This window comes from Actinoplanes flavus (assembly GCF_017592555.1).
Classification (GTDB): Bacteria; Actinomycetota; Actinomycetes; order Mycobacteriales; family Micromonosporaceae; genus Actinoplanes; species Actinoplanes flavus.
Genome location: NZ_JAGFNS010000007.1, coordinates 203,327 through 318,669, shown reverse-complemented (window position 1 = coordinate 318,669; position 115,343 = coordinate 203,327). Strand labels below are relative to the sequence as shown.

The window sequence follows — 115,343 nt, the reverse complement described above, 5'->3', positions numbered from 1 at the left end:
GCATCAAGACTCATCCGTTCGCCTATCGGTAAGTGACCGTTCGGATGACGCTCGCTCGCATAGGCTGTAAAGCACGCGCAACTGAAGCAAAAGAATCTCGGTAATAGTTCGTCACATTTGCGGGCCGGTGCCTTGGCGAGCGGACCCTTCCGATGATTCTCTTGCGGCAGCGAAACGCGAGGCGACTCCGCGCATCGGTTGATGCGCGGGCGATCGGTGAGGGGGTGTCCGGGTGGACGTCGACGCCGGCCACGGCGCCGCTTTCGGTCGTGCTCTGCCGACCACCTCCCAGGACCTCTCCTTCACGCGACGGCTGCGCTCGCTGTTCAGCTTTCAGGGCGACGACGACGATCCGGTCGCGACACTCGCCCGCACGCATCGCAGCATCCACTCCTCCGCCGACGTCGCCGTGCTGCGCCGCAGCTACGCGATCGCGGAGAGCATGCACCGCGGCCAGTTCCGCAAGAGCGGCGATCCGTACATCACGCATCCGCTGGCGGTCGCGCAGATCTGCGCCGAGCTCGGTATGGACACCACCACCCTGGTCGCCGCGCTGCTGCACGACACGGTGGAGGACACCAGTTACACGCTGGAGGCGCTCCAGGGCGACTTCGGCCCCGAGGTGGCCCACCTGGTCGACGGCGTGACCAAGTTCGACAAGGCGTACTACGGCAAGGCCGCCGAGGGCGAGACGATCCGCAAGATGATCGTCGCGGCCGGCAAGGACGTCCGTGTCCTGATCATCAAGCTGGCCGACCGGTTGCACAACATGCGCACGCTGGGCGCCCGCTCCACCGCCTCCCGGGCCCGGATCGCCACCGCCACGCTGGACGTGCTCGTCCCGCTCTGCGACCGGCTCGGCATCCAGGCCCTCAAGCGCGACCTCGACGACGTGGTGCTCTTCCACCTCGAACCGGACGCGTTCGCCCGCATCGACGAGCACGTGAAGAACCGTCCCGGGTGGGACGACTACCTCGCCGACGTCTCGCATCACGCCCGGTCCGCGCTGCGCCGCTCCCGGGTGACCGCCGAGGTGACCCCGCGTCCCCGGCACTACTACTCGATCTGGAAGGACACGGTCGCGGGCGGGCACACCGTACCCCTCGATCTTCCCCGGATCGCCGTGGTGGTGGACGGCCCGGACACCGACTGCTACGCCGCTCTCGGCGCCATCCACGGGCGCTGGCGCCCGGTGGCCGGCCGGTTCAAGGACTTCATCGCCTCGCCGAAGAACAATCTGTACCGATCTCTGCACACCACCGTGGTGGGCCCGGAGGGCAAGCTGGTCGAGGTGCTGATCCGCACCAAGACCATGCACCGCTACTCGGAGTACGGCGTCGCCACCAGCTACCGATATCCCAAGGTGGCCGACGAGCCACCCGGCGCCGATCAGCTGACCTGGCTGAAACGAGTACTCGACTGGCAACAGGACACGACGGACGCGACACAGTTCCTCGACTCGCTCCGATGTGACCTCGCCGAGGGCCAGATCACGGTCTTCGCTCACGGCAACGCCTACGAACTCCCCAGTCAGTCCACCCCGGTCGACCTGGCGTACGAGTTGGGCCCCCGACAGGGCGACCAGTGCCTCGCCGCCACCATCAACGGACGTCTCGCCCCCCTCAGCTCCCCCCTCCGCGACGGTGACGTCGTCGAGATCTTCTCCGAGACCGACGGCCACGTCGAAGCCGAGCCCAACGCCCCACGTGGCCCCCGCAAGGAATGGCTCGGTTTCGTCAAGTCCAGCCAGGCGCAGATGCAGATCAACCGCTTCTTCGACGAGAAGAACGAGCCGGGCATCAGCATCGCCGACAAGGTCCGCCTGGGCCGGGCCACCATCGGGCTCACCCTCCGCAAGCACGACCGGGGCCTGGCCAGCGAGGTTCCGCTGCGCCGGCTCGCCGAGGAACTCGGCTACCCCGACCTGGAAACGCTGCTGGTCGCCGTCTGCGAGCGCAACCTCGAACCGGACGCGGTCGTCGAGCAGCTCATCGCGCTCGTCGACCACCCGGACTGAGCCGCACAGCCTCCCCCGTTAGCCTTACGCCGTGAACATTCCCCGGCAGATCCGCGGCCTCGCGTATCAGGCCTTCTACGGGCTGCCCCTCCCGGTCCGCCGGCAGGTGGCCCGGATGGTCTCGCCCAAGTACCTGGTCGGCGCGGTGACGATCATCAGCGACGCGGAGACCGGCACCCCCCGGCGCATCCTCCTGCTGCGCCAGCCGCCGGGCCGCGGCTGGGGCCTTCCGGCCGGCCTCCTCAAGCGCCGCGAACTGCCCGCGGTGGGTGCCGCCCGCGAGCTTTTCGAAGAAGCGGGGGTACGCGTGGAGCCCGGTGACCTGACGCCCGGCAACCCGAACGCGATCATCCATCCGAACGGTGGCGTGGTCGACACCGTCTGGTTCGGCTCGGTGCCGGCGTCGAGCACCCCACTGGCGGTCGACGGTGGCGAGGTCCTGGAGGCCCGCTGGTTCCCGGTCGACGACCTGCCGGACCTGACCTGGCCCACCGCCCGGCTGCTCGGCATCTACGGTCTCGGGCCGCGCGCCGGCGAGCTGCCGCCGTCGATCCCGGCCGGCCGTTACCACGTCCCGTTCCCGGCCTCCGGCGAGTGACGTGACGATTCTCCCCACCCCGGTGCCGGTGTGCGGCGCGGTGCTGGCCGCCGGTGAGGGCCGCCGGCTGCGGCCGATCACCGAGACGCTGCCGAAGGCGCTCTGCCCGGTCGGCAACCTGCCCCTGCTCGACCACGCCCTGCGCCGTCTGGCCGGTCTCGGCCTGTCCGGCCCGGCCGACGTCGCCGTGAACGCCGCCTACCTGGCCGCGCAGGTGGTGGCCCACGTCGGCGGCCGCGCCCACCTGTCGGTGGAGCCGGACGGCCCGATCGGCACCTCCGGCGGCATCGGCCGGCTGCGCCCGTGGATCGACGGCCGCGCGATCCTGGCCGGGAACGCCGACGCCTACCTGCACGATCCGGCCCGCCACCCGGGCAAGGACATCGCGGCCCTGCTGGAGGGCTGGTCCGGCGAGACCGTGCGGATGCTGACCATGCCGTGCCGCCCCGGCGAGACCGGCGGATTCAGCGGGCACCGGTTCGCCGGCTTCTCGCTCATCCCGTGGCGCTACGCCAAGGATCTGGCCGACGTGGACAGCAGCCTGGTCCGGACCGTGTGGCGCCCGGCCGAGGCGGCCGGCGAGCTGGAGCTGATCGGCTACCAGGGCTTCTACCTGGACACCGGCACCCCGGCCGACTACCTGGCCGCCAACCTGCACGCGGCCGGCGGCGCCACCCTGGCCGACCCCTCGGCCCGGGTCACCGGCGAGGCCGTCGCGTCGGTGCTCGGCGCGGGCTCGGTCGTCGAGGGCACGGTCCACCGGTCGGTGCTCCTGCCGGGCGCCCACGTCGCGGCGGGCGAGCACCTCAGCGACGCCGTCCGGACCGACACCGGCCTGACCGTCGAGGTCTGAGGGCGTATGCGGGGCGGGGCCGGGTGGGCATAGCATGAGCGCGACCCACTTTTGTCCTCAGAGACGAGGAGTGCGCTGGTGAACACCGCGATCGTCCACATCGACTGCGCGACCGACTCGATTCCGGAGGTGGCCGGGGCGCTGGCCGCGCTGGACGGGGTCAGTGAGGTCTACTCCGTGGCCGGAGGCGTGGATCTGATCGCGATCGTCCGGGTGCCGCACTTCGACGACATCGCCGAGGTGATCGCGGGCCGGATCTCCAAGACGCCCGGCGTGATCAACAGCGAGACGTTCGTGGCCTTCCGCGCCTACTCGAAGCACGACCTCGAGGACGCCTTCGCCATCGGCCTGCCGGACGCCGACTGACGTTGCGCCCGCTCTGGCTGCTGACCGACGAGTACAGCGACGATCTACCCGAGCCGGAGCTGTCCCGGCCGGTCGGGACGTGCGCCGAGATCGACGGCCTGTTCGCCGATCTGCCCGAGCCCGGCCTGGAGCGGTTCGCGCTGGTGGACTGCGATCCCGGGCCGGGGTTGCGGGGCCGCCTCGGTGAGGTGTGCCTGGAGGCGCCGCCGCACGACACGTGGCTGCGGGACGTGACCGTGGTGGGCGCCGGCGACGGCCGGGTCGAGCTGACCGGGCGGGTGCACACCGAGCACCATCTGCGGCCGGACCCCGAGGGGCCGGCCGCCCCCGGCGACGGGTTCCGGCTCTGCCTGCCGGACGACACCACGCTGGCCCGCTGCCGTGCGGTCGAGGGCGTCTTCCGCCCCCGGCCGGAGCTGGAGCCGCCCAGCGTGCGCCTGATCGGTTTCCGGCCGGAGCCGTGGTTCCGGGAGCGCCTGGCGCGATGGCGCCCGGGCCGGCCGCGGATCACCGCCTCGATCTCCGGCCGGACCGCCGATGGGCGGGAGCTGCGCACCCTCGAACCGGGAGTGTTCGCGGACGTGGCGGCGGTCCGGCCGTCGTCACTGGGCCCGGACCTGTTCGACGTCGACCTGGACGCCGGGATGATCGATCCGATCCCGGCGCGGGCCCGGGCGCTCTGGGACGGCTGGCTGGAGCGGCGGCCCAGCGCGCCGGGCAGCTGGCGCCCGCTGGACACGGCGATGCGTCACGAGTGGCTCCGGCTGGCCCTGGGCGACCACCGGCACGAGGTCCCGGACCGGCCCGCCGGGGCCGTCTACCGGCTGGACGGCCGGTCCGTCACCGATGTGAACGGCTTCTACTGCGCGCTCGGTGAGGCGATCAACGGCCCCGGCGGCTACTTCGGCTGGAACCTGGACGCCGTCGACGACTGCCTCCGCGGCCGGTGGGGCGCCACCACCCCGTTCCGCCTGGAGTGGAGCCACTTCGCGGTGGCCCGGACCAGCCTCGGCGGCGACGAGGTCGACTACCTCGTCGGCCTTCTCACCGAGGGTGACCGGGTGACGGTCGTACCGGGCGGGTGACCACCCACTCCGGCCCGGCGGGCGCGCCGCGGCCGGAAGTGGGCAGCGCCTCGCGTGGCCCGGCGGGACGGGGTGATGTCGTGCGGGGCGGGCATCGCCCGTACCGGAAAGGGAGAGGCCCGCCAGGCAGATGCCTGACGGGCCTTCCGGAGAGTGACACCCGGCCTAGCTGCCGGACTTGATCTCCTCGCGCTTCGCGGGGCCGCCCACGGCCGGGGAGACCGGGATGTCGGCCGGCTTCTCGACCGGGTAGAAGAAGCCCTTGATCGCCGGAGCCAGGGCGCCGATGCGGTTCATCTTCTTCGGGACGACCCAGCCGGCGTACTCCAGCGGGACCGGGTGGCCGTGGTCGTCGACCGGGCCGAGCGGCTGGTGGATCTCGACGAACTGGCCGTTCGGGAGACGCTTGATGATGCCGGTCTCGACGCCGTGTGCCAGCACCTGACGGTCGTGCTGTTGCAGACCGAGGCAGATGCGGACCGCGATGTAGTAGGCCAGCGGCGGCAGCAGCACCAGGCCGATCCGGCCCGCCCAGGTCATCGCGTTCAGGCTGATGTGGAACTTGTCGGCGATCACGTCGTTGGCGCCGGAGAGCGTGGCGACCAGGAAGAACGTCAGCGACATCATGCCGATGCCGACGCGCTCCGGGTTGTCCCGCGGACGCTCCAGCAGGTGGTGGGTGCGCTTGTCCTTGAGCTTGCGCGCTTCCAGCCACGGGTACGCCATGGGCAGGGTGAACAGCGCGCCCAGGCCCACCACGGCCGGCCAGAACATCGGCGGGATGCTGTAGTCGAAGATGTAGATCTGCCAGTTCGGCATGAGCCGGACGAGACCGTCCATGAACATGACGTAGAAGTCGGGCTGCGAGGCCGACGACACCTCGGCCGCGCGGTACGGGCCGAACAGCCAGATCGGGTTGATCTGGAACACGCCGGCCATCAGCGCGATGACACCGAAGACGGCCATGAAGAAGCCGCCCTGCTTCATCGCGTAGCGGGGGAACATCCGCTCGCCGACCACGTTCTCGTTGGTGCGCAGCGGGCCCGGCCACTGGGTGTGCTTCTGCTTGAACACGATGCCCAGGTGGGCCGCGATCAGCGCGAGCAGCAGGCCCGGGATGAGCAGCACGTGCGCGATGTAGAACCGGCCGATGATCAGCTCGCCGGGGAACTCGCCGCCGAAGACCGCCGCCGAGAGCCAGGTGCCGATGACCGGGATGGTCAGCATGATCGCCGAGGCGATGCGGAGACCGGTGCCGGAGAGGCCGTCGTCGGGGAGCGAGTAACCGGTGAAGCCGGCGAAGAAGCCCAGCAGGAAGAGCACCACGCCGATGACCCAGTTGATCTCACGCGGCTTGCGGAACGCGCCGGTGAAGAAGATGCGGGCCATGTGCACGATGATCGACGCCATGAACAGCAGCGCCGCCCAGTGGTGCATCTGCCGCATGAAGAGGCCGCCGCGGACCTCGAACGACAGGTGCAGCGAGGACTCGTAGGCCGCCGACATCTCGACGCCGCGCAGGCCCAGGTAGGAGCCGTTGTACGCCACCTCCTTCATCGACGGGTCGAAGAAGAGGGTGAGGAACACGCCGCTGAGCAGCAGCACGATGAACGAGAACAGGGCGATCTCGCCGAGCAGGAAGGACCAGTGGTCCGGGAAGACCTTGTTCAGCAGGCCGCGCAGCGGGGTGGCAGCCTGGAACCGGTCGTCCACCCCCTTGGCGAAGTTGGTCGGGGCCTCGGAGAGGTCCATCTTTCGGCGCTTCACGGCCGCTCCCAGAAGTCAGGTCCGACGGTGTCCTTGTAGTCGGACGCTGCCACGAAGAAACCTTCCTCGTCCACTGTAAGCGGCAGCATCGGCAGACGCCGGGTCGCGGGTCCGAAGACCGGCTGCGCGTTGTTGGTGATGAGGAACTGCGACTGGTGGCACGGGCAGAGAAGACGGTTGGTCTGCTGCTCGTAGAGGCTGGCGGGGCAGCCCGCGTGCGTGCAGATCTTGGAGTACGCGACGTAGTTGCCGTACATCGAGCCCTTGTTCCGCCCGTTGGCGTCGGCCTCGGCGTTCCGGCGGGTCTCGGCCGCGTCCTCCGGCCGGAGGTGGATGAGCAGCGTCGGCGAGTCGGCGTGCTGGTTGGTGGCGCCGTGCGGGATGCCCGGGAAGACGGTCATCTGGCCGCCGGTGCTGACGTCCTCGGGCCGGATCGGGGTGCCGTCCTCACGGGTGAGGCGGACCAGCTTGTCCCCGTTCGCGACCGGGTTGAAGCCGGTGCGGAACATCATCGGCTCGGCGTCGCCGTGCGGGTTCTTGATCATGCCGCCGACCAGCGGCGCCGCGGCCGCCAGACCGAGCGGCAGCATGCCGAGGCCGATCGCGCCCTTGAGCAGCGGCCGGCGCTGGACGCCCAGCTCGTCCGCCACGTAGAGCATGGTCTGCCCGGTGATCAGGCGCTCGTCGTCCGAGGACGGGTCGCCGTGCCGCTGCTGGATGGACAGCTCGTGCGGCAGCAGCTTCTTGGCCCAGGCGAGGATCGCGAAGCCGAGCGCCAGCAGGCCGAGGCCGAGCGTGACGCCCAGGATCGGCGTGTAGTAGTCGCTCATCGTGTGGCCGAGCTCGAAGTGCCACGGCCACACGATGTAGAAGACCACGAACGCCGCGGTGAACAGGCCGGAGAGCAGGAACAGCAGGGCGATGTTGCGGACGACCCGCTTCTCCGCCTTGGAGTTCTGCCCGTGGAAGTGCGACTCGTACGTGACGATCTCGATGTCGTCGCGCCGGAGGCCTTCCTTGACGATGTCGAACCGCGTCATGTGCGGGTCGTTGACGTCGGCCGGCGTACCGGCCTCGCCGGAGTGATGGACCGCCGTCATGACTTCCCCGCAATCCAGAGAGACGTGAAGACCAGCAGGGTGATGCCGACCAGGAAGATGGCCATGCCCTCGGTCGACGGCCCGTAACGGCCCAGGTTGAACAGACCGCCCGGGTCCTTGTCCTCCTGGAGCTGGACCTGGATGTAGGTGATGATCTGCTTCTTCTGGTCCGGCGTGAGCTGGTTGTCACCGAAGACCGGCATGTTCTGCGGGCCGGTGAGCATGGCGGCGTAGATCTGCTCGGCCGTGGCGTCGTGCAGGCCCGGGGCGAACTTGCCCGAGGAGAGCGCGCCACCGCCGCCACCGAAGCCGTGGCAGGAGGTGCAGTTGATCCGGAACAGCTTGCCGCCCTCGGCCAGCGCGTCCGGGTTGGTCTCCAGGTTCTCGACGAGCTCGCCCTTCGGGAGCTCCGGACCGCCGCCGAGCTCCTGGATGTACTGCCCGAGCTGCTCGGTCTGGGTCTCGTCGAACTGCGGCGGCTTCTGCTCGGCCTGGGCCTCCTGGCGGGTCATCGGCATACGGCCGGTGCCGACCTGGAACTCCACCGACGCGGAGCCGACGCCGATCAGGCTCGGTCCACGCCCCTGGACACCCTGGCCGTCCCGCCCGTGACAGGTGATGCAGCTGGTGTCGTAGAGCGCCTTGCCCTCCTGCGCGGCAGCGGAGAGCGGGACGTTGTCCTCGGCGAACGCGCCCGGGGTGAACGCGGTGTAGACGCCGCCGGCCAGCGCCAGCGCGGCGAACATGCGCGCCGCGGCGCCGAGCCTCCGGCGCACCCGGCTGGGCGCGCCGCGCCGCCGGGAGAACACCCGGGCACGCCTGCGGGCGGGGGTGTCAGAAGTCATGGGTTATGTCCCTCTGGTTTGTTGTTGCGATCCTCGCCGTCGGCGCTGCTACTGAAGCCAATAGATCATGGCGAACAGGGCGATCCACACCACGTCGACGAAGTGCCAGTAGTAGGACACGACGATGGCCGAGGTGGCCTGAGCCGGCGTGAAGCGGCCCATGGTCGTCCGGATCATGTAGACGATGAAGGCGATCAGGCCGCCGGTCACGTGCAGACCGTGGAACCCGGTCGTCAGGTAGAACATCGAGCCGTACCCGTCACCGTTGATCTTCACGCCCTCGCCGACCAGCGTGGCGTACTCGTTGACCTGGCCGAGCACGAAGATCAGGCCCATCACGAAGGTGATCGTGAACCAGCGCCGCAGCGCGAACACGTCGCCCTTCTCCGCGGCGAAGACGCCGAGCTGGCAGGTCACCGACGAGAGGACCAGGATCACCGTGAACGTCGTGGCGTACGGGATGTTCAGGTGTTGGGTGTGCTCCTCCCACAGCTCGGGCGCCGCCGCGCGGATGGAGAAGTACATCGCGAACAACGCCGCGAAGAACATGAGCTCGCTGGAGAGCCACACGATGGTCCCGACGCTGACCATGTTGGGTCGGGTCAGCGAGTGGATCCGGCTCTTGTCGATGGCTGCCGCTGTCACGGCCTCATTATTCATCCGAGATAGGCCCAAGGTCCTCCGGGGTCCCCGATCTGGTCGCATGGGCGCCCCGGAATAATCCGTGAGCAGCGGGTAGGCCTAGCCTCGAGTGGTGCGTCTTCACGTTTTGCCCACACTCGCGGCCGATGCCGGGGATACTGGTCTTCCGCCGTTCACCCCGGCGGCCGTCTTCACCGAAGTGAACGTCTTCAGCCTGATCGCGCTGGGTCTGCTGGTGTCGGCGGCGCTCTACGGGTACGGCGTTTGGCGCCTACGACAGCGTGGCGACCACTGGCCGGCCGGGCGCACGGCGGCGTTCGTCGCGGGTGGACTCGGCTCGATCGCGGCGGTGACGGTCACCGGCATCGAGGCGTACGACACCACCCTGATCTCGGTGCACATGGTCCAGCACATGGTGCTGTCCATGGTGGGCCCGATCTTCCTGGCCCTGGGCGCGCCGACCACCCTGGCGCTGCGGGTCCTGCACGGACCGCCGCGCAAGACGCTGCTGGCGGTGCTGCACAGCCGCTACGTCCGGGTCCTGACGTTCCCGCTGGTCGCGTTCGGGCTGTTCATCGCGAACCCGTTCGTCCTCTACTTCACCGGGGCGTACCGGCAGACCCTGGAGCACGTCTGGGTGCACGAGTTCGTCCACCTGCACTTCATCGTCACCGGCTGCCTCTTCTTCTGGCCGCTGCTGGGCCTGGACCCGCTGCCGAACCGCTGGCCGTACCCGGGCCGCGCCCTGCTCATGGTGCTGAGCGTGCCGTTCCACACGGTGCTGGGGCTGACGATCATGCAGAGCACCGAACTGCTCGGCGGCGACTGGTACCCGAGCCTGGGCCTGAGCTGGCTGGATCCCAAGGCCGACCAGGTCACCGCGGGCGGGATCCTGTGGGCCGGCGGCGAGATCGTCAGCGTCACGATGCTCGGCATCCTGGTGGTCCAGTGGGTCCGTCAGTCGGAGCGCGAGGCCCGCCGGATCGACCGGGCCCTGGACCGTGCCGAGGCGGCCGAGAACGCGGGCCGCCCGGCACCCGATGCCGGATAACAAGTTCGGTACGATCGGCGGGACCTAGGACGTGAGGTGGGGCACAAGATGAGCGAGTACACCGTTCTGCTCTACAGCGACGACGCCGCCGTGCGAGACCGGATCCGGCTCGCCATCGGCACGCGTCCCGCCGCTGATCTCGAGGTCGAGTTCTGCGAGGCGGCCTCCTGGGAGGAGTGCCGCCGGCTGCTCGACGAGTACGAGATCGACCTGATGATGCTGGACGGCGAGGCGACCCCCGCCGGCGGCATCGGGATCGCCCGTCAGACCAAGGACGAGTACCTCAACCCCCCGCCCACCTGCGTCGTCATCGCCCGTGCCGCGGATCGCTGGCTCGCCGCGTACGCGCAGGTCGACGCCACGCTGGTGGCCCCGCTCGACCCGGTGACCACCGGTCAGACGGTGGCCGGCATGCTCCGCGCCCGCCGCGACGGAGCCGTCCCCCTCGGCACCCTGGGCACCGTTCCCCGCTGACTTCTCTGACGACACCCAATACGGGAGGCCCCGCCATGGGCGCACGTACCTGGCCCAATCTGACCAGCGCACTGCTCCGTGGCGAGGAACTCGCCACCGCGGACACCGCGTGGGCGATGGGCGAGATCATGGCCGGCAACGCGACGCCGGTGCAGATCGCCGGGTTCGCGATAGCGCTGCGCTCCAAGGGTGAGACTCCGGCCGAGCTGGCCGGCCTGGTGCAGGCGATGCTGTCCAGCGCCACGCTGGTCGAGCTCCCGGAGGACACCCGGACCCGGGCGGTGGACGTGGTCGGCACCGGCGGCGACCGGGCCAACACGGTGAACATCTCCACCATGGCGGCGATCGTCACGGCCTCCGCCGGGGTGACCGTGGTCAAGCACGGCAACCGGTCGGCGTCCTCCACCACCGGCACGGCCGATCTGCTGGAGCATTTCGGCCTGCCGCTGGACCTGGGCCCGGCCGGGGTGGCCCGCACGGTCGAGGAGGCGGGCATCGGCTTCTGCTTCGCGGCCCGCTACCACCCGGGCATGCGGCACGCCGCGGTGACCCGGCGTGAGCTGGGTGTGCCGACCTTCTTCAACGTGCTGGGCCCGCTGACCAACCCGGCCCGCCCGACGGCGGCCATGGTCGGCTGCTTCGACCCGCGGATGGCCCCGGTGATGGCCGAGGTGTTCGCCGGGCGCGGCGACTCGGCGCTGGTGGTGCGCGGCGAGGACGGGCTGGACGAGTTCACCACGGCGGCGCCCACCCGGGTCTGGATGGCCCGGGACGGCAAGGTGGAGGAGCTGCTGGTCGACGCCGCCGACCTGGGCCTGGCGCGCAGCCGGCCGGCCGATCTGCGGGGCGGTGACGCGGCGTTCAACGCCGACGTGGCCCGCCGCACGTTCGCCGGCGAGCAGGGCCCGGTGCGCGACGCCGTGATCCTCAACGCGGCGGCCGCGTTCGCGGCGCAGAGCGGCTTCCCGGGCGACTTCCACGAGACACTGCGGGACGGCATCGAGCGGGCCGCCGCGGCGATCGACTCCGGCGCCACGACCGCCCGGCTGGACCGTTGGGTGGCGGCCGCGCAGGCGGCCAAGAGCGCCGAGTAGCCGCAAGAATCCGGCAACACGCCGTGGAGAATGCCCAGGGATGTCCGATATACGTGACACCGTCTGAATGACATTCGGGTAATCCGGCTTCCCGTGAAGGGAGAACCCTGTGCAGGAGCGCGAACTCCGGTGCGCCATCTGCGACGGCGACATGCTGTTCGAGGTGCCGCCGTGCGAGGACGGCCACGACGACTGCCCCGAGCTGGTCTGCACCCGCTGTGGAGCCGCTGAGGTGGTCGCCCCGATCGTCGTACACCTGTGGCTGCCCGGCGGCGAGAAAAGGCGCGTAGCGCCCGCTCAGCGGTCTGCCGCGGCCTGACAGCCCAACGCGAAAGCCCGCCTCCCCCTCTGGGGGCAGGCGGGCTTTCGCTCAGCTGGAGAGGCTCAGAGGTGAGCTTCCGGGTGCCGGGTGCCCGAGTAGTACTCGAACAGCAGGCCGCACGAGGCGAAGATGACGCAGACCAGGCCGAAGGCCAGCAGCCACCACATCCAGAACACCAGGCCGATGCCGGCCACCGCCGCCGCCAGCGCGATGCCGAACGGCCAGTAGCTGCCCGGGCTGAAGAAGCCGACCTCGCCGGCGCCCTCGGCGATCTCGCCGTCCTCCCGGTCCTCCGGGCGCAGATCGATACGCCGGGCGACGAACCAGAAGAAGCCCGCGCACATCGAGCACAGCAGTCCGGAGAGGATCAGCGCGACCACGCCGACCCACTCGGTGCCGCCCGCGTACCCGCTGTCGGTGCCGGAGGCGTTCCCGGTGTTGTACGTGTAGACCCCGTACACGGCGGCCGCGCCGAACAGGAACACGGCGACCGCGGCGAAGATCTTGTATTCGGTCCTCATCGAGAGTCCCCTACTTCCCTGCGGCTACGGTCTCGGGCTGGTTCCAGGAGTGCTGCTGACGACGCGTGTTGAACGGCGACGTCTTCGTGGCGAACGGCTCCTCGCCGATCACGATGAGCGCCTCCGGCGTCGACTGCCCGGCCTTCTTGGCCGCGAGGAACCGCTCGAACTTCTCCGGGGAGACCGTCACCAGCTCGAAGTTCATGAAAGCGTGGTACGTGCCGCACAGCTCGGCGCACCGGCCGACGTAGCGGCCCTCCGTGTCGAGGGTCACCTCGAAGACGTTGCGCACGCTGCCCGGGAAGACGTCCCGCTTGAACAGCATCTCCGGCACCCAGAACGAGTGGATGACGTCCTTGCTGGTCTCCTCGAACCGGATCTTCTGACCGACCGGGAGGACCAGGATCGGGATCACGTCGGACGAACCGACGGTCGAGGCGACCGTGTTGGCGTCCTTACCCATCCCGTCGCGGTAGTTGAACTGCCAGTTCCACTTGAACGCCACGACCTCGACGACCTGGTCCGGGTTCTTGGACAGCTTGTCGACATTGGTCTGCACGACCGCGGTGTAGAAGAACAGCACCGCGACGATCAGAATCGGCGTGACCGTGTAGAGGATCTCCATCGGCATGTTGAACCGGGTCTGCACGGGCAGCTCGTCGCCGCGCTTGCGGTACCGGATCACACACCAGAAGATCAGACCCCACACGCCGATGCCGACCGCCAGAGCGGCGATCGTCGACGCGATCCACAGGTCGTACATCTCGTGGGCCTGCAGACTGATACCCCGGCTCGGCCAGCCGAAGTTACCGAATGCGGATCCCCACTGTTCGATCGAACAGCCCGAGAGCAGCGTCAGCAGCGTCGCGCCGCCGAGAACCAGCCCGGCCGCCCGGCCTACTGCCCGCGGCCGTGTGGCCGAACTCCTTGCGCCCACCTGCTTCTGCCTCCTTAGCAGCGCCGCCTGCCGAAACCGGACACCTGGCGGCAAGGCTCACTGACGGTCGCACACTACTCGACCAGGCCACGGCGACCAGCCACCGGGGGGCTGGGGGCCCTGGCGTGGGAGCGACCCGTCCCGGAAAACACCCGGACAACCGGACGATACCGTTCCCTGTGTGGATTACACAGGCGATCCGGCCGGGGCGCCCGCTTACCTGGACGCCGCCACCGCGGCGCCGCCGCATCCGGTGACACGTGAGGCGCTTCTCGCCGCCCTCGCCGACGGCTGGGCCGACCCGTCCCGGCTCTACGCGGCCGGGCGGCGGGGCCAGCAGCTGCACGAGGCGGCCACCGCGGTGGTCGCCGAGATCCTGGGCGTACGGGCGGACGAGGTGAGTTTCCAGCCCTCCGGCACGGCGGCGGCCCAGGCGGCGGTCCTCGGCGGGCTGCGCGGGCGCGAGCGGGTGGGCCGGGTGCTGGTGCATTCGGCGATCGAGCACTCGGCGGTGCTGCACGCCGCACGTACGGCCGAGGCGGTGGAGGTCGGCGTGGACCGGCTGGGCCGGCTCGACCTGGACGCGTGGGCCACCGCGGTCCGGGCCGGTGGGGTGGCCCTGGCCGGCCTGATCAGTGCCAGTCACGAGGTGGGCACGGTGCAGCCGGTGGCCGCCGCCGCGGAGCTGTGCGCCGAGGCCGGGGTGCCGCTGTTCGTGGACGCGGCGCAGACCGTGGGCCGGGCGCCGGTGCCGCCCGGCTGGTCACTGCTGAGCGCCTCGGCACACAAGTGGGGCGGTCCGGCGGGGGTCGGCGTGCTGGTGGTGCGCAAGGGTGTGCGGTGGCTCTCCCCGTACCCTCAGGATGATCTTTATCGCCCCCGCCACCCAGGCGCGCTCTCGCTGCCGGCCGTGGTCGCGGCGGCCGCGAGCCTTCGTGCCGTGACCGCCGAGGCGCGGAGCGAGGCGGTCCGGCTGAGCGCCCTGGTCGACCGGATCCGGGAGCGGGTGGCCGCCACCGTGCCGGACGTGGAGATCGTCGGCGACCCGGTCGAGCGGCTGCCGCACCTGGTCACGTTCAGCTGCCTGTACGTCGACGGCGAGGCCCTGCTGCACGCCCTGGATCGGCACGGTTTCGCCGTCTCCTCCGGTTCCTCGTGCACCTCGTCGACGCTGCGCCCGAGTCACGTGCTGGAGGCGATGGGGGTGCTCAGCCACGGCAACGTCCGGGTGTCGCTGCACCGGGACACCACCGAGGCGGACGTCGAGAGGTTCCTCACCGTGCTGCCGGGCGTGGTGGCCGCCATCCGGAAGGAGGCCGGGATCTGATCACCCTGGACTGCCGGGGCCTGCGCTGCCCGATCCCGGTGATCCGGCTGGCCAGGGCCATTCCGGGCGTGGCGGTCGGCGAGATCGTGCGGGTGCTCGCCGACGACCCGGCCGCGGCCAACGACATCCCCGCCTGGTGCCGGATGAAGGGCCAGGAGTTCGTCGCCGCCGACGGCCAGGCCTTCGACGTGCGCAGGCTGAGCTGAACGGCTCCGCTTCGCTCCGCGGACTATCGCCTGGTCACCGGCGGCGATCGTCGAGATAGCCGACCACGGACGGCACCGGATCCTTGGCCAGGTGGGTGTCGACGACCAGGCGCGGACCCAGATAGGGCTCGTACTCCGCCTGTCGTTCCAGGACCCGCACCCAGTCCGGGATGCCCTCGTGGTCGCGCGCCTTGAAGCGCTCCTCGACCCGGCGCCGGTGCTCCACGTCGTCGCCGCAGATCACCTCGACGACCCGCAGCGGCACCTCCATCCGCTCGGCCAGGTCCACCCAGAGCTGCCGCGCCGACCGGACCGGGTTCACCGCGTCGATGATCACGTGGTGGCCGATCCGGAGCTGCTCCTCGGCCAGCGCGGCCACCACTCCGTAGGCGGCGTAGCCGGGCCGCGGCTCCTGCACCCCGTACCGCCGCATCGTGAAGTCGACCGTGTCGACGGCCAGGACCGTCGCGGGCAGCTCGGCGGCCACCGCGGCGGCCAGGGTGCTCTTACCGACGCCGGGGAGCCCGGCGAAGACCGCTAACACCATGTCGTGGTCACGCCGGCAGCAGCGGCGCGATCTCCGCCGCGGCCTCGTCCCCGTACGCCGACGCGAACCGCTTCGTGAACTCGGGAGTCTTGATGTCGTACTCCTGGGTGCCGACCGTCTCCAGCACCAGCGCCGCGACCAGCGAGCCGACCTGGGCGGACCGCTCCAGGCCGAGCCCCCACGAGACGCCGGCGAAGAAGCCGGCCCGGAAGCCGTCGCCCACCCCGGTCGGGTCCTCGCCGATGACGTCCGGGACGACCGGGACGTGGATCCGCTCGATCTCCCGGCCGGTGATCTCCACGCCGTCCTTGCCGAGGGTGGTGACCCGGATCTTCACCTGCTCCAGCACCTGCTCGCTGGTGAGGCCGGCCTTGGTCTCCAGCAGAGACCGCTCGTACTCGTTGGTCAGCAGGTACTCAGCGCCGCTGATCAGGCCCAGCACGTCCGACCCGCCCATCCGGGCGAGCTGCTGCGACGGGTCGGCGGCGAACGCGTAACCCCGCTCGCGGCACTCCGCGGAGTGCCGGATCATCGCGGCCGGGTCGTTGGCGCTGATCAGCACCAGGTCGAGGCCGCCGGCCCGGTCGTGCACCGGCCGCAGCTCGATGTTGCGCGCCTCGGCCATCGCCCCGGCGTAGAAGGAGGCGATCTGGTTGAGGTCGTCGTCGGTGGTGCAGACGAACCGGGCGGTGTGCGCGGTGTCGCTGATGTGCACGGAGTCGCAGTCCACCCCGTGCCGCTCCAGCCAGGAGCGGTAGTCGCCGAAGTCGGCGCCGACCGCGCCGACCAGGAGCGGGCGCAGGCCCAGCTTGCCCATCCCGAAGGCGATGTTGGGGGCGACGCCGCCGCGACGGACCACGAGGTCGTCGACGAGGAAGGAGAGCGAGACCTTGTGCAGCTGGTCCGCGATGAGCTGCTCGGCGAACCTGCCGGGGAAGTGCATCAGGTGGTCGGTGGCGATCGAGCCGGTGACGGCGATCTTCATTTCGGCCCTCGGGGTAGGGAACAGGGGGCGTTACGCGTCGAGACTACCGGCCCGAAGCAGCGAACAGGCCGCCCCGTACAACGGGACGGCCTGTTCAAAGGTTGTCTCAGTGGAACGAGTCACCACAGGCGCAGGAGTTCTGCGCGTTCGGGTTGTCGATGGTGAAACCCTGAGCGTCGATCCGGTCGGCGAAGTCGATGGTCGCGCCCGCGAGGTACGGAGCGCTCATCCGGTCCACCACGACCTCGACGCCGTCGAAGTCGCTGACGACGTCACCGTCGAGCGAGCGCTCGTCGAAGAAGAGCTGGTAGCGCAGGCCGGAGCAGCCACCGGGCTGTACGGCGATGCGCAGGCGCAGGTCGTCGCGCCCCTCCTGCTCGATCAGGGCCTTGACCTTCACCGCGGCGACGTCGGTGAGGATGACGCCGGTCGGGGCGGTCGCCTCGGTCGACTCGGTGTGCGCTTCAGTGGTCACTAGGTATCTCCCTGCCAGGTGCGGTCATGTGCCGTACCAGGCAACGCTAACCCCAATCCCCCGGATTCCCAATCCGGGGCCGATCAGATCACCTGCTCCACTGCCCGGCCAGGCGGCCCGCGAGTTCCCGCAGGCCACGGGCCGGTTCGGTGAGAGCCGTCTCGACGTCGCCGAAATGCTCCACCAGGGTGTGCGTCTCGGTGACCCCGGCGGCCGCGGCCTCCCGCTGCCCGGTCTCGTTGCGGCCGGCCAGCACCACGCACGGCAGGCCCCGGTCGCGGGCCCCGGCGGCGATCCCGGCGACCACCTTGCCGCGCAGCGACTGGTGGTCGAAGGAACCCTCGCCGGTGATCACCAGGTCGGCGGCGTCCAGTTCGCGATCCAGGCCGATCAGGTTCGTGACCAGGTTGATGCCGGAGGTGACCGTGCCGCCGAGGGCGATCAGCGCGGCGCCCAGACCGCCGGCCGCGCCGCCGCCCGGGCGGGTGGCCAGGTCCTCGATCCCGAACGCCTTCTCCAGCACACCGGCGAAGTGCTCCAGGGCGGCGTCCAGGCGCAGCACGTCCTCCCGGCCGGCGCCCTTCTGCGGGCCGAAGACGTTGCTGGCGCCGTGTAGGCCGGTCAGCGGGTTGTCCACGTCGGTGGCGGCGACCAGGCGCACCTGCCGCAGCCGGGGGACACCGCCCAGGGCGGCCGCGGTGATCAGCGGGATCCCGCCGTACGGCAGGGCCTGGCCGGCGGCGTCGACCGGGGCGGCGCCCAGCGCGGCCAGCATGCCGGCGCCGGCGTCGTTGACCGCGGAGCCGCCCAGTCCGACGACCACCTCGGCCGCTCCGGTCTCGACGGCGGCGGCCAGCAGCAGGCCCAGGCCGTACGAGGTGGTCACCCGGGGGTCGCGTTCGGCGGCGGTGAGCAGGTGCAGGCCGCAGGCCTGGGCACTCTCCACGTAGGCGACGCCGTTCGCGTACAGGATCTCGCCCCGGGCCGGGCGGCCGAGCGGGTCGACGGTGTCCACCGGGATCCGCCGGCCGTCCAGCGCGGCGGCCAGGACCTCGACGAATCCGGGGCCGCCGTCGGCGAGCGGCCGTTGCACGAGGACGTCACCCGGGACGGACCAGCCGTCGGCGACGGCTTGGGCGACTTCGGGGGCGGAAAGGGTACCGGCGAACTTGTCCGGACAGATCAGTACGCGCACATCGCGAGTGTGGCAGCACACCCTCCGGGGCGCAGCTACCGTCTCATCCGCTGTGCGAACATGGCTGGCGTGACGTCGACCTGGACCGAACCCGCGAACACCCCTGTGGCTCTGCTCCTGCTCGGGCGGGGCACCGACCCGGCCAGCGAGCGGGGCGTGGACTGCCCCGGCGAGCTGCCCGCCCCGAGCGACCCGGACCTGGTGGCCCGGGCCGAGGCGGCGAAGGCGGCGCTCGGCGACCGGGTGTTCGTGCTGGGGCATCACTACCAGCGCGACGAGGTGATCCGGTTCGCCGATGTGACGGGCGACTCGTTCAAGCTGGCCCAGCAGGCGGCGGCCCGTCCCGAGGCGGAGTTCATCGTCTTCTGCGGCGTGCACTTCATGGCCGAGAGCGCGGACATCCTGACCAAGCCGTCGCAGCGGGTCATCCTGCCCGACCTCGCGGCCGGCTGCTCGATGGCCGACATGGCGGTGCTCGGCCAGGTCGAGACGGCGTGGGAGCACTTCGAGGACCTCGGCATCGCCGGTGACATCGTCCCGGTGACGTACATGAACTCGTCCGCCGACATCAAGGGGTTCGTCGGCCGCAACAACGGCGTGGTGTGCACGTCGTCGAACGCGAAGCGGGCCCTGACCTGGTCGTTCGAGCAGGGGTCGAAGGTGTTCTTCCTGCCCGACCAGCACCTGGGCCGCAACACCGCCGTGCTGGAGATGGGTTTCGATCTGGACGACTGCGTCCTCTACGACCCGCACAAGCCGCAGGGCGGCCTGACCGCCGAGCAGCTGCGCAACGCCCGGATGATCCTGTGGCGGGGGCACTGCTCGGTGCACGGCCGGTTCACCCTGGACAGCGTCCGTGAGGTGCGGGAGCGGGTGCCGGGCGTCAACGTCCTGGTGCACCCGGAGTGCCGCCACGACGTGGTCCGGGCGGCCGACCACGTGGGCTCCACGGAGTACATCATCAAGGCTCTGGAGGCGGCCGAGCCCGGTTCGGCCTGGGCGGTCGGCACCGAGCTGAACCTGGTCCGCCGTCTCGCGCTGGCCCACCCGGACAAACAGATCATGTTCCTCGACCGGACGGTCTGCTACTGCTCCACCATGAACCGGATCGATCTCCCCCACCTGGTGTGGGCGCTGGAGGAACTGGTCGCCGGACGGGTGCCGAACGTCATCACGGTGGACGAAAAGACCGCCCATGAGGCCCGGATCGCCCTCGACCAGATGCTCGCCTTGCCATAACTCTCCGTAGCCGATTGAATCCACCCGCACGGTGGATTCTCTTGGCGCGCCTCATCCATCAGCATTTAACGGCGTTTCACGCATCGCCACGGCTGCCGTGGTTGTCACTCAGCGCTATGCTTCCCCGGTTGCAGAATCGGGTACCCCCGCCCGCGCTCTGCTTACTCGATCATCGGGCGCGACACGCCCGCCGGCTGGAGGTTACGTTGACCGAAGATGTCCTGGTCGTGCACGGTGGCACGCCGCTGCAGGGGCAGATCCGGGTTCGTGGCGCCAAGAACCTCGTCTCCAAGGCCATGGTGGCCGCCCTGCTGGGCGAGTCCCCGAGCCGCCTCTTCGACGTACCGCGGATCCGCGACGTCGAGGTGGTCAGCGGGCTGCTCGAGCTGCACGGCGTGAAGGTCTCCGCCGGAGCCGAGGACGGCGAACTGGTGATGGACCCCACCAACGTGGAGAGCGCCAGCACCGATGAGATCAACGTCCACGCCGGCTCCAGCCGGATCCCGATCCTGCTGTGCGGGCCGCTGCTGCACCGCCTCGGTCACGCGTTCATCCCGGACCTGGGCGGCTGCCACATCGGCCCGCGCCCGATCGACTTCCACATCGGGGCGCTGCGCGAGTTCGGCGCGGTCGTCGACAAGACCCCCGAGGGCATGCACCTGAGCGCCCCGAACGGTCTGCACGGCGCCAAGCTGGAGCTGCCCTACCCGAGCGTCGGCGCCACCGAGCAGGTGCTGCTCACTGCGGTCCGCGCCGAGGGCGTCACCGAGCTGCGCAACGCCGCGATCGAGCCGGAGATCATCGACCTGATCTGCATCCTGCAGAAGATGGGCGCGATCATCAAAGTGCACACCGACCGGGTCATCGAGATCCAGGGTGTGCCCCGGCTGTACGGCTACGAGCACAAGCCGATCCCGGACCGGATCGAGGCGGCCAGCTGGGCCGCGGCGGCGCTCGCCACCCGTGGCGAGATCGAGGTCCTCGGCGCCCGCCAGCAGGACATGATGACGTTCCTGAACGTCTACCGCTCGATCGGCGGCGAGCTGAAGATCACCGACGACCGGGTGGCCCGCGCGGGCGTGGCCGGCTCCGAGGGCGGCATCAAATTCTGGCACCCGGGCGGCGAGCTGAAGGCCGTCGCGCTGGAGACCGACGTGCACCCCGGCTTCATGACCGACTGGCAGCAGCCGCTGGTGGTGGCGCTGACCCAGGCCCGGGGCATCTCGATCATGCACGAGACGGTGTACGAGCAGCGGCTCGGCTACACCGAGGCGCTGAACTCGATGGGCGCCACCATCCAGGTCTACCGGGACTGCCTGGGTGGCACCCCGTGCCGGTTCGGCCGCCGCAACTTCATGCACTCCGCGGTGATCGCCGGCCCGTCCAAGCTGCACGCCGCCGATCTGCGCATCCCCGACCTGCGGGCCGGGTTCGCGCACCTGATCGCGGCACTGGCCGCCGAGGGCACCTCGCGGGTCTACGGCGTCAACCTGATCAAGCGCGGCTACGAGGACTTCGAAGCCAAGCTGGCCGCTCTCGGCGCCCACGTCGAGCGGCTCTGAGCCGCGAGTTCGTCACGATCAACGGCGCGGTGTGCGACACACCGCGCCGTTTGGCTACGCTTCCTACGTGCCGCTGTTTCGCCGTAAGCCAGCCGATGCCGACGCCTCCCCCGCCGGGCAGGAGGTGGTCGCCGCCGAGCCGCGACCCAAGGGCTACACGCCCAGCAAGAAGGAGCTCGGGGTGGTCACGCCGAAGCGGGCCGCCCAGGGCCGCCGCGTGCAGGACCCGGCGCCCGCCAGCCGCAAAGAGGCGTACAAGCAGATGCGCGAACGGCAGCGGGCCGAGCGCGCCGAGGCCGCCGAGGGCATGCGCAACGGCGACGAGCGCTACCTGCTCGCCCGGGATCGCGGCCCCGAGCGTTCGCTGGTCCGCGACATCGTCGACTCACGGCGTACCGTCGGGTCGTTCTTCATCGCCGGCGCGGTGGTCGTGCTGATCGGCTCGTCGATCAACATCCGGGCGGTCTACCTGGCCAGCAACGTGCTCTGGGCCGGTCTGGCGCTGGCCGTCTTCGTCGACAGCGTCCTCATCGCCCGCCGGATCAAGAAGCAGGTCCGGGCGCGTTTCCCGCAGACCACGCAGAAGCTGGGCGGCCTCTACTTCTACGGGATCATGCGCGGCCTGACCTTCCGGCGGATGCGCGTGCCGAAGCCGAAGGTCCAACTCGGCGCGACCGTCTGACGTCCCGCACGCGACGCGGAGACCACCCGGTCTCCGCGTTCGTCTTTTTCGACCCTTTCCGGTACGGGCATGGCCGCCCCCATCGAGAACCGGCCGTTCCGCCGGTTCGGCGCGAGCCGCTGCCGGGTCACGCCGGTGCCGCGCCCGCCGGGCTGTGCTGCCCACTCACCCACCCCGCTGCCGGATCACGCCAGTGCCGCGCCCGCCGGGCCGTGCTGCCCACTCACCCACCCCGCTGCCGAATCACGCCAGTGCCGCGCCCACCGGGCCGTGCTGCCCACTCACCCGCCCGGCTCGGGGAAGGCTCTCGGCCAGGCGCGGGACGACGGTGCCCTACTCGACGCCGGCCAGGCGCAGCAGGGCAGTGACGGCGGCGGCCGCCACGACGACCACCACGAACGGCGCTTTCCGCCAGGCCAGCAGACCGCCGACCAGGACCCCGGCCGGGCGGGCGAATCCGGCGAACTCGCTACCCGCCATCAGCGCGGCCGTCCCGGCCAGGGCGGCCAGCAGCGCGGCGGCCGACATCGGCAGCAGCCGTTGCAGGGGCTCGGACAGTTCCAGGCGATCGCGCAGCACCACGCCGCTGAGGCGGATCGCATAGGTCCCGACCGCGAGCACCACGATCGCGGTGATCAACATAGCTCCTCCAAGATCATGTTCAGCCGGCTCTCAGGGCTCTCGCACGCGGCCCGCAACAGCGCCGAGAACCAGTCGGGGTTGGTGGCTGGCCGCCAGCACTGTTCCGCGCGCCCGAAGAGAGCACTGGCAGCCAGCCGAGGCAGGTGAGCGGCTGGCTGTCGGCGCTGTCTCGCTGGGCCGAGACAGCGCGGGGAGCCAGCTGAGGTTGGTGGCTGTCGGGGAGGGCGCGGGGCTGAGGCGGCGGTGAGGGCCGGGTGCGGTTGGTGACTGTCGGGGAGAGTGCGGGGCTGAGGCGGCGGTGAGGGCCGGGTGCGGTTGGTGACTGTCCGGGAGAGTGCGGGGCTGAGGCAGCGGTGAGGGCCGGCTGAGGTTGGTGACTGTCGGGGAGAGTGCGGGGCTGAGGCGGCGGTGAGGGCCGGCTGAGGTTGGTGACTGTCGGGGAGAGTGCGGGGCTGAGGCGGCGGTGAGGGCCCGCTGAGGTTGGTGACTGTCGGGGAGAGTGCGGGGCTGAGGCGGCGGTGAGGGCCCGCTGAGGTTGGTGACTGTCGGGGAGGGCGCGGGGCTGAGGCGGCGGTGAGGGCCCGCTGAGGTTGGTGACTGTCGGGGAGGGCGCGGGGCTGAGGCGGCGGTGAGGGCCGGGTGAGGGGTGTCAAGGGTGCTCGGTGCGGGTGGAGACGGCGCTGGGAGTGGGCCGGGTGGGTGGGCGGCGGAACAGGACGAGCAGGCCGAGCAGCGCGCACAGGACCGGCAGGCCGGCCGGGAGCACCGGGGTGAGCAGCACCGCGACGGCCGCGCCGGCGATCGCCACGAGGCGGGTGTCGCGGTCCCGTAGCGAGGGCAGGATCAGCGCGATCAGGCCGGCCGGGAAGGCGGCGTCCAGGCCGAGAGCGTTCGGGTCGCCGGTGGCGCCGCCGAGCAGGACACCGAGCACGACCCCGGTGTTCCAGACCACGAACAGGGTGGCCCCGACCAGCCAGTAGATCCGGCGGCGGGCCTGTGGGGTGGATTCGGCCAGGGCGAAGGCGACGGTCTCGTCGGTCATGATGTGCGCGCCGACCAGCCGGTCGCGCCAGCGGGTGCCGAGCACGTCGGCGACGGCCAGGCCGAACGGCAGGTGCCGGGCGTTGAGCAGCAGGCCGGCCAGGACGGCGGCGACCGGGTTGCCGGCGGCCAGCAGGCCGACGGCGAGGAACTGGGAGCCACCGGCGAAGATCAGCACCGACATGACGACCGGAACCCAGGCGGGTAGCCCGTACGCGATCGTGATGGCGCCGAAGGACGCGCCCACCGCGAGCGTGGCCGCGGCCAGAGCGCCGATGTCCCGGAGCCGCGCCCGCGTTCGATATAACGTACCCATAGTTCGAAATAGTGAACGAGCCGCGAGCGTTCGTCAAACCGAACGATGAGACCGATGGAGCGAACATGCAGCAGCCGGCACCCCCGCTCGCCCTCATCGCGGCGAACCTGCGCCGGGAACGCGACCGGGCCGGGATCTCCCTGGCCGAGCTGGCCCGGCGAGCCGGGCTGGCCAAGTCCACGCTGTCCCAACTGGAGGCCGGTTCCGGAAATCCGAGCATCGAGACGCTGTGGGCGCTGGGAGTGGCGCTCGGCGTCCCGTTCAGCCGGCTGATCGAACCGCCGGCCTCACCGGTACGGGTCGTCCGGGCCGGCGAGGGCCCCCGGGTGCGCTCCGACAATGCCGACTTCTACGGCACCCTGCTCGCCACCGGCGCGCCGAACGCACGGCGCGACATCTACGTCCTGGAGCTCGAGCCGGGCGCCCGGCGCGACGCCGAGCCGCACATCCCGGGCAGCGTCGAACACATCGTGGTGTCCGCCGGGCGGATCCGGGTCGGCCCGGTCGCCGAACTGGTCGAGGTCGGACCCGGTGACTACGTGACCTTCCCGGGCGACGTGCCGCACAGCTACGAGGCGCTGGAGCCGAACTCCTGGGCCATCCTCGTCATGGAGCATCGGTAGCCGAGTAGAGACGGGCGACCACGTCCTCGATGTCCGGCTCCAGCAGGGACAGATCCCGGACGTCGACCGCCGCGACCAGACCGGCCACCGCGGCGCCGGCCGTCGACGACTCCAGGACGAAGGTGACCCGGTGACCGTTCGCGGTCACCCCCGCCAGCTTCGTGCCGGGCAGCTCGAACCCGTCCGGCAGCGGCTCGGCCAGGTCGGCGACGATGCTGCGGCGGGACCCGTACCGCTCGTGCAGGGCCTCGATGCTGCCGTCGTGCACCACCCGGCCGTGATCGATCACCACGAGACGCTCGCAGAGCCGCTCGATGTCGGCCAGGTCGTGCGTGGTCAGCACCAGCGTCACGTCACCGGACCCGCCCAGCTCGGCCAGGAACGAGCGGACCGCCTGCTTGCTCACCACGTCAAGGCCGATCGTCGGCTCATCGAGGAACAGCACCTCCGGACCGTGCAGCAGGGCCGCGGTCAGCTCGCCCCGCATCCGCTGGCCCAGCGACAACTGGCGGACCGGGGTGTCCAGGAACGCGTCCAGGTCGAGCAGCGACCGGCAGCGGCGCAGCCGGGCCGCGTGCTCGGCGGCCGGCACCCGGTAGATGTGCCGCAGCAGCCGGAACGACTCACGCAACGGCAGATCCCACCAGAGCTGCGACCGCTGACCGAACACCACGCCGATCCGCAGCGCCAGCCGGGTCCGCTGCGGCACCGGGGTCAGGCCGCACACCGACACGTGGCCCGAGGACGGGGTCAGCACGCCGGTGAGCATCTTCAGGGTCGTCGACTTGCCGGCGCCGTTCGGTCCGATGTAGCCGACCATCTCGCCACGGCCGATACTCAGGGACACTCCGTCCACGGCGGAGACGGTCCGTTTCGCCCTTCGGAGGCGGCCGGCTTTCACCCGTACAGTGAAATCTTTGCGAAGCTCGCGCATCTCGATCATGATCCGGTGCTCCGGTAGTGACGGATTCCGGCGCGCCAGACGCCGGCGGCGAAAGCCGCCGCGGCGAACGCGACCAGCGGGGAGAGGAAGCCGGACCAGGCCGGCAGACCGAGCGGATCGGGCACGCCGAGTAACGCCAGCGCCGGCTGATAGGCCACGAAGGCGAACCCCAGGGCGTACGCGAAAAGGCCGCGGAACCAACCGCCGAAGACCGACATCGGGTACGAGGTGAAGTCCCGCCCGCCGTAGGTGAACGCCGCACCCACCTCGCCCGAATCCACCCACCAGAACGCCAGGCTCGCGCTCGACACGAAGATCGACCCGAAGAAGACCGCCGCCGCGACCGGGGCCACCACCAGCAGCAACGCCCGGGCCGGTGTCCAGTCGATGTCGTTGGCGGCGACCGCCAGGACCAGCACCGTGAACCCGAACACCACCCGCAGCGCCTTGCGGACCGGCAGATCCATGAGCAGCAGCTGGGGCAGCGCGCCCAGCGGCCGGACCAGCACGGCGTCCAGCGTCCCGGCCCGGACCAGCGACTTGAGGTGGTCCACGTTCCCCACCGTGAAATCGGCCAGCGTGAACCCGGCCGCACTCAAACCGGCGATCAACATGGCCTCGGCCAGCGAGAATCCGCCGAGCGCCGGAGTGGCCCGGAACAGCACCAGCACGGTGAGCACATCGAAGACCGTGGCGCCCATGTTGCCGAACAGCTCGATCAGGAACGACGTACGGTACGCGGTCGCCGACCGGATCTGCGCCGCCCCGAGAGCGGCATAGGCACGCAGCTCACCCACCCTGCACCACCAGCCGCCGTTCGGCCCGCCGCTGCACCAGCGCGCCCAGCGCCAGGATCAGCACCGCCCACACCACCTGCAACGCCACCAGCCCGGCCTGCAACGCCGGGCCGTCCCGCTCCGCGATCACGTCGAGCGGCGTCTGCAACAGGCTGGGCAGCGGCGTCGCCACCCACAGCGCCACCGTCAACTCGGCCGGCAGCAGCCGCAACGGGAAGTAGAGCCCGCCGAGCACACCGGCGCCCAGCGTCCACAGGGTGATCGGCCCGCGGGCGTCCTGCAGCCAGTAGGCCGTCGCGTTCACCACGAACCGGCAGCCGAAACAGATCACCACGGCCAGCACCACCGACACCGCGAACAGCGGCACCGTCTGCCACCGGGACGGCGTGTGCAGCGGAAAGAAGACCGCCCCCGCGAGCAGCGGCGGAACGAACCGGGTGAGCATCCCGTGCAGCGCCCGGCCCAGATCGGCGGCGAGGAAACCGGTCAGCGGGGGCACCGGACGTAACAGGTCGGCCGCGATGTCGCCGCTGCGGATCCGGTCGGCCAGCTCCGTCCAGCCCCAGAGGCCGATGACAGCGAGTAAACCCTGGCCCACCCAGACATAGGTGGCGAGTTGCTCGGCGGTGTACCCGGCGGGACGCTGCCCGGCGGCGGTCGCGGCCACCGCGAGCAGTACGTAACAGCGGAGGAAGCCGAACACGATGTTGGTGAACGTTCCGGCTATGGTGGCTTGCCGGTAGGTCGCGTACCGCCGGAAACCCGACCCGATCAGCGCACCGAAAGTAGCAATGGAGGCGCGGAACGGACCTATTCGAGAGATCGTCGGCACGCTGGCGTCTCGCTGGTCCACGCCGTTAATCTCCTCTCGAAACCCCCACGACGAGCCGGGTGACTCTACGCAGGTCCTCGGCCGGACGCGGCCCTTTTTCTTGACAGGTGGAGTTCGCCGTGACGGAGCGTTGCCATTCGACGGGTCACCCGCTGGGCGCCCGATGAACGGCTGGAGCTCCCGGCCGAGCGCCGACGGCTGGGATGACGAACCCGCCTGGGTCTACGAGATCACCTGGGAGTGGGAACCTCTGCCCGGCCAGCGCTACCCCGGCGACCCGGGACGCCGCAAGGCCGTGCACACGCCCGTCTACGAGGCGTCCCGCGGCGGTTCCGGTCCGGCCAGCTCGGCGCCGGTCAGCGGTGCGGGCCGCGGCCGCGCATCGGTCACCCCCCGATCCGAGGACCCGCGCCCGGCCGCGCCCACGGCCCCGCGCGATGAGCCCTCCTGGAACCGGCCCATCCACATGCACGATCGCGTCGACCAGGGGCGCGGTCCCGCCGCGCCGGGCGGCCCCGATCAGCGGCGCGGGGCGGCGCCGGTCTACGGCCGTGCGCCCGGCGCCGGCCCGGCCCCTTCCGGCGCTCCCGGCGGCCCCGGCGGCCCTGGCGCTCCCGGCGGCCCCGGCGGTCCTGGCGCTCCCGGGGGCCCCGGCGGTCCTGGCGCTCCCGGCGGTCCTGGCGGCCGCGGCGGTTTCGGTGGCCCCGGCCATTCCGGCGCGCCCGGCCGGCCCTCGGTCCCGGTGAATCCCGGGCATCCGATGCCGGCCGCGCCGGTCTCCCCCGGGCGGGCGCCGGCTGCCCGTGGTCCGCAGCAGCCCGCGCCGTCCGACGCGCCCGGCGGCAGCGGATGGGCCCGCGGGCCGCAACAGCCCGGCGGTTACGGCAACCGCCCGGTGTCCCCGGCCGCGTCCCAGCGCGCTCCCTTCCACCCCGGCCAGGCGCCGCAGGGTGCCCACAACGTTTCGGGACAGCCCGGCGGCCCGGCCGCGCACGGCATTCCGGTCTCGCCGGGTGGCCCCGGCCAGCACGGTGGGCCTGTTCCGCCCCTTGGGGCCGGCCAGCACGGTGGGCCCGTCCCGCCCGGTGGCCCCGGCCAGCACGGCGGGCCTGTTCCACCCGGTGGCCCCGGCCAGCACGGCGGGCCTGTTCCACCCGGTGGCCCCGGCCAGCACGGTGGGCCCGGTTCGCGCGGTTCCGCGTCTCCGGGTGGCGCGGCGCCTCGTGGTGGCCCGCACTCGTTCGCCGGTCCGTCCTCTTCGGGCGGCCCGTCCTCTTCGGGCGGCCCGATGCCGCAGGGGCGGCCCGTAGCCGCGGGCGGCCCCGGCCCCCAGGGGCGCCCGGGTGCCCCCGGTCATGGTGGTTCCATTCCGCCCGGGCACGGCGGGCCCGTCGTGGCCGGTCGTGGTGGCGAGGTCCCGCCGGGGCAGCACGGTCCGCACTCCGGCGGCCCGGCGCCGTCCGGTTCGGGTGGACCCGGGCAGCTCGAGCACCCCGGACGTCCCGGTGGGCCGGTCGCGCCGGCCGCCCGCCATGCGCCCGGTCCGGTACGACCGGACCAGGAGCCGGGTCACCCGGGCCGTCGCCCGTCGCCCGAGCAGATCGTGCCCGCGCGGAGCGGTGAGGCCCGCCCGGTCTCCCCGGCCGGTCCGTCCTACGGCGCCGCTCGCCCGGTGCCCGCCGAGACGTTCCCGGCATACGCCGACGAGCGCCGGTCACCGCGACCCGGCCGTACCCCGGAGGCGCCGTTCGACCTCCGCCCCGCGCCGCAGGACCGGAACTCGCCGGCTCCGTCGCGCCCGGCTCCTCAACCGACCCGGGTCACCCCGGCGTCCGCGGTGCCTCCGGCCGCCGTCTATCCGACGGTTCCCGGCCAGACGCCCGGGCTCTCGGTACCCACCGGTCCCGGCGGGGTCGCACCCGCCTCCGGGCCGGTGGCACCCGCCTCCGGGCCGGTCGCACCGTTCGGTCCGGACAGCCGCACCGGCATGCCCGGGCACACCGCACCGGCCGCGCCCGTCGTCCCCGGATCGCCCACCACGCCCGGCGGCGTCGCGCCGGTCTCCGGGCCGGTGGCGTTCCAGGCCGGCGCGCCGGTCGCCGGTGCCGCACCCGGTGTGTCGTTCCCGGCTACCCGGGAAGACGCACAGCAGGGGCAGGACCCGACCCGGCCGCTCGACCCACGGCGTTCGGGCCGGGCTCCCGACACGGCCGGACACCACGATCCCGGATCGCATCCCGAGGATCCGACCCGGCCGTTCGACCCGCGGCGAACCGGAGCCGAAGGATTCGGGCCGGGTGCGGACCGCACTCAGGCCATCGACCCTCGGGCGCTGGCCCCGTTCGCGGCACCGGGTCAGGCGCCGAAGCCGGAAGAGCACACCGCCGTCGCGGGTCCCCGGCACGGCGGGGACGAGACCCAGGCCCCCGTCGGCCGTCATGGCGTGAGCGCCGACCCGCGGCACGCGGCGGTCGCACCGTCCGAGGACGTCGCCCAGGCCGTGGAAGCACCGACGGCACGGCCGTTCGCAACAGATTCGGCGGTCCAGCCGGCGTCCAGCGCGCCGTTCGCCACCGAACCGGCTGCCCCGCCGTCGACCGGCGCACCGTCCGCGGCCGAACCGTCGACCGGCGGGCCGGGCGCGGCCTCCCCGGTGACCGGCGTGCCGTTCGCGACCGACCCGTCGACCGGCGGGCCAGGCACGGCCTCCCCGGTGACCGGCGTGCCGTTCGCGACCGACCCGTCGACCGGCGGGCCAGGCACGGCCTCCCCGGTGACCGGCGTGCCGTTCGTAGCCGAGCCGTCGGCCGGTGGCCCGAGCGGGGCCGAGGCGTCCGGAGAGGAATCGGAGACGCACGGTCTCGGCTGGTTGCTGTCGATGAGTGGGCTCGGGGCCACCACGCCGGTTCCTGACGCTGAACCCGCTGTCGTGGCCGAGGAGGTGCCCGACACCCCTCAGCCGCTGGGCTGGTTCGCTCCTGGCGAGCTCGACGACGACACCCGACGGGAAGAGGCGGAGAGCACGGCCGCCGAAGCGGAAGGCGTCCCCGCCGGGGACGGCGAAGCGCTGCGCGACGTCGACGACTCGGCGGCCGAAGCCGGCGACGAGCCGCAGCGGCTCTACGCCGACTACCTCACCGACGTGGAGGAACCAGCAGAGGCTGACCTCTCCGTCGATGCCGAATCCATCGACGAAGCGGACGGCTCGGGCGAGCATGCCGACGTGGCGGGTTCCGCCGATCCGGGGGAGCCCTTCCCGACGGATGAGCCCGCCGGGGCCGACGAGTCCGCTTCGCAGACCGATGCCACCGCTCGCCCGGATGCCGCCGTGGCCCAGGACGACGCTGCCGAACAGGCGGCGGTGACCTCGGTTCCTGCCGCACGGGAAACCGATGCCACCGCTCACCCGGAAGCCGCCGTGGCCCAGGACGACGCTGCCGAACAGGCGGCGGTGACCTCGGTTCCTGCCGCACGGGAAACGGACGCCACCGCTCGCCCGGAAGCCGCCGTGGCCCAGGACGACGCTGCCGAACAGGCGGCGGGGGCCTCGGTTCCTGCCGCACGGGAAACGGACGCCACCGCTCATTCGGAAGCCACTGTGGCCCAGGACGACGCTGCCGAACAGGCGGCGGTGACCTCCGTTTCTGCCGCACGGGAACATGACGACGCCGGGCCGGAGGGCTTCGCTGGCGAGGAGACGCCGTCACCCGCGGAGGAGGGGCTTCTTCCTGACGGCCCCGGGCCTGAGAGCGCCGTCTCTCACGGTGGTGTGGAGGAGATCTCCACGGAGACCACGGTGGACGCCTCGGAGGCGGTGCGCGACGAGAACGCCGCGCGCGACGTCGAGGTTTCGCACGGCGATTCCGAGCAGGTCACGACGACGGTGGTGCCGTCCTCCGAGGATCTGCCCCCGGTGGTCTCCTACCTGCTCGCGGGAAGCGCCGACGAACGCACTGACGAGTCCACGGAAGAGCCTCACGAGACGGGCGACGCACCGGCGGGGCAGCCGACCGAGTCCGTCCCGGCCGTAGACAGCGCCTCACCGGTCGACGAGTCCGTTTTGCCGGAGACCGAGGGTGCCGTCAGCGAGGCCCCGGGTGTGGACGAGAGCCCGGAGACCGACGACGCCGTCAGCGACGCCTTGGGCGTGCAAGAAGGCCCGGAGACCGACGACGCCGTCAGCCAGGCCCCGGGCATGCAAGAAAGCCCGGAGACCGACGACGCCATCAGCCAGGCCCCGGACGTGGACGAGAGCCCGGAGACCTACGACGCCGTCAGCGACGCCTTGGCTGTGCAAGAGAGCCCGGAGACCGAGGGTGCCGTCAGCGACGCCCCGGGTGTGGAGGAGAGCGAGGCTCCGGACGAGCCGGACGTCGTCACCGAGACCGGCGCGACGTTCGACGGTGACGCGATGGAGGACTCGGACGTTCTGGGAGAGGGTCCTTCCGGTGTCGTGTCTTCCGCGACCGGTGACAGCCCGGAGGTCGATGAGGCCGGGCCTTCGGCCGATGTGGAGGAGGTGGGGCATTTCTCCGAGGCGGAGGAGGCCAGGCCCTCTTCGGCGGCGGGGAACGCGGCTGACGGCGGGAATCCCGACGATGCCGAGGGTGAGCCGGGGACGACCCACGAGGGCGACCCGGCCACGGCGGCCGTGGACGACGGTCCCCGGCAGGACGAGGCCGAGGGCGACGAGCCCGGCACGGTGGCCGCGGCTGTGGAGGCTCCCGAGGGTGACGCCACGGTGGGGGACGAGCCGGATTCGGGTGCTCACGTCGTACCGCTGAATGGGGTGACGCCGGCGGACGAGGAAGCCGGTGGCGCGGCAGCCGACGGCGTGGCGGAGAGGTCGCGGGAAGCGCCGCCGGAGGCCCGGACCGAGCCGGTACGGCAGCGGCGTGACCAGCGTGCCCCGGCCGACCGGCGGCGGGCCGATCCGGAGCAGATCCTGGCGTCGTACACGTGGGAGTTCGATCCGCGGACGCTGCGCGAGCAGGTGGACGAGCCGGACCGGCTGTGGGATCTGGTGGACCGGCTGACCGACCGGCTGGAGTACGCGGAACGGGACAACGTGCGCGCCGGGCTGCTCGGGCTGCGTGCCGTGGTGTCGCGGGTGCTCGGTGAGCTGGACGACGCTCTCGCCGACGGACGGGAGGCGGTGCGGCACGCGGAGGCCAGCGGTGAGCTGCGGCCGGTGTCGATCGCGCAGGCGCGGCTGGCGCACGTGTTGCAGTGGCGGGGCGAGTTCGCCGAGGCGGACCGGCTGTTCGCGCAGGCCGATTCGCCGGAGTTGCCGGGGCGGATCCGGGCGGAGATCAGTGAGCTGGCCGGGCGGTCGGCGTTCGAGCAGGGGCGCTATCTGGAGGCGGTGAACCACTTCGAGCGGGCGCTGAACGTGCGCCGGAGTGACGATCCGGAGCTGGTGGAGCGGGTCGAGCTGGCGCTGGACGCGATCACCCGGCGGACCGGGGACGGGTGGGGTCCCTACCCGCGGACCCGGGACGAGCTGCTGGGTCTGCCGGAGGCGCCGATGCCGCTGCTCGACGACGGGGCCGGGCTGTGGGGTTACGCGGCCGCCGTGGAACCCCGGTACGCCGAGGCGCAGCCGTTCGCCGAGGGTGTCGCCTGGGTGCGCCGCCCGGACTCGCACGCCTGGGAGCTGATCGACTCGGGCGGTGAGCTGGTGATCCCGGCCGCGCACGGCTATCTGGCGGTCGGCCGGTTCGCCGATGGCCTGGCCTGGGTGACCCGGGGTGACACGACCGGCTGGTTCGCGATCGACCGGCAGAACCGGCTGGTGGTGGCGCCGGCCGGGTTCGAGGACGCGCGGCCGTTCCGGGGTGGGCTGGCGGCGGTCCGGCAGGGTGGCCTCTGGGGTGCGGTGGACCGGCACGGGCGGATCGCGGTGCGGCCGCGGTTCCGGCGGTTCGCGACGGTGCTGCACGTGGGCGGGCCGGTGGACGGGTTCACCGACGAGGGCCTGGCCGTGGTGGACGCCGGCGAGCGGCTCGGGGTGCTCGACCGGACCGGGCAGCTGGTGGTGGCGGCGGTGCACGCGGCCGTGGTGATCCATCCGTCGGCGTTCCTGGTGCGCAACGCGGCGGGGCTGTGGGGCGCGCTGGACCGGGAGGGCGAGCCGCTGGTGGACGTCGGGCACCGGGATCCGGAGTCGGTGGTGGAGCTGCTGCCGGACGAGGTGCGGCCCGTTCTGTAGGGGATACGGTCGGGGGATGGAATTCCGTCATCTCGGCCGTTCCGGCCTGCTGGTCAGCGAAATCGCCTACGGCAACTGGATCACCCACGGCTCACAGGTCGAGGAGGAGGCCGCCGCCGCGTGCGTGCGGGCGGCCCTCGACTGCGGCATCACCACGTTCGACACCGCGGACGTCTACGCCGGGACCCGGGCCGAGGAGGTGCTGGGCCGGGCGCTGAAGGGTGAGCGCCGGGAGGGTCTGGAGATCTTCACGAAGGTGTTCTGGCGGACCGGGCCGGGCCGGAACGACAGCGGCCTGTCCCGCAAGCACATCCTGGAGTCGATCGACGGCTCGCTGCGCCGGCTCGGCACCGATTACGTCGATCTCTACCAGGCCCATCGGTACGACCACCACACGCCGCTCGACGAGACCATGGAGGCGTTCGCCGACGTGGTACGCCAGGGCAAGGCGCACTACATCGGGGTGTCCGAGTGGACCGCCGAGCAGATCCGGGCCGCCGCGCCGCTCGCCCGTGAGCTGCGGATCCGTCTCGTGTCGAACCAGCCGCAGTACTCGATGCTGTGGCGGGTGATCGAGGCCGAGGTGGTGCCGGCGTCGCGGGAGCTGGGGCTCGGGCAGATCGTCTGGTCGCCGCTGGCGCAGGGGGTGCTGACCGGGAAGTACCGGGCCGGGGAGCAGCCGCCGGCCGGGTCGCGGGCCACCGACGAGAAGTCCGGCGCCGGGTTCATCGCCCGCTGGCTGGAGGACGACGTGCTGAACGCGGTGGCCCGGCTGAGGCCGCTCGCCGAGGAGGCGGGGCTGACGACGGCGCAGCTGGCGGTGGCGTGGGTGCTCCAGAACCCGAACGTCTCGGCGGCGATCATCGGCGCGTCCCGGCCCGAGCAGGTCCGGGACAACGTCAAGGCGTCCGGGGTCCGGCTGGACGACGGCCTGCTGAAGGCGATCGACGAGATCGTGGAGCCGGTCGTGACCCGCGACCCGTCGCTCACCTCCAGCCCGGCCGAGCGCCCCTAGTCACTCCAGAATCGGAGCAGATCGAAGCCGTAGGCGTAGAGCCAGGTGGGCACGCTGATCAGCTCGGCGATCCCGTTGACGATGGTGAAGAACCAGTCGCCGACCTGTGTCTGCCAGAGCAGCAGGAACAGGATGAGGAAGCCCCAGGGCGCGACCAGGTTCCACGCCCGCTGGTAGGCCGGGCTGAACCACGGGGCGATGATGTTGCCCCCGTCCAGGCCCGGCACCGGCAGGAGGTTCAGCACGCTCGCGGTCACCTGGAGGAAGGCCAGCAGGGCCAGCGCGGCCCAGAACTCCAGGTGCTCGGCGGAGCCGGACACCGTGTAGCGGCCGGTCACGTCCTGGGTCAGCTCCGGCGCCAGCCCGGCCAGGAACGGCACCGCCACCACCAGCCCGAGCGCCACGTTGACGAGCGGGCCGGCCGCGCTGATCAGTGACGCCTTGGCCCGGCTGCGGATGTGCTGGTGGTCGATCCAGACGGCGCCGCCGGGCAGGCCGATGCCGCCGAGGATCACCACGACCAGCGGCAGCACGATGGACAGCAGCGGATGCGTGTACTTCAGCGGGTTGAGCTTCAGGTAGCCGCGGTCGGCGACGGTCAGGTCACCGGAGAAGTAGCCGGTCACGGCGTGCGCGTACTCGTGCAGGCAGAGTGAGATCAGCCAGCCGGAGAGGACGAACAGGAAGACGTCGATCCCGACGTTGCCGAACCGGGTCCAGGTCATCACGCCGCTGACCACGAAGATCGCGACGATGCCGACGAAGACCGGACTCGGTATGAAGGCGCTGCGCGGTGTACGGGCGTACACCGGTTCGTAGGTCACGTCAGTCCGCCGGCTGAAGGCTCATCTGATAGTCGACCCGGTCGTCCTCGACCAGCGTGACCGTGCTGACCCCGGCGGACTGGAGGGCCCGCCACTCCTGCCCGATCCAGGACTCGGCGTCCGCCTGGCTGCTGAACGTCTCGGCCGGACCCTCGACCGGCTTACCGTCGACGTCCTCGTACCGCCAACTCCACGGCATTGAGCCGCCCCCTCACGTCGCGTGACTCGCTGGGCCTCCACCCTACGGCGTCCGCGCGTGGGTCTCGGCTCTAAGGTACGGAGCATGTCCGAAGATCGGTGGAACACGGTTCTGGTGCTCGGCGGAATCCGCTCCGGCAAATCGGGGTTCGCCGAATCGCTCGTCTCCTCGGCGCCGTCGGTACGGTACGTGGCCACCGCGGTCGGCGGTGAGGACGATCCGGAGTGGCGCGCACGCATCGAAGCTCATCAGCGTCGGCGGCCGCAGTCCTGGACGACCGAGGAGACCGGCGGCGACCCGGCCCGGCTCACCGAGCTGATCGCGCAGGCCGGTCCCGACGAGACGCTGCTCGTCGACGACCTGGGCGGCTGGGTGGCCGCGGTGCTCGACCCGGCCCGGCAGCCCAAGGACGACGAGGCCGACGTGGCGGCGCTCGCCGAGGCGGTGCGCGGCGCGGTGGCGCGGGTGGTGCTGGTCAGCCCGGAGGTCGGGTTGTCGCTGGTGCCGGTGACGCCGGTCGGGCGGGCGTTCGCGGACGCGCTGGGCACCACCAACCAGGCGCTGGCCGCGGTCTGTGACGGGGTGGCGCTGGTGGTGGCCGGTCAGCCGACCTGGATTCGCAACGGCCCCCTGGCCCCCGTCGAGACCCCCGCCGAGACCCCCGCCGAAGCCCCGACCGTGGTCTCCCGGCCGGTGCCGGTCACCACCCCGGTCATCGCCACTCCCCCGCCGCCGGCCACCGTGGTCGAGCCGGCCGTGGCCGCCGAGCCGAAGCCGGACCCCACCGCCGCGCTGAGCGGGTCCACCATGACGCTGCCGCTGGTCGCGTCCGGGCTCACCGAGATCAAGCCCGGCATGGACCTGCCGCTGCCCAGCAGCGACTCCGGCCCCGACGCGCGGGACCGCCTGGCCACCATCGACCTGCCCGGCGGTGGGCTGGGCGCGCTCGGCGAGGCGGTCGAGTTCGCGGCGGCCACGCAGAGCACGGTCGTCCCGCGGACGTGGGGTGGCGTACGGGTCGTGGTGATCGCGGGCCGGCACACCGGTGGCGCGGTCGCCGGGGTGGACGCCGCCGACGTGGAGCGCCGGGTCGCCGAGGCCGAGGCCGGAACGGGTCTGCTGGGCCGGCTGGCCGGGCAGGCCGGCGCCGACATCGCGGTGCTGCGCACGGCCGAGACCGGCGCCATGGAGGACGGCCCGGCCGCGAGCGAGGAGGCGGTCGAGGCCGCGCTGCGCGACGGCTGGCAACTGGCCGACGGCGCCGCCGACGCGGGCCGGGACGCGATCCTGCTGGCCGGGATCGGCGCCGGGACGGAGGCGGCGGCGACCGCGGTGCTGGCCGCCACGACCGGGGCCGAGCCGGTCGCGACCCTGCCCCGGGTGCTGCTGCCGGGCGGCCGTTTCGACGACGCCGCGTGGATGATGCGCTGCGCCGCGATCCGGGACGCGCTGCACCGGATCCGGCAGGAGCCGCGCGGGGCCACCGACATCCTGCGCCAGATCGGCGGCCTGGACGTGGCCGTCGCCACCGGTGTGCTGCTCGGTGCGGCGGCCCGCCGGATCCCGGTGCTGCTGGACGGTCCGCTGGGCATCGCGGCCGGGCTGGTGGCGCGGGATCTGGCCAGCCAGACCCGGCACTGGTGCCTGCTGCCCGAGGCGGGCACGCTCGCGCTGGTGAAGCAGGGCGCCGACGTACTGGGGCTGACCCCGGTGCTCCAGGTGGGCCTCGACCTGGGTGAGGGGGCCAATGCTCTGGCGGTGCTGCCGCTGATCCGTACGGCGGTGGGCCTGGCCTCGGCGTCCCCGGTGCATCCGGCCCTGCTGGACGAGGTCGGCGACGACGGCCTGGACGAACTCTCCGACGACGATGACGACCTCACCGAGTTCGCCGAGCCGGAGCCGCACGGGCCGGGGCCGGCCACCACCGCGAGTGCTTGACGGGGTACGGCTGGCGGTCACCACGCTGACCGTGCTGCCGGTGCGGGCCGGCCGGGTGGACCGGTCCGCGGCGGCGGTGGCGATGGCGGTGGCGCCGGCCGTGGGCGCGCTGCTCGGGCTGATCCTGGCCGGCGTGCACGAGGGTCTGCGGGCGCTGGGGTCGCCGGCGCTGGTCGCGGCCGGGGTCACGGTGGCGGCGGGTGCGCTGCTCAGCCGGGGGCTGCATCTGGACGGGCTGGCGGACACGATCGACGCGCTCGGGTCGTACCGGTCCGGCCCCGCCGCCCTAGAAATCATGAAAAAGCCGGACATCGGCCCGTTCGGGGTGGCGGCGATCGCCGCGACGCTGCTGATCCAGACCGGGGCGCTGACCGCGGCCGGCCCGTGGGCCGTGGTGACCGCCTGGGCGACCGGGCGTCTCGCGGTGACCGTCGCCTGCCGCCGCGGTGTGCCCGCCGCCCGCCCGGAAGGGCTCGGCGCGCTGGTCGCCTCCAGCGTCCCGCTGCCGGCGGTGCTGGTCTCCGCGGCCTGCGTCGCGGGTCTCGCGCTTGCCGCCGTGCCGGGCCGTCCGTGGCAGGGCCCGGCCGCCGTCGCCGTCGCGATGTCAGCGGTGGTCCTTCTCCTCCATCACACGGTACGGCGATTCGGCGGCATCACCGGCGACGTCCTGGGCGCGGCCGTGGAGTGCGCGGTGACGGCGACACTGGTGGTCGTCACCCTCGCTCTCGCCTGACCCCCCGCCGTCCCGCCGCCCCCCGCCGTCCCGCCGCCCCCGACCTCCGACGCCCCCGCCGTCCCGACGCTCCGACGCCCCCGCCGTCCCGATGTCCCCGACCTCCCGACGCCCCGCCGTCCCGACGCTCCGACGCCCCCGTCGTCCCGATGTCCCGACGCCCCGACGTCCTCGCCGCGATCTTGGACGCCGGACCACCCCATCCGGTGGCAAAACGTCCAAGGTCGCGGGAGGGCCAGCGATGACCACAAGGGGGCCAGCGATCTTGAACGTTGGACCACCGGATGCGGTGGCAAAACGTCCAAGATCGCGGGTAAGAGGGCGGGAGGGGCCGGAAGGCCGGAAGGCCGGAAGGCGGGGTCAGCGCACCTGCGGGGTGACGAACGGGGGCTTCGTCAGGCGGGCCTCGGTGCGGCGGCCGCGGATGTCGATCTCGACCAGGTCGCCGTCGGCCAGGGCGGGTTCGGTGTCGATCAGGGCCAGGGCGATGCCGGTCTTCCTGGTCGGGGAGAAGGTGCCGCTGGTGGTCTCGCCGACGAGCTTGTCCCCGGCGTACACCTGCATGTGACCACGGGGAATGCCGCGGCCGGTGAGCTCGAGCCCGCGCAGCCGGCGCCGGGGACCGGCGGCCTTCTCGGCGGTGAGGGCGTCGCGGCCCCAGAACGCCGGCTTGGACCAGCCGACCGCCCAGCCGGCGCCGGCCTGCACCGGGCTGATGTCGAGGCTCAGATCCTGGCCGTGCAGCGGGTAACCCATCTCGGTGCGCAGCGTGTCGCGGGCGCCGAGGCCGCACGGGCGGACCCCGGCGGCGATCACCGCGTCCCAGACGGCGGGCGCGCCGTCCCACGGTACGACCAGCTCGTAGCCGTGCTCGCCGGTGTACCCGGTACGGCAGACGACCAGCTCACCCCCGGCGAAGGCGGCCGTGGCGAACGACATGTAGCCGTGGTCGGCGGGCAGTCCCAGCTCACCGAGGACGTCGGCGGAGCGGGGGCCCTGGACGGCCAGGACGGCGTAGGACCGGTGCTCGCCGGTCACCGTGACGCCGTCCGGGGCGGCCGCGGCGAGGCGGCGGACCACCTCGGCGGTGTTGGCCGCGTTCGGGATGAGGAAGACGTGGTCGTCGTCGTACAGGTAGGCGATCAGGTCGTCGACCACGCCGCCGGTCTCGTCGCAGCAGAGCGTGTACTGCGCCTTGCCGGGGGCGATCCGGCCGAGGTCGTTGGTGAGGCACGCGTCGACGAAGGCGGCCGCTCCGGGCCCACGGACGGTGGCCTTGCCGAGGTGCGACACGTCGAACACGCCGGCCGACTCGCGGACCGCCGCGTGCTCCTTCAGGACGCCTCCTCCGGCGTACTCCAGAGGCATGTCCCAACCGCCGAAGGCGGCGAACTTCGCGCCGAGGGCGACATGGCGTGCATGCAGGGGAGACTGAAGAAGCTCGGCAGACATGAGACTCAACTTACCGGTGACCTTGGGCCGGTTTAGAGTCGCTGGGACAACACCGCTTTCCCAATAGCCGGGAGCGCGCCTACCGGCGCCGTACCGGCCCCGACGTCCCGGAGTGTCCGAGTGACCCAGCCCACCCTCAGCCTGGTCGACACCGACCCGGCCGAATCGGCGGTCGATGCCATCGTCATCGGCCTGCACAGCCAGCCCGACGAGGACGGCAGCCTGTTGCCGGCCGCCGGCGCCGAGAGCATCGCCGCGGCCTTCGACGGCAAGCTGATCTCGACGCTGGCTCTGCTCGGCGCGACCGGCGCCCCCGGCGAGGTGACCAAACTGGCCACCCTCGGCACGATCGCCGCGCCGCTGCTGGTGGCGGTGGGCCTCGGCACCGAGCCGGACGGTCCGGCGCCCGACCTGGAGACGCTGCGCCGGGGCGCCGGCGCGGCGGTCCGCGCGCTGGCCGGCAGCAACACCGTGGTGCTGGCCCTGCCGGTGCCGGACGACGCGGGCGCCACGCCGGTGCTGCGCGCCACGCTGGAGGGGGCGCTGCTCGGCGGCTACCGCTTCGCGGGGTACAAGTCGAAGCCGGCGAAGGGCCGCCGTGACCCGGTGGCCGAGCTGCGCCTGCAGGTGCCGGACGCGTCCGACGAGGCGGCGGCGGCCGAGCTGCGCCGGGCCGGGATCGTCGCCCGGGCGGTGCGCCTGACCCGGGACTGGGTGAACACCCCGCCGAACGCGCTGCGCCCGGCGGACCTCGCCGACCAGGTGGCGGCGGCCGCGACCGAGGCCGGGCTGGAGGTCGAGGTGCTCGACTTCGAGCAGCTCAAGGCCGGCGGGTACGGCGGCATCGTGGCGGTCGGCCAGGGTTCCGAGGCGCCGCCGCGGCTGGTGAAGCTGACCTACACGCCGTCCGGGGTGACCGACCCGAAGCGGATCGCGCTCGTCGGCAAGGGCATCACCTTCGACACCGGTGGGGTGAGCATCAAGCCGGCCGCCGGCATGTGGGAGATGAAGTCGGACATGGCGGGCGCCGCCGCGGTGGCCGCCACGCTGATCGCGGTGGCCGAGCTCGAGCCGGGTGTGGCGGTCTCCGGGTACCTGGCGATCGCGGAGAACATGCCGTCCGGGTCGGCGTACCGGCCGGGCGACGTGGTCACCATGTTCAACGGCAAGCGGGTCGAGGTGTTCAACACCGACGCCGAGGGCCGGATGGTGCTGGGCGACGCGATGGCCCGGGCCTGCGCGGACGGCACCGACTACCTGTTCGAGACCTCGACGCTGACCGGCGGCCAGGTGATCGCGCTGGGCAAGCGGATCTCCGGGCTGATGGGCTCGGACGAGGCGACCCGGCTGGTCGAGGCGGCCGGCACCACGGTCGGCGAGCCGGCCTGGCGGATGCCGCTGCCGGACGACGTGCGCAAGGGCATGGAGTCGGAGATCGCCGACATCTGCCAGACCAACGCCAGCCTGGACCGGGCCGGGCACATGCTCCAGGGCGGCGTCTTCCTGCGGGAGTTCGTCACCGAGGGCGTCGAGTGGGCGCACATCGACATCGCGGGCCCCAGCTACCACACCGGTGAGGCGAACGGTTACTGGACCAAGGGCGGGACGGGCGTGCCGGTCCGCACGCTGCTCCAGGTGATCGACGACCTCGCCTGACGACGGCCGCGCGCCGCCCGGTGATCAGGCCGGGCGGCGCCGCTGCCGCTCGTTGTAGTCCCGCATCCGCTGTGGATAGCCCAGCAGCCGGACATCGTAGACCGGCATCGCCAGCTGGTGGGCGAAACGGCGCGCGACCTCAGGTGACTCGATCCGTCGCCGGGTCCACTCGCCGTCGTGTGCGACAAGCAACAGCGTGGTCTCGGTCACCGTCGTCTGTGGCTCGATGAAGGCCTCGACTCCCCGCCGGGAACGGACGAATTGCGTAAGATGCTCGAGATCGGCGCGGTCGACCGGCCGTCCGCCGGGTCCACCCGGCCGCGGACGCCGCCGAAACCATGCCACCGTTCCCTCCTCGCGTTCGATCCCGCAAGGGTACGTCGGGGCAACGTGTCGTAGGGCACCTGGCTGCATTGACCGGGCCGAGAAGTGACAAGATGTCGGTGACGGGACTGTGACCGTTTCCATTGTGTGACCCACACCGGAGACGATGCGACCACTGGAGTCAACGTGAGCCAGCCCAACGGCGGAACCTTCGACATCGTCATTCTCGGCGCAGGAAGCGGTGGCTATGCGGCCGCGCTCCGGGCCGCCCAGTTCGATCTTTCGGTCGCTCTGATCGACAAGGCCGAGCTCGGTGGCACCTGCCTGCACCGCGGCTGCATCCCCACGAAGGCGCTGCTGCACGCCGCGGAGATCGCCGACCAGACTCGCGAGAGCGAGCAGTTCGGGGTGAAGGCCGACCTCGTCGGCATCGACATGGCGGGGGTGAACGCCTACAAGGACGGCGTGGTCAGCCGGCTCTTCAAGGGCCTGAGCGGCATGCTCACGCACAACAAGAACATCACGGTGGTCCAGGGGGCGGGCAAGCTCGTCAGCAAGGACACCGTGGAGGTGGACGGCAAGCGCTACACCGGCCGCAACATCATCCTGGCCACCGGCTCCTACTCGCGCTCGCTGCCCGGCCTGGAGGTCGACGGCAAGCGGGTGCTGACCAGTGAGCACGCCCTCAAGCTGGACCGGGTGCCGCAGTCGGCGATCGTGCTGGGCGGCGGCGTCATCGGCGTCGAGTTCGCCAGCGTGTGGAAGTCGTTCGGCGCCGACGTGACCATCGTGGAGGCGCTGCCCCGCCTGGTCGCCGCCGAGGACGCCGACATCTCGAAGCAGGTCGAGCGCGCCTTCCGCAAGCGGAAGATCGACTTCAAGGTGGGCAAGCCGTTCGAGAAGGTGGAGCACACCGACAGCGGCGTGCGGGTCACCATCGCCGGCGGCGAGACCCTCGAGGCCGAGGTGCTGCTGGTCGCGGTCGGCCGTGGCCCGACGACCGCCAACCTGGGGTACGAGCAGCAGGGCATCACCCTGGACCGGGGCTTCGTGATCGTCGACGAGCGCCTGCGCACCGGTGTCGGCAACATCTACGCCGTCGGTGACATCGTCCCCGGCCTCCAGCTCGCGCACCGCGGTTTCCAGCAGGGCATCTTCGTCGCCGAGGAGATCGCCGGAAAGAACCCGGCCGTCATCGACGAGGCCGGCATCCCGCGGGTCACCTACTCCGACCCCGAGGTCGCGTCGGTCGGCATCACCGAGGCCAAGGCCAAGGAACAGTACGGCGACGACAAGGTCTCGACGTACAACTACAACCTCGGTGGCAACGGCAAGAGCCAGATCCTCAAGACCGCGGGCTTCATCAAGCTGGTCCGGGTCAACGACGGGCCGGTCGTCGGCGTCCACATGGTGGGCGCGCGGGTCGGCGAGCTCGTCGGCGAGGCCCAGCTGATCACCAACTGGGAGGCCTTCCCCGAGGAGGTCGCTCAGCTCGTACACGCCCACCCGACGCAGAACGAGGCGCTGGGCGAGGCCTTCCTCGCGCTCGCGGGCAAGCCGCTGCACGCGCACAGCTGAAGCTGAATCGATCGTTCACCGCGTTAAGGAGTTTGGGAAAAGATGCCGGTATCGGTAACCATGCCGCGGCTGGGTGAGAGCGTCACCGAGGGAACGGTGACCCGCTGGCTCAAGCAGGAGGGCGAGCGCGTCGAGGCCGACGAGCCGCTGCTCGAGGTCTCCACCGACAAGGTCGACACGGAGATCCCGTCGCCCGCCGCGGGTGTGCTCACCCGGATCGTGGTCGGCGAGGACGAGACCGCGGAGGTCGGCAGCGAGCTGGCCGTCATCGCCGGGGAGGGTGAGGACGCCGGTTCGGCCGCGCCCGCACCGGCCCAGCAGGCGGCCGCGGAGCCGGAGCCCGCCGCTCCGGTCACCCCGTCGACGGAGAAGCCGGTCGAGGCGGAGGCCCCCGCGCCGCAGACCGCCGCCCCGGCGGGCAACGCCGAGGGCACCGAGATCAAGCTTCCGGCGCTCGGTGAGAGCGTCACCGAGGGCACCATCACCCGCTGGCTGAAGCAGGTCGGCGAGGAGGTGGAGGCGGACGAGCCGCTGGTCGAGGTCTCCACCGACAAGGTCGACACGGAGATCCCGTCGCCGGTCGCCGGCACCCTGCTGGAGATCCGGGTCGGCGAGGACGAGACCGCGAACGTCGGCGCGGTGCTGGCCGTCATCGGCGCCGCGGGCAGCGCCCCGGCCGCCGCTCCGGCCCCGGAGAAGCCGGCTCCGGCGCCCGCGCCCGCCCAGGCGCCCGCGCCGAAGGTGGAGAGCGCTCCGGCTCCGAAGATCGAGTCGGCTCCGGCCCCGCAGGTGGCCCCGGAGCCCGCGAAGGCCCCGGCGCCCGCCGCGGTCGAGTCGAACGGCGCCGGCGACGCCGGCTACGTCACCCCGCTGGTCCGCAAGCTGGCCGCCGAGAAGGGCGTGGACCTGTCCACCCTGACCGGCACCGGCGTGGGTGGCCGCATCCGCAAGCAGGACGTGATCGACGCGGCCGAGAAGGCCACCGCCGCGAAGGCCGCCCCGGCCCCGGCAGCCCAGGCCGAGAGGGCTGCCGCACCGGTCGAGAAGGCCGCCGCCAAGGCGGAGCCGAGCCCGCTGCGTGGCCGGACCGAGAAGCTGACCCGGATCCGCGCCACGATCGCCCGCCGCATGGTGGAGTCGCTCCAGGTCTCCGCGCAGCTCACCACGGTCGTCGAGGTGGACGTCACCAAGATCGCCAACCTGCGGAACAAGGCGAAGGCCGACTTCCAGGCCAAGCACGGCGTGAAGCTCACCTTCCTGCCGTTCTTCGCGCTGGCCACGGTCGAGGCGCTGCAGCAGCACCCGGTGGTCAACTCCTCGATCGACGTCGAGGCGGGCACCGTGACCTACCACGGTTCCGAGCACCTGGGCATCGCGGTGGACGCGCCGAAGGGCCTGGTCGTCCCGGTCATCAAGGACGCCGGCGACCTGAACCTGGCCGGCCTGTCCAAGCGGATCGCGGACCTGGCGGACCGGACCCGCAACAACAAGATCGGGCCGGACGAGATCGGCGGCGGCACGTTCACGCTGACCAACACCGGCAGCCGGGGCGCGCTCTTCGACACGCCGATCATCAACCAGCCGCAGGTCGGCATCCTCGGTCTCGGCGCGGTCGTCAAGCGCCCGGTGATCGTGAACGACCCGGACCTGGGCGAGATCATCGCGCCGCGGTCGATGGTCTACCTGGCGCTGAGCTACGACCACCGGATCGTGGACGGCGCCGACGCGGCCCGCTTCCTGGGCACGCTGAAGGAACGGCTGGAGGGCGGCCACTTCGAGGCCGACCTGGGCCTCTAAGGACGACATGGACCGGGGGGTGCGCCGTTGCGGCGTACCCCCCGGTCTGTTTTGAACCAACCGATCTTCGGGAAAGGGTCAGGTATGCGGATCGTCATGGCCGGAGCGTCCGGATTCCTCGGCACCCGGCTCGCCGAACGGCTGCGGCAGAGCGGCCACGACATCGTCCGGCTGGTCCGGCGCCCCTCCGAACAGCCGGACGAGTCCTCCTGGGATCCGGCGCAGGGCCGGCTCGATCAGGCCGTGCTGGCCGGTGCGGACGCGGTGATCAACCTGTCCGGAGCCAATGTCGGCGACCATCGGTGGACCGAGGCGTACAAGCGGGTGCTGCGGTCCAGCCGGATCGACACCACCGACACCATCGCCCAGACGATCGGCCGGCTGCCGGCGGACGAGCGTCCCCGGGTGCTGCTCCAGAGCTCCGCCGTCGGGTGGTACGGCGACACCGGCGATCAGGCGGTCACCGAGGAGGCCCCGGCCGGCACCACGTTCCTGGCCGACCTGTGCCGGGTGTGGGAGGCCGCGGCCCGGCCGGCCGAGGACGCCGGCGTCCGGGTGGTGCTGCTGCGCACCGCTCCGGCGATCGACGCCGGCGGCTCGCTGATCAAGCCGCTTCTGCTGCCGTTCAAGCTGGGGGCGGGCGCCCGGATCGGTGGCGGGCGGCAGTGGATGTCCTGGATCGCCCTGGCCGATTGGCTGGCCGCCGCCGAGTTCCTGCTGGACCGCGACGACCTGGCCGGCCCGGTGAACCTCGTCTCACCCCGGCCGGTGACCAACGCCGAGTTCACCCGGGAGCTGGCCCGGGTGCTGCGCCGGCCGGCCCTGTTCTCGGTGCCCGGCCCGGTGCTCGACCTGGCGATCGGCGGGCTGGCCGGGGAGGCGCAGCGCAGCCAGCGGGTGCTGCCGGGGGTGTTGTCGCAGGCCGGGTTCGCGTGGGCGTACCCCGGAATCGGCGCGGCGCTGGCGGCGACGCTCGGCGCCCGGCCGGTGATGGCTCCCTAGAAGAACAGGCTTTCTTGCTAACCTGCGGCTGATGTCCGTCGTCACCCCCGCCCCCGCCGCGTCCGCAGATCCGCCCGCCGATCCCGCGCAGCCACCTCGTGGCCGTCGTTGGCGTGCCCATCTGACCGTCGCTCTGACAGCGCTCGCGCTGGCCGTCTACGTGACCAACGGCCTGTGGCAGGACCCGTACCGTCACGGCCTCTCCGACAACATCGGGGACCAGGCGTTCTTCGAGTGGCTGCTGGGGTACGGGGTGTACACGCTGGGCCACGGCTCGGACCCGTTCTTCAGCGACCTGCTGAACGTGCCGTGGGGCGTCAACCTGGCGGCGAACACGTCGATCTCGGTGTACACGGTGCTGTTCGCGCCGTTGACCCATTTCGCCGGCCCGCAGGTCAGCTACGTGACGATCCTCACCCTGAATCTCGCCGGGTCCGCCTTCGCGTGGTATCTGTTCCTGCGCCGCTGGCTGGTCCGCAGCCCGCTCGCGGCCGGGCTGGGCGGCATGTTCTGCGGGTTCGCCCCCGGTTTCATCTCGCACGCCAACGGCCACCTGAACTGGACGGCCGGGTGGGTGGCCCCGGTCGTCATCTGGCAGGTGCTGCGGCTGCGGCAGCCGGGCCGCTGGCTGCGCAACGGGCTGATCCTCGGCGTCATGCTGGCCGGCTGCTTCACCATCGCCGCCGAGGGCCTCTTCTACACCGCCCTGGCCAGCGGCATCTTCATCGTGACCTGGTCGCTGGCCGGGCCGGTCCGGACCGAGGCGAAGGCCGCGGCGGGCACCGTGCTGCGGGCGCTCGGGGTCACCGCCGTGGTGGCCGGGGCGCTGCTGGCCTACCCGCTGTACATGCACTTCGCCGGCCCGCAGACGTTCTCCGGGACCGGGTTCAACCAGCGCTACTTCGCCGAGGACGTGGCGGCGTACCTGTCGTTCCCGAGCCGGTCGGTGGCCGCGCTGTTCGGGCTGGGCTCCACCCTGGCGCCCAACCGCACCGAGGAGTCGTCCTTCTTCGGCGTACCCCTGATCTTCCTGATGGTGGTCTCCGCGGTCGTGCTGTGGCGGCGCGCCGCGCCGGCCCGCCGGGCCACGCTGCGGGCGATCCTGGTGGTCGGCGGCGTCTTCCTGGTGCTGTCCTGGGGCCCGCGGATGAACTGGATGGACGACGAGCTGCCCATCCCGCTGCCCTACGCGGCGCTCGCCCACCTGCCGCTGTTCGACTCGGCGCTGCCGCTGCGGCTGGCGCTGGTCGTGGTGGGCGTCTTCGGCGTCCTGCTGGCCCTGATCACCCAGGAGCTGGTGGACCAGCGGCTGTCGGCCAACCTGCAGACCGGGCTGACCGCGGCGATCGTGGCCGCGCTCCTGCCGATCTTCCCGCTGCCGGTGCGCCACCAGGAGCGGGCCCCGGAGCCGGACTTCATCGCGAACGGCACCTGGCAGCGGTACGTGTCGGAGAACGGGGTGATGTCCGCCCTGCCGTTCGCGCTCAACGTGACGGCCGACGGGCAGCGCTGGCAGGCGTACACGATGGCGCGCGGCGGACCGCAGTTCCGGATCCCGGACGGCTACTTCCTCGGCCCGATGGTCAACGGCGAGGAGGGCGCCGGGCAGATCGGCCGGATCGGCGCGCCGCCCGGACCGACCGACTGGCTGTTCACCCGCGCCGCCCTGTACGGCTACGCCGCCCAGCTGAGCAACGCCGACCGCGAGCAGGCCCGGCGTGACTTCGCGTACTGGAACGTGGAGCTGCTCTTCCTGCCCGAGCAGATCACCGGTTCCGACCACATGACACTGTTCCGTAGCGCGGTGGAGACGACCGCGACCGATCTGCTCGGTCCGCCGGAAAAAGTGGACGATGTTCTGGTGTGGCGCATTCGTCCCGGCGTGGACCCGATCGAGCGATGAATTCGGGGCTGGATAATCTCCGCGACGTGACGATCGCCGCGCCCGCCCCGACGACGGACCCGACGACCCCGGATGCCGAGGATCCGGGCGACCCGACGACGGTCGCACCCACCGCCCGGCCCGCCTCGATGTGGCGGTCCTGGAAGTCGCATCTCGCGATGGCGCTCGTGTCGCTGGCCGCGGCCGTCTACGTGTGCCAGGGGCTGTGGCGGGCGCCGTACCGGCACGTGGTCGCCGACAACGTGAGCGACCAGGGCCAGTTCGAGTGGATGATGTCGTACGGCGTCTACCTGCTCCAGCACATGAGCAACCCGTTCTTCACCACGCTGCTGAACGCGCCGCGCGGTGTGAACCTGGCGATGAACACGTCCAGCACGTTCTACGCGGTGCTGTTCGCGCCGCTGACCCATTTCGCGGGCCCGCAGGTCACCTTCGTCACCATCCTGACGCTGAACCTGGCCGGCTCCGCCTTCGTGTGGTACCTGTTCCTGCGCCGCTGGCTGGTCCGCAGCGGGCTCGCCGCGGCGGTCGGCGGCCTGCTCTTCGGGTTCTCCCCCGGTCTCGTCTCGCACGCCAACGGCCACCTCAACTGGACGTCCGGCTGGATGGTCGGCATCGTCGCGTGGTGGGTGCTGAAGCTGCCGGAGAAGGGCCACCGGGTCCGCAACGGCGTGGTCCTCGGCCTGCTCTGCACCATGGGCTTCTCGGTGGCCGCCGAGGCGCTGTTCTTCTGCGCTCTGGCCTGCGCGCTCTTCCTCGCGGTGTGGGCGCTGTCCAAGCCGGGCCTGCGCGCGGCGAAGGAGTCGGCGGGCCGGGTCCTGGTGTCGCTGGGCGTGACCGCGGCGGTCGCCGGGGCGCTGCTGTCCTGGCCGCTCTACATGCACTTCAACGGGCCGCTCAAGTTCACCGGCACCGGCTTCAAGATGCGGTTCTACTCCGAGGACCTGGTGTCGTACGTGGCGTTCCCGCTGCGGTCGGTCGCCGGTCTGTTCGGCTGGGGCGCCGACCTGGCGCCCAACGCGACCGAGGCCACCTCGTTCCTGGGCGCCCCGCTCGTGCTGCTCTTCGCCGTGGCGCTGGGCCTGCTGTGGCGGCGGTCGTCGCCGGAGCGCCGGGTCACGCTGCGCGCGCTGTCCGTCGTGGGGCTCTTCTTCTTCCTGCTCTCGCTCGGCCCGCGGCTGCGGTTCATGGGCGAGGAGCACAGCGACACCCCGCTGCTGTACGCGCTGTTCGTCGACGTCCCGCTGTTCGACTCGGCGCTGCCGGTCCGGTACACGCTGGTCGTGGTGGTGATCTTCGCGATCGTGCTGGCGCTGCTGGTCGACGAGTTCGTCACCCGCGGGCTGCTGGCCAAGCTCACCGTCGGCGTGCTGGTCGTGGCGGCGCTCGCCCCGATCGCCCCGCTGCCGCTGCGCACCCTGGAGCGGGCGCCGGAGCCGGAGTTCATCGCGAGCGGGACATGGCAGGACTACGTCACCGGTGACGGTGTGATGACCTCGCTGCCGCTCTCCATCGACGTGGCCGTGGACAGCATGCGCTGGCAGGCGTACACGATGGCGCGCGGTGGCGACGCCCAGTTCCGGATCCCGGCCGGGTATTTCCTCGGTCCGCAGGACTACCTGGAGACCGGCCGGCACCTGGTGGGCCGGGTCGGCGCACCGGACCGGCCGACCGACAAGCTGTTCTACAAGGCCGCCCGCTGGGGCCAGGTGCCGCGGATCACGAACCTGGACCGGGCCCAGGCACGGATCGACTTCCGCTACTGGAAGCTCCAGGCGATCTTCCTGCCCGCCGAGGTGACCGGCCCGAAGGGCCCGCTGAACCGGGACGCGCTGCTGCGGCTCACCACCGAGCTGCTGGGCGAGCCGGAGCAGGTGCAGGACGTGCTGGTGTGGCGGATCACGCCGGGAGTGGACCCGGTCGACCAGACGGAAGAGGGCTAGGCTGGCGGCGTGACGTCTTCCGTCTTGACCGTCCTGCGTCCCGGCCTGGTCGACTACCTGGCAGCCTGGGAAGAGCAGAAACGCCTGCACGAGGCGGTGGTCGCCGGTTCCCAGCCGGACACGATCCTGCTGCTGGAGCACCCGAGCGTCTTCACCGCCGGAAAGCGCACCGAGCCGGCCGACCGCCCGTTCGACGGCACCCCGGTCGTCGACGTCGACCGCGGCGGCAAGATCACTTGGCACGGGCCGGGGCAGCTCGTCGGGTACCCGATCCTGCGCCTGCCCGACCCGGTCGACGTGGTCGCCTACGTCCGCCGCACCGAGCAGCTGCTGATCGACGTCTGCGCCGAGTTCGGCGTGGTGGCCGAGCGGATCGAGGGGCGCAGCGGCGCGTGGGTCCGGGCCACCGACGGCGGCCTGGACCGCAAGATCGCCCAGATCGGCATCCGGGTGTCGCGCGGCGTCACGCTGCACGGTTTCGCCCTGAACTGCGACTGCGACCTGTCGAATTTCGACCGCTTCATCCCGTGCGGCATCCGCGACGCCGCCGTCACCTCGCTCAGCGCCGAGGTCGGCCGCCCGGTCCCGGTCACCGAGGTCATGCCGATCGTCGAACGCCACCTGGCCACGCTGATCTGATGGCTCTCTACCGCAACCCACAGGACAAGCGGGTCTTCGTTCCCAAACCGGACGGCGGCCTGGTGCTCAATTTCGGACACCCGATCGCCTGGGCCATCCTCGTCAGCACGACGATCATCCCCTTCGTGATCGTCGCGGTGGTCACCCTGGCCGTCCTTCTCTAGCCTGACTGGGCGGCTGGCGCCGCACAGTCCGACCCGGGCGGCTGGCGCCGCACGGGTCTCCGGGTCCGGCTTTTGTTCAAGCAGCCTGACTGGGCGGCTGGCGCCGCACGGGTCCCCGGGTCCGGCTTTTGTTCAAGCAGCCTGACTGGGCGGCTGGCGCCGCACGGGTCCCCGGGTCCGGCTTTTTGATCAAGCGCTGGCGGCCGGCGGGAGCGGCTCTACGGCCGGGAGTAGGTGGGTGAGGGTGAGTGGGCAGCTCCGCCCGGCGCGGGCGGCAAAGGCGCGACCCGGCAGGGAGATCGCCGTCTGCCCACGGCGGCACACGTAGCCCGTACGAAAGGAAATGGTTTCAAGGGAGGCGCCACACCTGGATCAAGCCGTCGGACTGCTGGCAGGCCAGGTGGACGCCGGTGCGGCGGCAGGCGGTCGAGAGCGTCCCGGAGATCGCGCCGCGGGTCTGGCCGGTACGCCAGTCGATCAGGCGCAGGCCGTCACCGGCCGGGCGCAGCAGCAGGTCGCCGAAGGGCAGGCCGGGGCCGAGGCCGGTACCGGCGGCGCCGGTCTCCGGGTCGAGGAGGGTGACCTGCCCGTCGATGGTCAGCGCGAAGCCGTCGGTCCAGCTCTTCCAGTGGACGTCGGTCCAGGCCACCGAACCGTCCCCGGGGTGGATGGCTTGCAGGCCGCCACCGCCGGAGACACAGATGCGGGTGCCGCAGGGTTCGACGGACTTCGGGATGGCGGCGCGGACCGTCCACATCTGGCGCAGATCGGGCAGACGCAGGGCGGTCAGGGAGTACTCGCCGAGGACATAGGCCTGGTCACCGACGATCCGGATCTCGGACGGCCCGCCGTAGGGGGACGCCTGATCGGTGCGGCCGGCCACCCGGCCGTCGGAGCGCCGCAGGGTGACCGCACCGCCGGTCTCCTCGAGGACGACCAGGTACCGCCGGTCGGCGGCGGCCGACGCCGGAGCCTGATGGAACGGCCGCCACCAGGCGACCTCGTTGGTCGCCGGGTCGCGGAGACCGAGACGTGACTCGTCGTCCCAGAGCGCGAGCGCGTCGCCCGCGGGCAGTGCCGTCTGGAGCGCGGTGGCCGCGTCCGCACCGGTACGCGTGTCGGCCACCACCGGCGCACTGCCGATGTTGCCACCGACCAGCACGGCCGAACCGGACACCGACAGCGCCGGCATCCCACCGAACCAGTCGGTCCGCCGGTGCCAGCGGAGCCGGTTCGTGGCCAGATCGTGAGCCAGCACGTCGACCCGGCCGTTCGCCAGGGTCCGGGTGCTGTAGACGGTGTCCTCGGTGAGCAGCCAGGCGCCGCTGGCGTTCTCGGTGGTGGCCACCCGTTCCAGCGGCGGGACCGGCCGTTCGGGGTGGTCCGGGCCGAACAGCAGCGCCAGCGCCAGCACCAGGGCCGATGCGGGGCGCCAGAGCCGGGGCCGTCGCGCGGTTTCGGGCGGCGGCCCCGGCACATCGAGGTCGATGATCACGATGGCATTGAACTACTACGGCGCGACCCGGTGCAGGTCCCGCGGGAACGCCGTCACCTCCCGGACGTTGGCGGCGCCGGTCAGCCGGGCCACGAAGCGTTCCAGGCCGATCGCCCAGCCGCCGTGCGCGGGCATGCCGTAGCGGAACGCGTCCAGGTAGCCCTGCTCACCGGACTCTCCCAGGACGGCGACGTAGTCCTCGTACCGGTGCAGCCGCTGGCCGCCGGTGACGATCTCCAGACCGCGGAACAGCAGGTCGAAGCTGTTCGACCAGGTCGGGTCGGCCGGGTCCGGGTGGGTGTAGAAGGGCCGCTTGCGCATCGGGTAGCCGGTCACGAAGACGAACTCCGACCCGTGCTCGCGCAGCGCCCACTCGCCCACCGCCCGCTCGTGCGCGGGGGCGAGGTCGGGCTCGTCCTCCGGCGCCCCGGCGATCCGCAGGGCCTCGCTGAAGTGCACGGCGGGGATCTCGTCCGGCACGCCCGGCGTCGCGACGTCGGTGACCTCGCCGAGCATCCCGGCGATCGTCCCGGTCAGCGTCGCCATCACGTCCCGGTGGTCGCGGATGAAGCCCATCTCGGCGTCCAGCGACGTGTACTGGGCGAGATGCCGGGCCGTGTCGCTCGGCTCGGCGCGGAACACCGGCCCCACCTCGAAGACCCGCTCGAAGACGCCGACCATCATCTGCTTGTAGAACTGCGGCGACTGCGCCAGATAGGCGGGTCGCCCGAAGTAGTCGAGCTCGAAGACGTTCGCACCCGACTCGGTCGCCGAGGCGACGATCTTCGGTGTATGGATCTCGACGAACCGCCGCTCCTCCAGCGCCCGCCGGAAACCCCTGGTCACGGCGGCCGCGATGCGCAGGCTCACGGCCCGCGACGGATGCCGCAGCGCCAGCGCCGCGTGGTCCAGTTGGGTGGGCAGGCTCGCGCTCAGCGCGGGCCGATGCAGTTCGAACGGCAGGGGTACGGCCACCCGGCTCGTTTCCTGAACGGCCGGGGAGACCAGCTCGACACCCTGCGGAGCCTGCTCGTTGGCGGCGACCACGGCGGTCACCTCGACGACGGTCTCCTCGGTGAGCTGTTCCAGCTGTGCACGGGTGGCCGGGTCGGTGACGACCACCTGGCTGAGCCCGGCGGCGTCCCGGACGATCAGGAAGGCCACCGACTTGAGCAGCCGCCTGCGGTGGATCCAGCCGGCGATGGTGACCTTCGTGCCGGGTTCCGTGGTCGCCAGCTGGGTGGAGAGGATGCGTTGCATGGCGGGTTACCTCCTCTGGTGCTGCAACGCGGCCCCAGGGAGGTGCGGGCGAGCGGGATCCTCGCGGTACCACCGCACCTTCGCGCCCTCGACGAGGGCGCCTCTTTGTCGTGCTGCGGCTCCGGGGTGTCTTCACGCTCCGGCGCGCGGGCCACCCTTCCCAGCTGCCGGGTGGCTCTCTCGGCCGGCGGATCGAAGCGCTACTCGGTCCCATCAACGCCGTGCAGGCACGTTAACAGTCCGCGATGTGCCGATCGCCGGAATATCGAGTGACAGCCGTCACAACTCCGGCCACGTGAGCCTCGTCGCCCCCGCATCGCGCCCGGCGGCGGCGGGCGTATCTTCGGATGGTGACTATTGCTCCCGAGGGCCGCCGCATGCTGCGCATCGAGGCGCGCAACGCCGAGACTCCCATCGAGCGGAAACCGCCGTGGATCAAGGTCAAGGCGAAGATGGGCCCTGAGTACACGGAGATGCGCGGCCTGGTGCAGAAAGAGGGTCTGCACACGGTCTGCCAGGAGGCCGGCTGCCCCAACATCTACGAGTGCTGGGAAGACCGCGAGGCCACCTTCCTCATCGGCGGCGACCAGTGCACCCGTCGCTGCGACTTCTGCCAGATCGACACCGGCAAGCCGGCCGAGTTCGACGCCGACGAGCCACGCCGGGTCGGCGAGTCCGTCGCCACCATGGGCCTGCGCTACGCCACCGTCACCGGCGTCGCGCGTGACGACCTGCCCGACGGCGGCGCCTGGCTCTACGCGGAGACCGTCCGCCAGATCCACAAGCTCCAGCCCGGCTGTGGCGTCGAGCTGCTGATCCCCGACTTCAACGCCGACCCGGCCCAGCTCGCCGAGGTCTTCGGCGCCGCGCCCGAGGTGCTGGCACACAACGTGGAGACCGTCCCGCGGATCTTCAAGCGCATCCGCCCCGGCTTCCGCTACGAGCGCTCCCTCGACGTGATCACCCAGGCCCGCGCGGCCGGCCTCGTCACCAAGAGCAACCTGATCCTCGGCATGGGCGAGGAGCGCGCCGAGATCTCCGCCGCCCTCCGCGACCTGCACGCCGCCGGGTGCGAGCTGATCACCATCACGCAGTATCTCCGGCCCACCCCGCGCCACCACCCGGTCGAGCGCTGGGTCAAGCCGGAGGAGTTCGTCGAGCTCCGCGAGGAGGCCGAGCAGATCGGCTTCGCCGGCGTGATGAGCGGGCCACTGGTCCGCTCGTCGTACCGGGCCGGCCGTCTGTACCGTCAGGCCCTCGAAGCCCGGGGCTGAGCCTCCCGCCAGGCCCTCGAAGCCCCGGGTTGGGCCTCCCGCCAGGCCCTCGAAGCCCCGGGCTGAGCCCCCGCCAGGCACGAAAGAAGCCCCGCACCACCCGGTGCGGGGCTTCGGCGTGTGACCGGCTACTTCTTCCGGGACTTCACGGGCTTCCTGATCTTCTCCTCGGCCCTCTCGGAAGCCGCGTGGTCCCTCACGACCTCCGGGAACAGGAACGGCGAGAACAGCTTCAGAAAGACCATGCCGAACGGGGCCAGCCAGGCCCACCACGGCACCAGCGCGTTCGGCCCGAAGAGCATCTCGGCCACGCTGTGACTCACCTCGACAGCGGCATCCATCACTTGACTCCGGGGGAAGGGCTCGGTGGGCTGACGTCCACCTCAGGGAGAGCGGGCCCTCAATATCGGGCCCCGGCGACGCGTCCTTAGCGTTTCCCAACCGGTTGACAGGAACGCCGGCCGTCGCCCGCGGCGCACGGGAGCCGGGCGGGTCAGCCGTCGAGCAGGCCCAGGCGGTGGGCCACGGCGGCGGCCTCGACCCGGTTGGTGACCTCCAGCTTGGCGATGATCCGGGAGACGTGGACGCTCGCCGTCTTCGGGGAGATGAACAGGCGCTGGGCGATCCGGCTGTTGCTCTGCCCCTCGGCGACCAGGCGCAGGACCTCGCGCTCCCGGGCGGTCAGCACCTCGGTCCCGGCGGCGGGGGCCGGGCCACCGCCCACACCGAGCCGGCGGGCCAGGGTGTCGGCGGCGGCGGCCAGCGGCCGGGCGCCCAGCACGGTGGCGATCGCGCCGGCCTCGGTGATCGCCTCGGTCGCCGCCGGACGGTCGGCGGCGACCGCCTCCGCGTAGTCGAGCAGCACCGTGGCCAGTGGGAACGGCTGACCATCCGCCCGCCAGGCCGTGACCGCCGCCCGCCACCGGTCGGTGCCGCCGTCGAGCAGCGCGGACACCTGCGCGGCGTAGGCCGTCTCGGCCGGATGACGCCGGGGCAGGCGGTCCGCCGCCGCGCGGATCAGACCGGCCAGGTCCTGGGTCGGGGCCGCCGGGCGGGCTTCGTCGGTCAGCACGTGGACGTGGCCCGCGGTCAGCGGCCCTGGCTGCCCCCAGCCCGGCGCCGGCCCGGCGCCCGTTTGGCCCCACCCCGGCGCTGGGCCGGCGCCCGGCTGGCTCCATCCCGGCGCGGGGCCGTCGGGGACGGCCTGGTTCACCACGACCCAGCTCGCCGTGGTTGTCACCCCGGGGGCGGCGAACGGGCCGGCGGTGGGAGGCGCGGGAAGTGGGGACGCCGGCAGGGCGCGGGCCGCGGCCGCCAGCAACGGCCACGAGTAGCGGGGCAGGTGGTGGAAATAGCGGTCCCGCAGGGCGAGCCGGGCGGCGCCCCGGGCCGTGGCCGGGTCGCCCGCCGCGAGCGCCGCGTGGATGCGCAGCTCCAGCAGGCCCAACCGCAGGTCGGGGTTGAGGAACGGCTTGGCCAGATAGGCGGCCGCCTGTGCGACCAGGGCCTCCGCGCCGTCGTGGCCGCGGGCCAGGCGCAGCCGGGCACGCAATCGCAGCCACGGCACGGCCAGGGTGCCGGGCGGGTCGTGGCGGGCGGCCTCGGCGAGGCGGGCGTCGGCCTCGTCCCACCGGCCCAGGGCCATCAGCGCCTCGGCGTGGTTGGCCAGCAGGTAGACGCCGGTGGTGCGGCTGACCCCGACCCGGTCGGCGTGCGGGACGCCCTCGGCGGCCGCGGCGGCGGACTCCTCATACGCCCCCATCTCATACAGCGTGTCGGAGATGTTGACCAGGCCGTGCGCGAGGTTCGGGATGTCGCCGGAGGCGCGGGCGCGTTCGATCGCCCGGCGCACGGCGGGCAGGCTCTGCTCGGCCGGCAGGTGGCCGCCGCACACCTTGCCGAAGGTGATCTCGGCGGCGATCCGGGCGGCCTCGTCACCGAACTCACCGGCGCACGCCATCACCTGCGCCGCGATCCGGCCGGCCTCGTCGCCGTCGATGCCGGAGAACACATACGCCACGTCGCCGAGCAGTTTCAGCCAGGCCAGGTCGGGCGGGGCGAGCTGGAGCAACCGGTACGCCTCGCGGGCCTCCGCCGCCCCGTCGCTCTTCCCCGCGTTGCGCAGCAGCTTGGCCCGCCGGATGAGCAGCCGGGCGGCCCGGGTCGGCTCGGCCTCGCCGTCCAGGTCGGCGAGCGCGGCCCGGGTGAGCCGGCCGGCCCGCCCGTGGTCACCGGCGTCGATGGCCGCGAGCGCCGCCTCCTCCAGCAGGTCGAGGTGGCACTTGCCGAGCAGCTCGGCGGCGTCGGGCACCTGCTCCCACAGCTCCAGGGCCCGCTCCAGCAGCCGGGCCTGCTCGGCGAACGCGTAACGGCAACCGGCCGCGTCGGCGGCCCGGCCGGCGGCGACGAGCGCCCGGGCGTGGTCGCGGGCGCTGAACCAGTGGTGGGCGATCTCGGCGGGCGCCCGGTCGGCCGCCACCAGCCGTGGCTCGGCCTCGATGGCCTGGGCGTAGCGGGCGTGCAGGCGGGCCCGCTCGCCGGGCAGCAGGTCGTCGTGGACCGCCTCACGGACCAGCGCGTGCCGGAACTCGTAGCCCCCGTCGGGGTCGAAGACGATCATCTGGGCGGCGACGGCGGCCCGCAGCGCCGACTCCAGGACGGCGTCGTCGACGTCGGCGACCCGGGCGAGCAGCTCGTGGCCGAACCGGATGCCGCCGACCGCGGCCACCCGCAGCACCCGCTGGGCCGCCTCGGGCAGCTGGTCGACCCGGGCGAGCAGCAGGTCGCGCAGCGTCTCCGGGATGTCGCCGCAGCGCGGGTCGGCGGAGGCGGCGAACTGCTCGATGAAGAACGGGATGCCCTGGGCGCGCTGGCAGACGGCATCGACGGTGGGCCGGTCGGGCTCGGCGCCGAGCAGGTGGCCGAGCAGCTCGGCGGTGCCGTCGCGGTCCAGCCGGTCGAGGTCGTGACGCCGCACCCCGCGGACCCGCTCCAGCTCGGCCAGGAACGGCCGCAGCGGGTGGCCGCGGTGCAGCTCGTCCGTCCTGAAGGTGGCGACGAGCAGCAGGCGCGGCACCCGGGCCGAGCGGACCAGGAACCCGATCAGATCACGGGTGGACCGGTCGGCCCAGTGCAGGTCCTCCACCACGAGGACCACCGGGCGCTGCTCGCCGAGCCGGGCGAACAGCGACCCGACCAGCTCGAACAGATGGCCCCGGTGGCTGCCGCCGAGCTCCGGCGGCGACCCCAGCTCGGGCAGCAGCCGGGCGAACTCGGCCTCCCGCCCGGCGAACACGGCGCCGCCCTCGTGCCGGGCCAGGTCGCGCAGGGCTGCCGCGAACGGGGCGAAGGGCAGGCCCTCCTCCCCCAGCTCGAGGCACTGGCCGACGAGGACCCGCGCGTCCAGCCCGCGGGCGAACTCCTCGACCAGCCGGGTCTTGCCGACGCCGGCCTCGCCCCCGATCAGCAGGGCCGGCGCCTCACCGCCGCCGGCCCGCTCGAACGCGTCGTGCAGGATCGCGAGGTCGGCCTCCCGTCCGACCAGGACCGTGCTGTGCGCGCTCACCGCCATGAGGTCGAGCATGCCACGCCCGTACGACAGGACCTCCGGTCCGATCACGATGCGAGAGGCCGCCGATCGTCTCGCCGCCACCTGGGCCATCGGCCGGCACGGCGTGCCCGTCCGGTCGCGGCCTCCCGGACGAGACGGTGGTCCTGGGCGTCCCGGAGGAGGTCGTCGAGGTGATCGCGGACCAGGCGGAACTGAGTGTCGGGGTCGCTGAAGGGAATCATCTGTGGGGCTCCTGTCGGTCGGTGTGACACCGACTCTTCGCCCGAAGGCGGTCGCGGGGCATGGGGCGGCCGCCTCATCCGCGACGTCGCCCCCTCCTTACCCACGGCCGTCCAGGTCCCCGGGACGCCGTAAGGTACCTGAGCCCCACTACACTTTGCGGCTATGGCAAAACCCCAGGAGAAGGTGTCGTTCCGCGAGCGGCTGAAGCAGATCGGCCAGGTGTTCGCGTTCACGGCGAAGCAGGACAAATGGTTCGTCCCGCTGGTCGTCGCGGCGGTGGCGATCCCGGTGGCGATCACCGTCGTCGTCGTGCTCCTGACGGATGGCTTCCTCTGGATCCCGGTCGGCATCCTGTTCACGCTGCTGGCCGTGCTGATCGTGCTCAACCTGCGGTCGAACACCGCGATGATGAACGTCGCCGAGGGCCAGCCCGGCGCCGCCGCCTCGCTGATGGAGAACATGCGCGGTGACTGGCGGGTCCGCCCGGCGGCCAGCTCCACCACACAGTTCGACATGGTGCACGTGGTGATCGGCCGGCCCGGCGTCATCCTGCTCGGCGAGGGCGACCCGGCGCGCGTCCGCGGCCTCATCGGCCAGGAACGCAAGCGGCTGGTCAAGGTGATCGGCAACGCTCCGCTCTACGACTACGTGATCGGCACCGAGGAGGGCCAGCTCCCGGTCCGCAAGCTGCGTTCGACCATGCTGCGCCTGCCGCGCAACCTCACCGGCAAGGACGTGAACGCGCTGGACAAGCGGCTCGGCGCGCTCATGGCCCGCCCGCAGATGCCGAAGGGCGCGATCCCGAAGAACATGCGGCCGAGCAAGGGCGCGTTCCGCCAGCAGCGCCCCCGATAACCCCTTTCCGGTACGCGGTGGAGCGCCCACAGAAGCACGTGGATCGCCCCACCGAGCCCCGCGAGCCGCTGCCGGGTCAGGCCTGTGCCGCGCCCGCCGGGCTGAGCCTGATTGCTTCGCTTCGCTCCGCGGCAAAAGCTGAGCTCGATTGCTCCGCTTCGCTCCGCGGCAAAAAGCCTTGTAACCGGTGTCGAGGCAGGTGATTTGCCGCCGCCAGCAAACCCCGCTGGCGTCGGCAAATCGCTTGCCTCGACACCGGCGGCTTTTTGCGGGGGAGGGTGAGTGCACCGCCGCTCAGGTGAGGTTGGCCGTTTTGGGGGTGGGGGCTGTCTGGCGTACCGAAAAGGGGGTTGATTCATCGACGGGGGCCTTCATGATTCGTTCGGGGCGCTAGCCTCGGGTCTACGCCGCTTTCCGGCGGTCCACGCCGGACGGTGACGCAGACTCGCACGAAGGAGCTCCGCTCGTGGTCAGCACCCTGGCGGTCCCCGGCACGTACCCGACTCTCCGCGACGCTCTCGAGGTCGCCCCGGACGGGGCCACCGTCGTCCTGGCTCCCGGCACCTACCGGGAGCGCATCGATCTGACCGGGCGCCGCCTCACCGTGCGCGCCTCCGGCGATCCCGGCTCCGCCGTCGTGGACGCGTCCGGTCTGGACGGTCCGGCGCTGGCCGTGTCGTCGGGCGACGTCGAGGTGGAAGGGCTGGCCCTCACCTCGGACGACTATCCGGCCGTGGCGATCGGCGGCGGCCGGGTGCGGCTGCGGCGCTGCGAGCTGTCCGCGGGCTACGGCTCGGCCCTGCACGCCGACGGCGGATCCCTGGTCGACGCCACCGAGGTGCGGGTGGTGCGCGGTCAGCACGGGTTCGTCTACTCCGACGCGGGCGGCACGGTCGACTCGTGCGAGATCCGCGGCGTCTCCGACGACGGGGTGATCGTGCGGCTGGGCGCCGACCCGGAGATCCGCGGCACCAAGGTGAGCGACTGCGGCTACCGGGGGGTCTACGTCTACCAGTCGGCCCGCCCGGTGATCGAGCGCTGCGAGGTCTCCGGCACCGGTGACGCGGGCATCGTGGTGGCCTACGCGAGCGTGACCCGGATCGTGGAGACCTGGGTGCATCAGACGCACGGTTCCGGGATCGTGATCGGGCCGGGCTGCACGGCGGTCGTCGAGCAGTGCCGGGTCGAGCAGACCGCGGAGCCACCGGTCGCCGTCGACCCGGGCGCGCGGGCCACGGTGACGCTGACCGACACCGGCGGGCTGCCGCGGGCCGGCGTGGTCGCGGCCGGCGCCGCACAGGACGCCGCCGAGGTGGACCGGCTGCTCACCGAACTCGACTCGATGATCGGCCTGGCCGGGGTGAAGAACGAGGTCCGGGCCCTGATCGACGAGATCCAGGTGAACGAGTGGCGGCGCGGTGCGGGCCTGTCGGTGGGCGCGGTCAGCCACCACCTGATCTTCACGGGCGCTCCCGGCACCGGGAAGACGACCGTGGCCCGGATCTACGGCCAGCTGCTGAAAGCGCTGGGGGTGCTGCCGAACGGGCGGTTCCGTGAGGTGTCCCGCCGCGATCTGGTCGGGCAGTACATCGGGCACACCGCGGAGAAGGCCACCAAGGTGTTCGAGGACGCGATGGGCGGCGTGCTGTTCATCGACGAGGCGTACACGCTGGCCCGCGCCGGTGGGGCGGCCGCCGACTTCGGTCAGGAGGCGATCGACACCCTGGTGAAGTTGATGGAGGACCACCGGGACCAGGTCGCGGTGATCGTCGCCGGCTACACCCGGGAGATGTCGGACTTCCTGGACGCCAACTCCGGTCTGGCGTCCCGGTTCGCCAAGACCCTGGAGTTCGAGAACTACGGGCCGGACGAACTCGTGCGGATCGCCGACCGGATCGCCCGCAACGACGACTACGTCTTCGACGAGGGCCTGCCGGAGGCGCTGTGGGAGCACTTCGGACAGCTGGAGCGGGACCGGAACTTCGGCAACGCCCGGGAGGCCCGCAAACTGCTGGAGGGCATGCGGAAGGCGCAGTCCGGCCGGCTGCGGGCGATGGGCCGGATGCCCAGCCGCGACGATCTGCGGACGTTGATGCTCGCGGATCTGCGGGTGGCGATCCGCTGAACTACGGTGAGGCGGCAGACCGATACCGACGGTACGGGGAGGCGGACGGGTGCACCGGGGTGAGGGACCGACGTACGGCGCCGCCGCGCCGCTGCGGCCGCCGGGCACACCGGTTCGCGGCAGCGCCGTTCCACCTCCTCCCCCGGGCACACCGGTTCGCGGTAACGCCGGGGCACCTCTTCCCCCGCCACGGCCGGTGTCGCGGCCCGCGCCGCAGTCCCGGCCGCCGGAGGGCGTGGTCCGGGCCGTGCCCCGGCGCGGTCATCTGGGCCCGTTCAGCCTGGCGCAGATCGTGGCGGCCGAGGCGGCGGCGCTGGCCCTCGTCTTCGCCGTCACACAGGACGTCGCCACCCTGCTGGTCACCGTGGCCGGCGCGGCCGCGGTGATGCTGGTCTTCTTCTCCCGCCGGCAGCACCGCTGGTGGCTGGAGCACCGGCGGGTCGCCGCCGAGCACCGCCGCCGCCGGGCCGCCCGGCGGGATCCGCGGTCCGGGCCGGTGCTGGCCGCGCTGCGTTCGGTGGCGCCCGGCCTGACCGTACGGGACGTGACCGCGGCGGACGGCACCGTCGGTGTGGCCCGGGACGAGGCCGGCTGGTACAGCGTCGTCGCCGTCGGCCCGGCCGTCACCGAGATGCCACTCGACGCACTGGCCGGAACGCTCGCCGGCACCGGGCAGCCGGGCCTCGTGATGGAGCTGGTCACGCACACGGTGCCGGCCCCCAGCCCGGACGTGCCGGCCGCCTCGCCGTCCGGGGCGTCGTACCGGCAGTTGGTGGAGTCGGTGAGCGCCGGGCCGGTGCCGGCGTACCGGGAGACGTCGATCAGCGTCCGGATCGACGCGCAGGCGCTGGCCGAGGCGCTGCTCGACCACACCGCCGACCCGGAGGCGGCCGCCACGCTGGTCGCCGGGCTGGGCCGGAAGGTGGCGGCCAACCTCCGGCGGCTCGGGATCGCCGGCAAGCCGCTGGACGCCGATCAGCTGCTGGCCCTGCTGGCCCGGTCGTGCGATGTGGAGCCGTGGGCGCTGGCCGACGGCCCGGGCGTGGACGAGGCGTGGACGCACTGGCGGTCGGCGCGGCTGATCCACCGGACGTACTGGCTGCAGACCTGGCCGGCGTCGGCCGCCGAGATCGGGTCGCTGTTCGCCTGGGCGGCGACCGCCCCGGCCGCGCAGACCAGTGTGGCGCTGCTGCTGCGGGCCGGAGACGGGGACGAGGTGGCGGTGCGCGCGTTCATCCGGATGGCGACCCGCCCGGACGCGGACCTGGCCGCCCTGGACCGGGTTCTCCAGGAGGGCGTCCGGCGGGCCGGCGGCGCGCTGCTCCCCCTCGACGGCGAGCAGGGCCCGGCCGCCTACGCGACCGCCCCGACCGGAGGTGGCGCGGGATGAGCAACGGACACGGACCGGGTCATCGGCTGAGCGGGGGTGGCCGGCGATGAGCCAGCCGTGGCCGCAGGAGGGTGGGGCCGCCTATCAGCAGCCGGCACCCGCTCCCCGGCAGCCGGGGCAGGTGACGTCGGGGCGGGCCTCGGTGCCGGCGCAGCGGCCGGCGCCCGCCGACCCGTCCGTCCATCAGCAGGCGGTGGCCGAGCCGGTGGCCCGGGGCCTTGCCGCTCCGGCGGTGACGGCGGCGCCGCTGGCCCGGCCGGGGACGTTCGCGCCGGAGCGCCCGCCGGACGGGCCGCCGACGGGTCCGGGCGACGGTGCCGGCGGGCCGGAGCGGACCGGGCCGTCGGGGCGGGTCAGCCGGCTGCGGATCGGCTGGCACGCGGTCCCGCGGGCCGGGTTGCGCCGGGTGACGGTCACCCCGGCCGCGCCGCCGGGGCTGCTGCTCGGGCGGGACCAGCGGCAGACGCCGGTGCCGTTGCGGTTGTTCGCCCCCGAGCCGGTCCGGGTCACGCTGGTCGGCGGTGTGTGGGCGGCCCAACTGTTGATCTTCCGGGCGTTCTCGGTCGGGGTGCGGGTGGTCGTGGTGACGACCGAGCCACGGGCGTGGACCGGGTTCGGGGAGCGGGCCACCGGGCAGCAGCATCGGCTCACCGTGATCGGGCAGGAGCCGGCCGGGCCGTACGGCGGGACCGCCCAGACACCGCTGATGACCGTCTTCGACCTGGGGATGACCGGCCCGGCGGCGAGCCCGCCACTGGGCCCGTGGCACACCCAGCTCACCATCCTGCGGCAACTGGACCGGCCCGGGGTGGCGGCCGTGCAGGAGGCCGGGCTGGTGGTCCTCCAGCGGCTCGGTGGCGACGAGGCGACCCTGGCGGCGGCCGCCCTCAAGCTGCGCCCGCAGAGCGGCCGGCTCCTCCAGTCGATGAACGACGACATGATGGCGCTGATCGGCGACGGCGACGACCGTTACCTGTTCCTGAACCAGACTTCGATCGAGCAGCAGTACATCGGCCTCCCCCGCCGCTGACCCCACCCCAGGCGGACCACCCACTCACGCCCGGCGGGCGCGGCACGGCCCGGACCGGGCAGATGCTCGCGTGGACTCACGGGGACGACCGGAATACGGCGGGGCGGGGACACGCGTACCGGAAAGGAGATCAACGGGCCGGAGGGGACCACGCCAGCTGGACCAACCGCGCGCCGTGCCGTCGGGTGATCATCCACGCGCGGCCCGGCGGCAGCGGCTGGGGTTTGATGGTGCCGAAGAGCGGGCCCTCCTCGCGGGATCCGGACATCATGATCCCGGGTGAGGCGAGTTCCCGGATACGGCCGATGACCGGGTCGAACATGGCCCGCGCGGCGCCGCCGATCCGGCGGGTGATCACCACGTGCAGGCCGATGTCGCGGGCCTGGGGCAGGAATTCGAGCAGTGGGGTGAGCGGGTTCGGGCTGGCCGATGCGATCAGGTCGAAGTCGTCGACGAGGACGTAGAGCTCGGGTCCCTTCCACCAGCCGCGGTTGCTGAGCATCTCGGGGGTGACGTCCGGGCCGGGCAGGCGTTCCCGCATGGCTACCGCCACCTGGTTGATCAGGTCGGCGGTGACCTGGTGTGAGGTGCCGTAGCCGATGGTGTGCTCGGGGGCGACGCAGCCGAGCAGGCTGCGCCGCAGGTCGACGAGGAGCAGCCGGGCCTCGGCGGGGGTGTGCGACGCGGCGATGGACCGGGCCAGGCTGCGCAGGAAGGAGCTCTTGCCGCTCTCCACGTCACCGAAGAGCAGCGCGTGCGGTTCGGCGTCGAAGTCGAGGTGGACGGGTTGCAGGTCGACCTCGGCGATGCCGATCGGGACGGCGCCGCCGCGGGCCGGGGGCAGCGCCTCGAACGGCAGCTCGGCCGGCAGCAGGCGCACCGGCGGGGCGGGTGTGGTGGTCCAGTGGCCGGCGACGTGCCGGACCAGGTCGGCGACCGCGTCGGCCAGGTCGTCGACGCGCTGCTCCCGGTCGATGCGGGGCAGGGCGGCGAGGAAGTGGTAGCCGTCCGGGGTGAGGCCGCGGCCGGGCGCGGCCTCCGGCACGTTGACCGCCTCCCGCCGGTTGATCACCGAGTCGCTGGCCTCGCCGAGGCGCAGCTCGACGCGGGTGCCGAAGACGTCGCGGATCTGCGGCCGCACGTCCATCCACCGGTTCGTGGCGGCCAGGATGTGGATGCCGAAACCGAGCCCGCGGTTGGCCAGCTCGTGCACGGTGCCTTCCAGGTCCTCGAACTCGGTGCGCAAGGTGGACCAGCCGTCCACCACCAGGAAGACGTCACCGAACGCGTCCTCGGCGTACCGGCCCTGCGCCTTGGCCCGCCGGTACGCCGCGACGCCCTCCACGTTCTCCCGCGCGAACATCTCCTCCCGGGCCCGCATCAGCCCGTGCAGCTCGGCGATGGTGCGGCGGACCTTGTCCACGTCCCGCCGGGTGGCCACGCCGCCGACGTGCGGCAGGTCGGCGAGCGCGCTGAGCGGGCCGCCGCCGAAGTCGAGCCCGTAGAACTGCGCCTCACGCGGGGTGTGGGTGAGCGCCAGGCTGACCACCAGGGTGCGCAGCAGGTTGGACTTGCCGGACTGGGCGGACCCGACCACCATCACGTTGCCGGCCGCCCCGGACAGGTCCAGCCACATCGGGTCGCGGCGCTGCTCGTACGGCTTGTCGATGATCCCGCCGAGCGCGTGCAGGGCCCCGAACCGTTCCTCGGTGTCGACGGTGAGCCCGCGCTCCGGCACGGTGACCACCGGCGGCAGCATCTGGCCCAGGGTGGGCGCCTTGTCCAGCGGCGGCAGCCACACCTCGTGGGCCGGCGCGCCCTTGCCCTCCATCTGCCGGACCAGCACCTCGATCAGGGTGTCGCCGACGGTCGTCTCCTCCTGGGGTGTGTCGTCCTCCGGCGGCAGGTCGTCGCGCAACGGCGCCACGTAGAAGGTGGAGAAGTCGCGGATCGGGTTGCCGCCCCGGCCGCCGGCGCCGGGCAGGTCGCCGTTCTGCCGGACGACCCCGGAGACATAGGCGGCCTTCACCCGGATCAAACCCTCGGTTCCGGTACGCAGATAGCCGTGTCCCGGCGATCGGGGCAGTTCATAGGCGTCCGGCACGCCGAGCACGGCCCGGCTCTCCATCGACGAGAAGGTGCGCAACCCGATCCGGTACGACAGGTGCGACTCGAGCCCGCGCAGCCGCCCCTCCTCGAGTTTCTGCGAGGCCAGCAGCAGGTGGATGCCGAGTGACCGGCCGACCCGTCCGATCTGGACGAACATGTCGATGAAGTCGGGCCGGGCGCTGAGCAGCTCGGAGAACTCGTCGACGATGAACAGCAGGCTGGGCAGCGGGGCCAGCGGCACCCCGGCCGAGCGGGCCCGCTCGTAGTCGCGCTGGGACGCGTAGTTGCCGGCCTTGCGCAGCAGCTCCTGCCGCCGGGTCAGCTCGCCCTGGATGGCGCCGAGCATCCGGTCGACCAGGGGCAGCTCGTCCTCCAGGTTGGTGATCATCGCGGCGGTGTGCGGCAGCCGGTCCAGCGAGGCGAACGTGGCGCCGCCCTTGAAGTCGACCAGCAGCAGGTTGAGGATCTCCGGGCTGTGCGTCATGGCGAGCGCCAGAACCAGGGTGCGCAGCAGCTCGGACTTGCCGGAGCCGGTGGCGCCGACGAGCAGGCCGTGGGGGCCCATGCCGTCCTGCGCGGACTCCTTCAGGTCCAGCTCGACCGGGCGGCCGTCGAGACCGACCCCGATCGGGACGCGCAGGCGGTCCCGGTTGGGGCGGCTGGCCCACAGCTCGTTGAGATCGATGCCGTACGGGTCGGCTTGTTCCAGCAGCTCGGCCAGCCCGGTGTCCTGGGAGATGGCCGGCTGGTCGGCGAACGAGGCGGCCGACAGCCGCAGCGGCGCCAGCTCCCGGGCCAGCACCTCGGCCTCCGGCAGGCTGAGCACGTCGGCCCGGCCAACCTCGGTGGGACCGTCCATCGTGGTGCCGGTGACCGTGCCGTCGGCGGCGATCTCCAGGACCACCGAGCTGTCGTCGAGCAGCCGGGGCGGCGGCACCGACAGGTCGACGATGGTGACCCCGGCGACGCCGCCCTCGGTCATCAGGTGGTCGGAGCCGGCCGTCGAACCGCCGTCGATGATCACCATGACGTGCGGGCCGCCGCCGGGCGCGCCGGCCGGGTCGAACCGGGGCCGGTTGACCAGCACGTCGTCGAGCATCGCCTCGAGCGCCGGGACGCTCGGCGCGACCAGCCGGACCGGGCCGATGGCGTCGGTCTTGCCCGGATGCTGGCCGTGCGGCAGCCACTTCACCCACTCCCAGCGGGGGCGGTCGTGGTCCGGCACGCAGACGCCGATCCGCAGGTCGTCGGGGGCGTGGAAGGTGGCCATCTGGGCGATCAGGGCCCGGCTGAAGTCGTGCACCGGCTGGTCGGCGCCGCGCACGTAGATGTGCGAGAAGTCGCGCAGCGCCACCGAGACCGGCAGATCCGGCACCACCGAGTAGGTGCTCACGAACCGGCGCAGGGCCATGGCGCAGAGCGGCTCCAGCTCGTCGACCGGCCGGGTCTGCGGCGGGACGAGACGGGTGGCCACCTCCTGCGGGCCGACCGCGATCCGGACCACGGTGAAGTCGGCGTCGCCGCGGCGGCGCTCCCAGAGGCGGCCGCTCTCGGTGAACGTCCAGAGTGTCCCCGGATCCGGGTTGCGGTAGTAGAGCGCCTCCCGCTGGCGGCGGATGGTGTCCCGCAGCTGGGCCCGGAGCTGGGAGAGATGCCGCAGGTACTGCCGCCGCGCCTCGATCATCTCGCGTTTGCCGGGGCCGCTCTGGTTGCCCGCCATCATCGCGATCATGCCGAGGATGGAGACGCCGTACATCGCGCCGGCCACGTAGGCGATCGGGCCGCTGCGCTGGGTGCCCATCATCAGGCCCATGGCGGCCGCCCCGGCGCCCATCGGCAGGATCATCAGCATCCGCTGCCAGCCCTTACCTTGCGGCGGCGGCACCTCGGGCGGCGGGTCGAGCGGAACCTCGCCGGACGGCATCACGGGCGCGGGCCGGCGCGGCGGTCGCTTGATGATCGTTACTGTCACACTGGGCTCCCCGTGAGTGACGTAGCGACGACCATCCTATCCGTCATTCGTGCACGTGAATGGATCTTCGCAGCTTGCTACGTTGTCCACTGTGAGCGCACCCGCATCCGGCGGGCCCTCGCTGGCCCGGGTCACCATCGCGGCGCCGACCCGCCGCCTCGACCTCGCGCTGCCCGACAACATGCTCGTCGCCGAACTGCTGCCGCACCTGCTCCGGCACGCCGAGGGCGCGCTGGGCGAACCGGCCGAACGGTACGGCGGATGGGTGCTGCGCCGCGCCACCGGCACCGCCCTCGAACCCGGGCGCAACCTGGCCGCGCAGGGCGTCCGCGACGGGGAGCTGCTGCACCTCGACCCGGCCCGGGAGGACTGGCCGGAGCTGGCGTACGACGACGTGGTCGAGGTGATCGCCAGCGGCTCCCGCCGGGCCGCCCGGTCGTGGGGCCCGGCCGCCACCCGGCGCTGCGGGCTCGCGGTCACCGCCGCCGCCCTGCTGCTCGGCCTGGCCGGGCTGGCCGCCACCGGCCCCGCCTGGGTGCTGCCCGGCGTGGTCGCCCTGGTCGTGTCGCTGGCCTGCGCGGTCCTGGGGATCCTGCTGTCCCGGGCGTTCGGGGACGCCGGCGCCGGTGGCGTGGTCGCCGCGAGCGGGCTGCCGTACGCGTTCTTCGGTGGCGCCTGGCTGCTCACCGAACCCGGCGGCGGGTTCCTCGGCATCGGCGCGCCCGGCCTGGTCCTCGGCTCGTCCGCGCTGCTGGTGGTCAGCGTGATCGGGCACGCCGGGGTGGCCGGGCCGGCCCGTCTCTTCGTGGCCGGCATGGCGGCCGCCCTGACCGGTCTGCTGGCCGCCACGCTGGCGCTCGCCGGGATGTCCGCGGAGGGCGCCGCCGCGGTGGCGCTGACCGCCGCGATCGGGCTGCTCCCGGCGTACCCGGTGCTGGCCGGCTGGCTGGGCCGGCTGCCGTTCCCGGAACTGCCGAACCGGGCCGAGGAGATCCTGGCGGACAAGCCGATGCCGCGCCGGGCGGACGTGTTCGCCGCCGTGGTCCGGGCCGCCGAGATGCTGACCGGGTTCATCCTGTCGGCGGCGATCTGCAGTGTGGTGGCGATGACCTGGCTGGCGCTGTCCGGTCCGGACACCGCGGCCGTGCTGCTGATGGTCGCCGCGATCGCCGCGCTGCTGCTGCGGGCCCGGCTGCTGCCCACCCCGCAGCAGCGGGTGCCGCTGCTCACCGCCGGGCTGGCCGGGCTGGCCGGAATCGGTGTCGGCCCGGTCGTCACCGGCGCCGTCTCCGGGGTGGTGCTGGTCGCCGGCGCGGCCGTGGTGGTCGCGGTGGCCCTGCCGTCGGCGCTGATCTACAGCCGCAAGGCGCCGTCGCCGTACCTGGGACGCGCCGCCGACATCCTGGACATCGTCGCGATCATGGCGCTGATCCCGCTCGCCTGCGCGGTGATCGGCGTCTTCGACGACATCCGCGGCCTGTTCGCGTCGTTCGGCGGGTGACCGGCGGTGATCTCGCGCCGCGACCAGTTGCAGTCGTACCAGTTCATGAACCAGCGGGTGATCTCGGCGCTGGTGATGCGCGAGACCGACCCGGCCCAGTCGCCGCTGCGCCGCGGCATCGGCGCCCTCTTCGGCGGTGTCATGGTGGCGATCCTGGTCGCCGCCGGGTTCGGCATCTACGGCCTGCTCACCCGGACCGGCGCGAACCAGTGGCAGCGGGAAGGCTCGGTGGTGGTCGAACGCGAGACCGGCGCCAGCTTCGTCTACCTGCGCGGCCGGCTCAACCCCACACTCAACTTCACCTCCGCGAAACTGGCCGCCGGCCGTCCCGACCCACCGGTCTTCCGGATCGCCGCCAAGTCCCTGACCGGCACCCCGCGCGGCGTCACCATCGGCATCGCCGGCGCCCCCGCCTCCCTGCCCGAGGCGGCCCGCCAGGCCCGCCTGCCATGGACCGTGTGCGCGGTCCCCGGCAACCGCCCCAGCACCGTCCTGCTGGTCGGCGCGGGCGCCCCCGCGGCCACTCCGGCCGGCGACCGCGCCCTGCTCACCACAGACGTCATCACCGGCGACGTGCACCTGATCTGGCAGGGCCGCAAACATGAGATCAAAGACGCGCGTACGACGGTGCAGGCCCTGTTCGGAGCCGCCCAGCCCACCCGGACGGGCACCGCCTGGCTCGACGCCCTCCCGTCCGGCGCCGACATCGCCCCCGTCGACGTCAACGGCCGCGGCAACCGGTCCCCGGCCGCGCCCGGCTTCGACAACGGCGACATCCTGGTCACCCCGACCGGCAGCGGCCAGCAGTTCTACCTGATCCTGAACGACGGCCGCGCCGCCATCACCCCGCTCCAGCAGGCGGTCCTCAACGCCGGCTTCCCGGACCGCCCCCGGCAGATCTCGGTCAACGACCTGACCGCCATCCCGGAGAGCCGCGCCCTGCCGAACGACGACCCGTCCGTCCGCGGCCCGCAGGTCGTGCCCCCGCTGGCCACCATCGACCCGGGCGCATCGGCCTGCGCGGTGACCACGGCCGCGGACAAGCCCCCGGCGATCTCGATGGGCGCTCCCGCCACCGCGTTCGGCGCCACCATCCCGACCGGCGGCGCCACCGGCAACGGCCGCCCGATCGCCGACGCGGTCCAGGTCCCGGCGGGACGGTTCGAGCTGGTCCGCGTACCGGGGTCCGGTGGCTTCACGCTGATCACCGACATCGGCTTGCGCCACGCGCTCCCCGACGCCGACACGGTGGCCCGCCTCGGCTACTCCGCCGCGAACGCCATCGAGATCCCCACCGCCTTGATCAACTCCCTCCCGGCGGGCGTCACCCTCGATCCGGCGGCCGCCACCCAGCCGGCCGCCAACCCCGATTAGGCGCCGGCGTCGGCAGATGGTCGCGCTCGGCCCTGCCAGAGGACCGTCACACCACCTTCACCAACGCCGATCACCAGGCGGCCATCGACGAGCAGCCATCAACCGTTGCCCGTGGGCCATCACTCAGCGTCCCGGCCATCACCCATCACCCGTAGGCCACCGCCCCACCCCGTCGGCCAGCGACCATCGCATCGCCCCTCGGCCATCGGCCATCGGCCGCCAGCCGTTCACCGCCAGCCACCAGCCGTCAGCGATCACCCACCAGCCCTCGGCCACCAGCCCTCGGCCACCAGCCCTCGACCACCAGCCACCGGCCACCAGCCCTCGGCCACCAGCCCTCGACCACCAGCCACCGGCCACCAGCCGCCAGCCATCACCCACCAGCCCTCGGCCACCAGCCACCGGCCACCAGCCGCCAGCCATCACCCACCAGCCCTCGGCCACCAGCCGCCAGCCATCGACCACCAGCCACCAGCCATCACCCACCAGCCCTCGGCCACCAGCCACCGGCCACCAGCCGCCAGCCATCACCCACCAGCCCTCGGCCACCAGCCGCCAGCCATCGACCACCAGCCACCAGCCGCCATCACCCACCAGCGCTCGGCCACCTGCGCTCGGCCACCAGCCACCAGCCGCCAGCCACCAGCCGTTAGCCATCGACAATCGCCTAACGGCCATCACCTGCCAGCCGTCAGCCATCGCCCATCACCCAGCAGCCGCCAACCATCGGCCACCACCTGAGGCCATCACCCACTACTCACGCATCGAGACGCCGGACAGCTCGGTCTACTGCGCCTGCCGTTGCGGGGTACCTCAGTTCGCCAAGCTCGCCTACAACGTCACCCGCACCCGAGCAGCGGTCGTCGCTGCCATCAGCAACCGGCGGCCCAAAGTCCTGGCCGCATCGTCAGGCATCGGGATCCGGGCTGATCATCCGCCGAGGATCGGCTTCCGTACCTCCGGCGCGATCGTCGCCACCGCCATACTCAGCCTCGCGCCCACCTACCCGAATGGCCCGAACCCACCCACATCAATCGCCAAAGCCGCGCCCTCCCCTTCCTCGATTCAGACATGCCCACAATCACCTTGACCCGCAAATCGGGCCAAAAGGATCTTTAAGATTGGCATGATCCACTTTCCCATCGCTCTTACAGTTTTCGGCGCGGGCGCAGGACAATTGAAGTATGCCGCAGCTCCAGTTGTTCACCCGGCGAGAGATAGCCGTAATGCGTGACCGGACCGCGCGGCGAAACTATTCCCCAACCGCTGAGCGATTCCGGACCGAGCACAAGCGTCACCGCGATTGGGGTTTGACTCAGCGTCACACTCAGCGACTCCGCCACGCCCAAGCCGCTGCAGCAGCCCGCACAGCGGAGGCGAACACGGACGAGCCGTCATCAGCGACACTCATTCCGTCCGCCGAGGCGACGACTCGGACCGACCCGGCACCGCGCAGATGCGAAGATGCGCCGACCACCGACCAACGCCCCCTCCGCGTCATCCCGGAGCCGCCCCACCGCGACCACGGGGATTCACCGGCTTCCTCCGAGCGTCAAAGCGTCACTCGACAGCACCCCTCGCCGGCCGACCCCGCAGATCAGAGCCACACGACGGCCGAGCTGGCCGGCCTGAGCCACGCCGTGACCGAGCACACCAGCCGAGATCTCATCGCAACCGAGCACACCAGCCAAGACCTCACCGCGACCAGGCACACCAGCCCAAGCCACACCGCGACCAGGCACGCCAGCCCAAGCCGCACCGCAACCAGGCACGCCAGCCCAAGCCGCACCGCAACCAGGCACACCAGGCAAAGCCGCACCGCCACCAAGCAGGCCAGCCGAGACCGCACCGCCACCAAGCAGGCCAGCCGAGACCTCACCGCAACGAGCCATACCGGCCGAAGCCACACAGCAGCTAGACACTCCAGCCGAAGCTGGACCGCGACTAAGCACACCAAGCAAAGCCGCACCGCAGCTCATCAGGCCATTCGGCATCGTCCTCCGGCGACCGAATTCATGGACGAGAGCGCTGCACGGGCCGGGCACCACTTGCCATCGGAACCGCCGCCTGCCAAGCAGCGAAGTCAACAGACGGCGCGGACTCGGCAGGAGCAGTCGGCCAGGCCGCCTACCGAGAGTAGCGACGTCAACGACCTCGGCACTCCAGCCACATCGCCACGTAAGGTAATCATCCGCCCGCGGGTCAACGTTGATAAAACAACGTCAAAATTTGCCCACAAGCGGTCCACGGGATTCCGTCCCCATCAGCACAAATATGACCGGCCGTCATCTGTATTTCAAGCGGCGATATCCGAGGCGGCTTATCCATCGCCAATCCAGTATTCGACCTGGGCCGTCAGCGACGCCGCCTTTCTCCATCCCATCGAACTGACGGCACCTACGGCGGCGATCAGCCCGCCGCTCCCGCGACCACCGACCTGCGGCAAAACGCACCGGGGCGCTTCGGTTCACGGATTCATCAACGAAGCCACACCGGCCGTCCGGAAACGAGGCCCGAGCCGTGTGACGCTGCCACGAAACCCGACGCACATGCCGATCCCACATACGGCTGACAGCATCGCACCGTGCGCTGGAAGACCAACGCCTTCCGAGCCGCAGTCTCATGTGGAAGACACCGGGCCACCGGGCCACCGGGCCACCGGGCCACCGGGCCACCGGGCCACCGGGCCACCGGGCCACCGGGCCACCGGGCCACCGGGCCACCGGGCCACCGGGCCACCGGGCCACCGGGCCACCGGGCCACCGGATTGTGTCGACGCGTCGGGGTTCGGGTCTGTGTTTGAGCGCCATCGAAGTGGCTGAGGGTGGTGACCGCGCCGTATTGGATAGGTGGGCTGGCGGGAGCGACGTCAAGCGGCACCGGCGCGGCAGACTGATCGGCGTGGAGTTCGAGGTGTTGCCGGGGACGGCCGGGCTGACGCTGGCGCGGGTGACGCACATTCTGGTTCCCGGGCACGGCCGTGACGCCGCCGGAACCGGCCTCACTCCGGGTGGGGTGGACCGCTGCCGGACGGCGGCCGACCTGCACCGGCGGCTCGGGCGTGGGCTCATCGTCTGCTCCGGGTACAAGTCGCCCGTCGACGGCAAGGGTGACCCGTGGACCGGCCCGGGCGCGGCCGGCGAAACCTTCCGCGGTGTGCCGGAGGCCGATCTGATGCGGGACCGGCTGGTGGCGGCCGGGATCGGCGACTCGTCGATCCGTGTCGAACGGCATTCCGTCGACACCGTCACCAACCTGCTGCGGGCCGAGCACGAGGGCCATTTCGGCGACGATCGCCCGGTTGCGATCGTCGCCCAGGCCGGCCATCTGCGGCGCATCCTGGCGGTGGTCGCACCCCGGACGCTGCGCCGCCCCTACCTCGGCGTCGTCGTCCCCGGCGGCGTCCCGGAGCACCCCCTGGCCAGGCCGGTGAGCCGGCTGATCTGTGCCGGCCTGCCCCGGGAGCCGGCGCTCGCGATCACCACCGCCACCCGGCGCGCCGAACGCCTGTGGGGCCTCGCCCGGCGGCTGGGCCGGCGCTCATACCACTGACATTCTCGGCGCCGGCTCGACCCGGGTGACCTCGCGGTAGAACATCAGGGCCGGCGCTCATACCACTGACATTCTCGGCGCCGGCTCGACCCGGGTGACCTCGCGGTAGAACATCAGGGCCGGCGCTCATACCACTGACATCCTCGGCGCCGGCTCGACCCGGGTGACCTCGCGGTAGAACATCAGAGCCGCCACCAGCACCAGGATCCCGGCCAGCGCGGCCACCCACGGCAACACCAGCGCGTCGGCCCCCGGATCGGCGAAGACGTCGCCGTAGCGGCAGTGCCAGCCCAGCTGGATCCCGGCCTCCAGCGTCAGCAGGAGCCGTGACCAGCGGGTCCACGGCTGCCAGCGGCCGCGCTGGAACACCAGGACCAGCAGCGCCAGATGCAGCGCGAGGATCACCACCAGCCAGGGCATCCGCAGCGGGCCGGCGAAGTCGTCGGTGTAGGTCAGTGAGCCCGGGTTCAGGTACACCATCAGCAGCGCCGCCCACGCCGTGACCTGTGCGAGCACACCGGCCCGGTTCGCCCGGCCGGTTCGCCGGACCCGGTGCGGCCGCCAGGCGAACGCCTCCGGGTCGCGCCGCAGGATCAGGCCCCGGACCGCGAACCCGATCACCAGCAGCCCGAACCAGGCGAGCGTCGCCACCGACATCCACTCCGGCGGGATCATGACCCATGCCACGACACCGCCGGCCACCGCGGCGACCAGGAAACTCCACGTGTCACTCGGCTCGACGAGGGTGAACGGGCGGTGATAGCGGGCCGCGGTCTCGGCGGGGCGGCCCAGCTCGCGCAGCATCTCCACGGCGGACTCCGGCGTACTCCCGCCGGGCCGGGACCGCAGATCCTCCCGCAGCAGCGCACGCAGCTCGAAAGCGACATCGTCCCGTTTGCGCGGCGGCAGCCGTCGCGCCACATCGTGCACGTAGCTCTCGATGACGTCGTCGGCGTCCATGCCGATCGCCTCCTAATCCAGGAGCGAATCCATCACCCGGACCTGACGCCGCCACGTCTCACTCATCGTCTCGAGAACGCGCTTGCCCTCCGGGCTGAGCCAGTAGTAGCGCCGGGGTGAGGCGCCGTCGGTGTCCCACGAGCTCTCCAGCAGCCCCTGCGCCTCCAGGCGGCGCAGCAGTGGGTAGAGCGTGCCCTCCTCGACCGGCATGCCGGCGTCGGCGAGGGCCTGGCGTAACGAGTAGCCGTACTGTCGGGTGCGCAGCCGGGTGAGGACCGCGAGCACGAGGACGCCGCGCCGCAGCTCGGCCTCCAGCTTCCCCTCGATCGTCACCCTAGTGTCACCTCATACTGTTTCATACACAGTATCTCCGCATCCGTCACCCGGCAACCGTCATCGGGTGTTCGGCACACGCGAAACGGCGGCCACCCGGCCGGGAGCCGAGCATGACCGCCGTTCCTCACGTTGTGCCCAAGATCAGATCAGCGGATGAAACCGCTGGTCACGACCTTGGAGAGGGTCACACGTTGTAGTACATCTCGAACTCGTGGGGGGTCGGGCGGAGCCGGACCGGGTCGACCTCGTTGGTGCGCTTGTAGTCGATCCAGGTGGAGATCAGGTCCTCGGTGAAGACGCCACCGGCCGTCAGGTACTCGTGGTCGTCCTCGAGCGAGTTCAGCACGGCGTCGAGGGAGCCGGGCACCTGCTTGACGTTGCCCCACTCCTCCGGCGGCAGGTCGTACAGGTCCTTGTCGATCGGGGCCGGCGGCTCGATCTTGTTCTTGATGCCGTCCAGGCCGGCCATCATCATCGCCGAGAACGCCAGGTACGGGTTCGACGACGGGTCCGGGACGCGGAACTCGACGCGCTTGGCCTTCGGGTTGCTGCCGGTCACCGGGATACGGGTGCAGGCGGAGCGGTTGCGCTGCGAGTACACCAGGTTGACCGGGGCCTCGTAGCCGGGCACGAGACGCCGGTACGAGTTGACGGTCGGGTTGGTGAACGCGAGCAGCGACGGCGAGTGGTGCAGGAGGCCGCCGATGTACCACCGGGCCATGTCGGACAGACCCGCGTAACCGGTCTCGTCGTAGAACAGCGGCTCGCCGTTCAGCCACAGGCTCTGGTGGGTGTGCATGCCGGAGCCGTTGTCACCGAAGAGCGGCTTCGGCATGAACGTGACGGTCTTGCCCTCGGCCCGCGCGGTGTTCTTGATGATGTACTTGAACAGCTGCATCTGGTCGCCGGCGTGCAGCAGGGTCGAGAACTTGTAGTTGATCTCGGCCTGGCCCGCGGTGCCGACCTCGTGGTGCGAGCGCTCGACGGTGAAACCGGAGTCGATCAGCTTGCGGACCATGATGTCGCGCAGGTCCGAGTAGTGGTCGACCGGGGAGACCGGGAAGTAGCCACCCTTGAAGGTGGTCTTGTAGCCGAGGTTGCCGCCCGGCTCCTCACGACCCGAGTTCCACGCGCCCTCGATCGAGTCGATGTAGTAGAACGACTGGTGGGCCGAGGTCTCGTGGCGGATCGAGTCGAAGATGTAGAACTCCGCCTCGGCGCCGAAGTAGGCGGTGTCGGCGATGCCGCTGGCGGCCAGGTAGGCCTCGGCCTTCTTGGCCACGTTCCGCGGGTCACGCGAGTAGGCCTCGCGGGTGAACGGGTCGTGGATGAAGAAGTTCAGCGCGAGCGTCTTCTGGATCCGGAACGGGTCCACGAAGGCGGTGGCGACGTCCGGAAGCAGCATCATGTCGGACTCGTGGATGGCCTGGAATCCGCGGATCGAGGACCCGTCGAAGGCGAGGCCGTCGGTCACCACACTGTCGTCGAACGACTCGACCGGGATGTTGAAGTGCTGCATCACACCCGGGAGGTCACAGAAACGTACGTCGACGAACTTGACGTCCTCGTCTTTGAGGTATCGCAGGAGTTCCTCGGGATTGGCGAACACACGTCCTCCTGGCACAGTATTTCCGATACCGGGCGGCACATGCCGCCACCTGGCAGGGCTGGTCGCGACGTTATGGGTACGGAGTTGCCCCGGCGTATCCCTATTGTTTCCGCCGTGTTACGTAACGCTTCGAGCAGGCATGGCGAGGCCGCGAGCCGCTCTTCGGACACTATCGCGTGCGCTCAGCCGCCGTGGCCGCATCAACAAACGGGGCCGGCCTCGGCCGCGGCTTGTTCGACGAGGAGGCCGGGGACTGCACGACCGGGCCGCCGGCTCGACTGTGGTACCCGTACCCCGGGCCTGAGGCTCACGACCGGAACGCCCGGCGGATCTCCGGTTCCGGCGGCTCCTCGCCCCGGCCGGTCACCACGTTGCCGCCCGGCGTCCGTACCCCGAAGGCCTGCTGGTCGGTGACCAGCTCGTGGTCCTCGCGGACCGGAACCGGCTCGCCGCCCCCGCGCCGCCGGCCCAGCTCGGGCGCGACCGTGCCGGGCCGGTTCGGCTCGGCCGGTGTCTCCGGCCGGGTCGCCGCGCGGCTGCGCAGACCCCACGGACCGCCGTCCGGACGGGCCCGCTCCGGCGCGTCGATCGTCCCGGAGCCACCACGCCTGCGGGCCTCCTCGGCGCCGAACAGATCGGACCAGGGCGGCAGACCGCGATCCCGGCGGGTCGGCCGGTAGGGCGGAGGAGCGGCCGGCGAGGTGGGCCGGTTCAGCACCGGCGGCGCGGCGCCGCCGGGACGCTGCGGGGCGGCCGGGCGGCGCATCTCGGCCTCGCTGCCGGGCCGGGCTCCGCGTCCCTCACCCGGATTCTTCAGTACGGGCGGAGCGGCCTGCCCCGGCGGACGGCCGAACGCGTCCACTCCGGACCCGGTGGGCCGGGCCGGTGTCCCCGGACGCCCGCGATCGCGATCCCCGGGCCGTCCCGTCTGTCCCGGCGGCGTGACCCCGGGAGGAGAGGTCCGGGCCGGCGGCGTCGCCCCGGTGGTGGTCCGGCCGGGACGCCCGGTCTGGCCGGGCGGCGTCACCCCCGGGGTGGTCCGGCCGGGACGCCCGGTCTGGCCGGGCGGCGGCGTCACCCCCGGAGTGGTCCGGCCGGGACGCCCGGTCTGGCCGGGCGGCGGCGTCACCCCCGGAGTGGTACGCCCGGGGCGCGCGGCCGGGGAGGTCGGCGGCACGGTCGCCGGAGCGGTGCGCCGGATCTCCCGCCCGCCCGGCGGCACGACGGGCGCGCTCGGAGCGCTCGGGCGCCGGATGGTCCGCCCCGGCGGCAGCCCGCCCGGCGGAACCGTCACGTTTTGCTCCGGCCGCCCCAGCCGCGGAGGCAGACCGGGCCGCACACTTGCCGGCGGGATCACCGACGGCCCGCTGCCCGGCGGCACCGTCCCCGGCTGGAGGGTGCCCGGCGGCAGCGTTCCGGGTGGCAACGTCCCCGGCGGCAGCGTTCCGGGCGCCGGCGGCGGAACACCGGGCGGCAACTGGCCGATCGGCGCCGGAAGACCGGGCGACAGGCCCGGCGGCAGACTTCCGGGAGGCGTCACACCGGGCGGCAGAGACCCCGGGGGTACGGTGCCCGGCGCCACCGGGAGCGGAAGCGCGGCTCCGGGCGGGAGCAGACCCGGCGGCAGCTGCCCGGGCGGCGTCGTGCCCGGCGGAAGCTGCGCCGCCGGCGGGTTGCCGACCGGCAGCGGCTGGAACCCGGGACCCGGCTGTCCCGGCCCCGCCCCACCCGGCAGGCCGCCCCCACCGGGCAGCCCGGCCGGCTGGCTGAGCACCGCGTTCATCGGCTGCACCGGCGGGCCGACGCCGCTGGCGAGCGTGCCGATGTAGTCGAAGAACTGGTCGCCGTAGTAGAAGGCCAGCTTCTGCGCCTCGTACCGGTACTTCTCCTGGACCCGTGACTGGTCCTCCTCGATCTCCTCCAGCCTCGCCGCGTCCCAGCCGACGCCCTCGGTGAAGAAGGCGCCGACGTGCTCCAGGAAGTCGACGTTCCGGGCCTCCCGCAGCTCGTCCTCGTAGTCCCTGACCAGCCGCTCCATCGCGTACCGGGCCTCGGTGGAGACGTTGACCAGGTGGCGCAGGGCGGTCACGTTCTGCTGGGCGGCGTCCATCCACACGTCCAGGTAGGCGAGCGTCTCCCCGGGTCCCCGTCGCAGGAACGCGTCCCGGGCGGCCGGGGACTGCCAGGCCTCGTCCCGCAGCACGTTGCTCTGGTTCAGCAGGAACGTCTTCACGTCCGCCAGGAACGACCAGGCGTTCTGCCACTGGTCGGCGAGCGCCGCCATCTGCTCCGGGTGCATGTTCCGGATCCGCTGACGGATCTCCTCGATGCCGGTGGTGTTGCCGCCGCCGGGCGCGCCGGTGAACGGCGTCTGCGAGGACGGGTAGCTGCCGTAGTGCGTCTGTCCGCTGTACGGGCTGTACCCGTAGTTGGGGTCGGCGGTCGCGCCGTAGTAGTCAGCCATCGGATCAGCCGTTCACTCGGTACTTCTCGGCGATGGACGGGGTGGGAACCTCCTGCCCCTGGGTGGCGATCCCGGTGACCACCCGGTTCGTCTCCACGATCACGCCGTCGGCGTCGCGTTCCGACGTGACGGTGACCTGCTCGCGAGTGTCCGCGTCGGTGGTCTCGACGGTCCGGTGCACGGTCTGCCCGTCGGCGTCGCGGATCTCGGTGCTGCGGCCGGTCACGTGCTCGCCGTCGTACCGTGTCCGGGTCTCCGTCGTCCCGGTCTGCCGGCCGTCGGGTCCGAAGGTCTCCTCGACGTTGATCTCGACGTCTCCGGTCACCCGGGTCGAGGTACGGGTGGTGACCGACGACACCGTCTCGCCGTCGCTGCCGAACACCGTGGTGGTGACCGTGGTGATCCCGCTGCCCGGCGCGCTGAACGTCGTCACCTCGCGGCGCTCGCCGTTCGGCCCGGCCGCCGTCTCCAGCGACTGGTACGCCGACAGCGGGGTGACCGACGTCGTCGTCCACTCGCCACTGTCCGCGGCCGGGACCGCCGGCCGCGCGGCCGCCTGCCGCTCCTGGAAGGTCACGCCGACACCCTCCGGCAGGCCCGCCGGCCGGGGCACGCTCTTGTCGCCGTACGCGAACAGCACGTCGTTGAGGGAGGCCGCGGAGAGGGCGTCGCCGCCGCGGTAGCTGTCCGCGACGGTCCGGGCCGCGTTGCCGATGTTGCCCACCGACTCGGCCAGCTTCTGCAGGTAGACGGTCAGCTCGCCGGCGTTCGCCACCAGCCGCGCCCGCACCGCGTCCGCCTCACCCAGCACGTCACCATCGAAGGCGGCGGCCGGCATCTGGCCGAGCGGCGCCAGGTACCCGGTGCGGGACATGATGTCCGTCTGCTGTTTCCCCATGAGGGTCGCGTAGTCGCGGAGGCCGTCCAGGTCGACGTCCACCGACGGGCCGCCGCCGAGCCACGGCGTGCGCGTGTTCTTCGCGGTCTGGTCCGCGTAAGGATTGTCCGCACCCATCACGCCTCCCCCAATGGATCACAATGATTCGTCGATCGCGGTGATCGGTGACGCAGAAGAGTACGCCGGGGTCCCGGAACGGGTTCGACGAGAATTCCTCGAAAAAGCTTCGAACCGGATCCGGGCGGGCGGCGTACGGACTGGCATAACCCACTCACGAGAATCGGGGAGAAGATCGTGGCAGGAACGCCGGGCATGGGTCAGGTCCATGCCACACAGGAACAGCTCAGCGCGATGGCCGGCCGGTGCTCGGACACCGGACAGAACATCTCCAGCGGGATGAACCGACTCCTCGGCCAGATCCAGGGCCTCAGCGGCGGCGCCTTCGCCGGAACCGCGAACAACGCCCTCCAGGACGTCTCGGCGCAGCTCAACGACGGTCTCACGAAGATCATGCAGGCGCTCGAGGAACTCGGCGGCAAGATGTCGGCCGCCTCCCAGACCTACGGCACCAACGACGAGGAAGCCGCCCAGGACCTGCGAGCCGCCGCTGCCGGTGGCGTCGACAGCTCCGTCATCACCGCCCTTCGTGGCTGACCCGGAACGGAGACCCGACCATGAACATCACCTACAACTTCGGGCAGATCGCCGACGTGTCGGCCGCCATCAACACCTTCCAGGGGCAGATGGACCGCGAGCTCAACGACCTCTACACCGCCTTCACCCAGCTGTTCGCCCAGGACTGGACCGGCGCCGCGGGCACCGCCTGCGACGAGGCCCGGCAGAAGTGGAACCAGGGCGCCACCGAGATCAAGTCCGCGCTGGCCGGCGTCGGTGTCCGGCTGGGCGCCTCGGCCGAGCGCATGCAGCAGGTGGACGCGCAGATCGCCGGCAGCATGTGACCGACCGGCCACCGGCCGCCGGCGCCCACCGGCGGCCGCCCTGTGCGGATCGTGGACGATCGCCCACCGAATCCGGTGGCCAGGAGTCCACGATCGCCATGGGTCCGCGACTTTCCGGCATTCAATGGAATCATTGTCGATGAGTGCGGAGGATGTGCGTCATGAGGCTCGCGGCGCTGTTCCTGTCGATCATTGTTCCGATCTTTTCCGCACCCGTTCCCGCACTCGCCGCGCCCGGCCAGAATTGCGCCGATCCCGGCCGTGATCGAATAAACGGATCATGGCCGAGGGCGATGTTGCAGGCCGATGCCGTCACCCCGCTGGAGAATGGCGCCGGAATCACCGTGGCCGTCCTCTCCACCGGCGTCGACGCCGGCCAGCCACAGTTCGGCAACCGGGTCCTGGCCGGCGCCGGCGTCATCGGGGCCGGTCGCGCGAACCAGGACTGCACCGGCACCGGGACCCAGGTCGCCGGCGTCATCAGCGGCCAGCGCGCCGGCGGCGACAACGACGTGGCCGGACTGTCCCCGGCGTCACGGATCCTGCCGGTCCGGGTGATGCTGGACGACCCGGCCGGTTCCGAGCCCACCCCGGACTCGCTGGCCCAGGGCATCACCGTCGCCGTACAGAACGGCGCCGACGTGGTGGTGGTCGCCGCGCCGGTTCACGACGACGACCGCGACCTCGAGGCCGCCGTCGCCGCCGCGGCCGCACGGAACGTCGTCGTGGTCGCCGCGGTCGGCGATCTGGGCGGACCCGACGAGCCCAACCCCCAGCCGTACCCCGCCTCCTACCCGAACGTTCTCGGGGTGGGCGCCATCGACCAGACCGGCCGGAACTGGCCGGACTCCCAGCGCGGCGACTACGTCGACCTGGTGGCCCCCGGCGTCGCGGTCCCCACCCTGCAGACCGGCCGCGGCCTGGTCGAAGTGGACGGCACCGCGGTGGCCGCCGGTTTCGTGGGCGCGGCGGCCGCCCTGACCCGGGCCCGCCATCCCGACCTGAACGCCGGCGACATCGCCCGTCACCTGGTGGCGACCGCCAGTCCCGCCCCCATCGGCCCGGCGTTCGGCGCCGGCGTGATCAACCCGTACGCGGCACTGACCGCTCAGGTGGTGGACACCGAGGCCCGCCGCCTCCCGGCGTTGCAGGCGCCCCCGCCCTCCGCCGACGCCACCGAACCCCAGCGGCGCGCCATAGCCCTGACCGGCGCCGCGATAGCCGCCGTCCTGGTTCTGGCCATCCTGCTGGCGGCCGCCGCCCTGCGCCGGAGCCGCCGCCGCCACTGGCGACCCGGTCTGCCACCCCGGCTGCACACCCCACCGGAGCCGCTCGAACCCGGCCCTCCGATCATGCTCCTGGACGAGCCCTCCCCACCCCTCGAACCGGCACCGCGCCGCCCCTAGACCGGTCCGGCGAAACGTGGGACTCGGCGTCATGGCCGGCCGCTGGTGATCCCTTCGAGCAGGCCCGCTCCGGGAGTCCCGCGACGCCGGCCGGTCCACCGAAACACCTCCAGCGGTCCACTGTGGCCGCGCCACATGACCGGCACGTCGACTGCCCGGACAACGGCCGATTCGCCCGGCTGGCTCCCAGCGCTGTCTCGGCACCGTCGAGACGGCGCTGGGAGCACGATCCTAGGTCCGACGATCCCTCCCTGGGACGGGACTGCGGGCGGCACAATCTGTCGGGTGGAGATCGGGGTGCTGGGGCCAGTCCGGGTGGAGAGCGGCGACGGGCGGCCGTTCTCGATTCCGGGTGCTCGTCTCCGTACCCTCGTGGTGCTTCTGGCTTTGGACGCGGGCCGGACCGTCTCCGCCGAACGGTTGATCGACGGGGTCTGGGGTGCGGCGCCGCCGGCCGCCACCGCGAACGCGTTGCAGGCGCTGGTGTCCCGGCTGCGCCGCGCCGTGCCGGACCTGGTGATCGAGACCGCGCCGAACGGATATCGGCTGGCCCTGGAGCCGGACCGGGTGGACGCGCACCGGTTCGCCCGGCTGGTCGCGGAGGATCCGGCGAAGGCTCTCGGGCTGTGGCGCGGCGACCCGGAGTTTCCCGAGGTGGCCGAGGCCGAGGCGATCCGGTTGCGGAGCCTGTGGCTGACCGCCCGGAAGGCGTGGCTGGCCGGCGAGATGGCCGACCGGGACGTCGTCGCCGAGCTGGCGGCGCTGGCCGCCGAGCATCCGCTGGACGAGACACTGGCCGCGCTGCTGATCCGGGCGCTGCGGCGGTCCGGGGACCGGGCGCGGGCGCTGGAGGTCTTCGCCGGGGTGCGGCAGCGGCTGGCCGACGACCTCGGCGTGGACCCGTCGGAGGAGCTGGCCGCGCTGCACCTGGACCTGCTGCGGGAGACCGGTCGCCGCGGCAATCTGCCGGCCGAGGTGAGCAGTTTCGTGGGCCGTGACGACGACGTGCGGGCGGTGCGCGGCCTGACCGGCGCGCACCGGCTGGTCACGCTGACCGGTCCGGGCGGCAGCGGGAAGACCCGGCTGGCGGTCGAGGTGGGCGCCCGGCTGCCGGGTCCGGTGTGGCTGGCCGAGCTGGCGCCGGTCCGCGATCCGGCCGAGCTGCCGCGGGCCGTGCTGACCGCCCTGGACCTGCGGAGCCCGGTGCTGATCGGCCGGGAGCAGGCGCCCCCGCTGGACCGGCTGCGGGAGGCCGTCGCCACCCGGGAGATGCTGCTGATCCTGGACAACTGCGAGCATCTGATCGCCGCCGCCGCGGAGCTCGCCGACACGCTGCTGCGGGCCGCGCCGGGGCTGCGGATCGTGGCGACCAGCCGGGAGCCGCTGGGCATCCCGGGTGAGCGGCTGTTCCCGGTGGAGCCGCTCGGTCTGCCTCCGGCGGATGCCGGGCCGGAGGCGGCGGGCCGGGCCCCGGCGGTCCGGTTGCTGCTCGACCGGGCGCCCGCTCTCACGCTGACGCCTGACGACACTCCCGCGGTGGTCCGCGTGTGCCGTGCCCTGGACGGGATTCCGCTGGCCATCGAACTGGCGGCGGCCCGGTCCCGGACCCTGCCCGTCGACGTGCTCGCCGACCGTCTGACCGACCGGTTCCGGCTGCTGACCGGCGGCAGCCGGACCGCCCTGCCCCGGCATCGCACACTGCGCGCGGTGGTGGACTGGAGCTGGGACCCGCTGTCCGAGGAGGAGCGGCGGACGTGGCGGCGGCTGGCGCTGCTGCCGGGCGGCGCCGACGTGACCGCGGTGGAGCGGGTGTGCGGCCCCGACCTGGATCCGCTGGCCGCCCTGGTCGACAAGTCGTTGCTGGTCCTGGGCACGGACGGCCGTTACCGGATGCTGGAGACGATCCGCGAGTACGGCCTGGAGCGCCTCGACGAGTCCGGCGACGGGGAGGACGCGCGCCGGGCGATCGCCGCTCACCTGCTGGCGCTGGCCCGGGAGGCGGAGCCACGGCTGCGCCGGGCCGACCAGCTGACCTGGATGCGCCGGCTCACCGAGGAACGCGACAACCTGCACGCCTCGGTGCGGGCGGCGATCACGGCGGCGGACCGGGCCACGGCCGTGTCGCTCTGCGCGGCGCTCGGCTTCTACTGGTGGCTGGGCGGAAACCGGATGGAGGGCGCGACCCTGTGCGCCGGGGCGCTGGCCCTGCCCGGCACGGCGGACCGTGCCGAACTGGCCCTGGTCCACGCGTTCTCCGCCCTCAACGGCATCGAGGGCGCGATGGAGTTCACCGAGGTGAGGGCCGCGTTCCGGAACGCGGAGGAGGCGGCCGCCGGCGTCGAGGGCACGCATCCGCTGTTGCGCCTGATCCGGCCGTTGGTGACGCTCTCGTCGGCGGAGCGGGGCGGCGACTCGTTCGGTGGGGCGCGGGCGCTGCTGGACGATCCGGATCCGTGGCTGCGGGCGGTGGCGGTCATGTTCATCGCCCAGATCCGGCTGAACTTCGGTGAGGAGCCGGCTACCGCCGAGGCCGAACTGCGGCAGGCCCTCGCCGGGTTCCGGGCGATCGGCGAGCGCTGGGGCACCGGGTTCACGCTGACCGCGATGGCCGACCTGGCGGCCGCCCGCGGCGACCGGGAGCAGGCGATCGCGTGCCAGCGGGAGGCGCTGGCGCTGATCGAGGAGGTCGGTCTGCGGGAGGAGTTGCCGCAGTTCCGGGTGAAGCTGGCGCATCAGCTGTGGCTGGCCGGGGATCTGGACGGGGCCCGGGAGACGCTGGACCGGGCCGAGGAGCACGCCCGGGAGGACGGCGGGGCGGCGGTGACCGCGGCCGTGAACCACGGGCGCGCCACGATCGCGCTCGCCGAGGGCCGGATCGGCGAGGCCCGCGAGCTGGCCGCGACGACCCTGCGGGTGATCGGGCGGTCGACCGTGGCGCCGCAGTTCCAGGCGCTGGCGCACACCACCGCGGCGCTGGCCGAAGGCGCCGGGGGCGATCTGGACCGGGCGGCCGCGCTGCACGGGGAGGCGCTACGGATCAGCACGGCGGTCATGGACGGTCCGGTCGTCGCGGCGGCGCTGGCCGGCGCCGCCGACCATGCGGCACGGTCCGGCGATCCGGCGCGCGCCGCGACGCTGCTCGGCGCCGCCGACGCGGTCCGCGGCTCTCGCGACCGCTCCGATCCGCACGCCGGCCGGGTGGAACGCGAGGCCCGCGCCGCGCTGGGCGACGCGGGCTTCGAGCAGGCCTACGAGCGGGGAGACGGCGTCACCATGCGGACCGCCCTGGAGACTTTCACCGTCCTTTCTGGTAGGCGTGACCTCGTCCCGTCCGGGCTCGCGCCGCACCGGCGGGACGGCCCGAAGGAAGGGGACGACGTCACGCGTACCGGGAAAGGGGTTTCAGACGCGGCGGCGGAAGGCCCGGACGGAGAGCGGGGCGAAGATCAGCAGGAGTCCCGCGGCCCAGGCCAGTGACCAGGTGACCGGCTCGGCGACCGGGCCGCCGCTGAGCAGCCCGCGGACCGCGTCGGCGAGGACCGTGGTCGGGTTGATCTCGGCGAACGCCTCCAGCCAGCCGGGCATGGTGGACGGGTCGACGAAGGCGCCGCTGGCCATGGTGATCGGGAAGAACAGCACGAACCCGAAGATCTGCACCTTCTCCGGGGCGGAGGCCAGCATCGCGACCAGCACCGACACCCAGGACAGTGACATCGCGAAGACGAGCAGCAGCCCGAACGCGGCGAGCACCGCCGCCGGTCCGGTCTCGATCCGGAAGCCGAGGACCATGCCGATCCCGAGCAGCAGGGCGATCGCCCAGGCCTGCTTGATCACGTCGGCGCTGATCCGCCCGGCGAGCGGGGCGAACCGGCTGATCGGCAGGGACCGGAGCCGGTCGAAGACACCCTTGCTGATGTCGGTGTTCAGGCCGATGCCGGTGTTCATGGTCGCGAAGATCAGGTTCTGGACGATGATCCCGGGCAGGGCGAAGATCAGGTATTCGGCCGGGCTGCCCGCCATCGCGCCGCCGAAGACGTAGGTGAACAGCAGCAGGAACATGATCGGCTGGACGCTGAAGTCGATCAGCTCGAACGGGTTGTGCTTGATCTGGACCAGGGTGCGCCAGGCCAGGGTCGCGGTGTTGCGCAGCGGCATGGTGGTCACGGCCGGCCTCCGGTCAGGCTCAGGAAGACCTCGTCCAGGCTGGGTCCGCGCAGCGCCAGCTCGTCGACGGTGAGACCGTGCTCGTCGAGGTCGCGGACCAGTTTCGCGAGGGCGCCGGGGTCGCTGACCGGGGCGGTGACGATCTCGCCGGTCACCACGGCCGGCCCGGCGGCGACCCGGCCCACCGCGTCCCGGACCCGGGTGAGCTGGTCGGCGAAGGCCGGGCGGACGGTGACGGTCTGCGCGGCGGTCCGGGCTTTCAGCGAGGCGGGCGTGCCGGTGGCGATGACCCGGCCGTGGTCGATCACCACGATCTCGTCGGCCAACTGGTCGGCTTCGTCCAGGTACTGGGTGGTGAGCAGCACGGTCACACCCTCGCGGACCAGGCCGCGGACGATGTCCCAGACCTCGTTGCGGCTGCGCGGGTCCAGGCCGGTGGTGGGTTCGTCCAGGTAGAGGACGCGGGGGTGGCCGACGAGGCTGGCGGCCAGGTCGAGGCGGCGGCGCATGCCCCCGGAGTACTTTCCGGCGGCCCGGCCGGCGGCGTCCGACAGGTCGAAACGCTCCAGCAGGGTACGGGCCCGGTCGCGGGCGGCCGGGCGGGAGAGGCCGAGCAGCCGGCCGATCATGAGCAGGTTCTCGGCGCCGGTCAGGGACTCGTCGACCGAGGCGTACTGGCCGGTGAGGCCGATCAGCCTGCGGACCTCGCCCGGCCGCCGCACCACGTCGTGGCCGCCGACGGTCGCGTGGCCGGCGTCCGGCGGGAGCAGGGTGGCCAGCACCCGTACGGCGGTGGTCTTGCCGGCGCCGTTGGGACCGAGCAGGCCGAGCACCGTCCCGGCCCGGACGGTCAGGTCGACGCCGTCCAGGGCGGTGGTGTCGCCGTAGCGTTTCACCAGGCCCTCGGCGACGATCGCGTTCGTGTCATCCATGTGGACACGGTGCCCGGCGGCGCTGACACGGCGCTGATCTGCGGGTCGGCGCCGTGTCAGCGGCTATCAGAGCAGCCGAGGCCGATCTCGCGGACGGTCTTCCGGGTCGCGGTGTCGATCACGACGAGCTTGCCGGACGGGTCGGGGACCTGCGCTCCGACTACGCGATGATCTTGTCCGGTTCGTGGAGGCCGGACGAACGGCGCGTGCCGACCGGTGTCCAGATGAGCAGAGCCAGGCTGAACCAGACATAGAGGTTGGCGCCGAGGAGCTCCAGCGGTGGTCGCGGCCGCCTCTCCCACAGCCACGTCACGTGCGACGTCATCAGAAGGTACGCCGACCAGCCCAGATAGGGACGACCGTGGAGAATGCACAGGACCAGCGCCGGAATCAGCCACACGCAGTGGTGGATCCAGGTGACCGGGCTGATCAGGCAGCCGAGGATGCCGGTCAGCGCCAGGCCGCCGACCACGTCGTCGCGGCTCCTCGCCACCCGCCAGGCCCACACCGCGCACGTGGCGAGCACGCAGACCAGCCACACCCGTGACTCGACGAGCTCGATCGGCAGCCGGGCCAGCAGACCGCGCTCCGACTGGTTGGACAGGTAGTAGAGCAGGCCGACCCGGTTGGTGTCCCACAGCGCCGACGTCCAGAACTCCCGGGACTCGTCCGGGAAGATCGCCCCGGCCAGCAGGGTGGCCCCGGCCGCCGCGCCGATCGCCGTGCCGAGGGCCCGCCAGCGCCGGGTGACCAGCAGGTAGAGGATGAAGACGCCGGGAGTCAGCTTGATCGCGGTGGCCAGGCCGATGCCGACACCGGCCCACTTCCGGCCACGGGCCAGCCCGAACAGCATGTCGCCGGCGACCAGCGCCAGCAGCAGCACGTTGACCTGACCGAAGGTGATCGTCTCGCGGACCGGCTCGAACGACAGCGCCAGGCAGACCGCCACGGACAGGGCGAACCACCGCGTCCAGCCCCGGCGCTCGATCTCCGGGCCGACCAGCCAGTGCACCAGCAGCGCCGTGGTGGCCACCGTCATGATCGTCGCGACGGTCATCACACCGAGCAGCGGCAGCAGCGCCATCGGGTACATGACCAGCCCGGCGAACGGCGGATAGGTGAACCCGTACGGGGTGCCCGGCCGCAGGAAGTCGTAGACCATGCCGCCGTCGCGGAACCAGTAGACGATCGCCCCGTAGTAGACCCGGGAGTCGAAGTACGTGTTACGGAACCCCGCGATGACGATCAGTGCCACCGTGATCAGCGCCAGGACGGCGACTATCGCTTTTCGCTTCATGCACTACTTTCCACGCTAGAAAACCGGCGAGCAGGGTCATCACGATCGCGCCCTGCGCCTTGGTGGCGAGGGCGAGGTTGTAGCCGTCCGGCAGGCACAGGGCGGCGGCCACCGCGGGCGGGACCACCAGCCACCGGGTGTCGCGCCGGACCGTGGCGGCCAGGACGGCCAGCGGCCACAGCGCGTACCAGGGATGGAACACCGGCGCGAGCAGCACGGTCGCGGCCAGCGCCAGGCCGGTGTAGCGCAGCGGGTCGCCGGTCCGGGCGCTTCTCCGGGCACGCAGCCACAGCAGCAGGAGTACCCCGGCCAGCGCGATCATCCCCAGGATCCGGGTGACAGCCACCGCGCCGGGCACGCCGAACAGCTCCAGTGTCATGCCGATCGCGGTCGGCGGAGCGGTCCACTGCACCGACACCCCACTGCCCGCCAGGCCGGACAGCCAGCCCAGGCCCAGCCCGGAACCGAACGAGACGGCCGCCAGCGCGCCCGCCGCTCCCCCGGCGACCATCGCCTTCCGCGACAGCCCCGGGAACAGCAGCACCACGAACGGCAGCACCACGACCGCGGTCGCCTTCACCCCGACGGCCAGCCCCAGCAGAACCCCGGCGAGCAGCGGACGGCGGGCGACGGCCGCGGTCAGCCCGCCGACCATCAGCGCGAGCATCACCGCCTCGTTGTGGGCGCCGGAGACCAGATGGATCGGTACGAGAGGGCACGCCAGCACCAGCCACACGGCACGCTCCGGCGGCACCCCGGCCCGGTGCGCGATCCTCGGGAGACACCAGCCGAGTGCCACGACGCCGAGCACGGCGATCAGGCGGAGCAGGGCGACGGTCCCGGTGAGCGAGCCGCCCAGCTTCGCGGCGATCGCCGCCAGGACGAGGAACACCGGGCCGTACGGGGCCGGGGAGGTGCGCCAGGTCGGCGCCACGGCGTCGGCCCAGGGACAACCCAGAAGATCGACACCGCCGGCGTACGGGTCGAGCCCGGCCGCCTGCTGCCAACCCTGACAGGCGTACGAGTAGACGTCGTAGCTGCCCAGCGGCAGGAACGGCAGCAGTGGCAGAGCCCACAACCCGGCGGTGACGTAGGCCCACCGCGGATGCGGAACCGACCGGCGCCCGGCCCACCACGCGCCGATCAGCAGCACCGTGCCGAGCAGCCAGCAGAGCGGCAGCAGCACGCCGTCGCGCCCGGCCAGGATGGTGCGCGGCGTCACCGTGGGTTCCCACGGGCTGCTCGCGCCGCCCAGCCAGGCCGCACCCGCCAGGAACAGACTCCCTGCCAGGCCCAGGTAACGGACGAGACGGGGACGGGGCATGACAGGGACCCTACCGTGACAGGCTGCTACCAAGACGGTGGCGGTAGGGTCGGCGGGATGTGGGTCCGGCACCGGGTGGAGTGGATCACCGCGCTGGTCGCGGTGCTCCTCGGCGCCGGCTACCTGCTGCTGCCCCCGATGGGCTCGGACCTGGCCGCCCAGGTCGCCCGGGCCGGCTTCTTCACCGAACACGGCCTCACCCCGGTCGACCTGCGCTGGTACGCCGGGGTCGAACAGTTCGGCTACAGCCTCGTGTCACAGCCGGTGATGGCCGTGCTCGGCGTGCGGGTGACCGGCGTGCTCACCCTGATCGCCGGGCCGGTGCTGATGGCGGTGCTGTTCCGGCGGACCGGTGCGGCCCGGCCCCTGCTGGGTGCCCTCCTCGGGGTGGCCGGATTCGCCGGGAACCTGGTCAGCGGCCGGGTGACGTACGGCCTCGGGGTCTGCTTCGGCCTCGCGGCGGTGGTCCTGCTCACCGTCCCCCGACGGCGCCGCCTCGCCGTGGTCCCCGCCTTCCTGGCCGGCGCGACCAGCCCGGTCGCCGGCCTGTTCACCGGCCTGGCCGGCGTCGCCCTGATGCTGAGCGCCCTCCCCGCCGGCGGCCGCCGGCTCCGGGACGGGCTCCTGCTCGCCGTACCGGCCGCCGTGCCGCTCGCGGTGACGGCACTGCTCTTCGGGGACGGCGGGTGGATGAACATCAGCCGCGCCGACACCCTGCACGCGGTGGTGACCGGGCTGGTGGTGGCGCTGCTCGTGCCTCTGCGGCCGGTCCGGATCGGGGCGCTGCTGTCGTCGGCCGGGGTGCTGGCCGCCGCGCTGATCCACACCCCGGTCGGATTGAACGCCACCCGCCTCGCGACCATGTTCGCCCTTCCGGTGCTGGCCGCCTACGCGGTGCTGCCACGGCGCGCGCTCACGCGTACATCCGCGGGGTGGGAAAGAGCGGGATTGATCGCGTTGATCGTCGCGGTGGCGTGGTGGCAGCCGATGGTCGTGCCGGGTGACGTGCGCGACATCGGGAACCCGTCGGCGGACGAGGCCTACTTCCGGCCGCTGCGGGACCGGCTGGCGGCCGAGACGCTGACCGGGCGGGTGGAGATCCCGACCACCCGGTCCTACTGGGAGGCCGCCTCGATGGGCGGGATCCCGCTGGCCCGGGGCTGGCTGCGGCAGGCCGACATCGACCGGAACCCGCTGTTCTTCACCACCGTCCCGGGGGCCGCCGGGACAGGCGTGGAGTTGACCCCCGACTCCTACCGGGCCTGGCTGGACGAGGAGGCGGTCCAGTTCGTGGCCGTCCCCGACGTGGAGCTGGCGTGGCCCGGCCGACAGGAGGCGGAGATGGTCACCGCCGGCCTGCCGTACCTGTCGCTGATCTGGAGCGACGCCCACTGGCGGCTCTACAAGGTGGCCGATCCGCGCCCGATCGTGGCCGCCCCGGCGACACTGGTCCGGCAGGACGGCGCGACGATCGTCTTCGACGCCCCCGCAGCCGGCGAGGTGCCGGTCCGGGTGCGACATCACCGCCGCCTGACCGCCTCCGGCGGCGCCACGGTCACCGCCGACGGCGAGTGGACCCGGGTGCGGGTGCCCGCGGCCGGCCGGTACACGCTGACCAGCCGCCTGATCTAGGCTGCGTCGATGTTCGCCGGGCTGGACGACGTCGACTGGGGTTCGCTGGAACACGCCTACGGTTCGGCCGAGGACGTGCCGGACTGGATCCGCGGCCTGGTCGACCCGGATCCGGCGACCCGCGAGGAGTCTCTGGACGCCATGTACGGCTGCGTCCACCACCAGGGCGACGTCTACGACTCGACGGTGGCGGCGGTGCCGTACCTGATCGAGGCGGTGACCACTCCGGGCCGGCCCGGCCGGGACGGGATCACCGCGTTGCTGGCGAGCATCGCCGACCTCCGTGAATGGCCGGACGAGGAGGAGCTCGACGGGGACGGCGCCGAGATGCTGCGGCAGGCGACACGGGCACACGAGCTGGTGGTGGCGGCGGCGCCGGACCTGATCGGCCTGCTCGCCGAGCCGGATCCGGAGATGCGCGGCGCCATGCCGAAACTGCTGATCGCTCTCGGCCCGGCCGTCGCGAACGTCGCCGCGCTGCTCACCGGCCTCCTGGGCACGGAGGAGGACGCCGGGGCACGCCGGGCCCTGTTCGCCGCGCTGGGCCAGGTGGATCTCGACGACGCCGCGATCGCTCGCCTCCTCGACATCGCCGCCAACGGCCCCGCCTCCACCTCGGTGGCCGCGCTGGCGGCCGTGGCGCACACCGATCCGTACCGGGTCCCGCTCGACGGCGTGACCAGCCTGTTCGAGAGGGCCTACGCCGAACCGGGCGTCCCGGCCGAGCCGGCCGGCTTCACGACGAACACCATGATCGGATCGATCCGGACGATGTGGGAGCAGAGCGCCGAGGGGCGGCGGGCGCCGCACTGCGCCCGCGTCATCGAGGACCTCACCGACCCGCTCGGCCCGCGCGTGGCGGACCGGATCGCGATCATCACCCCGCTGCTGGCCTCGAAACACGACGACCTCGCCGAGGACGCGCTGTTCGCCGCGAACAAGCTGATCGAAAGGTGGCGCGGCGACTTCCGGGAGGCGGTGGCCGGCATCGCGGCGCTGCTGGACCGGTCACCGAGGACGGCCGAGACCGCGGCGGGCATGCTCCGGTATTGGGGCCACGTCGCCGCCCCGGCCGTGGAGACGATGGCCCGGCGGCTGGCCGCGATCGACGCGCTGCCCTGGCGGGACGGTCTTCCGGAGTGGACGGTCCGCTATTCCCGTGACCTGCCGGGCCTGCACCCCTACCTGGAGCTGCTCGGCGATCTCGGCGACGAGCGGGCCCTGCCGCTGCTGCTCACCGCCCTGCGGTTGCCGCAACGGCCGAGCTCCGCCGGACATCTGCTCGCCCGGTACCCCGGATCGGCCGACCGCATCGTCCCCGAGATCCTTTCGGTGTTCCCGGTCCTGGCGCCCGGCGAGCGCGTCCCGTCGGAGTGGTACGGCCTCCAGACCGCGCTGCGCGCCGTCGGACCGGCCGCCGCCCCGGCCGTGCCCCGGCTACTGGCCTCCCCGCTGGACGACTGGTCGGCCGGAACGCTGGGCCGGATCGGTCCGGCAGCCGCGGCGGCGCTGCCCGCCCTGCGCGAGGCCGCGTCCGGCGACGATCCGGGGCTCGCGGTGGCCGCGGCCGGGGCGCTGTGGCGGATCGAGCGGGCCCCGGACGCCCTGTCCCTGCTGACCGCCCGGCTGGACGGTCCAGCCTCCGGCGCGGCGCTCGGCGAGATCGGCGCGATGGGGCCGGCGGCTGCCGCGGCCGCCCCGCTTGTCGAGACCTACCTGGACGGCCCGGCCGGCGAGCACTGGCCGCCGGTCCGGGCCGCCCTGGCGCTGTGGCGGATCACCGGCGAGGCCGGGCCGGTGACCCCGGTCCTGACCGCCGCGTGGCAGGGCAACGCCCACACCCGGCCCGACATCGTCGAGGCGGCGGACGGCCCGCTGGCGGCCGCCCTGGATCCGCTCTTCGAGGCGGAGCTGGCGGCCTCCCGGCGGCACAACGTCCGGGACAACGGGTGGTCGTCGGATCAGGTACGTGCCGATGAACGGCTGCTGGAGTTGTGCCGGGCCTCGCGTTCGGCGCGTTTGCGCTCGCGCTGTTCGCGGGTGTAGCGCTTGCGGTTCTCCAGGTCGCGTTTCCACTGCTCACGTGCGGGCTCGTCGCACCCCTGGACGGCGCCCTTGGTCTGGGCCGGGCCGATGAAGGACCGGAAGAACCAGTCGTCGAAGGTGCGGTGATACCACTCCGACAAACGGGACACGACGCGCCTCCTGAAACAGTTTGCAGGCCAATCATTGGTACACCAATGATTGCTAGAGTAGCCGGTGATGAGCGAACCCGTGGAAGACCCGTTGGCGCTGGAGCAGCAGGTCTGCTTCGCGCTGTCGGTGGCCGCCCGCAGCGTCGTGGCGATCTACCGCCCGCTGCTGGAGCCGATGGGCCTGACCCATCCTCAGTACCTGGTGATGCTCGCCCTCTGGCAGCACGCCCCGCTCTCCGTCCGCCGTCTCTCCGAGCTGCTGCAACTCGACCCGGGCACGCTGTCCCCGCTGCTCAAACGGCTGGAGGCGATCGGCTACCTGCGCCGGGAACGGGACCGGGCCGACGAGCGCAGCCTGGCGATCACGCTGACCGGGCGGGGCCGGGAGCTGCGGGCCGAGGCGGAGCGGATCCCGCCCGCGGTGGTCGAACGGCTCGGCATGCCGATCGAGGACCTTCGCCAGGTGCACGCCGCACTGACAAGAGTGATAACGGCCGCGACCGGCTGACACCCGCACGCGTGACATCCGCGGCCCTGGATGACCCGGGCTCGTTGGCAGATACATGTGGGTCTGTATCGACTGCGGGGAACGGAACTCCGGCACGCCGGACGAGTGCGCGGTCTGTCACCGCCCCCGCCCACCGCGGGCGGCCATCTGGGAGCCGCCCGAACCGGCTCCGCTGTGGATTCCCGAACCGGCCGATCCGGGACCGCCCGCACCGCCGGCCCGCAGCCGCCTGTTGCCCGCCCTGCCGATCGTGGTCCTCATCGCGGCCCTGGTGACGGCGGCCGTCGTGGGCGGGCCGCGCCTGCTCGGCACGGACCACCAGCCGAGTGCCCCGGGCCGCCCGGTGGCGTCGGCCGCGCCCGTCCCGGTCCTGGAGAACGACCGGGCCGGCCTGGTCACCGTGGCCGCGGCGGTCACCGACCCGCGGGCCGGCGACGTGGCGGACATGCTGGACACGTACTTCACCGGAATCAACGAGCGGGACTACCGGGCCGTCGCCGGGGTGCTCGACCCGGCCGGTGAGATCGACCCGGCGGACGCCCGGCAGATGGCGGCGTTCGCCGAGGGCACGTCGACGACCCGGGACTCGGACGTCGTACTGGTCCGGCTGGCCGAGGCGGCGTCCGGGCGGCTGCGGGCCGAGGTCACCTTCCGCAGCGAGCAGAAGGACGGGCACGGCCCGCCGGAACGGCTCGACGAGACCTGCACCCGGTGGCGGGCCGTCTACGTGCTCAGCACCACCGGGAACACCTATCGCCTGCTGCGCGGGGACGCCACCAGCGAACCGTGCTGATCAGGACTCCAGCACCCGCTCCATCGCGGCCCGGGATCGCCGGGTCAACCGTAGGTACCGGTCCACGAACTCACCCGGGTCGCCGCCGCCCAGCAGGAGCACCGCGCCCGCCAGCTCGACCCCGTGGCGCGGCAGCTGGTCGGTGGGGCGGCCGCGGACCAGGGTGAGCGCGTTGCGGACCTGGGCCGCCAGTGTCCAGCCGGCCGCCATCTCGGCCGCGTCCGGTTCGCTGACCAGCTCGGCTCCGGCGGCCTCGGACAGCGCCTCCAGGGTCCGGGTGCGGCGCAGCCCGGGCAGCTCGTGGGCGTACCGCAGCTGGGTGAGCTGGACCGCCCACTCGACGTCGGCGAGTCCGCCCCGGCCGAGTTTGGTGTGCGTGTTCGGGTCGGCGCCGCGGGGCAGCCGCTCGGTCTCCACCCGGGCCTTGATCCGGCGGATCTCGACCACCTGCTCGCGGGTGAGGCCACCGGACGGGTAGCGCATCCGGTCGGCCAGCGCCTCGAACCGCTGCCCCAGCTCCACGTCGCCGCAGACGAACCGGGCCCGCAGCAGCGCCTGCGCCTCCCACACCTTCGACCAGCGGTCGTAGTACTGCCGGTACGCCTGGAGGCTGCGCACCAGCGGCCCCTGCCGGCCCTCCGGGCGCAGGTCGGCGTCGACGCCCAGGGCCGGGTCCGGGGCGGGGGCGTTGAGCAGCCGGCGCATCTCCTCGGCGATGGCGTGCGCCGCGGCGCTGGCCTCAGCCTCGGGGCAGCCGGCCGGCGGCTCGTAGACGAACAGCACGTCGGCGTCGGAGGGGTAGCTCATCTCGTACCCGCCGAGCCGGCCCATGCCGATGACCGCGAACCGCAGCCCGTCCGGGCCGGGTTTGGCGCGCCGGGCGATCCGCAGCGCCGCGTTCAGGGTGGCGTCGGTGACGTCGGAGAGGGCCACCCCGATGGCGTCGACGCCGAGCGGACGGTCCGGGGCCAGGTCGCCGCCGTGGCTCAGGATGTCCGCGCTGGCCAGCCGGAACAGCTCCCGGCGGCGCAGCGCCCGGACCGCGCCGATGGCCTTCACCGGGTCGGTGTGCCGGTCGCCGGCCGCCGCGAACCCGTCCAGCAGCGTCTCCCGCGGCCGGGGCTGGAGTTCGGTGTCCTCGGCGAGCAGGCGCAGCGCCTCCGGGTCGCGGGTGAGCAGGTCGGTGGCGTACCGGGAGAGGCTCAGCACCCGGGCCAGGCGGCGGGCCACCGGTCCGCCGTCGCGCAGCAGCCGCAGATACCACGGCGTGCTGCCCAGTTTGTCCGACACCTGGCGGTAGTTGAGCAGGCCACGGTCGGGTTCCGGGGCGTCGGCGAAGTCCTGGAGCAGCATCGGCAGCAGGGTGCGCTGGATCGCCGAGGTACGGGTGACGCCCCCGGTCAGCGCCTCCAGATGCCGTAGCGCGGCGGCCGGGTCGGCGAACCCGAGGATCTCCAGCCGGCGGCGGGCCGACTCCGGGGTCATCCGCAGTTCCTCGGCGGGGACCCGGGCGACCGCCTCCAGCAGCGGCCGGTAGAGCAGCTTGACGTGCAGGCGGCGAACGTTGGCGGCGTGTCCCACCCAGTCGGACCGGAAGGCCTCGACGGCGCCCTGACCGGGCAGGGCGGTATACCCCAGGGCGGCCGCGAGCCAGCGGAGTCCGTCCGGATCGTCCGGCACGGTGTGCGTACGCCGCAGGTGTTGAAGTTGCAGCCGGTGTTCGACGCCGCGCAGGAACCGGTAGCCACGCAGCAGCGTCTCGCCGTCCTCGCGGCCCACGTAGCCGCCGGCGACCAGGGCGCGCAGCGCCGGGAGCGTGCCGCCGCCGCGCAGCGTCTCGTCCACCCGGCCGTGCACGAGCTGGAGCAGCTGCACCGCGAACTCGATGTCGCGCAGCCCGCCCGGACCGCGTTTGATCTCGCGGTCCAGTTCCTTCTTCGGCACGTTCTCGATGATCTTGCGGCGCATGTCGCGCACGTCGGCGACCGCCTCGGGCCGCTCGGCCGCGTGCCAGACCAGCGGCGCCAGATCGGCGATCCACTCCTGCGCCAGGGCCAGATCGCCGGCCGCCGGACGGGCCTTGAGCAGCGCCTGGAACTCCCACGTCCGGGCCCAGCGCCGGTAGTAGGCCTGATGGCTGGCGAGGGTGCGCACGAGCGGGCCGCGACTGCCCTCCGGGCGCAGCGCGGCGTCCACCGGCCAGGCCACCTGGCCGCCGATCTCGATGATCCGCGCGGCGATCGTGGTGGCGGCGCTCAGATCCTCGTCACTCGCGGCCACGAAGATCACGTCGACGTCGGAGACGTAGTTCAGCTCGTTGCCGCCGCACTTGCCCATCGCGACGACCGCGAGGCGCGGCTCCGCCACGCTCTCCGGCAGGGCGGCCACCGCGATCGCGTAGGCGGCGGCCAGCGTCTCGTCGGCCAGGCGGGAGAGGGCGGCCATGGTGGGTTCCAGCCCTCTGCCGCCGGTCAGGTCGGCGGCCGCGATTCTCAAAAGCGAGATCCGGTACGCGGTACGCAGTGCCGGAACGGTCAACTCCGTGAAGTCGGCCAGGCCCCCGTCGGCGTCCGGTGGCCCGCCGCTGCGCCCGGTGGCCAGCGTCCGCCACTCCCCCGGGTTGGCCACCAGCAGGTCGCCGAGGGTGGACGACGCGCCCAGCACGGCGAGCAGCCGCCGCCGCAGGCCGTGGTCGTCGGCCAGCGCCCCGAGCAGGTCGCCGGGGTCGTCGCCGTGCCGTTCCACCGACTCGACGATGCGGTGCAGCTGGCGCAGCGCGAGGTTCGGGTCGGCGGCCTTGGAGAGCGCCTCGAGCAGCCCGGCGGCCCGCTCGTCGACCGGCGCCTGTGCCTCGGTGTCCCACAGTCGCAGCCCCTGCGGGCCGAGCAGATCGGTGGCCCGGGCGCCGTTGTCGGCGAACCCGTACCGGGCCAGGCGGGTGGGCCTGGTCATCACTGCCCCAGCAGTGGCAGGGTCCGGCCGACGACCTGGTTCGGGATGTCGGCGTCGGGCAGGGTGCCGAGCGCCAGGGAGGCGAAGCGGACCGCGAACGGCTGCCAGACCTCCTCCACGTCGGCGAGCGACGCGGCGGTGGCCAGCACCACGGCCTCCGGGTCGTAGCCGAGCTCGGTCAGGGTGGCGCTGTCGGCGCGCACCCAGTCGGCGATCATGTCGGCGTCGCACTCGATGTGGAACTGGAGGCCCCAGGCCCGGTCGCCGATCCGGAACGCCTGGTTCGGGTAGCGGGAGGAGGCGGCCAGCAGGGTCGCGTTCAACGGCAGCTCGGTGATCTCGTCACGGTGCCACTGGGTCACGTCGGGCAGCAGCGGCACCCACTTGAACAGCGGGTCGTTGTCGGCGGCGTCGCGTTTGCCGACCAGCCCGGGACCGATCTCCGGCCCGGCCGTGCTGCGCTCGACGTGACCGCCGTGCGCGATGGCCAGCAGCTGCCCGCCCAGGCACACGCCGAGGGTCGGCACCCGGTGCCGGACCGCCTTGCGCAGCAGCCCCTCCAGGGCCGGGAACCAGGGGGCGCCGGGGGTGCCGTCGGCCGCCGGGTAGGCGTTCTGCTCGCCGCCCAGCACGATCAGGGCGAGATAGCCGTCGAGCGTCTCGGGGAGCCGGTCGCCGGCGTGCGGCCGGAGCACGGTGAGCTCCAGGCCGGCTTCGGTCAGCCAGTCGCCGAGGCGCCGGAGGTCGTCACTGGGGTCGTTCTCGATGACTAGTGCGGTGGCCACCCGTCGAGGCTAACCGTTGCCGCCCGCGGAAACACCGACAGGACGCTGTCGTGACGCTTCACCAGAGTGGTTCTGGAGTCAACCGACCACGAGGGAGCAGACAGATGACGGCAGTCAACCAGATCGGCTGGTTCCAGATCGGCACCGACCAGCCGGAGGCGGCCGAGCGGTTCTACGGCGAACTGTTCGGATGGAGCTTCGCCGACGACGAGACGGCCGGCGCCGCCTACCGGATCATCACCACGCCGGGTGAGGGCGGCCTGCAGGGCGGTCTCGCGACCGGCGGGGGCCCGAACCACGCGGTCTTCTCGGTGGTGGTGGCCGACACCGAGGCCACCTGCCGGCAGGCCGAGGCGGCCGGCGGCAAGGTGCTGGTGAAGCGCACCACGGCGGACGGGCTGACCCTCGCCCACGTGCTCGACCCGTCGGGCAACCAGTTCCAGGTCTTCACCCCGCCCGCGGGCTGAGGTCGCCGGTCAGGCTGAACGGGGAGAGGTGGTGCGGGATGTCCAGGCCGGTCTCGCTGAGTGGCCGGTGCCGCACCGCCTCCCGTGTCGGTGTCGCCGTGGTGATCCGGTCGGGCCGGAACACCCGCACCGCGTCCCGCAGCCGGCACCAGGCGATCAGATACCAGCGGTCGCCGATCCCGGCGTAGCCGAGCGGCTCGACCTCCCGCTCGGTCACCACGCCGTGGCGGTCGGCATAGCCGATCCGGAGGACCCGGTCCACCCCGACGGCCCGGCCGGCCAGCCGTGGCACCGGGGTCGGCGGCGGATCACCGGCCAGGTGGATCCGCCCGGCCAGGGCGCGCGCGGCCGCCACGTCCGCCGGCCGCATGGCGGCGACCAGTTTGCGCAGCGCGCTGGCCGCGGGCTGCCGGAACGGGCTCCCGCCCATCGAGCGCAGGGCGAGGGCCATGGCGACCGCCTCCTCCGGGGTCAGATTGACCGGGGGCAGCGTGTGCGAGCGGTCCAGGCAGTAGCCGCCGGTGCGGCCGGTCTCGGCGTAGACCGGGGTGCCGGACTGTTGGAGGGCCGAGATGTCGCGCTCCACCGTGCGCACGCTCACCTCGAAGCGCTCGGCCAGCCAGCGGGCGCTGCGCGGGCGGGGCGCCACCGCCCGCAGCTCCTCGACGAGCGCGTACAGCCGATCCGTTCGGTTCACCCCTCGCACGCTAGAGCGGGGGTACGACAGAAACAGTTCTCGCCTAGGCTCCCGGCATGACGACGAGCGACTCCGCCGGCATTCGCGTCTCCACATTGGAGCTGTTCTTCGATCTGGTCTTCGTCTTCACCGTCACCCAGCTCGCCGACGCGCTCGCCCACGACCTGTCACCGCGCGGTCTGATCGACGCCACCCTGATCCTGACCGTCGTCTGGTGGATGTACTCGGGATACGCCTGGCTCACCAACGCGGTGGCGCCGACCACCACCACCCGGCGCACCCTGCTGCTCGCCGGGATGGCCGGGTTCCTGGTGATGGCGCTGGCGATCCCGGAGGCGTTCGGGGCGTACGGCTGGATCTTCGGGGTCAGCTACCTGCTGGTGAACGTGGTCCACTCGGTGCTGTTCCTGCACGCCGGCCCGGCGGCCGTCCGGATGATGCGCACGCTCGGCCCGCTCAACCTGCTGGCCGCCGCCCTGGTGCTGGCCGGCGGCCTGTTGCCGGAGCCGTGGCGGCACCTGTGCTGGATCGCCGCGCCGCTGGTGCAGATCACCGCGGGCTACGTGCACCCGGCCGAGATGCACTCGATCTCCGCGGGCCACTTCGCCGAACGGCACAGCCTCGTCATGATCATCGCGATCGGTGAGTCGATCATCGCGATCGGGCTGGGCTTCCGGGAGGTGCACCTGGACGGCGGCGCGATCCTGGTCGCGGTCCTCGGCCTGGGCATCGCCTACTACCTGTGGTGGTGCTACTTCGCGGGCGACGACAAGCGGGCCGAGCACGTGCTGGCCGGCATGTCCGACCCGCTGCGCCGGGCCCGGCTGGCGCTGAACGCCTGGGGCTACGGGCACGTGCCGATGCTGCTCGGCATCGTGGTCACGGCGGTCGGCATCAAGAAGACGGTGGGGCACGCGTTCGAGCCGCTGCACTGGGGCCCGGCCTTCGCGCTGAGCGGCGGCGTGGCCCTCTACCTGCTGGGGCACGCCGCCTTCCTGCGGCTGCTGCGGCTCTCCGGGGTGTGGCACCGGGTGGCCGGGGCGGTGCTGGTGCTCGCGGTGACGCCGCTCGGCCACCTGGTCGCGGTGGCGCAGCTGGCCGCCATCCCACTGATCATGGCGGCCGGGGCGATCGCCGAGGATCTGCCCCGGATCCGTCGTCTGGGCATGGCCGAAGCCATCGGAGACTTCGGCCGCAACGCGAGCTAGGTCAGGCGATGCAGGCGCAGACGATGACCGCGGCGCCGAAGTGCGACGCGGCGCTGACCAGCGCCCCCGGGTGCCTCTCCTGGGTGCAGATGACCTCGCCCAGCTTGCCCGGGGTCAGCCAGTCCAGCACCAGGAAGGCCAGGCCCATGATGCCGATGCCGACCAGGCCGAACAGCGCGGTCGAGGCCAGCCCCTCACCGAACGAATCCCACGTGGTGAAGATCGAGGTGAACACGATGGCGGCGATGCCGAGCTGATTCGAGGCCAGCAGCAGGGCGGCGTTCGGGTTCTTCTCCACCCAGATCAGGTCGCGCAACTTGCCCGGCGTGAGCACATCGATCAGCACGAACCCGACCGCCATCAACCCGATACCGGTCAGCCCGAACACTATGCTGCGCCCGGCGCCCTCGAGCAGTTCCTCCAGCACGGCAAACTCCCTTGTCGCGAAATCGTCGACCCAGACCGTATCGGAGCGGCTCTACCCCGTCGATCGGCCGGATCGATCATGGTGGTGACGTTTTTCGGTCAGGAGGCGCTGTACCAGAGGAGGCCGCATGCCGGGGTGTGGCCGACGAGAGGCTCGGAGGTCTTTGGATGGTGGCATCGGAGGACCTCGACGCCGTCGTCGCCGCGGCGCAAGCCGGCGACGACGAGGCGTTCCGCCGGCTCTACCGGGCCCAGCAACCGGCGCTGGTGCGCTACCTCCGGGTACTGGTCGGCGACGACGCCGAGGACGTCGCCTCCGAGTCGTGGTTGCAGATCGCCCGGGACCTGCGGACGTTCTCCGGCGACTGGGACGGGTTCCGGGGCTGGACCGCGACGATCGCCCGGCACCGGGCCATGGATCTGCTGCGGGCCCAGCGCCGCCGGCCGCAAGCCGGTGTCCCGGTCGAGTTCCTGGCCGAGATGAGCGCCGGCGACGACACCGCCGACCGGGCCCTGGAGCTGGTCACCACCGAGGACGCGGTGGCCCTGATCGCGTCGCTGCCGCCGGAGATGGCCGAGGCGGTGATGCTGCGGGTGGTCGTCGGCCTGGACGCCACGAGCACCGGCCGGATCCTCGGGCGCCGGGCCGGGACGGTCCGGACCGCCGCGTACCGGGGGCTGCGCCAGCTCGCCGCCAAGCTCGCCCAGCGGGACCCACGGCACCCACCCGAGCCGCCCCGGCCCCCCTCCTGGAAACCCGCTGTGACGACTTCGGCGGCCGCGGCGCTGAAGGAGATGAGATGACCAGCGACGAGGAGTGGACCCCGATGGACCGGACGACCGCGGACAGCATGCTGCGCGGCGACCGGACCGGGCTGCCCCTGGACCGGGTGCTGGCCGCCGCGAAGGCCCCCGCCACCGCGCGGGAGCTGACCGGTGAGGCCGCCGCCGTGGCCGCGTTCCGCGCGGCCGCCGCGTCCTCCGCCCGGCACACCCGCAGATTCCCCATCCTCTGGTCGACGTTGTCGAAGCTGCTCACCGTCAAGGTGGCGGCGGCCGCCTTCGCGACGACCGCGACGGTCGGCGGGGTCGCCCTGGCCGCGAACACCGGAACCCTTCCCGGCCCGGTCGGCGCCCCGGCGGCGTCCGTCTCACCGAGCGCCACCCCCGAGCCGAAGCCGTCGCCGTCCCCGCCGTCCCCGTCGCCCACGCCGTCCCTGTCGGTCCGCCCCCGGTCGTCCGGCTCGCCGAGCGCCGGCCCCGGCCGGGTCGCCGACCTCTGCCGCGAGTTCAGCGGCCGGAACCGGGAGCACCGCCGCCGGGCGCTGGACGACGAGCGCTTCCGCGAACTGATCCGGCAGGCCGGCGAGAAGGACCGTGACCGGGTGGAGGGGTTCTGCGGCATCCGGCCCAGCGGTTCGGCCGGCACCCGGCACAGCGGCTCGGTCGACACCCGCCCCACCTCCTGGCACGGCGACCGGAGGCCGCCGAACCGGCCGAGGACACGCGGCGGCACGGAGCCACGCCGCGAATGAGCCGGCACCCGGTGGACCGGATCTGGGGAACGGGCGGTCCACCGGGTGCCTTTACCGGTCAGTTGCCGGTCATGGGTCGCCCCCACCCTGCGCCCGGCGGCTGCACCAGCCAGACGGCGGCGGCTCGGACACCGCCGCCGTCTGGCGCCTACGGAGAAGGGCCGGGAGCGCACACTCCCGGCCCTTCTCTCGTTCCGTAGGCTCAGAGGGCGCCCAGGTACCGCTGACGCTCGTACGGCGTGACCTCGCGGCGGAACTGCTCCCACTCCTGACGCTTGTTGCGCAGGAAGAAGTCGAAGACGTGCTCGCCGAGCACCTCGGCGACCAGCTCCGAGCCGGCCATCACGTCGATCGCCTCGGACAGGTTCTCCGGGAGGGCCTCGTAGCCGGCGGCCTTGCGCTCGGCCGGCGACAGCGACCAGACGTCGTCCTCGGCGCCGGGCGGAAGTTCGTACCCCTCCTCGATGCCCTTGAGGCCGGCGCCGAGCATGACCGCGAAGGCCAGGTACGGGTTCGCCGCGGAGTCGATCGACCGCACCTCGACCCGGGCCGAGCTGGGCTTGCCGAACGCCGGCACCCGGACCAGCGCCGACCGGTTCAGGTGGCCCCAGCTCACGAACGCCGGGGACTCGGTGATCCGGTCCGGCAGCTGGAGCGGGAAGAGCCGCTTGTAGGAGTTCACCCACTGGTTGGTGATGGCCGTGTACTCGCGGGCGTGCACCAGCAGACCGGCGATGAACGCGCGCGCCGTCTTGGACAGTCGCTGCGGGTCCTCGCTGTCGAAGAAGGCGTTGCGCTCGCCCTCCATCAACGACAGGTGGGTGTGCATGCCGGAGCCGGGCTGATCGGTGTACGGCTTCGGCATGAAGGTGGCCTTGACGCCCTGCGACAGCGCCACCTCCTTGACCACGTGCCGGAACGTCATGATGTTGTCGGCCGTGGTGAGGGCGTCCGCGTACCGGAGATCGATCTCCTGCTGGCCGGGCGCGACCTCGTGGTGGCTGAACTCGACCGAGATGCCGATCCGCTCCAGGGCCAGCACGGCCTGGCGGCGGAAGTCGCGGGCCACCGCGTGGGTGGTGTGGTCGAAGTAGCCGCCGCTGTCCACCGGGATCGGCACCGAGCCGTCGTTCGCCCCGTCCTGGATCAGGAAGAACTCGACCTCGGGGTGGGTGTAGAAGGTGAAGCCCTTCTCGGCGGCCTTGGCCAGGGCGCGGCGCAGCACGTGGCGCGGGTCGGCCCAGGCGGCGCTGCCGTCCGGCATGAGGATGTCGCAGAACATCCGGGCGCTCTCACCGCTGGAGCCGCCCTCGAACGGGAAGACCTGGAACGTGGTGGGATCCGGCATGGCGATCATGTCGGACTCGTAGACCCGGGCGAAGCCCTCGATCGCCGAGCCGTCGATGCCGATGCCCTCCTCGAAGGCGGACTCGAGCTCGGCGGGAGCCACCGAGACGCTCTTCAGCGTGCCCAGCACATCGGTGAACCAGAGCCGGACGAAACGGATGTCGCGCTCCTCGAGCGTGCGAAGCACGAACTCCTGCTGTCGGTCCACTGCCACCCCTCGGCCGGATGTCTACCTATCGAGGTGAGACTACGCTGCGCGCGCCCTGTGACGTCGGCCCGGGTCAGGATCGGATCACCGGTTCTCCAGGGAAGAATGAGGGGCATGCCCACGCTGCGCATCGCCCTCGCACAGGTGAACTCGACAGTCGGTGACGTCTCCGGCAACGCGGCCGCGGTGCGCCGCTGGACACGGGAGGCGGCCGGCGCCGGCGCGCACCTGGTGGCGTTCCCGGAGATGATGCTGACCGGCTATCCCATCGAGGATCTGGTGTTCCGCAACTCGTTCGTGGAGGCCTCCCGGCGGGCGCTGCGATCGCTGGCCGCCGATCTCGCGGCCGACGGGCTGGGCGAGGTGGCCGTCGTGGTCGGTTACGTGGACGCCGACGGCCCGGCCGCGATCAGCTCCGACGCCGAGCCCGGCGCCGGCCGGCGGGACGCGTCCGCCCTGCTGCACCGCGGCGAGGTGGTGGCCACCTACTACAAGCACCACCTGCCCAACTACGGCGTCTTCGACGAGGACCGGTATTTCGAACCCGGCGACACCCTCACCGTGGTCCGGCTCGGCGGGGTGGACGTGGCGCTCACCGTCTGCGAGGACATCTGGCAGGCCGGCGGGCCGTTCACCGCGGCACGGCGGGCCCGCGTCGGGCTGGTCGTCAACATCAACGCCTCGCCGTACGAGCTGAACAAGGACGACGTCCGCCTCGCGCTGGTCCAGCGGCGGGCGGTCGAGGCGGGCGCCACGGTCGCGTTCGTGAACATGGTCGGCGGGCAGGACGAGCTGGTCTTCGACGGCGACTCGATGATCGTGTCCGCGGAGGGGGAGCTGCTCGCCCGTACCGGTCAGTTCGTCGAGGAGCTGTTGGTCCACGACCTGGACCTTCCGCGGGCGGCTGACGGGCCGCCGGCCCCGGAGCACGGCGACGGGATGAGGATCTCCCGCCGGGAGATCGCCCTCCGGACGGACATCTCCGCCGAACGTCGCAGCGGCGGCATCGCCGGCCGGATCGACGACGCGGCCGAGATCTGGTCCGCCCTGGTGCTGGGCCTGCGCGACTACGTGAACAAGAACCGTTTCCGCTCGGTGATCCTCGGCCTGTCCGGCGGCATCGACTCCGCGGTGGTCGCCGCCATCGCCGTCGACGCCCTCGGCCCGGAGCGGGTGGTCGGCGTCTCCCTGCCCAGCGGCTATTCGTCGGACCATTCCCGGGACGACGCCGCCGATCTCGCCAAACGCACCGGCCTCGACTACCGCACCGAGCCCATCCAGGCGATGGTCGACGGCTTCCTGGCGAACATGTCGCTCTCCGGCCTCGCGGTGGAGAACCTCCAGGCCCGGGTCCGCGGCGTGATCCTGATGGCGCTCTCCAACCAGGAGGGCCACCTGGTCCTGACCACCGGCAACAAGAGCGAGCTGGCGGTCGGCTACTCGACCCTCTACGGCGATTCGGTCGGCGGGTTCAATCCGCTCAAGGATGTGCCGAAGACCATGGTGTGGCAGCTCGCACGGTGGCGGAACACTCAGCCCGGCACGCCTCCGATCCCGGAGAACTCGATCACCAAGGCGCCGAGCGCCGAGCTGCGGCCCGGCCAGAAGGACTCCGACTCGCTGCCCGACTACGAGATCCTCGACCCGATCATCAAGGGGTACGTGGACCGCGACCTGGGCCGCGACGAGCTGATCGCGGCCGGCAACGACCCGGCACTGGTCGACCGGACGCTCCGCATGATCGACCTCGCGGAGTACAAGCGGCGCCAGTCCGCCCCGGGCACCAAGATCTCCGGGAAGGCGTTCGGCCGTGATCGTCGCCTCCCGATCACCAATTCTTTTCGCGAAGGCAGCTGAAGTGCGAGGATGGGCGGACCCGGGGACCGCATCCGCGCGGCCTCGAGGGAGGAGTTGAACGATGTCGGAGATTCCGACCCTGTACGGCGGCCCGCCCACCCGCCGGGTCCGCACCCGCGACCTGCTCAACGCCAAGGTCCGCGGCGACCGCTGGCCGATGCTCACGTCCTACGACATGTACACCGCGCAGATCTTCGACCAGTCCGGCGTACCGGTGCTGCTCGTCGGTGACTCGGCGGCCAACAACGTCTACGGGTACGAAACCACCGTCCCGGTCACCGTCGACGAACTGTTGCCGCTGGTCCGCGCCGTCGTCCGGGCCACGAAGACCGCACTGATCGTCGGCGACCTGCCGTTCGGCAGCTACGAGGAGGGCCCCACCCAGGCCCTGCGCACCGCCGTCCGGTTCATGAAGGAGGGCGGCTGCCACGCCGTCAAACTCGAGGGCGGCCGCCGGATGGCACCGCAGATCGAGGCGATCACCGGCGCCGGCATCCCGGTGATGGCACACATCGGCTTCACCCCGCAGCGCGAGCACGCCATCGGCGGCTACCGCGTCCAGGGCCGGGAGAACGAGGGCGCCGAAGTCCTCTCCGACGCCCGCGCGGTCGCCGACGCGGGCGCCTTCGCCGTGGTCCTGGAGATGGTCCCCGGCGACGTCGCCAAGCAGGTCACCAAGGAACTGCCGATCCCCACGGTCGGCATCGGCGCCGGCCCCGACACCGACGCCCAGGTGCTGGTCTGGCAGGACATGGCCGGCCTCCGCACCGGCAAGGCGCCGCGCTTCGTCAAACGCTACGCCGACCTGGCCGGCGCCCTGACCGAGGCCACGCGACAATTCGCCGCCGAGGTCCGCGGCGGCGAGTTCCCGGCCGCGGAGCACACCTTCTAGATCAAACCCATCTCCGGTACGGGGTCCGCGGCGCTTCCCAGCCACGGACCCCGTCCTGTCCCCGGAGGCTCCGCCGCGCCCGGCCGGCTCACCGCGGGGCCATCGGTCACGCGCGCTCGAAACGGACCGTGCGGGTGGCGGGGTCGGCCGCGGTGAGCCGGACCTCGATCCGGCTGCCCAGCGGCAGGTCACCCAGGCACTTGGCCCGAACCGCCGGATCGTCCAGCGCGATCGTGCCGCCGGCCGGCCGCTTGCCGGACGGCTCGTCCCGGTCCAGGACCGCCGCCTCGAACACCTCCCCGACCCGGCCCGCCAGCAGAACCGCCTCGGCCAGGTCGATCGCGCCCCGGTCGGCCGCCGAGGCGACCCGGTCCGTGGACGACATCGCCTTCGGCAGCCGGGGCAGAGCCTCCATCGCCCAGTCCGGGACGGGCCGTCCGGCGTGCAGCGCGAGACAGATCTCCGTGGCGTACCGATCCGCGAGCCGCCGCAACGGCGCCGTGACATGCGCGTACGGCGCGCCCACCCCGCCGTGCCCGGTCTCCGCGGGCAGTCCCGGCCCACCGTCTCCGGCCTCGGCCCGCGCGCCGGGCGCCGACGGCGTGTCAGCGCCGAAGGCGGTGTAGGCGGCCCCGCGCAGCAGATCGGCGGCCTGATCCAGGAAGGCGGCCCCGCGCGGGCCGGACGGGTCCACCGACGCGACCACCGCACCCACCGAGGCGCCGGCCGGCCACGTCACACCGAGCGGCTCGGCGGCGGCCCGCAACGTCCGCACGGCCTCCGGTTTCGGCGCCGGCATGGTACGCAACAGCCCGATCCCACCGGCCAGCATGATCCGGGCCGCGGCCATACCGGTGAGCAGCGAGATCTGCGCGTTGTGCTCCTCGACCGGCAACGGCGCCCGCAGCACCAGCCGCCAGCCGTCGCCGTCCCGCTCGACCTCCTGCGCGGGCAGTGGCAGATTCACCGCGCCCCGCTCAGCGGCCCGCCGGGCCAGCAGCCCACCGATCTCCGGCAGCAACGCCAGCGGCTCCGGCACGGTGCCCGCGCCGATCTGCCGCTGCACCGTCTCATAGTCCAGTTTGGCGCGGCTGCGAACCCGGCCCCGCTCCACCTCGACCGCGACCGTCTCCCCGTCACCGTCCAGGTCGATCGTCCAGACCACGGCCGCCCGGTCCCCGTCCGGCAGCAGGCTCACCGCGCCCTCACTGAGCACCGGCGGATGCAACGGAATCCGCCCGTCCGGCAGATAGACGGTCTGCCCCCGAGCCCAGCTCTCCGCCTCCAGCACCCCACCGGGCCGCACGTACGCCGCCACATCGGCGATCGCATACCGCACCCGATAGCCGCCCCCGGCCCGCCGGCTCAGATGAACCGCCTGGTCGAGATCCCGGGACGAGGCCGGATCGAGAGTCACGAACTCGACCCCGGTCCGATCCACCTCCGGCAGCGACGTGACCCGCGCGCTCTCCTCAGCCTCGGACAGCACAGCCGCCGAGAACTCACCCGGCAACCCCAGCTCCCGCCGCAGCCCCGAGAAGTCGATCTGCGGAGCCACCACCACTTTGATCGGCACGCGACATTCCTATCAGGCCGGCGTCCTTCAAGCCCGGCTCCACCACTCCCCGCAACGAAGCCCCGCCCAGTCATACCCCCGCTCGCCCACCCGCGACACCCCCGCCCGAAGCACCCGTCCCTTCCCAGAAGGCGCCCCCACCACATTCACAGCGAACTGTCCGCATCAACAGCCGATCTCGCCCAGCCGACCGTCAGCGCTCTCCCACACCACCGAACCGCAGCCGATCAACTCCAGCCGGCCGTGAGCGCCGCCCCAACACCGCCGAAACAGCACCGAGAACCAGGCGATCAACTCCAGCCGGCCGTGAGGGACGCCGCAACACCGCTCAAACCGCACCAAGAACCAGCCGATCAACCCCAGTTGGTTGTGGGGGCAGTTTCGAGCGCTCCGAGACAACACCCACGGCCAGCTGGGCAAGATCAACCACAATGCGCGGCTGCCTGGCCCATCGCGGGCGCACGGAAGGCCGGGACAGCGCGGGCCACGCCGATCGGCATGGCCCGCGTTTCGCTCACCGGCGGCGAGTGGCCGCTCGCGAGGCTGTCGCCGGTTCGGTCTTGGCGGTGTTACGAGCACTCCGGGCACCACCTGGGGCACCGCTCGCCACCGCGTTGGCCCCGGAAGCGCGGGACACCCGTGTCGCCTTGGCCGCGTTCCCGGTGGCTCGGCCCGTCCCGGTCGTACCAGATTGGTTGGTTCCCTTGTCAGCCTTCGCGGTCGCAGCCTTCGCACCGGTGGAGCGACTTGCCATCATCGCTCCGCCAGTCGCGGATCGTGCCCCAGAATTCCCGGCGGCGGCCCTGGTACCAGCTGTCCGAGCCGTCGCCGCTCCGCTCGCCGACGCCTTCGCAGCCGCGGTCTTGGTGACCGTCGACCTCCCGGGGCCAGTCGTACCAGCGGCCTTACCCGCCGTCGTCTTAGCCGCGGTAGCTTTGGCCGCCCTACCTGCCGTCGCCTTCACCGCACTGGTCTTGGTCGCCTTGCTCGCCGTCTTTTTGGCTGGTGTCGTCGCGCCGATGCCGTTGCGCGCCGCGTTGGTCGCTGCCGTTCGGGTCGCCGTGGCCGCCTTGGTGGTTCGGGAGGCGCCCGTCCGACCCGGCGCCGTCGGACTTCCTCCAGCCGAACCACCCGTGGTTTTGGCCCGGCCGGTCTTGGTCGCCGGTGCCTTGACGGCGGCCGTCCTGGTTCCAGCAGAGGTAGCCTTCGCGGCTGTCACCCTACCGGCTGCCGACTTGACCGCCCTCCCGTTGGCGGCGGTGGCCTTGGTAACCGACGCCTTGGCGCCGGTAGACCCGACAGTCTTAGCCGCTCTGCCCGCACCAGCTTTGGTCGCGGCCGCTTTGGCAGACGTCGACTTGACTGCCGTCGACTTGGGCGCCGTTGACTTGACTGCCGTCGACTTGACTGCCGTTGACTTGGGCGCTGTTGACTTGACTGCCGTTGACTTGACTGCCGTCGACTTGACTGCCGTTGACTTGGGCGCTGTCGACTTGACCGCCGTTGACTTGGCAGCTGTCGACTTGACCGCCGTTGACTTGACGGCCGTCGACTTGGCCGGAGCGGCCTTCGCCCCAGCTGCCCTCGCCCCGCTGGCTTTGGTGCCTGCCGCTGTCCTGGTACCCGTCGCCTGGGACCCGGTGACTTTCGCTCCAGCGGCTCGTTTCGTCCCCGTGGTCTTAGCCGCAGGAGCTTTCGCCCCGGCCGATCTGGTCCCAGCGGCCGTAGCACCAGCCGCTTTGGCCGCAGCAGTTTTGGCACCGATCGCCTTTGCTCCGGTGGCCTTGGAACCGACTGCCTTTGCCACAGCGGCCTTTGCCCCAGCCTTCACCGCGGTGGCCTTTGCACCAGCTTTGGCTGCGGTGGCTTTAGCACCAGCCGCCTTCGCCCCGGTAGCCCTCGCACCAACTTTTGCCGCGGTGGCCTTGGCGCCGGCGGCCTTGGCTGCCGTTGCCTTCGCGCCAACCGCCTTCACCGGCGTGGCCTTAGCACCAGCCTTCACCGCAGCAGCCTTAGCGCCAGCCTTCACCGCAGCAGCCTTAGCGCCAGCCTTGGCCGCTGCAGCCTTCGCACCAACCGCCTTCACCGCAGTGGCCTTGGCGCCAGCCTTGGCCGCAGCAGCCTTCACACCAACCGCCTTCACCGCAGTGGCCTTGGCGCCAGCCTTCACCGCAGCAGCCTTGGCGCCAGCCTTCACCGCAGCAGCCTTGGCGCCAGCCTTCACCGCCCCGGCCTTCGCACCAACCGTCTTCACCGCAGTGGCCTTTGCTGCTGTGGCTTTGGTGCCTGCCGACTTCGCCACGGTGGACTTCTTGGCGGCTGACTTCGCCACGGTGGCTTTTGTGGCCGTGCTCTTCGCGGCAGTGGCCTTTGCCGGTGGCTGCTTGGCGGGGGTGACCTTGACGGCTGTGGCCTTCTTCGTGGCCTTGGCGGCCTTTGCCGCGGTCGCCTCGGCAGCCGATCCGCCCCTGGCCGGAGCGGCCTTAGCGGCGCCCGCCTTCTTGGCCGTCGCTGTCCCGGCGGACTTGGTTCCGATTGTCTTGGCTGCTCCGGCCGTCTTCTTGCCGACGGACTCGGCCGCAGCCTTGGCGACCGTCTTCTTCGGGGCTGCTGCCGTCGCGGCGCCGGCTGCTCGCGGAGCGCCGGCACTCGCCTTCTTGCCGTCGCCCGGCTTGGCTCCGGTCGCCCTTTCCTTCGCCGTCGTGCCCACCGTCTTGGCAGCGGTTGCCTTACCGACAGCAGCGCCTTTGGCGAGACTGCTCCTGGCCCCGGCTGTTTTACGCTCCGCCTTCTTGGCCGGGGCCGCCGTGCCGACCGCGCGCCTGGATGCCGCGGAATCGGGCGCCGCCGCGGTTCCGGCGAGGCTCGCCTTGCCGTTCCGGTCCCCGGTGGTCATCGCGGCCGGGCTCGCACCGGACCGCGGGCCAGCGGCGGCTTTGGTCCGTCCGCCGGTAGCCGGTACAGCCGCGGTCGCCCGCTCACCGAAGTCGCCCGTGCCGGAGGCCGACTCGATGACCGGATGGCCCGTCACCTCGGAGCGTTCGGAGACGGCCTCCGCCGCAGAAGTGCGGACGACGCCCGCCGCAGAAGTGGGGACAGCCTCCGCCGCAGAAGTGGGGACAGCCTCCGCCGCAGAAGTGGGGACAGCGTCCGCCGCGGAGGGGCGGACGACGCCCGCCGCAGGTGTAGGGGCAGTGCCCGCCGCGGAAGTGGGGGCAGCGCCCGCCGCAGAAGTACGGACGGCGCCCGCCGCAGAAGTACGGACGGCGCCCGCCGCGGAAGTGGCGGCGTCGGCGTCCCGGTCCGGGAGCTCGTCGCCGTCCCGGTGGGCGGGGCGGCGTTCTGGTACGTCCGTGCTGGAGAGCCGGGCGGGTGGGGAGACCCGACCGCCCCCGACCAGATCGGTGGGCCCGGCCGAGCCACCGCCCTCAGCGTCGCCGGATTCGGTGCCGAGTGCTTCCAGGTCGGGGCGGTCGGCGCCCCACTGGTCGGAGTCGCGTGCCGGCTGGGCGGGCCCGCGCTCCGGCCGGAACCAGTCGCCGACGAACGGCACCTCATCGACGACGGGCACGTCGCCTTGAGCCTGGTCCTCGTCGCGGTCGTCGCCTTCGCCGGTGGATACGGTCACCTGATTCTTCGGCGGGTTGCCCAGGGCGGCGGCGACCCGCCGCGTACCCGTCGTCCGCCCGCTGTCGCCCGCCGCGCTGATCGGAATCGTCACCCCGGCTCCGCGGTGCGCCCCCGCTCGCCCCACGGATCTCCGGCCACCGGCCGTGGCTTTGGCCGCACCGTTCCGCGCCGTCTCCCCGGAGCCGGCGCCCTTGGCCCCGGCCGCACCGGGTACAGCCTGCTTCGCGACGGTGGCGGGGGTCGCGCCCTGGGGCTTCGAGGACCGGGGGGCCGGCGTGGATCCGGTGGCTGTGCGATGGCCCGTACCGGGAGGGGGTTTAGGGTTCGGGGTTTTTTTGGCAGCGGGCATCGAGGTGTTCCTCCTTGCGGAATGACTGCAGACGCTTGCGGAATGACTGCAGACGCGCGGTCCGGCGCCGGTCGGCCGGTACGGCGCTTGACGTCAGCTGGCTTCCCCTGTCCAGCGGGCGTCCTCGGCATCCCACTCGGCATTGCGCTTCTCGACCGTCTCGAGTGCCCGCGTCGCGTCGTCCGCCGTGGTGTAGGGACCGAGCCGGTATTGAGCGGGGCACACGTCGTCGCCGCTCTCCACTCGGTGGTCGCGGAGGCACCAGAAGTAGCCTGCGCCCAGCCCACTGTCGTTCATTCCATCACTGTGCCGCTAAAACCGGCCAAGCGCTACCGATTCGGGCAAAATGTCCCGCGATTTCCATTGTGGAAGAAGAACCGCCCCGGCCGAGGGTTCGGCCGGGGCGGTGCGGTGCGAAAAACCGGGTCGTCAGCGCAGCTCGGCGGCGACCAGTTCGGCGATCTGGACGGCGTTGAGCGCGGCGCCCTTGCGCAGGTTGTCGTTGGAGATGAAGAACGACAGCCCGTTCTCCGCGGTGGGGTCGACCCGGAGACGGCCCACGTAGGACGGATCGCGACCGGCCGCCTGGAGCGGGGTGGGCACGTCGGACAGCTCGACGCCGGCCGCGGTGGCCAGGATCTCCCGGGCGCGGGCGACGCCGAGCGGCCGGGCGAACCGGGCGTTCACCTGGATGGAGTGCCCGGTGAAGACCGGGACCCGCACGCAGGTGCCGGAGACCAGCAGCTCGGGCAGGTCGAGGATCTTGCGGCTCTCGTTGCGGAGCTTCTGCTCCTCGTCGGTCTCGAAGCTGCCGTCGTCGACGAACGAGCCGGCCTGCGGGATCACGTTGAACGCGATCGGCTGCGGGAAGACCTTGGACTCGGGGAACTCGAGCGCCGAGCCGTCGTGGGTGAGCGCGGTGGCCCGGTCGGCGACCTTCTTGATCTGCTCGTCGAGCTCGGCCACACCGGCGAGGCCGGCGCCGCCGACCGCCTGGTACGTGGTGGCGATGAAGGACACCAGCCCGGCCTCGTCGTGCAGCGGCCGCAGCACCGGCATGGCGGCCATGGTGGTGCAGTTGGGGTTGGCGATGATGCCCTTCGGGCGGACGCGGGCGGCGCCGGGGTTGACCTCGGCGACGACGAGCGGGACGTCCGGATCCATCCGGTACGCCGACGAGTTGTCGACGATGACCGCGCCCGCCTCGGCGAAGCGCGGCGCGAACTCCTTCGAGCCGCCCTTGCCGGCGGAGAAGAGCACGATGTCGAGGCCGGAGTAGTCGGCCGTGGCGGTGTCCTCGACGGTCACCTCGCCGTCGCCCCACGGGATGGTGCGGCCCGCGCTGCGCGCGGAGGCGAAGAGCCGGAGCTGGGTCACAGGGAACTGGCGCTCGGCCAGGATGCGGCGCATGACGCCACCGACCTGCCCCGTCGCACCGACGATACCGATCCTCATGGCCACCAAAATACGTTCTGAACTGCTGATCCTGAAATCGGGTTGCTCAATATCTGGGACAACTGTCCCACATTATCGGACGGCGGGCCTAGCGTGAGGTCCATGGCGACCTACACCCATGGACACCACGAGTCGGTCTTGCGCTCGCACCGCTGGCGCACCGCAGAGAATTCGGCGGCGTACCTGCTGCCGCATCTTTCCTCCGGAATTTCCCTGTTGGACGTCGGATGCGGTCCGGGCACCATCACGGCCGAGCTGGCGGAGCTGGTGGCGCCCGGCCGGGTGACCGC

General features: G+C 72.3%; 95 protein-coding genes (2 of these 95 running past the window's edge). 52 read left to right on the top strand and 43 right to left on the bottom strand.

The genetic code is table 11. The annotated features are described in order from the left end of the window. From J5X75_RS13405 to J5X75_RS13380, 6 genes are all read left to right on the top strand, one after another. Positions 1-70: the 3' portion of a DEDD exonuclease domain-containing protein gene (locus J5X75_RS13405; protein WP_208467669.1), read on the top strand. 1,730 nt of this gene lie to the left of the window's left edge; the window shows 70 of its 1,800 coding nt (coding positions 1,731-1,800); its start codon lies off the left edge, out of view; its stop codon occupies positions 68-70. Between the two features lie 162 nt (positions 71-232). Next, positions 233-2,017, top strand: coding sequence for a RelA/SpoT family protein (locus J5X75_RS13400; protein WP_208467668.1), 1,785 nt, complete (start codon positions 233-235; stop codon positions 2,015-2,017). 31 nt (positions 2,018-2,048) lie between these two features. Next, positions 2,049-2,615, top strand: a complete 567-nt coding sequence (locus tag J5X75_RS13395; RefSeq protein WP_208467667.1) for an NUDIX hydrolase — start codon at positions 2,049-2,051, stop codon at positions 2,613-2,615. Between the two features lies 1 nt (position 2,616). Further along, positions 2,617-3,468, top strand: a complete 852-nt coding sequence (locus J5X75_RS13390; RefSeq protein WP_307798058.1) for a sugar phosphate nucleotidyltransferase — start codon at positions 2,617-2,619, stop codon at positions 3,466-3,468. Positions 3,469-3,546: 78 nt separating this feature from the next. Further along, complete coding sequence (locus J5X75_RS13385; RefSeq protein WP_183217263.1) at positions 3,547-3,834, top strand: Lrp/AsnC family transcriptional regulator; 288 nt, start codon at positions 3,547-3,549, stop codon at positions 3,832-3,834. A gap of 2 nt (positions 3,835-3,836) precedes the next feature. After that, positions 3,837-4,919 (top strand): barstar family protein, encoded by a 1,083-nt coding sequence (locus tag J5X75_RS13380; protein WP_208467666.1) that lies wholly within the window; start codon positions 3,837-3,839, stop codon positions 4,917-4,919. Between the two features lie 165 nt (positions 4,920-5,084). Here J5X75_RS13380 and qcrB read toward each other — a convergent pair whose 3' ends face one another. The 4 genes from qcrB to ctaE are packed head-to-tail and all read right to left on the bottom strand — an operon-like array spanning position 5,085 to position 9,276. After that, complete coding sequence (gene qcrB / locus J5X75_RS13375) at positions 5,085-6,686, bottom strand: cytochrome bc1 complex cytochrome b subunit (protein WP_208467665.1); 1,602 nt, start codon at positions 6,684-6,686, stop codon at positions 5,085-5,087. Next, the gene (gene qcrA / locus J5X75_RS13370; protein ID WP_208467664.1) at positions 6,683-7,786 is read right to left on the bottom strand and encodes a cytochrome bc1 complex Rieske iron-sulfur subunit; all 1,104 of its coding nucleotides are present in this window, start codon (positions 7,784-7,786) and stop codon (positions 6,683-6,685) included. Before qcrA ends, qcrB begins: the two co-directional genes overlap by 4 nt. Further along, positions 7,783-8,631, bottom strand: coding sequence for a cytochrome bc1 complex diheme cytochrome c subunit (gene qcrC / locus J5X75_RS13365; protein WP_208467663.1), 849 nt, complete (start codon positions 8,629-8,631; stop codon positions 7,783-7,785). Before qcrC ends, qcrA begins: the two co-directional genes overlap by 4 nt. 48 nt (positions 8,632-8,679) lie before the next feature. Then, positions 8,680-9,276: an aa3-type cytochrome oxidase subunit III gene (gene ctaE, locus J5X75_RS13360; RefSeq protein WP_208467662.1), complete on the bottom strand. Its 597-nt coding sequence runs from the start codon at positions 9,274-9,276 to the stop codon at positions 8,680-8,682. A gap of 109 nt (positions 9,277-9,385) precedes the next feature. On the opposite strand from ctaE, the gene J5X75_RS13355 reads away from it, so the two are divergent. From J5X75_RS13355 to J5X75_RS13340, 4 genes are all read left to right on the top strand, one after another. After that, positions 9,386-10,324: a cytochrome c oxidase assembly protein gene (locus tag J5X75_RS13355; RefSeq protein ID WP_372450872.1), complete on the top strand. Its 939-nt coding sequence runs from the start codon at positions 9,386-9,388 to the stop codon at positions 10,322-10,324. 48 nt (positions 10,325-10,372) lie between these two features. Beyond that, positions 10,373-10,798, top strand: a complete 426-nt coding sequence (locus J5X75_RS13350; RefSeq protein ID WP_208467661.1) for a hypothetical protein — start codon at positions 10,373-10,375, stop codon at positions 10,796-10,798. Between the two features lie 35 nt (positions 10,799-10,833). Then, on the top strand, positions 10,834-11,892 hold the full coding sequence (gene trpD, locus J5X75_RS13345) for an anthranilate phosphoribosyltransferase (RefSeq protein ID WP_208467660.1): 1,059 nt from the start codon (positions 10,834-10,836) through the stop codon (positions 11,890-11,892). A 109-nt stretch (positions 11,893-12,001) separates the two neighbouring features. Beyond that, positions 12,002-12,211: a hypothetical protein gene (locus J5X75_RS13340; RefSeq protein ID WP_208467659.1), complete on the top strand. Its 210-nt coding sequence runs from the start codon at positions 12,002-12,004 to the stop codon at positions 12,209-12,211. A 65-nt stretch (positions 12,212-12,276) separates the two neighbouring features. Here the strand turns inward: J5X75_RS13340 and J5X75_RS13335 are convergent, their stop codons facing one another. Both J5X75_RS13335 and ctaC read right to left on the bottom strand, forming a co-directional pair. Further along, positions 12,277-12,735: a cytochrome c oxidase subunit 4 gene (locus J5X75_RS13335; protein WP_208467658.1), complete on the bottom strand. Its 459-nt coding sequence runs from the start codon at positions 12,733-12,735 to the stop codon at positions 12,277-12,279. 10 nt (positions 12,736-12,745) lie between these two features. Beyond that, the gene (gene ctaC, locus J5X75_RS13330) at positions 12,746-13,672 is read right to left on the bottom strand and encodes an aa3-type cytochrome oxidase subunit II (protein WP_208467657.1); all 927 of its coding nucleotides are present in this window, start codon (positions 13,670-13,672) and stop codon (positions 12,746-12,748) included. 181 nt (positions 13,673-13,853) lie between these two features. Here ctaC and J5X75_RS13325 point away from each other — a divergent pair, with 181 nt between their 5' ends. Then, the gene (locus J5X75_RS13325) at positions 13,854-14,999 is read left to right on the top strand and encodes a cysteine desulfurase family protein (RefSeq protein ID WP_208467656.1); all 1,146 of its coding nucleotides are present in this window, start codon (positions 13,854-13,856) and stop codon (positions 14,997-14,999) included. Further along, entirely contained in the window at positions 14,996-15,205 is a 210-nt protein-coding gene (locus tag J5X75_RS13320; RefSeq protein ID WP_208467703.1) for a sulfurtransferase TusA family protein, read from the top strand. The genes J5X75_RS13325 and J5X75_RS13320 overlap by 4 nt, the downstream gene beginning before the upstream one ends. A 34-nt stretch (positions 15,206-15,239) precedes the next feature. Here J5X75_RS13320 and J5X75_RS13315 read toward each other — a convergent pair whose 3' ends face one another. The 4 genes from J5X75_RS13315 to J5X75_RS13300 all read right to left on the bottom strand — a co-directional run bounded on the left by J5X75_RS13315 (position 15,240) and on the right by J5X75_RS13300 (position 18,407). Continuing rightward, the gene (locus tag J5X75_RS13315; protein ID WP_208467655.1) at positions 15,240-15,752 is read right to left on the bottom strand and encodes a P-loop nucleotide/nucleoside kinase family protein; all 513 of its coding nucleotides are present in this window, start codon (positions 15,750-15,752) and stop codon (positions 15,240-15,242) included. Positions 15,753-15,759: 7 nt separating this feature from the next. After that, on the bottom strand, positions 15,760-16,737 hold the full coding sequence (locus tag J5X75_RS13310) for a carbohydrate kinase family protein (protein WP_208467654.1): 978 nt from the start codon (positions 16,735-16,737) through the stop codon (positions 15,760-15,762). 106 nt (positions 16,738-16,843) lie between these two features. Continuing rightward, positions 16,844-17,212 carry an iron-sulfur cluster insertion protein ErpA gene (gene erpA / locus J5X75_RS13305; protein WP_183226029.1) on the bottom strand — a complete coding sequence of 123 codons (369 nt, stop codon included), beginning with the start codon at positions 17,210-17,212 and terminating at the stop codon, positions 16,844-16,846. A gap of 88 nt (positions 17,213-17,300) precedes the next feature. Then, entirely contained in the window at positions 17,301-18,407 is a 1,107-nt protein-coding gene (locus J5X75_RS13300) for a glycerate kinase family protein (RefSeq protein ID WP_208467653.1), read from the bottom strand. A gap of 60 nt (positions 18,408-18,467) precedes the next feature. On the opposite strand from J5X75_RS13300, the gene nadA reads away from it, so the two are divergent. The 3 genes from nadA (at position 18,468) to J5X75_RS13285 (ending at position 21,890) form a co-directional block, all read left to right on the top strand. Continuing rightward, positions 18,468-19,646, top strand: coding sequence for a quinolinate synthase NadA (gene nadA / locus J5X75_RS13295; RefSeq protein ID WP_208467652.1), 1,179 nt, complete (start codon positions 18,468-18,470; stop codon positions 19,644-19,646). 206 nt (positions 19,647-19,852) lie between these two features. Next, positions 19,853-21,208, top strand: coding sequence for a UDP-N-acetylglucosamine 1-carboxyvinyltransferase (gene murA, locus J5X75_RS13290; RefSeq protein ID WP_208467651.1), 1,356 nt, complete (start codon positions 19,853-19,855; stop codon positions 21,206-21,208). A gap of 67 nt (positions 21,209-21,275) precedes the next feature. Then, a complete protein-coding gene (locus J5X75_RS13285; protein WP_208467650.1) occupies positions 21,276-21,890 on the top strand; it encodes a DUF3043 domain-containing protein in 615 nt (204 codons plus the stop codon). 333 nt (positions 21,891-22,223) lie between these two features. Here J5X75_RS13285 and J5X75_RS13280 read toward each other — a convergent pair whose 3' ends face one another. Then, a complete protein-coding gene (locus J5X75_RS13280) occupies positions 22,224-22,532 on the bottom strand; it encodes an AzlD domain-containing protein (protein ID WP_208467649.1) in 309 nt (102 codons plus the stop codon). A gap of 649 nt (positions 22,533-23,181) precedes the next feature. Further along, entirely contained in the window at positions 23,182-23,889 is a 708-nt protein-coding gene (locus J5X75_RS13275) for an AzlC family ABC transporter permease (RefSeq protein ID WP_208467648.1), read from the bottom strand. Positions 23,890-23,954: 65 nt separating this feature from the next. On the opposite strand from J5X75_RS13275, the gene J5X75_RS13270 reads away from it, so the two are divergent. Continuing rightward, on the top strand, positions 23,955-24,512 hold the full coding sequence (locus J5X75_RS13270) for a helix-turn-helix domain-containing protein (RefSeq protein WP_208467647.1): 558 nt from the start codon (positions 23,955-23,957) through the stop codon (positions 24,510-24,512). On the opposite strand, the gene J5X75_RS13265 is transcribed toward J5X75_RS13270, so the two are convergent. Genes J5X75_RS13265 through J5X75_RS13255 form a run of 3 tightly spaced genes read right to left on the bottom strand, consistent with a single transcriptional unit; the run spans position 24,496 to position 27,105 of the window. After that, the gene (locus tag J5X75_RS13265) at positions 24,496-25,455 is read right to left on the bottom strand and encodes an ABC transporter ATP-binding protein (protein ID WP_208467646.1); all 960 of its coding nucleotides are present in this window, start codon (positions 25,453-25,455) and stop codon (positions 24,496-24,498) included. The two genes, J5X75_RS13270 and J5X75_RS13265, sit on opposite strands and share 17 nt — an antisense overlap. Then, the gene (locus tag J5X75_RS13260) at positions 25,452-26,252 is read right to left on the bottom strand and encodes an ABC transporter permease (RefSeq protein WP_208467645.1); all 801 of its coding nucleotides are present in this window, start codon (positions 26,250-26,252) and stop codon (positions 25,452-25,454) included. The genes J5X75_RS13265 and J5X75_RS13260 overlap by 4 nt, the downstream gene beginning before the upstream one ends. Continuing rightward, positions 26,245-27,105, bottom strand: coding sequence for an ABC transporter permease (locus tag J5X75_RS13255; protein WP_208467644.1), 861 nt, complete (start codon positions 27,103-27,105; stop codon positions 26,245-26,247). Before J5X75_RS13255 ends, J5X75_RS13260 begins: the two co-directional genes overlap by 8 nt. A gap of 1,582 nt (positions 27,106-28,687) precedes the next feature. Between J5X75_RS13255 and J5X75_RS45430 the strand changes: the two genes are divergently transcribed. Next, positions 28,688-33,295 carry a WG repeat-containing protein gene (locus tag J5X75_RS45430; protein ID WP_208467643.1) on the top strand — a complete coding sequence of 1,536 codons (4,608 nt, stop codon included), beginning with the start codon at positions 28,688-28,690 and terminating at the stop codon, positions 33,293-33,295. A 16-nt stretch (positions 33,296-33,311) separates the two neighbouring features. Further along, complete coding sequence (locus tag J5X75_RS13245; protein ID WP_208467642.1) at positions 33,312-34,310, top strand: aldo/keto reductase family protein; 999 nt, start codon at positions 33,312-33,314, stop codon at positions 34,308-34,310. On the opposite strand, the gene J5X75_RS13240 is transcribed toward J5X75_RS13245, so the two are convergent. Together J5X75_RS13240 and J5X75_RS13235 are read right to left on the bottom strand one after the other, a co-directional pair. Continuing rightward, entirely contained in the window at positions 34,307-35,134 is an 828-nt protein-coding gene (locus J5X75_RS13240; protein WP_208467641.1) for a site-2 protease family protein, read from the bottom strand. The genes J5X75_RS13245 and J5X75_RS13240 overlap by 4 nt on opposite strands. Before the next feature lies 1 nt (position 35,135). Further along, a complete protein-coding gene (locus J5X75_RS13235) occupies positions 35,136-35,333 on the bottom strand; it encodes a hypothetical protein (protein WP_208467640.1) in 198 nt (65 codons plus the stop codon). A gap of 84 nt (positions 35,334-35,417) precedes the next feature. On the opposite strand from J5X75_RS13235, the gene J5X75_RS13230 reads away from it, so the two are divergent. Together J5X75_RS13230 and J5X75_RS13225 are read left to right on the top strand one after the other, a co-directional pair. Then, positions 35,418-37,271: a bifunctional adenosylcobinamide kinase/adenosylcobinamide-phosphate guanylyltransferase gene (locus J5X75_RS13230; RefSeq protein WP_208467639.1), complete on the top strand. Its 1,854-nt coding sequence runs from the start codon at positions 35,418-35,420 to the stop codon at positions 37,269-37,271. Next, on the top strand, positions 37,201-38,004 hold the full coding sequence (locus J5X75_RS13225; RefSeq protein WP_208467638.1) for an adenosylcobinamide-GDP ribazoletransferase: 804 nt from the start codon (positions 37,201-37,203) through the stop codon (positions 38,002-38,004). The genes J5X75_RS13230 and J5X75_RS13225 overlap by 71 nt, the downstream gene beginning before the upstream one ends. A 360-nt stretch (positions 38,005-38,364) precedes the next feature. Here the strand turns inward: J5X75_RS13225 and gcvT are convergent, their stop codons facing one another. Next, positions 38,365-39,456, bottom strand: coding sequence for a glycine cleavage system aminomethyltransferase GcvT (gene gcvT, locus J5X75_RS13220; protein ID WP_208467637.1), 1,092 nt, complete (start codon positions 39,454-39,456; stop codon positions 38,365-38,367). Positions 39,457-39,576: 120 nt separating this feature from the next. Between gcvT and J5X75_RS13215 the strand changes: the two genes are divergently transcribed. Then, positions 39,577-41,112 (top strand): leucyl aminopeptidase, encoded by a 1,536-nt coding sequence (locus J5X75_RS13215; RefSeq protein WP_208467636.1) that lies wholly within the window; start codon positions 39,577-39,579, stop codon positions 41,110-41,112. Between the two features lie 24 nt (positions 41,113-41,136). On the opposite strand, the gene J5X75_RS13210 is transcribed toward J5X75_RS13215, so the two are convergent. Continuing rightward, positions 41,137-41,457: a hypothetical protein gene (locus J5X75_RS13210; protein ID WP_208467635.1), complete on the bottom strand. Its 321-nt coding sequence runs from the start codon at positions 41,455-41,457 to the stop codon at positions 41,137-41,139. A gap of 165 nt (positions 41,458-41,622) precedes the next feature. Between J5X75_RS13210 and lpdA the strand changes: the two genes are divergently transcribed. From lpdA to J5X75_RS13175, 7 genes are all read left to right on the top strand, one after another. Then, a complete protein-coding gene (gene lpdA / locus J5X75_RS13205) occupies positions 41,623-43,014 on the top strand; it encodes a dihydrolipoyl dehydrogenase (protein ID WP_208467634.1) in 1,392 nt (463 codons plus the stop codon). Between the two features lie 42 nt (positions 43,015-43,056). Beyond that, positions 43,057-44,811, top strand: coding sequence for a 2-oxoglutarate dehydrogenase, E2 component, dihydrolipoamide succinyltransferase (gene sucB, locus J5X75_RS13200; protein WP_208467633.1), 1,755 nt, complete (start codon positions 43,057-43,059; stop codon positions 44,809-44,811). Positions 44,812-44,895: 84 nt separating this feature from the next. Then, a complete protein-coding gene (locus J5X75_RS13195) occupies positions 44,896-45,813 on the top strand; it encodes a TIGR01777 family oxidoreductase (protein WP_208467632.1) in 918 nt (305 codons plus the stop codon). A gap of 31 nt (positions 45,814-45,844) precedes the next feature. Then, positions 45,845-47,716: a DUF6311 domain-containing protein gene (locus J5X75_RS13190; RefSeq protein WP_208467631.1), complete on the top strand. Its 1,872-nt coding sequence runs from the start codon at positions 45,845-45,847 to the stop codon at positions 47,714-47,716. A 26-nt stretch (positions 47,717-47,742) separates the two neighbouring features. Further along, positions 47,743-49,659, top strand: coding sequence for a DUF6311 domain-containing protein (locus J5X75_RS13185; RefSeq protein WP_307798054.1), 1,917 nt, complete (start codon positions 47,743-47,745; stop codon positions 49,657-49,659). Between the two features lie 9 nt (positions 49,660-49,668). Then, a complete protein-coding gene (lipB, locus tag J5X75_RS13180) occupies positions 49,669-50,298 on the top strand; it encodes a lipoyl(octanoyl) transferase LipB (RefSeq protein WP_208467630.1) in 630 nt (209 codons plus the stop codon). After that, the gene (locus J5X75_RS13175; RefSeq protein ID WP_208467629.1) at positions 50,298-50,462 is read left to right on the top strand and encodes a peptide ABC transporter substrate-binding protein; all 165 of its coding nucleotides are present in this window, start codon (positions 50,298-50,300) and stop codon (positions 50,460-50,462) included. The genes lipB and J5X75_RS13175 overlap by 1 nt, the downstream gene beginning before the upstream one ends. Before the next feature lie 349 nt (positions 50,463-50,811). On the opposite strand, the gene J5X75_RS13170 is transcribed toward J5X75_RS13175, so the two are convergent. Both J5X75_RS13170 and aspS read right to left on the bottom strand, forming a co-directional pair. Further along, entirely contained in the window at positions 50,812-51,957 is a 1,146-nt protein-coding gene (locus J5X75_RS13170) for a PQQ-binding-like beta-propeller repeat protein (RefSeq protein WP_208467628.1), read from the bottom strand. Between the two features lie 15 nt (positions 51,958-51,972). After that, positions 51,973-53,217: an aspartate--tRNA(Asn) ligase gene (aspS, locus tag J5X75_RS13165; RefSeq protein ID WP_208467627.1), complete on the bottom strand. Its 1,245-nt coding sequence runs from the start codon at positions 53,215-53,217 to the stop codon at positions 51,973-51,975. 347 nt (positions 53,218-53,564) lie between these two features. Here aspS and lipA point away from each other — a divergent pair, with 347 nt between their 5' ends. Then, positions 53,565-54,491, top strand: coding sequence for a lipoyl synthase (lipA, locus tag J5X75_RS13160; protein ID WP_238487770.1), 927 nt, complete (start codon positions 53,565-53,567; stop codon positions 54,489-54,491). 128 nt (positions 54,492-54,619) lie between these two features. On the opposite strand, the gene J5X75_RS13155 is transcribed toward lipA, so the two are convergent. Both J5X75_RS13155 and J5X75_RS13150 read right to left on the bottom strand, forming a co-directional pair. Beyond that, the gene (locus J5X75_RS13155) at positions 54,620-54,832 is read right to left on the bottom strand and encodes a hypothetical protein (protein ID WP_208467626.1); all 213 of its coding nucleotides are present in this window, start codon (positions 54,830-54,832) and stop codon (positions 54,620-54,622) included. A gap of 152 nt (positions 54,833-54,984) precedes the next feature. After that, positions 54,985-58,074, bottom strand: coding sequence for a helix-turn-helix transcriptional regulator (locus J5X75_RS13150; RefSeq protein ID WP_238487874.1), 3,090 nt, complete (start codon positions 58,072-58,074; stop codon positions 54,985-54,987). Between the two features lie 372 nt (positions 58,075-58,446). Between J5X75_RS13150 and J5X75_RS13145 the strand changes: the two genes are divergently transcribed. The 4 genes from J5X75_RS13145 (at position 58,447) to J5X75_RS13130 (ending at position 63,684) form a co-directional block, all read left to right on the top strand. Next, a complete protein-coding gene (locus J5X75_RS13145) occupies positions 58,447-59,139 on the top strand; it encodes a DUF4191 domain-containing protein (RefSeq protein WP_208467625.1) in 693 nt (230 codons plus the stop codon). 466 nt (positions 59,140-59,605) lie between these two features. Continuing rightward, positions 59,606-61,264 carry a right-handed parallel beta-helix repeat-containing protein gene (locus tag J5X75_RS13140; protein WP_208467624.1) on the top strand — a complete coding sequence of 553 codons (1,659 nt, stop codon included), beginning with the start codon at positions 59,606-59,608 and terminating at the stop codon, positions 61,262-61,264. Between the two features lie 196 nt (positions 61,265-61,460). Continuing rightward, positions 61,461-62,654 (top strand): type VII secretion protein EccE, encoded by a 1,194-nt coding sequence (locus J5X75_RS13135; RefSeq protein ID WP_307798052.1) that lies wholly within the window; start codon positions 61,461-61,463, stop codon positions 62,652-62,654. A gap of 46 nt (positions 62,655-62,700) precedes the next feature. Then, positions 62,701-63,684 carry a hypothetical protein gene (locus J5X75_RS13130; RefSeq protein ID WP_208467622.1) on the top strand — a complete coding sequence of 328 codons (984 nt, stop codon included), beginning with the start codon at positions 62,701-62,703 and terminating at the stop codon, positions 63,682-63,684. 130 nt (positions 63,685-63,814) lie between these two features. Here the strand turns inward: J5X75_RS13130 and eccCa are convergent, their stop codons facing one another. Beyond that, positions 63,815-67,765 carry a type VII secretion protein EccCa gene (gene eccCa / locus J5X75_RS13125; protein ID WP_208467621.1) on the bottom strand — a complete coding sequence of 1,317 codons (3,951 nt, stop codon included), beginning with the start codon at positions 67,763-67,765 and terminating at the stop codon, positions 63,815-63,817. Between the two features lie 91 nt (positions 67,766-67,856). On the opposite strand from eccCa, the gene eccD reads away from it, so the two are divergent. Together eccD and eccB are read left to right on the top strand one after the other, a co-directional pair. Then, the gene (gene eccD / locus J5X75_RS13120) at positions 67,857-69,266 is read left to right on the top strand and encodes a type VII secretion integral membrane protein EccD (RefSeq protein WP_208467620.1); all 1,410 of its coding nucleotides are present in this window, start codon (positions 67,857-67,859) and stop codon (positions 69,264-69,266) included. Positions 69,267-69,272: 6 nt separating this feature from the next. Next, complete coding sequence (eccB, locus tag J5X75_RS13115) at positions 69,273-70,640, top strand: type VII secretion protein EccB (protein WP_208467619.1); 1,368 nt, start codon at positions 69,273-69,275, stop codon at positions 70,638-70,640. Between the two features lie 138 nt (positions 70,641-70,778). On the opposite strand, the gene J5X75_RS13110 is transcribed toward eccB, so the two are convergent. Beyond that, positions 70,779-71,339, bottom strand: a complete 561-nt coding sequence (locus J5X75_RS13110) for a PspC-like choline-binding domain-containing protein (protein WP_208467618.1) — start codon at positions 71,337-71,339, stop codon at positions 70,779-70,781. Positions 71,340-73,541: 2,202 nt separating this feature from the next. Here J5X75_RS13110 and J5X75_RS13105 point away from each other — a divergent pair. After that, complete coding sequence (locus J5X75_RS13105) at positions 73,542-74,192, top strand: YdcF family protein (protein WP_208467617.1); 651 nt, start codon at positions 73,542-73,544, stop codon at positions 74,190-74,192. 126 nt (positions 74,193-74,318) lie between these two features. Here the strand turns inward: J5X75_RS13105 and J5X75_RS13100 are convergent, their stop codons facing one another. The 5 genes from J5X75_RS13100 to J5X75_RS13080 form a co-directional block, all read right to left on the bottom strand. Next, on the bottom strand, positions 74,319-75,152 hold the full coding sequence (locus J5X75_RS13100; RefSeq protein WP_208467616.1) for a hypothetical protein: 834 nt from the start codon (positions 75,150-75,152) through the stop codon (positions 74,319-74,321). Between the two features lie 12 nt (positions 75,153-75,164). Further along, the gene (locus J5X75_RS13095; RefSeq protein WP_208467615.1) at positions 75,165-75,485 is read right to left on the bottom strand and encodes a PadR family transcriptional regulator; all 321 of its coding nucleotides are present in this window, start codon (positions 75,483-75,485) and stop codon (positions 75,165-75,167) included. A gap of 187 nt (positions 75,486-75,672) precedes the next feature. Next, entirely contained in the window at positions 75,673-77,097 is a 1,425-nt protein-coding gene (glnA, locus tag J5X75_RS13090) for a type I glutamate--ammonia ligase (RefSeq protein WP_208467614.1), read from the bottom strand. A gap of 307 nt (positions 77,098-77,404) precedes the next feature. Further along, positions 77,405-79,561: a hypothetical protein gene (locus tag J5X75_RS13085; protein ID WP_208467613.1), complete on the bottom strand. Its 2,157-nt coding sequence runs from the start codon at positions 79,559-79,561 to the stop codon at positions 77,405-77,407. A 4-nt stretch (positions 79,562-79,565) separates the two neighbouring features. After that, positions 79,566-80,576, bottom strand: a complete 1,011-nt coding sequence (locus tag J5X75_RS13080) for a hypothetical protein (protein ID WP_208467612.1) — start codon at positions 80,574-80,576, stop codon at positions 79,566-79,568. Positions 80,577-80,771: 195 nt separating this feature from the next. Between J5X75_RS13080 and J5X75_RS13075 the strand changes: the two genes are divergently transcribed. The 4 genes from J5X75_RS13075 (at position 80,772) to J5X75_RS13060 (ending at position 86,301) form a co-directional block, all read left to right on the top strand. Then, positions 80,772-81,113 (top strand): WXG100 family type VII secretion target, encoded by a 342-nt coding sequence (locus tag J5X75_RS13075; RefSeq protein ID WP_208467611.1) that lies wholly within the window; start codon positions 80,772-80,774, stop codon positions 81,111-81,113. Positions 81,114-81,133: 20 nt separating this feature from the next. After that, a complete protein-coding gene (locus J5X75_RS13070) occupies positions 81,134-81,418 on the top strand; it encodes a WXG100 family type VII secretion target (protein ID WP_183226066.1) in 285 nt (94 codons plus the stop codon). Positions 81,419-81,711: 293 nt separating this feature from the next. Next, positions 81,712-82,824, top strand: a complete 1,113-nt coding sequence (locus J5X75_RS13065) for a S8 family serine peptidase (RefSeq protein ID WP_208467610.1) — start codon at positions 81,712-81,714, stop codon at positions 82,822-82,824. A gap of 285 nt (positions 82,825-83,109) precedes the next feature. Continuing rightward, positions 83,110-86,301: an ATP-binding protein gene (locus tag J5X75_RS13060; protein WP_208467609.1), complete on the top strand. Its 3,192-nt coding sequence runs from the start codon at positions 83,110-83,112 to the stop codon at positions 86,299-86,301. Here the strand turns inward: J5X75_RS13060 and J5X75_RS13055 are convergent. The 4 genes from J5X75_RS13055 to mptB form a co-directional block, all read right to left on the bottom strand. Then, a complete protein-coding gene (locus tag J5X75_RS13055; RefSeq protein WP_208467701.1) occupies positions 86,227-86,979 on the bottom strand; it encodes an ABC transporter permease in 753 nt (250 codons plus the stop codon). The two genes, J5X75_RS13060 and J5X75_RS13055, sit on opposite strands and share 75 nt — an antisense overlap. Before the next feature lie 5 nt (positions 86,980-86,984). Continuing rightward, positions 86,985-87,920 carry an ATP-binding cassette domain-containing protein gene (locus tag J5X75_RS13050; protein WP_208467608.1) on the bottom strand — a complete coding sequence of 312 codons (936 nt, stop codon included), beginning with the start codon at positions 87,918-87,920 and terminating at the stop codon, positions 86,985-86,987. A gap of 160 nt (positions 87,921-88,080) precedes the next feature. Continuing rightward, positions 88,081-89,217, bottom strand: a complete 1,137-nt coding sequence (locus J5X75_RS13045; protein WP_208467607.1) for a glycosyltransferase 87 family protein — start codon at positions 89,215-89,217, stop codon at positions 88,081-88,083. Beyond that, positions 89,144-90,541 (bottom strand): polyprenol phosphomannose-dependent alpha 1,6 mannosyltransferase MptB, encoded by a 1,398-nt coding sequence (gene mptB / locus J5X75_RS13040; RefSeq protein ID WP_208467606.1) that lies wholly within the window; start codon positions 90,539-90,541, stop codon positions 89,144-89,146. Before mptB ends, J5X75_RS13045 begins: the two co-directional genes overlap by 74 nt. Before the next feature lie 57 nt (positions 90,542-90,598). On the opposite strand from mptB, the gene J5X75_RS13035 reads away from it, so the two are divergent. Both J5X75_RS13035 and J5X75_RS13030 read left to right on the top strand, forming a co-directional pair. After that, positions 90,599-92,173, top strand: a complete 1,575-nt coding sequence (locus tag J5X75_RS13035) for a hypothetical protein (RefSeq protein WP_208467605.1) — start codon at positions 90,599-90,601, stop codon at positions 92,171-92,173. Positions 92,174-92,182: 9 nt separating this feature from the next. Next, positions 92,183-94,219 (top strand): hypothetical protein, encoded by a 2,037-nt coding sequence (locus J5X75_RS13030; protein WP_208467604.1) that lies wholly within the window; start codon positions 92,183-92,185, stop codon positions 94,217-94,219. Here the strand turns inward: J5X75_RS13030 and J5X75_RS13025 are convergent. Beyond that, the gene (locus J5X75_RS13025; protein ID WP_208467603.1) at positions 94,135-94,368 is read right to left on the bottom strand and encodes a hypothetical protein; all 234 of its coding nucleotides are present in this window, start codon (positions 94,366-94,368) and stop codon (positions 94,135-94,137) included. The two genes, J5X75_RS13030 and J5X75_RS13025, sit on opposite strands and share 85 nt — an antisense overlap. 67 nt (positions 94,369-94,435) lie before the next feature. Here J5X75_RS13025 and J5X75_RS13020 point away from each other — a divergent pair, with 67 nt between their 5' ends. Both J5X75_RS13020 and J5X75_RS13015 read left to right on the top strand, forming a co-directional pair. Continuing rightward, positions 94,436-94,876, top strand: coding sequence for a MarR family winged helix-turn-helix transcriptional regulator (locus tag J5X75_RS13020; protein WP_208467602.1), 441 nt, complete (start codon positions 94,436-94,438; stop codon positions 94,874-94,876). 55 nt (positions 94,877-94,931) lie between these two features. Beyond that, positions 94,932-95,669, top strand: a complete 738-nt coding sequence (locus J5X75_RS13015; protein ID WP_208467601.1) for a zinc finger Ran-binding domain-containing protein — start codon at positions 94,932-94,934, stop codon at positions 95,667-95,669. Here J5X75_RS13015 and J5X75_RS13010 read toward each other — a convergent pair whose 3' ends face one another. Together J5X75_RS13010 and J5X75_RS13005 are read right to left on the bottom strand one after the other, a co-directional pair. Then, the gene (locus J5X75_RS13010; protein ID WP_208467600.1) at positions 95,670-98,621 is read right to left on the bottom strand and encodes a bifunctional [glutamine synthetase] adenylyltransferase/[glutamine synthetase]-adenylyl-L-tyrosine phosphorylase; all 2,952 of its coding nucleotides are present in this window, start codon (positions 98,619-98,621) and stop codon (positions 95,670-95,672) included. It abuts the gene before it with no gap. Then, positions 98,621-99,406: a type 1 glutamine amidotransferase gene (locus J5X75_RS13005; RefSeq protein ID WP_208467599.1), complete on the bottom strand. Its 786-nt coding sequence runs from the start codon at positions 99,404-99,406 to the stop codon at positions 98,621-98,623. The genes J5X75_RS13010 and J5X75_RS13005 overlap by 1 nt, the downstream gene beginning before the upstream one ends. Positions 99,407-99,510: 104 nt before the next feature. On the opposite strand from J5X75_RS13005, the gene J5X75_RS13000 reads away from it, so the two are divergent. Then, complete coding sequence (locus tag J5X75_RS13000) at positions 99,511-99,873, top strand: VOC family protein (RefSeq protein WP_208467598.1); 363 nt, start codon at positions 99,511-99,513, stop codon at positions 99,871-99,873. Here the strand turns inward: J5X75_RS13000 and J5X75_RS12995 are convergent. Then, the gene (locus J5X75_RS12995; protein ID WP_208467597.1) at positions 99,854-100,570 is read right to left on the bottom strand and encodes a helix-turn-helix transcriptional regulator; all 717 of its coding nucleotides are present in this window, start codon (positions 100,568-100,570) and stop codon (positions 99,854-99,856) included. The two genes, J5X75_RS13000 and J5X75_RS12995, sit on opposite strands and share 20 nt — an antisense overlap. A gap of 56 nt (positions 100,571-100,626) precedes the next feature. Here J5X75_RS12995 and J5X75_RS12990 point away from each other — a divergent pair, with 56 nt between their 5' ends. Beyond that, positions 100,627-101,778: a low temperature requirement protein A gene (locus J5X75_RS12990; protein WP_208467596.1), complete on the top strand. Its 1,152-nt coding sequence runs from the start codon at positions 100,627-100,629 to the stop codon at positions 101,776-101,778. A gap of 1 nt (position 101,779) precedes the next feature. Here the strand turns inward: J5X75_RS12990 and J5X75_RS12985 are convergent, their stop codons facing one another. Beyond that, complete coding sequence (locus tag J5X75_RS12985) at positions 101,780-102,205, bottom strand: DUF350 domain-containing protein (protein WP_208467595.1); 426 nt, start codon at positions 102,203-102,205, stop codon at positions 101,780-101,782. Between the two features lie 167 nt (positions 102,206-102,372). Between J5X75_RS12985 and J5X75_RS12980 the strand changes: the two genes are divergently transcribed. Together J5X75_RS12980 and J5X75_RS12975 are read left to right on the top strand one after the other, a co-directional pair. Then, positions 102,373-103,008 (top strand): RNA polymerase sigma factor, encoded by a 636-nt coding sequence (locus J5X75_RS12980; protein ID WP_208467594.1) that lies wholly within the window; start codon positions 102,373-102,375, stop codon positions 103,006-103,008. Beyond that, positions 103,005-103,739: a hypothetical protein gene (locus J5X75_RS12975; RefSeq protein ID WP_208467593.1), complete on the top strand. Its 735-nt coding sequence runs from the start codon at positions 103,005-103,007 to the stop codon at positions 103,737-103,739. Before J5X75_RS12980 ends, J5X75_RS12975 begins: the two co-directional genes overlap by 4 nt. Positions 103,740-103,941: 202 nt before the next feature. Here J5X75_RS12975 and glnA (J5X75_RS12970) read toward each other — a convergent pair whose 3' ends face one another. Then, complete coding sequence (gene glnA / locus J5X75_RS12970) at positions 103,942-105,294, bottom strand: type I glutamate--ammonia ligase (RefSeq protein ID WP_208467592.1); 1,353 nt, start codon at positions 105,292-105,294, stop codon at positions 103,942-103,944. Positions 105,295-105,408: 114 nt separating this feature from the next. Between glnA (J5X75_RS12970) and J5X75_RS12965 the strand changes: the two genes are divergently transcribed. Both J5X75_RS12965 and panB read left to right on the top strand, forming a co-directional pair. Further along, entirely contained in the window at positions 105,409-107,151 is a 1,743-nt protein-coding gene (locus J5X75_RS12965) for an NAD+ synthase (RefSeq protein ID WP_208467591.1), read from the top strand. 61 nt (positions 107,152-107,212) lie between these two features. Further along, on the top strand, positions 107,213-108,043 hold the full coding sequence (panB, locus tag J5X75_RS12960) for a 3-methyl-2-oxobutanoate hydroxymethyltransferase (RefSeq protein WP_208467590.1): 831 nt from the start codon (positions 107,213-107,215) through the stop codon (positions 108,041-108,043). A gap of 106 nt (positions 108,044-108,149) precedes the next feature. Here the strand turns inward: panB and J5X75_RS12955 are convergent, their stop codons facing one another. Continuing rightward, on the bottom strand, positions 108,150-109,619 hold the full coding sequence (locus J5X75_RS12955) for an RNB domain-containing ribonuclease (RefSeq protein ID WP_208467589.1): 1,470 nt from the start codon (positions 109,617-109,619) through the stop codon (positions 108,150-108,152). A gap of 431 nt (positions 109,620-110,050) precedes the next feature. Between J5X75_RS12955 and J5X75_RS46385 the strand changes: the two genes are divergently transcribed. Next, positions 110,051-113,200: a pentapeptide repeat-containing protein gene (locus J5X75_RS46385; RefSeq protein WP_372450870.1), complete on the top strand. Its 3,150-nt coding sequence runs from the start codon at positions 110,051-110,053 to the stop codon at positions 113,198-113,200. A gap of 491 nt (positions 113,201-113,691) precedes the next feature. Here the strand turns inward: J5X75_RS46385 and J5X75_RS12945 are convergent, their stop codons facing one another. Further along, a complete protein-coding gene (locus tag J5X75_RS12945) occupies positions 113,692-113,895 on the bottom strand; it encodes a hypothetical protein (RefSeq protein WP_208467588.1) in 204 nt (67 codons plus the stop codon). A 132-nt stretch (positions 113,896-114,027) separates the two neighbouring features. Then, complete coding sequence (locus tag J5X75_RS12940; protein ID WP_208467587.1) at positions 114,028-115,053, bottom strand: aspartate-semialdehyde dehydrogenase; 1,026 nt, start codon at positions 115,051-115,053, stop codon at positions 114,028-114,030. A 102-nt stretch (positions 115,054-115,155) separates the two neighbouring features. On the opposite strand from J5X75_RS12940, the gene J5X75_RS12935 reads away from it, so the two are divergent. Beyond that, positions 115,156-115,343, top strand: the start of a protein-coding gene (locus tag J5X75_RS12935; RefSeq protein WP_208467586.1) for a class I SAM-dependent methyltransferase. The gene runs 610 nt beyond the window's last position; 188 of the gene's 798 nt are visible here — the first part of the coding sequence; its start codon is at positions 115,156-115,158; its stop codon lies off the right edge, out of view.

Bases quoted from the DNA above. Each gene is read 5' to 3' on its own strand.
- qcrA (WP_208467664.1), bottom strand. From the start codon at position 7,786: ATGACGGCGGTCCATCACTCCGGCGAGGCCGGTACGCCGGCCGACGTC.
- qcrC (WP_208467663.1), bottom strand. From the start codon at position 8,631: ATGACTTCTGACACCCCCGCCCGCAGGCGTGCCCGGGTGTTCTCCCGG.
- J5X75_RS13350 (WP_208467661.1), top strand. From the start codon at position 10,373: ATGAGCGAGTACACCGTTCTGCTCTACAGCGACGACGCCGCCGTGCGA.
- trpD (WP_208467660.1), top strand. From the start codon at position 10,834: ATGGGCGCACGTACCTGGCCCAATCTGACCAGCGCACTGCTCCGTGGC.
- J5X75_RS13335 (WP_208467658.1), bottom strand. From the start codon at position 12,735: ATGAGGACCGAATACAAGATCTTCGCCGCGGTCGCCGTGTTCCTGTTC.
- J5X75_RS13315 (WP_208467655.1), bottom strand. From the start codon at position 15,752: ATGGTGTTAGCGGTCTTCGCCGGGCTCCCCGGCGTCGGTAAGAGCACC.
- J5X75_RS13310 (WP_208467654.1), bottom strand. From the start codon at position 16,737: ATGAAGATCGCCGTCACCGGCTCGATCGCCACCGACCACCTGATGCAC.
- nadA (WP_208467652.1), top strand. From the start codon at position 18,468: ATGGCTGGCGTGACGTCGACCTGGACCGAACCCGCGAACACCCCTGTG.
- J5X75_RS13280 (WP_208467649.1), bottom strand. From the start codon at position 22,532: ATGTTGATCACCGCGATCGTGGTGCTCGCGGTCGGGACCTATGCGATC.
- J5X75_RS13275 (WP_208467648.1), bottom strand. From the start codon at position 23,889: ATGGGTACGTTATATCGAACGCGGGCGCGGCTCCGGGACATCGGCGCT.
- J5X75_RS13270 (WP_208467647.1), top strand. From the start codon at position 23,955: ATGCAGCAGCCGGCACCCCCGCTCGCCCTCATCGCGGCGAACCTGCGC.
- J5X75_RS13265 (WP_208467646.1), bottom strand. From the start codon at position 25,455: ATGATCGAGATGCGCGAGCTTCGCAAAGATTTCACTGTACGGGTGAAA.
- J5X75_RS13245 (WP_208467642.1), top strand. From the start codon at position 33,312: ATGGAATTCCGTCATCTCGGCCGTTCCGGCCTGCTGGTCAGCGAAATC.
- J5X75_RS13235 (WP_208467640.1), bottom strand. From the start codon at position 35,333: ATGCCGTGGAGTTGGCGGTACGAGGACGTCGACGGTAAGCCGGTCGAG.
- J5X75_RS13230 (WP_208467639.1), top strand. From the start codon at position 35,418: ATGTCCGAAGATCGGTGGAACACGGTTCTGGTGCTCGGCGGAATCCGC.
- J5X75_RS13225 (WP_208467638.1), top strand. From the start codon at position 37,201: ATGACGACCTCACCGAGTTCGCCGAGCCGGAGCCGCACGGGCCGGGGC.
- gcvT (WP_208467637.1), bottom strand. From the start codon at position 39,456: ATGTCTGCCGAGCTTCTTCAGTCTCCCCTGCATGCACGCCATGTCGCC.
- sucB (WP_208467633.1), top strand. From the start codon at position 43,057: ATGCCGGTATCGGTAACCATGCCGCGGCTGGGTGAGAGCGTCACCGAG.
- J5X75_RS13195 (WP_208467632.1), top strand. From the start codon at position 44,896: ATGCGGATCGTCATGGCCGGAGCGTCCGGATTCCTCGGCACCCGGCTC.
- J5X75_RS13190 (WP_208467631.1), top strand. From the start codon at position 45,845: ATGTCCGTCGTCACCCCCGCCCCCGCCGCGTCCGCAGATCCGCCCGCC.
- J5X75_RS13175 (WP_208467629.1), top strand. From the start codon at position 50,298: ATGGCTCTCTACCGCAACCCACAGGACAAGCGGGTCTTCGTTCCCAAA.
- aspS (WP_208467627.1), bottom strand. From the start codon at position 53,217: ATGCAACGCATCCTCTCCACCCAGCTGGCGACCACGGAACCCGGCACG.
- lipA (WP_238487770.1), top strand. From the start codon at position 53,565: ATGGTGACTATTGCTCCCGAGGGCCGCCGCATGCTGCGCATCGAGGCG.
- J5X75_RS13155 (WP_208467626.1), bottom strand. From the start codon at position 54,832: ATGGATGCCGCTGTCGAGGTGAGTCACAGCGTGGCCGAGATGCTCTTC.
- J5X75_RS13150 (WP_238487874.1), bottom strand. From the start codon at position 58,074: ATGCTCGACCTCATGGCGGTGAGCGCGCACAGCACGGTCCTGGTCGGA.
- J5X75_RS13145 (WP_208467625.1), top strand. From the start codon at position 58,447: ATGGCAAAACCCCAGGAGAAGGTGTCGTTCCGCGAGCGGCTGAAGCAG.
- J5X75_RS13130 (WP_208467622.1), top strand. From the start codon at position 62,701: ATGAGCCAGCCGTGGCCGCAGGAGGGTGGGGCCGCCTATCAGCAGCCG.
- J5X75_RS13110 (WP_208467618.1), bottom strand. From the start codon at position 71,339: ATGGCTGACGGCTGGCAGGTGATGGCCGTTAGGCGATTGTCGATGGCT.
- J5X75_RS13100 (WP_208467616.1), bottom strand. From the start codon at position 75,152: ATGGACGCCGACGACGTCATCGAGAGCTACGTGCACGATGTGGCGCGA.
- J5X75_RS13085 (WP_208467613.1), bottom strand. From the start codon at position 79,561: ATGGCTGACTACTACGGCGCGACCGCCGACCCCAACTACGGGTACAGC.
- J5X75_RS13080 (WP_208467612.1), bottom strand. From the start codon at position 80,576: ATGGGTGCGGACAATCCTTACGCGGACCAGACCGCGAAGAACACGCGC.
- J5X75_RS13075 (WP_208467611.1), top strand. From the start codon at position 80,772: ATGGGTCAGGTCCATGCCACACAGGAACAGCTCAGCGCGATGGCCGGC.
- J5X75_RS13070 (WP_183226066.1), top strand. From the start codon at position 81,134: ATGAACATCACCTACAACTTCGGGCAGATCGCCGACGTGTCGGCCGCC.
- J5X75_RS13065 (WP_208467610.1), top strand. From the start codon at position 81,712: ATGTTGCAGGCCGATGCCGTCACCCCGCTGGAGAATGGCGCCGGAATC.
- J5X75_RS13055 (WP_208467701.1), bottom strand. From the start codon at position 86,979: ATGCCGCTGCGCAACACCGCGACCCTGGCCTGGCGCACCCTGGTCCAG.
- J5X75_RS13050 (WP_208467608.1), bottom strand. From the start codon at position 87,920: ATGGATGACACGAACGCGATCGTCGCCGAGGGCCTGGTGAAACGCTAC.
- J5X75_RS13045 (WP_208467607.1), bottom strand. From the start codon at position 89,217: ATGAAGCGAAAAGCGATAGTCGCCGTCCTGGCGCTGATCACGGTGGCA.
- mptB (WP_208467606.1), bottom strand. From the start codon at position 90,541: ATGCCCCGTCCCCGTCTCGTCCGTTACCTGGGCCTGGCAGGGAGTCTG.
- J5X75_RS13035 (WP_208467605.1), top strand. From the start codon at position 90,599: ATGTGGGTCCGGCACCGGGTGGAGTGGATCACCGCGCTGGTCGCGGTG.
- J5X75_RS13030 (WP_208467604.1), top strand. From the start codon at position 92,183: ATGTTCGCCGGGCTGGACGACGTCGACTGGGGTTCGCTGGAACACGCC.
- J5X75_RS13020 (WP_208467602.1), top strand. From the start codon at position 94,436: ATGAGCGAACCCGTGGAAGACCCGTTGGCGCTGGAGCAGCAGGTCTGC.
- J5X75_RS13015 (WP_208467601.1), top strand. From the start codon at position 94,932: ATGTGGGTCTGTATCGACTGCGGGGAACGGAACTCCGGCACGCCGGAC.
- J5X75_RS13010 (WP_208467600.1), bottom strand. From the start codon at position 98,621: ATGACCAGGCCCACCCGCCTGGCCCGGTACGGGTTCGCCGACAACGGC.
- J5X75_RS13000 (WP_208467598.1), top strand. From the start codon at position 99,511: ATGACGGCAGTCAACCAGATCGGCTGGTTCCAGATCGGCACCGACCAG.
- J5X75_RS12990 (WP_208467596.1), top strand. From the start codon at position 100,627: ATGACGACGAGCGACTCCGCCGGCATTCGCGTCTCCACATTGGAGCTG.
- J5X75_RS12980 (WP_208467594.1), top strand. From the start codon at position 102,373: ATGGTGGCATCGGAGGACCTCGACGCCGTCGTCGCCGCGGCGCAAGCC.
- J5X75_RS12975 (WP_208467593.1), top strand. From the start codon at position 103,005: ATGACCAGCGACGAGGAGTGGACCCCGATGGACCGGACGACCGCGGAC.
- J5X75_RS12965 (WP_208467591.1), top strand. From the start codon at position 105,409: ATGCCCACGCTGCGCATCGCCCTCGCACAGGTGAACTCGACAGTCGGT.
- panB (WP_208467590.1), top strand. From the start codon at position 107,213: ATGTCGGAGATTCCGACCCTGTACGGCGGCCCGCCCACCCGCCGGGTC.
- J5X75_RS46385 (WP_372450870.1), top strand. From the start codon at position 110,051: ATGCGCGGCTGCCTGGCCCATCGCGGGCGCACGGAAGGCCGGGACAGC.
- J5X75_RS12945 (WP_208467588.1), bottom strand. From the start codon at position 113,895: ATGAACGACAGTGGGCTGGGCGCAGGCTACTTCTGGTGCCTCCGCGAC.
- J5X75_RS12940 (WP_208467587.1), bottom strand. From the start codon at position 115,053: ATGAGGATCGGTATCGTCGGTGCGACGGGGCAGGTCGGTGGCGTCATG.